We start from the raw sequence: 106,094 nt of genomic DNA, 5'->3' as shown, positions 1-106,094 counted from the left end.
TTAATTCCTTTCCTCCAACCACCTGTACTTTAGGACAGGTGGTTGGAAGAAAGGAGTTGAACTATTTTATTAAAGTAACTTAACCTATTAAAAAATTAATCGTTGTTAAAAGGAGTCGAATAGTGAAAACAGGAATTATAGATTCAGATGCTGAAAAAATAAAAGTTAATAGCTGGAATGAGTGGGATCCTCTTAGAAGAGTAATGGTTGGTCGTGCAAAAGGTACAATGGTTCAAGCACCTGAACCAGCTATCATAAGGGATTGGCCTAATGAAGGTTTTCCAAAAGGATCTTATGGATTGGTTCCTGATGAATTAGTTGATGCAGCAGACGAACAGTTAGATAACTTGGTTAAAATTTTAGAAAAAAAAGGAGTTAAAGTTGACAGGCCTTCAGATTTTGACTTCGCACAAGAGGTTAGTACACCTGATTGGAATCAGAAATCAATGTTTGGATGTATGCCTCCACGAGATGTTTTAGCTGTAGTTGGAAATGAGATTCTTGAGGCAACCATGTCCCAGCGTAGCAGGTGGCATGAATATTTATGTTATAGACCATTGATAATTAATTATTTCAAAAATGACTCTAAAATGAAATGGGAGGCCGCTCCTAAACCTAGACTATCTGATGAATCGTTTAATAAAAATTTTTGGGAAAAATATGAAAAATTAAGTAATGAAGAAAAACTAATAAAGGTTAGAGAAAATGACCTTATTTTAACTGATGAAGAACCATTATTTGATGCCGCGGATATCTCAAGATTCGGAAAAGATTTATTTGTTCAGCTTTCGCTTGTAACAAATAAGTTGGGCTATAAATGGATTAAAAATCACTTTAAAGATCACAGAGTCCATGCAGTAACATTTGATAATTATTACCCACAACATATAGATGCAACATTCGTACCTTTAAAGCCAGGTATGGTGCTACATTGCGGTGAACGAACAGCTGATCCAGAATTAATTAGATATTTCGAAAAAAATGATTGGCAAATTATAAAGGCTGAAAAACCAAGCAAAACTTATAAAACGTTACCACGAATGAGTTTTTGCTCACCCTGGTTATCGATGAATCTACTTAGTATCGATCAAAATACTATAGTAGTCGAGGAATCTGAAAAAATGCAAATTGAGCAATTAGATAAACTTGGATTTAATGTTGTGCCAGTTCCATTTTGGGATGTTGCACCTTTTGGTGGTGGGTTGCATTGTGCAACAGTAGATATAGAAAGGGAAGGAGAAATGGAAGATTATTTTCCAAACCGACATGGTAGGTTTTAATAAAAAAGGCTAATTATGATTAATTATGATAAAGATAAAACGGTCTTTGAAAAACTTTCTACTTTGATGAGTAATATAAGGGTTGAGAATAAGAACGATTTTTATGGGGTGGGGTTAATAATAACCGATCATATAAATGGTTTGCCTGTGTATCAATTGCCTATAGCTAAAAAATATAATATTGGAAAATTTAAAACAGAAGCGATGCTCAAATGGATGTGCGGTTCTAAAGATGCTCTTCATGATGGATTTCATATTTTAACTTCTAATATGGATATTCTATTAAATAGCTGTTACGTCGCCGCTCCAATACCCGAATGTACGGATAAAATATTAAATAGCGATTTAGATATTGAAAAGATTGGAAGTAGATGGATCACAGCACTCTTCACTTCGCTGATACCTGAAGTACATGCAACAGGAATAATTAGTGCATCAGGAAGTCAATATTTATTCGTTAATGGGGTTGTATATAAAGGAGTTGATTAATGCACAATATCGAACACTATCGTAGGAGTGCGCAGAAGAAATTACCTAAATTTGTTTTTGATTATTTAGAAGGTGGAGCATGCGATGAAATATGTGTCGGTAATAATATTTTGAGTATAAAAAAAATTAAATTAAAACCAAAAAATTTAAATGTAAAAAATAATAATAAAGTCGTATCCCTGTTAGGTGCTGAGTATCAAGTTCCTTTAGGGTTATCGCCAATTGGTTTGGCAGGTGTTTTTTATCCTAATGCTGATATTATTTTAGCAAAAGCCGCTAAAATAAAAGAAATCCCATTTATTTTATCTACAGCATCAAATAATAGAATAGAAGATGTCATTAAAATAACTGAAGAAAAATATTTATGGTTTCAACTGTATGCCATGAATGAAAAAATAACTAAAAATTTATTAGAAAAACTGATAAGTGTTGGATGTAAAAACTTAGTAATTACAGTAGATGTACCTATTTCTGGGAAGAGAGAAAGAGATTTATATAATGGTTTTAAGCTGCCTTTTAAGTTATCACACAAAAATATTTACGAAATTCTGTGCAAACCCAGCTATGTTAAAAATCATATTTTCAAACCAAGGCCAAAATTAGTTAATATTGAAGATTATATTGATACTAAAAATTCTTCACTACAAGCAAAACTGCTTAATAGAAGCATGAATGCCGATTTTGATATGGTAGATTTAAAAAAATTAAGAGATATTTGGCCCTACAATCTTATAGTAAAAGGAATAATAGATAAAGAAGAAGCTATCGACTGTGAGAGCATTGGTGTAGACGCAATAATAGTTTCAAATCATGGTGGTAGACAATTAGACAGCTGTATATCACCAATTGATGTAGTCAAAGAAATATCTGAATCTTTAAAAATACCTGTAATGATTGATGGAGGTATACGAAGAGGCGAAGATATATTTAAAGCAAAATGTTTAGGCGCACAAATGGTATTTATTGGACGACCAGCAATTTATGGACTTGCCTCAATGGGCGAAAGAGGGGTTAAAAATATATTAGACATATTTATTGATGAATATAAAGATACTCTTATGCTAGCTGGTTATAATGAAGAAAGTAATTTATTTGATTTCATATTTAAAGGTTGATTTAGCATGGAAATAGAAAAGCTGTTGTTATATTTTGTGACCGACTTCACTGCTTACATTATACCAGGCCCCGCAACTTTATTAGTTTTAGTAGTAGTATTAACAAGTGGAAGGTATTTGGGTTTATTTACTACTGCAGGAGTATTAACAGCTGAAACAGTATATTTTGGCCTATCTGCTGCGGGACTGGGACTCTTGATAGTAAATAATGCAATGGTTTTCATGGCAATAAAATATTTGGGAGCTTTGTACTTAATATGGCTTGGTATTAAAGATATAAAAAAATCAATAAAATTTTCAAATATAAAAAAACATAACCACCATAATGAAATTCAGAAAATAAAACCTTCAGATGCATATATTAAAGGTTTTATTATAAATATATCTAACCCAAAAGCTTTGTTAGTTTACATAGCTATACTTCCACAGTTTATAAATAAAGAAAATGGATTAGTGTTTCAAATCGTAGTGTTATATATACTTGGCATGCTAGCAGGATTGATGGCTTTCATGGTTTATATAGTTGTGGCCGAAAAAATAAGATCTAAAGGAATTAGCGATGAAATCAGCAAAAAAATAGGTTTTATTAGTGGTTTTTTACTTATTATTATCGGTTTGTTTTTTGGTTTGCTTGGTTAGGAGCGTATAAATGATTGATTTAGGAATAGGACAGACAGAAAATTGCTTATTTTCTTCAGAAGAAGTTAAATGTTCCGCATTGAAAGTAATAAATCATTCAAATAATGAGGCATTTCAATATGCACCAGAAGAAGGATTGTATCGCTTAAGAGTTGAAATAGCTAAATGGTTGACAAATAAAACAAAAATGGAAGTGCTCTATAAAGATATTCTGATTACCAATGGAGCTTCACATGCGCTAGAACTTATATTGAAAATGATGGTTCCAAAAGGTGGGACTATAATTATAGAAGATCCAACGTATTTTTTTGCACTAGAAATATTCAAAGACTGGGATTTGAATATTATAACTGTAGGCTTAACTGATGGTGGTATAGATGTTGGTGAGATAGAAAAAATATGTAAAAAAAGGAAAATTGATTTAGTTTATACCATCCCTTTTAATCATAACCCTACAGGTATAACAGCAAATAAAAAAACAATAAATAAATTAAAAATGCTGGCAGATAAATTTGATTTTTATGTAGCTTCAGATGAGGTATACCGATTTGTTGGAGATCCTCAACCTCAAAGTATGTATACCGGCCATGAACAACGTATTTTCTCAATTGGTTCATTTTCTAAGATATTGGGCCCTGGTTTCAGATTAGGTTGGATAAATGCGAGTGACCAAAATATCTCTGACTTAGTTAAATGCGGTGTATTGATTAGTGGTGGAGGTGTATCACCATTAATGTCTTTGATTCTATCAAATATGTTGGAAACAGGGAAGGTTGATTCAATATGCAAAAAACTTAATTATTTTTATGATGAGCGAAGGGAGAGGTTAATCGATGTTTTTTCAAAAAATTTACCTATACATGTAAAATTCTACCCACCAACAGGAGGCTTCTTTGCTTGGTTAGAGATAGACAGCGAAATTAGTATAGATAAAATTAGAGAAAATCTAATAGAAAAATCAGTAGATATTATTAATGGTAGTCAATTCTCATTGAATAAAAATTTTTCTAATTGTTTAAGGTTAGGGTTTACTTTCTACCCTCCGTCACAGTTAGAGTATGCTTGTAAAGAAATTTGTTTAGCGATTAAAAAGGTGAATATATAATGATTAATCAATACTTAGCTTCATGTCTCAAGAACAGAGAGAGATCACCCTCAGAGATAATTAAAAGCGATTCACTGAGTTTGATGTTTACCTCTGAAGTAAATGACATTGATATAAAACAAGTTGAGCTTGCTCAGCAGGTGCTTAAAAAAAGAAGTGACTATAATGATCAAAGCAATAATGCCAATATCGACTATGTACGGTTACAAAAAAAAATAGTTGAAAGACATTTGGAAAATAGAGTTGGTTACTATGGAAATGACCAAGTAATAACGCTAAATGATTACAAAGCTTTAATAAGTGAGAAAAGAGATACATTTGTAGTAATAAAGTTTATGGACGAGTCTCCTCATATTAGAGCAACATTAAAATCGATTCTTAATCAAAAATATGAAATGAAAAGACTCGTTGTCGTAGCAGTTGATAATAATTCCACTGACGGTTCAGATGAAATAGTTAAGTCAGTTATAAATGAAACAGTTACAGATGCAAGAATTTATTATGTGAATCAGATTATGCCTGGGGGTGGTAATGCTGCTCGATATGGCGTAGATGCTTGCATCTCCACCATATACAATATGTGCAAGCTTGATAATGACTGGAGTCGTTTGCAACATTGCTCAATAGCAGTAACCGATGGTGACACAGTTTATACTGAAGGAGTGTTAAAAGAAATTGATTTTCAGCTTAAAAGTAACATCGATATAGATGGGGTTATGCCTTTTCTTATATACAAAATAACAAGTACAGTAAGATTCTTCAACAACTACGTGCCTCTAAGCGAAGATTTTTCAAATTTAGACCCAAGCCTTTTTATTAAGGTTGATTTCCCTCTTTGCGGATCTTTAGCTTATGGAGAATTAAAATTATCAAATCGAATCAAATATTTTAATACGATTTTTTCTCGTGATAATTTTTCAATTCATACTAATGAAAAATTATCTTACATAGTGCTTATAGATAAAGAAGGTAATAAAGCTAAACTGTATATAGATGGGCAGCTTCTTTTGGAACAATCTACGGTTTCAGGAGATGATCGCTCGCTTGTCTATCTGAACAATAATTATATTGAAAGAAACGAAAAATGGAAATGGCATACATTAGTAGGTCATGATGTTTTTTTACGTTCACTTTATACAATGTTTTCTTTTCCTGAAGAAGCAATATTACCTGATACAAGCGATGCATTAAAAACTTTTAGGTGCTGGAGTTTTTCTATAGGTGGGCAACATCAATTATCACGACCTGGATTAAAAGTTGTTACTGGAACTGACTATCAATCAGGACGTATACATAAAGCTGTTGGATGTAGGATTGTTTTAGCTAATGCAAAAGAATATTCTGAAACTGAGATAGACCGACTCGCAAAAATGATACGTAACTTCAATAAAAATCAAAATATATTTTATGGTGATGCGCGTTCTAGCAGCTTAGAAAGAGCTAGTGGTTTATATCTTCATATGACACGTATTCAAACTAAAATTGAAGAAGAAGTTAAAAAATATGATGACAATTTTTATAAAGAAACAGCTTTTCCTGAGCGTATTTTATTTCCTTTGCGTTGGGTTTTAAAAAACTCAATTCTTTTTTCAATATTATCAAGTCAGTCTATAAGCGAAGAGATAGAGAAATTAGTTTTCTTACCCCTCGTTGGTTTAAAAAACCTCAATGAAATCAAAAAAAATATATTGAATCATTCTTTTAAAAAAGAAATTATCTCCTCAGAACATGAGGCAAGGGAAGAAAAAGCCGAAAAAATAGCCGAAAAAATCATAGAGATGTCATTTGATAATATTATGTTTTTTTATAATAAAGTACTCGGTGAATATTTTAAATTTTCTGGAGTTGATCCGGACGCATATAAATGGCTGCTTGAGGATGTTGGTGACATTGAATGTGCATTATTAAAAGAAAAAATAGCTATAGACCCTGCAGAAGCATGGCGAAGTGAAGAATACGTCATAGACCAAGATAGAGGACAAGTTGTAGATATTTTTACAAGCAGAGGTAGTGAAAATGATCACTGAGAAAATTAATATTTACACAGAGATAGTTCCTTTTTCTAAAAATATTGACTGTAATGTGGATGAGGGAGTTTATATTGATATCTATTTTCCAGAAAAAAAAATACGCAATGGCTATTCAATACTCGCTTTTCCTGGAGGTGCATATTCTTTTTTATCAGAAAAATCAGGTAAGGAGTACGGAGTTTGGTTTGCTAGTAAAGGTTTTACAGTATTTGTCTTAAAATTTAGACTTGGAAGCAAGGGGTATGATTTTAAATCAATATGTGTAGATGGCTATAGCGCATACAATTACGTTAGCTCAAAATGTAAAGAGTTTAAAATTGATCCCCAAAAAATTGGTTTAATAGGAACCTCTGCAGGTGCTCATTTAGCCGGAATAATGAGTACAGGTGCTGGTAATGATATTTTAAAGCAGCATGGTGTTGATCAATACACCAATTTAGATATCAAACCAAACTTTTGCGTGCTTTGCTATGGTGTTTTATCCCTTCTCAACCCTATTGCTCACAATGAAACCAGAAAAAATTTTTTAGGTGATTATAGTGATTTATATGAATATCAAGAAGCATTTAGTCCAATAAATTATATAAATGAAAATAACCCGAGAAGTTTTTTATGGCATACAGCTGAAGATCAAGAGGTTACTGTGGATAATACAATATTATATGCAAGGGAATTATTAAAAAAAAGCATACCTTATGAGTTACATATTTATCAAAAAGGGGGGCACGCTTTAGGACTTGCTCAGCATGAATGTCTTTATTGGGCAGACGATTGTGCTAGATGGATTGTTGATAATTAATTTTAAGCTGAGGTTTTTATGTCTCTTTTGATGAACTTGATGAAAAAAATAGAATTAAAAAATGCTTATATTGGGGTTTTTGGCTTAGGCTATGTAGGAATACCACTATCTTTTACTTTCTTAGAAAGAGGGTATGGAGTAATTGGGTTTGATGTCAATCCAGATCGTATTATGAAAATAAATGAAGGAGTAAGTTATCTTTCAAATATAGAAAACGAAAAGTTTTTAGATGCTAAAAATAAAAATTTTTTTGCTACTTGCGATTTTGAATTGACGCATTCTTTAGATGTATTGATATTATGTGTACCTACACCAATAGATAAAAATAAAAATCCCGATACTTCATACATTGTTGAAGTCGTTAATACCATACTGCCTTACTTGAAAGCTGGTCAGCTTATAGTGCTGGAGAGCACTTCATATCCCGGTACTACTGAAGAATTGATCCAAACAAAACTAGAGATGAAAGGTTTCAAAATTGGAGAGGATTTTTTCTTATGTTATAGCCCTGAAAGAGAAGATCCTGGTAATTTACAATTTTCAACTTCTACAATTCCAAAACTGTGCAGTGGAGTTACTCTAAACTGCCTTGAAGTAGGCGTGGCGTTATATGAAACTGTAATTGAAAAAGTTATTACTGTTAGCTCTCCAAAGACTGCAGAAATGGCAAAATTATTAGAGAATGTATATAGATCTGTAAATATTGGATTAGTGAATGAAATGAAGATACTTGCTGATTTCATGGATATTGATATTCATGAAGTAATAAAAGCAGCAGCTACAAAGCCTTTTGGTTTTGTTGCATTTAAACCTGGACCTGGTTTAGGGGGACATTGCATTCCTGTCGACCCATTTTATCTTATTTGGAAGTCAAAAGAGTTTGATTGTACTTCTCGTATAGTAGATGCTGCTTGTGAAGTAAATGATAGAATGCCAACGTGGATAGTAAATAAAATAATTCACTCCTTAAATATAAGGGGAGAAGTCCTCAATGACGCAAAGATATTGTTATTAGGCATGGCATATAAAAAAAATGTATCTGATGTAAGAGAGTCTCCTTCACTTAAAATTTTAACACTTTTAATGAAGTATGGCCTATGCATAGATTATTGTGATCCCCATGTTGATGAGGTTAATTTGTCCATTCACCCTTACACAAGGTTAAAAGGTATTTCTTTAGACTATCAGTGCCTAGTTAATTATAGTGCTGTAGTTATTGTTTGCGATCATGATATTTTTGATTATGAATTGATTTTAGAAAGGGCTCAATTAATTATTGATACTCGTGGTGTGTATAGTGGAAGTAATTTAAAAATAGTGAGTATTTAGTAGCTATGATCATATTGTGGCACATAAATTTCTTTGTTTTTATAAATTAAAATGATAGGAGTTCATAGTGAAATATTCAATTCCAATTTTCCAGACCCTTAAAGCAGATATATATGAGAAAAATTATACTTATATTGAAAGCGAGGTCTTTGAAGAAATGCTTATGGCACGAAAAAGGATATTTATCGATCACAAAAAATGGAATATGGATAGCTATGTCGGTGGATATAAAGAAATGGATATGTATGATGATAAGGATGCCTACTATATCTATTATTGGAAAAATAGTTTAATAGGGAGTGTCAGGCTACGAAAAAGCTCATCACCAACCTTACTTTCAGGTCCCTTTAAATATCTTAAAGATATGGTTAAAAATAATAATATATATGATGATAATATGTGGGAAGCTTCTAGGTTTTTTATTGTAAAAGAAGGATATTCAGATGATGTTAAAAAAATTCATGGTTTAAGCCATTATACGCTCAGCTTGTTTATTGGTATGATTATATTTGGCGTTAAAAACAATGTGTCTTATTTTGAAGTGGTAGTGGATGTCTTGATGGCCAGGGTGCTTAAAAGAGCAGGCTGGGAATTAACAGTGCTAAGTGAAAGCTATGGTTCAAATAATGATATTATCTATTATGGTATTCTTGACTGTAATGATGCGATATTAGATGATATTATAAAAAAATTCAATAATTTAGGTTGTAATCAGTAATTAGACTGCTATAAAATATTTAATCTTAAAGCTATAGTTATTGCCTGCTTTATGTTTACAGAATCAAATTTTTCAATTATATTTTTCGTATGAAATTTTATTGTTCTTTCAGTTATCCCCAAGATAATTGAAATTTCACTATATGTCTTTCCTTTAGAAACCCAAAATAAGCACTCTTTTTCTCTATCTGTAAGATGATAATTATTTTTATTTTTATTTTTAATTTTTCTAGGACGATTTAAGTTAGCCATGAAGCTAATAGCAATAAGTAAATTTATGTTGTCATTGATCAAAGATTTAAAACTAGTGTTTTTATTATCTGAAGCGAAATGCATCGACCCAAAAGCATTGCCTGGTTCATGAATTGGAATTGTGAAACCCTGATGAATACCGAATTTTTGAGAGGTATTGAAGATTTCATTTCCAGCAATATTCTTAGCCTCGTTCCAGAAAAAGGGTGCTGTCGTTACTGATGTATTTTTAATTACTGGGTCTTTTTTTATTAATTTTTTATTTATATAAATTTCAACCCATTCTTTAGGGTAATTGCCAATAATCATTGATTCGTTAATAATTTCTGGGTGGGTTTCTAAATGTACGTAGCTAAAAAAATGAATCCCCAACTTTTCAAGAGCCAAAGATAGTACATTAGAAAAATCGTGATCATTCTGTTCTAGGTTTGCTTGTACTTCGTTTAAAAATTTTTCTTGTTTTTTAGAAATTATTTTTTCATGATTTTTCATTGAATTTCTCTTTATGTCTTATACATGTAAAAAATTACTCTACTGTGTTATCTATTTTTCTTTAATGAAAGAACTGCTTTTTCATAGTCTATTACGCGGTTTTGATAAATTGCAAAAACATCCTATTAGTGTAGCATATTGGCGATTTTGGTGTGAACTCATTGATGATAACCTCTTTAAGTGAACTGGCTTATTGGTTTCATGTATGTAAGTAACGAGCTAATTATTGCTTGAATACTATACTAACAGTTTGCTCGCAACCCGACGCCACTCCATCTTCAGTAGCACCAGGGTTGAGAGTTAGAAGTTATTTTATCGTTTGTTAACACCAGCTGCTTGGCATAGGAAGATGGGTTTTATCCGCCAAGCCTCTTCTGAGACAATTGATTGCTGACTGCAGGTCTTTGGCCCGTTCAGGGAGGATGAGAGTTTGCTATGCGCTACTTTTTCCAGTACTTATAGCCGTTTACTCAAGGTGTTTCAACCAAGCGTTAATCATTTGTTTTATGATTCATAAGAGGATGGGTGAAACTTTGCTTTTTCATCGGTCAACTTATAGATAGATGCGGTTATATCTCACAATAGCTTATGCTAACCCCCAACCCCACTAACCCTCATAACCTCCCTAGTCGCCGCATCATTTAGTATCCCGCGCTTAGCTTCGATCAGCGTGAGCCAGTCGCGGGCGCGGGTGATGCCGGTGTAGACCAGCTCGCGGGTGAGGATTGGGTTGGGTGTTTGTGGTAGCAGCAGGGCAGTGTGCTGAAACTCTGAGCCTTGGGATTTGTGTACCGTCATCGCGAATACGGTTTCTACCGCGTGCAGACGGGAAGGCAGCACCCAATGAATGGGGTTTTCCGGGTCACTGGTCGGAAAGGCGACTCTTAATAGCGATCTTCCTGGCTTATTTGAAGGGCTTCGTGGATCGGGCACCGCCATTGTGATGCCGATATCGCCGTTCATCAGTTTTAGGCCGTAGTCGTTTTGGGTGACCAGCACCGGGCGGCCTTCGAACCAGCCTTTCTCTAACGTGTGGTCATTGCCGTACAGCAGCTTTTCGCGGCGCAATGTTTTGGCGATGCGCAGGTTTAAGCCTTCTACGCCCCAGGGGCCTTTGCGTAGCGCGCACAGCAACTGAAAGCGGCTGTAGGCCTTAAGTACTTGCTTCGCCCAGGCATCGTAAACGTCGCCGTTCTCTTCAAACGCTAGCGATGTATCAGGCCGTTCACTCGCCAGGGTATTCAGGTAGTGCTGGTAGCCGGTGGGTGGTGCCATTGGCTCGCCCTTGAAATTGGTGCGGCCTTCGCCTGCGTTGGGAAATCGTTGCGGGCTGCCGGTGATCACCAGGCGCTCCAGGGCGCTGTCTTCGTTTTGTGCGTCTGGCTTCAACACTAGGTGGTGCAGGTCGGCGTAGCCGTTATTCAGTACGCCATGCACGGCTTGGTGTTTATCCCGTTCCCGCAATGCCTCACTTAGCGGCTGGTTAATCGCCTGGGCGAGCTGGCCGATGCCGCTTGTTTCTGTAAAGCGGTGACTTACCCGCAGCATGGTAATGGCTTGATCCAGCGGTTGGCCGGCCGGGTCGATTAATGCCTCTGGCAGCAGGTGGTCGGTGAGTTCGGCAAGCCACTGCGCCGTGGCGGGGGTGTAGTGGGCCGCGTCGGCGCGGCGGCACAGGTCGCCCAGCACGGCGCCTGCTTCCACGGATGCCAGCTGGTCTTTATCCCCCAGCAGCACCAGCTTGGCGCTGGCGGGCAGGGCGCTGAGCAGCGCCGTCATCATTTCGATATCCACCATCGAGGCTTCATCCACCACCAGCACATCCAGCGCCAGTGGGTTGGCGGCGTTATGGCGGAAGTGGCGGGTGTCGGCGCGGGCGCCAAGTAGCCTGTGGATCGTGGTCACTTCCGTCGGAATGTCGATTGCGTTCGATGAGGAAGCGGCTGATTGCTCACCCAATAGAGATTCCAACCCGCTAAGGGGTAGGTCCTTCACCTGCCCGGCGATGGATTCATTTAGCCGTGCGGCCGCTTTGCCGGTGGGGGCAGCCAGGCGAATGCGCAGCGGATGGGCGTTGGGCTGGGCCAGTTGCAGGGTTTGCAGCAGGGCCAGCAGGCGCACCACGGTGGTGGTTTTGCCGGTGCCGGGGCCGCCGGTGATGATCGCGAACGGGCTGCGGGCGGCGAGGGCGCAGGCGTTTTTTTGCCAATCCAGGGTGTTGGTGGGTTCGAAGAGGATGTTTAGGGCGTTTGCGAGAATATCTGGATGACTGGCGTCATCCATCGCCGATGTGTCGGACCACCGACAAGTCTGGCTCCTACAGAAGTCATCGCCATCCTTCATGGTGAGGCGGTTGGCGATTTCCTGGTGTAGGGTTTGTTCGAACTGCCAGTAGCGGCGCAGGTAGAGCTTGCTGGTGTTGACGCTGTGGCTCACTACCAGCGGTGTATTGCCGGGGCCGTCGCTGATCAGCGTGGGGTGGCTGAGCGCGGCCTGCCATTCGGGCAGCGTTAACGTAGCTAGCACATGGCTGGGCAGCGGCGGCGGGTCGTTCAGGTCGTCGCCTTCCGGCGGCAGCGAAAGCGCAAAATCCGGCGCTTCCAGCGTCGCGGCTACATCCAGGCACACATGGCCTCGGCCAAGCTGGTGGCTGGCAAGCGCCGCGCCCAACAGTAGCAGGGGCGGGGCGTTTTGGGTTTCGCGGTCGAGAAAGCGCACCAGAGCCAGATCCAGATCCCGTAGCCAGCCACGGGAAACCCAGCGCTCACACAGTAGGAATAGCGCGGCGGTGTCGCTTAGCGCGGGGTGCGGCTGGGTAGCACTGGCGGCTGATTCTGTCGGTGGTGTTACCGATGCGGTTGAATCAGGTGCAGCGGGCGGTGCGTCATCGGCGAACAGGTCTAGATTCATGGACTCGTTCTTGGAAGCCGTGTCTCGCTTACTCATGCCAGTGCCTCCTGGTTGCTTGCTGCTGACGCTGTTGATGAGCCTGCAAAGAGTGCATCCAGCGCTTCGATCAGCACGACCGGTGCAGGCACGGCGTGCACGCCGCGGGCGGTGGTGCGGCTGCCGCGCAAGAATACCGTCATCGAACCGCCCAGGTGTTGGTGCGGGTCGTAGTCGGGAAGGCGCGCTTTCAGCAGCCGGTGAAGGGCGAGCATATACAGCGCCGCTTGCAGGTCGTAGCGTTTTTCGAGCATGGCATCGCGCAGGGCGTCAGCGGTGTAGGCGCTGTCGTCGCTGCCCAGATAGTTGGATTTCCAGTCGAGCACGTAGAAGCGGCCTTCATGTTCAAAGGCGAGGTCGATAAAGCCCTTGAGCATGCCGTTGAGGGTGTCGGCATCCAGTACGGGGCGCGATACCCCTGGCAGTAAGTGGTCACTGACCAGCTCATCCAGCTTGCGCGTTTGTACCTGGTGCGCGGCAAACCAGAACTCCAGTTCCACCTGATAGCTTTCTAGTTCGCATAGCGCCACTTGGCTACCTTCGCTGGGCTCTGTCAGGGACGGGGACGGGGCCAGTGAAAGAGAGTGAGGCAGGGGAAGCGGCGTGGCGAGCAGTTCTTCCAGCCAGCCTGCCAGGGTATCGTGCCATGCCTGCCAGCCGCGCAGCTGCACGCGCCGCCTCAGCATGTCTTCCCGGGCGGCGGGGTCTTCTAGCGCTTTGTTGAAGCCCAGTTGGCCCGCCCACTCCAGCAATCCATGTAGGAAGGTGCCGGGGCCTGGGCCTCGCGGAAACCGGTGCAGGTGAAACGCTTCGGTGTTGATGGCGTTGTCGTGGGGTTCATCCAACACTTCCAGGGTGGTGGCTTCCTGGGGCGTGGTGGGTTCCGGTGTGGGCGTTGGCTGCGCCGCCCCTGGCAGCGTTTCTGAAACGGCCCCTGAGGTGCGCAGCGCCGAGTAGCTGGCGATCCACCACTGTTCACGGGCGGGGCGCAGCGGGGTGCGGGCGTGGCCCAGTGCCTGCTGTTCCGGCGCCGGGGTGAAGCGCAGCGCGGTGGGTTCCGGGGCGGTACTTAAATCGATATCGCTGCCTTTCACCAGTTCGCCCAGGGCTTGGGTAAACGCGCTGGAGGCAATGGCTTTGCCGCCGTTGATCAAGTGGCCGATGGCGCTGTTCTCGCTGCCTTTCAGCGGCGCCAGCCCCAGCCAGGTGGCGTGGCGGGCGCGGGTGAGCGCGACGTAAAGCTTACGCAGGTCTTCGCCGAGGCGTTCGCGGTCGGCGGTGGCCAGCGTGGCTTCATCGGCGCTTAAGCTGAGTTGCAGCGTGCCGTCGCTATCGTGCCAGCGTAGCGGCAGGTCGGTGTCGCTGACCGGGCGGTGGTTGGCGATAAACGGCAGGAAGACCAGCGGGTACTCCAGCCCCTTGGATTTGTGAATGGTCACTACCTTGACCAGATCGGCGTCGCTCTCCAGGCGCAGTTTGTGGCTGTCGCCGTGGCTATCCGGGGCGGCGATGGCTTCGGCCAGAAAGCGAATCAGCGCGTGTTCGCCATCCAGCTCCTGGCTGGCGTGCTGCAGCATTTCACCTAGGTGGAGCAGGTCGGTTAGCAAACGCTCACCCTCGGCGAACTCGCCCAACAGCCGTGCGGCGATATCAAAATCAACCATCAAACGGCGCACCAGCGGCAGCACGCCCTGGCGCTGCCACAGGCGGTGGTAGTCGCTGAACTGCTCGACCCGCGCTTCCCAAGCTAGCTCGCTCTGGTTGAGGTAATCGAGTGCTTCAAGGCTCAGCCCAAGCACCGGCGTTGCCAGGGCGGCGCGCAGCTTGGCTTCCGCTTGGCGGGAGTTGGCCTGGGGCTCGGCGCAGGCGCGCAGCCAAATGGCCAGCTGCGGGGCAATGGGGGAGCTGAACACCTTGTCGTGATCGGAAAGGTAGACGCTCTTGATGCCTCGGCTGGCCAGCGCCAGCCGAATCGCCCGCGCTTCCTGCAGGCCGTTGACCAGCACGGCCATGTCCGAGGGGGCCAGCGGAGTGAGTCCGTTATCACCGCTGTCATCAGCCGCCTTAGCAAAGCCCGCCTGCTGTTGGCGGCCTGCTTCCAGAAGTGCGGCCATGTGGGAGGCGCAGCGCTCGGCCATCTCGGTTTGGTAGGCGGTTTTGGAGAGCGGGTCGTCGCTTTCCAGCGGCCACAGGGTCATTGCGGGTAGCGGTTGGCCGTTAAGTACCAGCGTTTCCTTGGTGCCTTTGGCGTGGACGGGATTGAACGGCAGCGGGTTGTCGCCGTCATCGGCACGGAACAGAAAGGCACCGGCATCATGCTGGTCGGCGTAGCTGAAGCAGTGATTGACCGCCGCCACCATGGCGCGGCTGGAGCGGAAGTTGGTGCCCAGCGTGACGTGGCGGCCATCGGTGTCGTGCCGTGCCTGCAGGTAGGTGAAGATATCTGCGCCGCGAAAGGCGTAGATCGCCTGCTTGGGGTCGCCAATCAGTAGGATGGCGCTGTCGCGCCGGGGCGTTGCGACGTCATAAACGGCGTTGAAGATGCGGTACTGGATCGGGTCTGTATCCTGGAACTCATCGATCAGTGCCACGGGGAACTGGCGCTGGATCTGCGCGGCCAGGGCCTCTTTGTTGGGGCCTTTGAGGGCGCGATCCAGGTGGGTGAGCAGGTCGTTGGGGCCCATCTCGGCGCGACGTTCCTGTTCGCGCTCTAACCGGGAGCGGCACCACTGCACGGCGTGAATCAGCAGGTCGTTGCGTGGCTCGGGCAGGGCGTCCAGTGCTTGCGGGAGCTGGGCCAGCGCTTCCCAGGCTTGCGGGCAGGGCGGTGCGCCCTCTTTCCAGATATCCGTCATGCCGTCGGGGGTCATGCGTTTCCAGGCGGCGTCAGTGAGCGCGGGGCGGTCGGCCTCCGTTTCGCACCACTCGCGTAGTGCGCCTAGCCAGTTGGCGCGGCTTTTGGCGTTGAAGCTTTGGCCCTTGAAGGCTTTGCGTGTGGCGGCGTCTTCCAGGGCGGGCACCAGTTCGTCCAGCCAGGCGGGCCAGGGGGCTTTGAGTTCGCTGAGCTGGGCGGTGCGTTCGGCCTGAGTGGCGGCCAGGGTCTCGCTGGGTTGGGGTTTTTCGCCGCCCAGCGCTTCGCTTTCTGGCAGTAGCCGTTGTAGCGGAACGTGAAGGTCGTCCGGTGATTTCCAGTAGCGGGTGACAATGCCGAGGGCGTCGCTGTCCAGCGGGTAGTAGAAGCTGCGCCAGTAGTCGCGCACCACTTCCTGCTCCAGTTCGCGCTGGTCGTTTTCCAGGTTGAGGGAGAACAGGCTGCCACTGTCGAAGGCGTGTTCGCGCAGCATGCGGTAGCACCAGCTGTGGATGGTGGAAACCGCGGCTTCGTCCATCCATTCCGCGGCCAGCGCCAGGCGCCGTGAACAGGCGGGCCAGGTGGCAGGGTCGTATTGGTCGCGGAGCTGGAGCAGCAATGGATCATGAGCAAGTGGCACGGAAGCAGGCCACTGCGAGGGCGCTGTGAACCCGTCCTTGGGCGCTACTTTTGCCATCTGACCGCCATGGATGGCGGGAATGCCGGAATCGTCGGGAACATTTTCCGGCCCTGGAAAAAGACCCTCTTCGTGACCTGCTTCCTTAGCATCTGGAGTCTCACGAAATACGTCTGCTGCTTCTACCAGCCGATTGCGTATCCGTTCGCGTAGCTCTTGGGTGGCGGCGTTGGTGAAAGTAACGACCAGGATTTCCGGCGGTGTGAGCGGGCGGATAAACGCAGTGTCGTCGTCAACGCTGTGGCCGCCGAGTACCAAGCGCACGTAGAGCAGAGCGATGGTGAAGGTTTTGCCGGTGCCCGCGCTTGCCTCTATCAGTCGGCTGCCGTGGAGTGGGAGGCTCAATGGATTGAGTGGAGCGGGCTGGCTCATAAGAAAATAGTGTCAAATTCAGTGGCAAAGTCTTGGCTGGCGGGGAACAACTGACTCATGCTGCTTCCTCACTATCAATCGGGAGTGAATGAGCCAAGGCGATTGCTTGGAAGGGGCTGGGTGCCGCTGTCGAGACATAGGTCACGATATCCACCGGCAACTGCAAGCGCTCTTCAAGGGCCATTTTAAGTTCGGCACAAGCAAGCAGCGGTATCGCTGTTTGCGAGATCAGCAGTAGGTCAAGGTCGCCGCCTCGCTTTGTATCATCCAGCCGAGAGCCAAACACATGAACGCTGGCAGCAGTGCCAATGAACGTGCGTACACTCGAAAGAATAATGGTGCGCTGTGTTTGCGTAAGGCGCATGAAGACAGCTCCTTGCTTGTTAAGGTCTAACACTGACTGTAAGAGCCTCGCCATCTAATAATCTAACGCCAAGCCACTCTTGGAAAATGCAGTTTACGCTTTCTTATCAATAGAGCACGCTTCGGCTAAGACCCTTGCTTGGGACGGTGTTGGCTCATCGGTTTTGACATAGGTGACAATTTGCACCGGCAGTTTTAGGTACTCTTCGAGTATGCCGTTAAGTTCGGTGCAAGCCTGGACAGGTATCTCTTGCTTGGAAATTAGCAGTAGGTCAACACCGCCGCCTATTTGGGTATCATCAAGTCGAGAACCGAAAACACGAACTTCCACATCAGCATCAATTAACTCTTCCACTCCGTAGAGAATGATGGCGCGATGTGTCTGAGTAATACGCATAAGACCGCTCCTAAACTGTATGAGAATCCCGTCACCTGATAATCTTGTCGCTGAGCCACTCTTGGTGCAATAAGTTTACGCTACCGGCGGCTTCGGTTCACTCTAACGATGGGATCTCATGCTGACATCGCTGCTGGATAATGACTTCTATAAAATCACGATGCAAAACGCCGTGATTAAACGCTTTCCCTATGCCCAGGCGCGCTACGCGTTCATCAATCGTGGCGAGCACGATTTTCCTGAGGGCTTCGGTGCTGAGCTTCGCGCCGAAGTCGATAAGATGGCCACGCTTCGCTTGAACGAGGAGGAAAAGCGCTACCTCGAATTAACCTGCCCCTATCTCGACCCCACCTATCTCGATTTTCTGGCGGGGTTTCATTACGACCCTGCCGAAGTGATTATCGAGCAGCAGGGGAGTGACCTGTCGGTGATTATCGAGGGGCCGTGGTATCGCACCATTCTGTGGGAAGTGCCGCTGATGGCGTTGATTAGCGAGCTTTGGTATCGGCTGCGTGGGGTGAGCGTTACCCATGAGGCTGATGCGCTCATTGAGCAGCGCGCTCAGGAAAAGATCGAACTCTATCGCCGGTTAGGGCTGAAGATTGCTGAGTTCGGTACCCGCAGGCGCTTCTCCTTTGATGTTCACGATCGCGTGGTCGGCGCCCTTTGCCATCATGGTGGCGAGGCGTTCAGTGGCACCAGCAATGTGCTGCTGGCCATGCGCCACGGGGTTAAACCGATCGGCACTCATGCCCATGAGTGGTTTATGTTCCACGGTGCCCGCTTCGGTTTCAAAATGGCCAACAGCCTGGCGCTTGAGCACTGGGTGGATGTCTATCGGGGTGATCTCGGTATCGCGTTAACCGACACCTTTACCTCGCGGGCCTTTTTCGACAGCTTCGATAAGAAGTTCGCCAAGCTCTTTGATGGCGTGCGCCATGATAGCGGCGACCCTATCGACTTTGCCTCTCAAACCATGGCGCATTACGAGCGCCTGGGTATTAATCCGCTGAGCAAGACGATTATCTTTTCTGATGCGTTGACGCCCGAGAAAGTCGAGCGTATTCACGCTTTTTGTCAGGATCGTATCGGGATGGCGTTTGGTATTGGCACCAATTTCACCAACGATGTCGGCGTTGAGCCGATGAACATGGTGATTAAAATGGTCGAGGCGCGCCCGGAAGGGCAGCAGTGGCTGCCGGTGATCAAGCTCTCCGATGTGCCGGATAAGCACACCGGCGACCCGGAAATGATTTCGCTAGCCAAGCGGGTGCTGGCGGTCGGCCGTAAGAGCTAGCCTTTGACCGCACGGTGTAGCGGCGCGTAAAGCGCGTCGCTAAGGGAGGCGAAACTGTGGCCCAAGGCGCGCTCGTTAAACAGCCGCTCAAAACTGGGCCACTGGTGGGAAAGGTAAGCGCTTTGTGCGACTTCGCCGGTTTGGAAGCTGCCACCTTGGTAGGCGGTTTCGGCGGCAGCGTAGGCGTCGCTGTCGGTCTCAGAGTCTGGAGTGCCCAGCTTAGCCAGCCATGCGAAAGCGGCTTGGGGAGCCAGCGGTAGCGGGGCTTGCATGCCATCGCTCCAAGCGCTGAGCAGGGCGGCTAGCTGGTAACGGGCATTCTCGGCCTCTAACGGTTCTAGCCGTACATGGCCCGCTTTTGAGAGTAGCTGGGTGGTCATCGGCCGCTCAATATTGCCCGCTAAGTGCGCTACCCAGGGGCGTAGCAAGTGATGCCAGCGGTACTGACCACGGCCCCTCCCTTGGCTGACCAAGCTGCTGCTGAGTAGTAATAGGCGGCAGCGGTTGCCTGCATCATCTTGGCGGAGCTCCCCCAGCCAATCTTCCAGCGTCACCTTCCCTTCAACTCCTTCGGCTCCTTCAGCTCTTTCCACAACATGCACTGCCTGGGGCGCTGCAACCACGTGGGGCCACTCTTGCAGTGCTTCTTCGTAAGCGTCAAACAGCGCCTCCATCGGCTCGGCTAGCGCTTCGCGCATCCGCTCGCCAAAGGCGCCCACGGCCAGTACACCTTGGCCTTTAAAACGTTCCAGTGCCGCATGTAGTGCTTCGATTCTCGGCTGGCCGTTATCCACGGCTTGGCGCTGGGCGGCGATTAGCTGATCCTGCAACTGCCAGTTCTGCAGCCCATCTAACGTGAAGGGCTCAACATCCAGCTGGGTGAGTTCTTCCTGCTCGAAGTAAACGCCCAGGCGGGTATTGAAAAATGCCTTGGCCGGTTCGCGTAAAAAGCTGCCCAGTTGGGCCAGGGTGAGCGTGCCTTGCTGCTCACTGTCTGGCGCGAGTTTCGGCGTTTCTGCCGTTTGGGAGCTTTCGCCGCTTGGGGCATGCAGTGCGTGCCACTCGTGGGCGTATGTAAATAGCCGTGATTGGGCGGGGGAGTCGTTATCTTGGCCTGAGAAGTAGCGGCGACTAAACGGCTGCAGCGGGTGCTCGGTGGTCAGGCCTTCCAGCAGTGGCTCGCCGTTCTGCGTGTGCCAGCCTGCTGCCAGGTGGTCGCGCAGTTGGCCGACCAGCACTGAGGGGGGCATGGGGTTGTTGTCGATCTGGCTGCGGCCCACCCAGCTAATGTAGAGCTGCTGGCGGGCGGAGAGCAGCGCTTCCAGAAACAGGTAGCGGTCGTCTTCGCGGCGGGAGCGGTCGCCGGGGCGGTAGTCGCTGCCCATCAGGTCAAAATCCAGCGGCGGCTGTGAGCGCGGGTACTCGCCGTCGTTCATGCCCAGCAAGCACACGCGCTTGAAAGGAATAGCGCGCATCGGCATTAGCGTGGCGAAGTTGACCGCCCCAGCAAGAAACCGCTGGGAAAGGCTGTGCTCGTCGATCTGCCCCAGCCAGTGCTCGCGCACCATGGAAAGCGGCATTGGGTCAAAGAGCGCGGCCTCTTCGGTGCTGTCGAGCAACTGCTGGAGAGCGGTCTCCAGCTTGGTGAGCATGACGCTCTCTTGGGCATCGTCGGTGAGGAAGTAGGTTTCTAATAGCTCGCGCAGTCGCGCCACCCAGGTGGCGGCGTCAGTGGACTGGCAGAAGGTTTCCCAGGTGCTTTCCAGCTTTTCCAGCAGGTTCGCCAGCGGGCCTGCCAGTGACGCTTCCAGTCCACCAATATCATCAAACGGCTCTATGCCTTGCCAGGCGTCAGCACTGCCAACGGTGTAGCCCAGCAGCAGGCGGCGCAGGCCAAAGGCCCAGGTGTTTTGGGTCAATCCTTCAGGTAGATCCAGCCGAGTGCGCTGTTCGGCATTAAGCCCCCAGCGGATGCCCGCGCCCTCGATCCAGCGGCTCAGGGTGGGCAGGTCATATTCATCGATGCCAAAGCGCGCGCGCAGCGCGGGCACTTCAAGCAGATCCAGCAGGTCGCTTACCGAAAGGCGCAGTTCCGGCAGGCGCAGCAGTCTTTCCAGCGCAATCATCATCGGCAGGCGGTGGCGGCTGGCCTGATCTGAAAGGGTGTAGGGAATGTAACGCGGGTCGTCGGGTCTAGCGTTCGCGTTATAGCCACCGTAAGCGGAGCGGTACTGACCGAACACGGCTTCAATGTGCGGCGCGTAGCGGTCGATATCCGGCACCATGACGATAATATCCCGCGGGCGCAGATCCGGGTCGGCGCTGAAGGCTGCCAGCAGCTGGTCGTGAAGAATCTCCACTTCCCGCTGGGGGCCGTGGGCGATATGGAACACGATGGAGTCATCGCTGGCGGGATCGAGCGCGGGCCAGTGAGTTTGGGTTTCTGCTACCGGGCGCAGTTCGCGAATATCGTCCTGCAGTTGGCTGAGCAAGCAATTACGCTCCTTGCCGCTGAAGGGCTCGAACATGTCGATGCGCAGCGCCTGCTGCTCGAATAGCGTTTGGTAGTTGCCGGAGTCGTCGTGTTCATCGAGCAGGCGCAGGTAGTCGCGCCCCTGCTTGCCCCAGGCGGCCAGCAGTGGCTGTGCGTGCAGGTGCAGGGCGTCGTCGGCATCACCGGTGCCGAGTACGTCCAGGGCGTCGGGCATGCCTGCCTTGCGTCGCTGGCGGTAGCGGCTGGCACGGAGCAGGTCTTTGTGTTCGATGATATCCGCCCAGTAGTACTGGCAGGGGTTGTGCACGCAGAGCACGATCTGGCAGCAGCGCGACAGCGCCGCCAGGGCTTCCAGGGTTTGTTGCGGCAGTGACGAGATGCCGAAAATGATCAATCGCCGGGGCAATCCGTTCGGGCACGCTTGGCCTTCAAGCTGTTCGGCGGCTTCCAGAAAGCGGCTGTGTACCTGGGCTCGGCTGCTGTTAAGGCCTACGTCGCCTTGCGTCATCGCCACATCGTCGCGCAGCGCGCGCCATAATGCTGGCTGCCACAGTTGGTGCTCTTCCAGCGGGCGAGTTTCGCCACGGGCGGTGATCAGCACGTCGTTACCTTTGGCCCAGGCGTCCAGCCAGTCGGCGCGATACACCTGGTATTGATCGAACAGATCCGCCAGCCGCTCGGCCAGTTGGTAGTGTTTGCGCTGGTCGCGATCGACCTCTAAAAAGCGCGCCAAAGGTGCGAAGGCTTCCTGCTCGGCAAGACTGGGCAGCAGGCGCAGAAGGCGCCATATCAACCGCGACTTATCAAACGGCGACGTTTCCGGTACCGCGTGCTCGTCGTGGGTTAAGTGCGTCAACACCGTGCGGTAGGCCTGCCATAGAAAACGTGCGGGCAGCGTGACGTTCAATGCCGCGGCTATGCCCGCACCGCCCTGGGCCGGGTCTTCCGCCAGCGCTAGCTTTAGCCACTGCCCAATGCCGTTGCTCTGCACCAGAATGGTCTCGTTTTCCAGCGGCGAGAGCGGGTGTAGGCGCATCCACTCCACCGCCAAGCCGCGCAGGTCTTCCAGGCGATTGGCGTGCACGACCATAAAGCCCGGCGTTAACGGCGTTTGTGAGAGCAGCGAGTTTGCAGACATGCACGAGGTTCCTTAATGGATGTTTCCTTCACGGCCAGGGCACAGCGGCTAAGTGTATGGTGCCATAAGTTTAGTTCTTAAGCTTGAAACCCTAGCGTCCAGTTTTATAGCTGCTATGATGAAAATATGATGCATATAGGTTGTATATCGGCTGTATAAGCGTAGCAGGAGGTTGCCAATGGCAGTGGGCAATGTAAAAGAGTCATTGAATGAGCCTAACCGGTATCTGGTACCTGATTCGTTCGAGCGGTTTTTGGCTGACTTAAAGGGTGTTGCTCGACAAGAGCGCCACCCGTTGATTAACCCGAAGTTATTTGCCAGTGCATTGAGCATCGATATCCAAACGCTGGCCAGCCAAGCGCATGTTCATCGTACGACGATCTCACGTGCCCAAGGGGCGGAAAAACTTCAACGTTATCTGCGTGATGCACTACGGGTGCTCGGTGCAGCGGCGGATATTAATGGTGATTTCCATGATGCTCTGTTTTGGTTTCGCAACGAGCCGCTTAGCGCATTTGACTATAAAACACCCGAGCAGCTAGTCAGTGAAGGTCGCGCAGATGATCTTCTGCGCTATGTTCAGGCGCTGCAAGCAGGTGTCGTGGGATGATAGTACTGCCGGAGCTGAAAACTCAGGCATACCGTGTACATGTTCCACGCTGGGCATTTTCGCCTACCAGTGGGGCTGGTGCTAGAGAGCATGGTGGGCGGCTGAACCGAGCTGGTGTGGATGCTTTATATCTTTCTCTCGAGGAGCAAACAGCGTTAGCGGAGTACAAGCAGCTTTCTGCATTGATGCCACCTGGGCTGATTGTTAGCTATTCGGTTAGTGTGACTCATATTGTCGATTTTCGAGCAGGCTATCACTCGAAATGGGATAGCCTGTGGCAAGAGCTTAACTGTGACTGGCGTAAGTATTGGTTTAATCAGCGCATTGAGCCGCCTAGCTGGCTATTAGGGGATATGGCGTTGGAACAGGGTGCCAAGGGGATACTTTTTCCTTCTTTGGCACATACTTCAGGTACTAATCTCGTTGTCTATACCGAGACGTTAACAGAAAGCGATAGCCTAGAGGTTTATGATCCGAAAGGCGATTTGCCTCACAACGCGAGCTCCTGGCAGTAATTGTTTTATTTTGATCCTCTTTTGAGCCAGAGGTCATGTTGTAGAGCTAGGTATCATAAGTTGATCGTTTTCCGCGATGCTCGCTAGGCCGTCCTAGCTGCCCGCTTCTGGCCGCGATAGCGGTTTAATAGATAGGCGCATTCCCAAGGAGTTAGCGACCTTGCTGATGGTCGAAAATGCTGGATTGCCTTCCCCGGACAGGGCTTTATAGAGACCTTCACGGCTCATGCCTACGTCTTTGGCGAGTTGGCTCATGTTGCGGGCACGGGCGATATCACCAAGTGCGGCGGCAAGAAGAGCAGGGTCATTTTCCTCCATCACTGCATCAAGATAGGCCGCAATATCTTCCTCAGTTTGAAGATAATCAGCAGTATCGTAGTGGCTGAATTTGACAGTAGGAACGGTCATGGGGTTAACCCTTCTATTAGATCATTTGATAACTCTATTTGGCAGCTCAGTGAGTGTCAACTTTGGTTGACACCTTGTTAAGATTAAATAGTCAAAAGAAAAAGAAGCGGTGGGGTAACTCTATGATGCCAAGCGTTAATCATCTTGCGAGATTATGATTATATCGCCAAGCTATGCGGATACCGTGAACAACGCTAAGAGAGATTTCTAATGTCCGATTCATCGCAAAACTCCCGCCGCCACTCTGCGCCTGTGGTTGATGGCCCTGGTAAAGCCGCTAGCCGTGCCATGCTGCGCGCGGTGGGCTTTACGGATGCCGATTTCAAGAAGCCTCAGGTGGGCATTGCTTCTACCTGGAGCATGGTGACGCCGTGCAATAGCCATATTAATGAGCTGGCCGAGTTTGCCCGCGATGGCGCCGATGCTGGCGGTGGTAAAGGTGTGATTTTCAATACCATCACGATTTCCGATGGTATTGCTAACGGCACTGAGGGGATGAAGTATTCGCTGGTATCACGGGAGGTGATTGCCGACTCGATCGAAACCGTAGCGGGCTGTGAAGGCTTCGATGGTTTGGTGGCGATCGGTGGCTGCGATAAAAACATGCCAGGCTGCTTAATGGGCTTGGCGCGTTTGAACCGCCCCAGCGTGTTTGTCTACGGCGGCACCATTATGCCCGGCAAAGGGCATACCGATATCGTCTCGGTCTTTGAGGCCATGGGCGCCCACTCCCGCGGTGATATCGACCTGATCGAGCTTAAAAACATCGAAGAAACGGCGATCCCTGGCCCCGGTTCTTGTGGCGGTATGTATACCGCTAACACCATGGCGTCGGCGATTGAAGCCTTAGGCATGAGCCTGCCGGGTAGCTCGGCGCAGAATGCTATCTCGCAAGAGAAACGCGACGACTGCAAAGCCGCCGGCGAAGCCGTGCTGGCGCTGCTGGCGAACGATATCAAACCTTCCGATATCATGACTCGCGAGGCGTTCGAGAACGCCATTACGGTCACCATCGCACTGGGTGGCTCTACCAACGCAGTGCTGCACTTGATTGGGATGGCGCGCACCATTGGTGTGGAACTGACCCTGGCGGACTTTACCGAGATTGGTAAACGCGTGCCGGTACTCGCCGATTTGCGCCCCAGCGGCCATTACATGATGAGTGAGCTGGTGGCGATTGGCGGCATTCAGCCGCTGATGAAAATGCTGTTGGACGCAGGCCTGCTTAACGGCAACTGCTTGACCGTGACAGGTAAAACGCTGGAAGAGAACCTGGCCGAAGTGGCGCCTTACCCCGCCGAGCCGCCGATCATTGCCCCGCTGGGCAATCCGATCAAAACGGAAAGCCATCTGCGAATGCTCTATGGCAACCTGGCACCGGAAGGCGCGGTAGCGAAAATTACCGGTAAAGAGGGCACACGCTTTACCGGTTCTGCACGAGTGTTTGGCTCGGAAGAAGAAGCCCAGGCGCGCATTAACGATGGCACGGTCATCGCGGGTGATGTGGTGGTGATTCGTTACGAAGGCCCCAAAGGCGGCCCCGGCATGCGCGAAATGCTCACGCCCACCTCGGCGATTATGGGCCGCGGTTTGGGTAACGACGTGGCGCTGATTACCGATGGTCGCTTCTCGGGTGGTAGCCACGGTTTCGTAGTCGGCCATGTGTCGCCAGAAGCGTTCGACGGTGGCCCGCTGGCGCTGGTAGAAAATGGCGATACCATCACCATCGATGCGGAAGCAGATACTATCGACGTGGATGTATCCGATGACGAAATGATCCGTCGTCGCGCGGCGTGGAAACAGCCTGAGCCTCGCTATACCCGCGGCGTACTAGCCAAGTATGCGCGCCTCGTGAGCTCGGCCAGCACCGGTGCGGTAACAGACCAAGAGTAACGGTTTATTCGCAGGTGTCATCAAGACGTCAAGCGCAAGGCTTAGCATATAAGCCTTGCGCTTTTTTATTGGCTGAAAGGTGAGAATAATGGTGGAAGAAACGCAGACACGAAAGCGCATAGCTGAGGTGTTTTGGGCATTCTTAGCGTTGGGCTTAACGTCTTTTGGCGGCCCGGTGGCGCACTTGGGGTATTTTCGCACCGCTTTTGTGGAGCGGCGGCAGTGGCTAAGCGAAAATGCCTACGCCGATTTGGTCGCGCTTTGCCAGTTTCTGCCGGGGCCTGCGAGTAGCCAGGTGGGTTTTGCTCTTGGCTTACTGCGTGCTGGCCCGTGGGGGGCGGCGATGGCGTGGCTGGCTTTTACGCTGCCTTCGGCAATTATTCTGCTGTTGTTCGCACTGGGTGCTGCGGTGCTGGATGGCCCGATCGCCAGCGGTATTATTCATGGCTTAAAAGTGGTTGCGGTAGCGATCGTCGCCCACGCCGTATGGGGCATGGCGCGTAACCTCTGCCCGGATAAAACCCGCGCTGGGATTGCCCTGGCCGCTGTGTTCACAGTGGTGCTGGTAAGTGGCCCGCTGGGACAGGTTGCAGCGATTGTATTGGGTGGTTTAGTCGGGCTGGCGCTGTGCCGGAATAGTGCCGCCATAGGAGAAACCGCACCGCTGCATTTTCCGGTTTCCCGCCGAGCAGGAATGATAGCGTTGGGGCTATTCGGCGGGCTGCTAGTTCTGCTGCCACTGATGGCGGGCGGTGCTGTTTGGCTTAACGTGATCGATGCATTTTACCGCTCAGGTGCGCTGGTATTTGGTGGCGGGCATGTGGTGCTGCCGCTGTTAGAAGCCGAAGTGGTGCAGTCAGGCTGGATAACGCCCGATGAGTTCTTAGCAGGCTATGGCGCTGCCCAGGCGGTGCCAGGACCGCTATTCACGTTTGCGGCTTACCTGGGCGCGCTTCTGCCCGGTATGAACGGGGTAGTGGGGGCGTTGTTGGCACTGCTGGCAATTTTTATCCCAGGGTTCTTACTGCTGGTCGGCGTGCTGCCGTTTTGGAACCAATTTCGTCGGTGGGGTAGCGCTCAGGCGCTAATGCGCGGTGCCAATGCGGCTGTCGTGGGGATCTTAGGCGCAGCGCTTTATCAGCCGGTATGGATCAGCGCGATCATTGGCGCAGAAGAGTTTGCGCTGGCGCTCACCGGTTTCTTGCTATTAACCGTATGGAAGCTGCCCGTTTGGATAGTGGTGGCTATTGTAGCGTTTGGGGGAGTGGCGATTGCGCCGTGAGCAATGACACATAAACGGCCATTACGAACGATGTGAAGTAATCTCGGAATAGGGCTTGAGACAGAGCTTGAGATAGAGCTTAAGACAGGGCTTGAGCGTGAAGAAAAAAAGTTTTTTACAGACCGCCGGGAGGCGGCCTGTGAGAAGTGGAGAAGTGGGAACAGCAGAAAAAGTGTCTGCTATGGCGCCTCCAGCTCTAAGGTGCGACGCAGGGCGTGAAGTTCATCCACTCCCAGGTGCTCAAGCCTTCCGGCGAGCAAGTCGCTAATTTTCTGAACGGGAAGCCCTGCCCGACGGGCAATTTCTCGACTTCCTAAGTCTGATACAGCGATCAGACGCGTGATAATACGCATTAATCGCGTACGTTTTTCAAGTTCCCTGACGTCGAGGTCAGGGCTGCTTCGCGGAGGATCAAGCTGTTCCGCAGTGGCAGTTGCGCGTGCCGTGCTCATGTGGCTCCATCAGTCTGAAATGACAAACACACAATGCCGCCAACCGGTGCGCATTTCAATGTCTATTTTGATGAAAATTTCACGATTTCTGCAAAGCCCGCAAACGCGCTAGCTCTGGTAAACTATCCGCCTTCCTATTTTGTTGTGTGCCTGGGTGGGCACACGCTACTTTTTCGATTTTATATCGCTTTTTATAGGCCATTGGGCCGAGGAGTTTTGCATGTCGTCGAACAGCGCACCCAAGGTGGGCGTGATCATGGGGTCGAAGTCTGACTGGCCGGTCATGGAGCACGCGGTTTCCATGCTGGAGCGTTTGGGCGTGGCTTATGAAACTCGCGTGGTGTCGGCGCACCGCACACCTGACCTGCTGTTCGATTATGCCAAGAGTGCTGCCGAGCGCGGCTTGCAAGTGATTGTGGCGGGCGCGGGCGGCGCTGCCCACTTGCCGGGTATGGTGGCCTCGCAAACGCCGCTGCCGGTGCTGGGTGTGCCGGTGGAGTCGAAAGCGCTAAAAGGACTGGATTCTTTGCTTTCCATTGCGCAGATGCCGGGCGGCATTGCCGTGGGCACGTTGGCGATTGGTAAGGCGGGCGCCACTAACGCAGGCTTGCTGGCGGCACAGATCGTTGGCTTGCAAGACGCCACGGTGCGCAGTGCAGTCGAGGCGTTCCGCGCGGAGCAGACCCAAAAAGTGCTCGATAATCCGGATCCGCGCCCCGATCCAGAAGCAGAATAAGGAGGCTCGGTTATGAACACAGATACATCAAAGAGTGTCGTTGCTAAAAACATCGGTGTACTGGGCGCAGGCCAGTTAGGGCGCATGTTGGCGCTAGCGGGTTATCCGCTGGGTAATCGCTTCACTTTTTTAGATACCACGGGTAATCCCAGCGCGGGCATTGGCGATGTGATCGTCGATCCTAATAACCAGTACCTGGCTGAGTTTTTGGCCAAGGTTGATGTGGTGACCTACGAATTTGAGCACTTGCCCGTGCAACTGGTGCGCGAAATTGAGCAGCATAAGCCTGTTTACCCCAGTAGCCGCGCCATTGAGGTGTGTCAGAACCGGGTCGAGGAGAAGACACTCTTCGATCGCTTGGGCATCCCGACCCCCGCTTACCGCGTCGTCGAGTGCGCCGAGCAGCTAGAAGCGGCCGCCCGTGAGTTGGGCTGCCCGGTGGTGGCGAAGTCCGTTACCGAAGGCTACGACGGCAAGGGTCAGGCCGTATTGAAGCAGCCTGAGCAGGCTGGCGAGGCGTGGAGCGCGATTGGCCATTCACAGCTGGTCGTTGAGGCCTTCGTCGATTTCGTGCGCGAAGTGTCGATGATTGCCGTGCGCGGTCGTGATGGCGAAGTGGTGTTCTACCCCATGGCGGAAAACCAGCACGTGGATGGCATTCTGCGTTACTCCGTCGCGCCGCTGCCGGATTTAGACGCCAGCGTTCAGCAAACCGCGGATGAGTATATTCGTGCGCTGCTGGATGAGCTGGATTACGTGGGCGTACTAGCGCTTGAATTGTTTCAAACCCGCGATGGCAGCCTGCTGGCCAACGAAATGGCGCCCCGCGTGCATAATTCCGGCCACTGGACGATGGACGGCGCGGTGACCAGCCAGTTTGAGAATCACCTGCGGGCGATACAGGGCCTGCCTTTGGGCGATACCCAGGCGATTGCCCCGACCTGCATGATTAACGTGATTGGCCGTGAAGGTGACAACGCAGCCATTCTAGCGCTGGCCAACACGCACCTGCATCGCTACGACAAAACTGAACGTGCCGGTCGTAAGCTCGCCCACGTCAATATACTGGCGGCCAATCATGCCGAGCTGCTGGAGAAAGTTCGCGCCTGTAGCGCTTTGTTGCCCGATGCTCCCCCTCCAGATCTTAGTTTTTCTATCAAACAGTAGTTTCTAAAGTCGCCCGCTAAGGCGACTTTTTTTTGCGCTTAAACTGGCTGGCTAGTTGACCGACTGCGCACCTTTTATCGCTAAACGTCGTTAAATAGGCTAAAAAGGCACTACAAAAAAATTAGCTAGCAAAGCTGATCTTAATAGCACTTATTATTTAGGCGGGTAGTCAGTATGTCTCTCTCTTCCATCCCTGGGAAAATGTCCGGGCTGCGTAGTGGTTTCCATCAAGATCACCATGTCACTGTAAAGCGTTTGCATAATGAAAAGGTGCGGCTCCTTTACGACAATCTATGGCAACCCGTGCTCAGTAGTGTGTTGGCAGGCATACTTTTGGTGACAGCAATGTGGCCTGTCGTTGCGAGTTGGATACTGCTCACCTGGCTGACCACTCTGACCCTCGTATCACTGCTTCGCCTTGCGATGGCTTACCATTTTCGTCGCTTACCTGCTGTTCAGCAGCAGCGACGCCGTTGGCTTTACCGCTTTAGCATCGGAGCGATTGCAGCCGGGTGCGTGTGGGGAGTAGGCGGTTTCGTTCTGTTTACCGGTGAAAATCACGGCCAGGTAGCGGCGCTTTCGATTGTGCTGGCAGGCATTGCGGCTGGTGGCATCACCACACTTTCTGCAGTGTGGTGGGTAGCGCTTGGCTTTGTGCTGCCGATTATACTGCCGCTACTGATCCAGTTTTTATTACTAGGCACCCCGTTGGCCTTACTCATTGGGGCTATGCTTAGCCTGTTTTTAGGTTTGATTATTACCACTAGCCGACGCTTAAGTCGCATTATCAACGACAATATTGCCCTGCGAGTGACCATGAGCGCCCGGGAGGCAATGCTACAAGAGAGTGAAAATCGCTATCGCTCCATCTTTAATCACTCGCCGTTGGGGGTGCTACATTTTGATGAGCATGGTCAAGTCACGGACTGTAATGGCAAGCTGCTGGAAATTCTGGACGTTAACCGCGCGCAGTTGCTCGGCTATCAGATGCTATCACGCTCGGCGAACCGGGAAGTGGCAACCGCTGTGCGTGAAGCGCTTACCAAGGGCACTGGTGGTTACTACGAAGGAACCTACTATTTGCCAAAAGCGAGTGAAGGCACGCCTTTGCGTGCGTTTTTTAACGGCGTGCATAGCGCGGGGAACAGTATGGTTGGCGGCGTCGCCATTGTTGAAGACTTCACGGAGCGGAAACGCGCTGACGCGATCATTTACCGCCAAGCCTTCTATGATTCATTGACCGATTTACCTAATCGTCGGCTGTTTATTGAGCGCCTAGAAGCGCTTTGTGACGATACTGAAGCTGCAAAGCAGGGCGGCCTGCTGATGTTCTTGGATATGGATCGTTTCAAATTGATTAACGATACGCTTGGTCATGCCGCCGGGGATGATTTGCTGGTGCAGGTAGCCCGCCGCTTGGAAAGTTGTTTAGTGAAGGGGGATATGGCGGCACGGCTTAGTGGCGATGAGTTTGTACTACTGGCCCTGTTCGAAGAGCCCTCTGAGCATGCCATGGAGGGGCTAGCCGAGACGTATATGCTCAAAGTTCAGCAGGCTCTCTCTCAGCCGTATCGACTGGAAAGTCACTGGTTAGATGTTACGCCGAGCCTGGGATACACTTGCTTTACAGCCGCAGAATGCGATCACGAAGAAGTACTTAAGCAGGCCGATATTGCTATGTATCGAGCTAAAATGGAGGGCCGGGCGCGCCTGCGTCGCTTCCAGCCCTGGATGCGCGATGCTGCGCATTAAATATACTGCGATGAACGCTTAAGTCAGTTGACCGCTAAGCACCACCCATAACGCAATTAACGCAAAGTGGCCCGGGTACCACGCCAGCCATAAACGGCGCGGCATCGCTAAACTGACAGGGGGAATGCGTTGAGCTGCGCCAGCGGCAAGAATAAGCACTACTACGCAGGTGCCAACGGTAAACGATTTGGCCATATCGGAAGCGTTCATCTGACCTGCAATCCAGAGTACGGGAAACGCCGCTAATCCGGCCCACAAGCGCGACTGAAAATCGCTGCCTGCTTGACTCAAAGCGTGCATCGCAAACATTAACAGCGGAATCAGCAGCAGCCCGTTATGCCCGTACTCAACCCAAAACCCCAGCAAGTACCAAACTGTAACGCCCACTGCCGCGCCTGCCAACAGCCAGGGCAAACCTAACGTTTGCTGCTGGTAGTGTTGCCAGCCTTGGCGCACTAGTGTGCCCAGCGCAAGGCCGCTGGCAAGGGTAAAACAGACGTTCAAGATAAAAGCATCTGAAGCGCGGGGCATTAGCATATAGGGGAGCTGGGCGACCAAACCGATAACTAAGATGCGCCGAGAGTAGCGCAACGGATTGCGAGTATTAAACAACCCGTGCCACGCCACCATGGCGGCAAACAGCGGAAAGGCAATACGGCCAATGGAAGAGCCCGCCCAGCCTAGATCCCAATCGCCGGGCAGTACGTAGCGAGTGAGGTGATCAACGGTCATGGTAATCAGCGCCAGCCATTGCCCCCAGCCTGTCCAGTAGGAAGAGGGGCGCAAAGACGCGGCAGGTTCTGTTGCCACCGAATGGGCTGCTGATTTTTCAACCATGGTACCTCCTTGTAGGGCTTCGTTGTGGTGTAGAGACCCGCAATACTTGCGCTAGTTCGCTGGACTGTTTTGGGTTTTGAGCGAAAACGGTCTGTGTCAGCCGATTTATTACACAACCTCAGCGTTTCTCAACGTTGCGATCAAGTTGCTTAGGAGTTTACCCGGTTTCGTCTCACCTGGGTGATTCGTGCGGTTTGCTGATGCTGATGTTTATGTCAGAGCGGAGCGTGCGGGGCGGCCTAGAGGCAAAGGCAGGGTGCGGAAAGATAGCGGGAGGGGAGAGGGCTTGAGGGAAAAACTCCCCGGCGTTGAAGCCGGGGAGGAGAGAGCGTTTACTCTGCGTCTTCTTCACCAAAATAACGGGCGAAGATTTCGTCGTAAGTACCGTCTTCCTGCACTTCAGCTAAGGCTTCGTTGAACTGCTCAGCCAGTGCTTCGTCGCGTTGACGGAAGGCAATACCAAAACCATCACCGAAGTACTCTTTTGGCTCGCTGATGCGCTCGCCTACCACTACGTACTCAGCTTCTTCGCTTTCCAACAGAGTGGATTGGCCAATCGGGAAGTCGAGGAACACGATGTCCAGACGCTCAGCTTCCATATCCAGCACCATGTCATCGGCGGTGGAGTAGCGGCTGATGTCGGCAACGTCGCTGAAGTTGTCAGTCACGTAGTTATCTTGCAGGGTGCCACGCTGAACGCCGATGGTCATGCCTTCCAGCGTCTCTTCAGTGGCTTCGCTGATACCTAGATCGCTAGCCGCAAACCATGCAGAGGGCATGGTGATGTAGGGGTCAGAGAACAGCACTTGCTCACGACGCTCATCATTGATTGTCATTGACGACATGATGGCGTCGTAGTTGCGTGACATCAGGCCAGGAATAATGCCATCCCACTCTTGCTCGACCCATTCGCAGGTAACGCCCATGCGGTCGCACAGCTCGTTGCCAAGGTCGATATCAAAGCCGGTGAGCTCGCCTTCAGCGGTGCGGAATTCCATCGGCTCGTAGGGCACGTCAACGCCGATACGGACGTTGTCGTAGTCACGTGCCTGTGCTGAGGAGGCGGCGGCGACGGCCAGGCCCAGCAGCGAGAGAGATAGTAGTTTTTTCATATTGTTACTCCGTATAAAGCGGATACAAAGGGCGAGTAGTATTTGTTGAACAGCTATTAAACTAACCCAGGTTGGCGCTAACGAAAAGAGTTTGCCCGCCAGTGAACCAACGTTTGTTTGACGGTTGCATCATTTTTTCATGATTAAGCATCTTGTGGGCGTAGATGTGCCAGCAGCTTTTTCTCCAAATAGCGGAAGAAGAACAGAATCGCGAACGTTAAGCACAGGTAAATGGCGGCTACGAACAAAAACGCTTCAAATGGCGCGTAGTAGCGCGCATAGACAAAGCGAGCTGCACCGGTCAAGTCCATCAAGGTGACCACGCTGGCAATCGCGCTGGCGTGGAGCATAAAGATCACTTCATTGCCGTAGGCGGGCAAGGCGCGGCGGAAGGCGCTAGGTAGAATAATGCGCCGCATCATCAAACGTGGTGACATGCCATAGGCACGGGCGGCTTCAATCTCGCCTTGGGCAGTGGCCTTGATGGCACCCCGGAAAATCTCAGTGGTGTAGGCGGCAGTGTTCAGCGTGAAGGCGATCAAGGCTGGGTAGAAGGCCTCACGAAGCACGGGCCATAAAAAGGTTTCCTGAATGCCGTCAATAAACACTACGCCGTAATAGATGATATAGAGCTGAATCAGCAGCGGCGTGCCACGAAATACATAGGTGAATAAATAAACTGGCAGGCTAATCCACTTATGTTTGGAACTGCGCATGATCGCCAACGGCACGGCCAGTATTAACCCCGCAATCAGTGATAAAAAAACTAATTGAGTGGTGGTGACCAAGCCTTCCCAGTAGTAGCCCAGTGTGTCGGCGGTAAAAATGGTATTGCCAGCGAGCAGGTCATTGAACCAAGCGGAAATATCGAGCATGTCACTGACCTCCAAAGCCGATGTCGTAGCGTTTTTGCAGTCGCGCAAATATCCATTCGGATACGCTGGCGATCAGCAGGTAAACCACGGCCACGGGAAGCAAAAAGGTAAACGGCTCGTGGGTCGCGCGGGAGGCTTCAGCGGCCACGCGCACCATGTCGGTTAAGCCGATAACGGACACCAGCGCAGTGGTTTTGAGTAGAACCATCCAGTTGTTGGAGAGCCCCGGCAGCGCATGGCGCATCATTTGCGGAAAGCGAATACGGCGAAATACCAGGCTACTGCTCATACCATAGGCCTTGCCCGCTTCGATCTGACCATTGTCTACCGCCATAAAAGCGCCGCGAAAGGTCTCCCCCATATAAGCGCCGAAGATAAAGCCAATGGTCAGCACGCCAGCGGCAAAGGCATTGAAGTTAATGTAAATGTCGATCTCGTAGTTGTAATAGAGCATATCGCTGATGGCGTTGACGCCGATCTGCCCACCAAAAAATAGCAACATCATTAAGACGAGATCCGGTACGCCACGAATTAACGTGGTGTAAACCGTGGCGGTACGCCTTAAAAACCAATTACGCGACATCTTCGCGGTGGCGGTTAGCAGTCCCAAAATAATCGCTAAGATCAGCGATAACACCGCCAATTGAATAGTGACGCCTGCCCCCTCGATCAGCCGGGGACCATAACCTTGCAAATCAATCATGGTGAGCCTCGCGGATCAGTATTTGGGGGCCAAAAATTGCTGTAGGCGCGGAGATTGCGGATTGCCTAATACTTGATCCGGCGGGCCTGCTTCTTCGACCAAGCCTTGATGAAGATAAATCACCTGGCTGGAGACATCGCGGGCAAAACTCATCTCGTGGGTGACCACCACCATGGTGCGGCCCTCTTCGGCGAGGCCATGCATTACCTTGAGTACGTCGCCAACCAGTTCAGGGTCTAGGGCGGAGGTGGGTTCGTCAAACAGCATGACTTCCGGGTCCATCGCCAGCGCGCGAGCAATGGCGCCACGCTGCTGCTGACCGCCAGACATCTGCGCCGGGTAGGCGTTGGCGCGGGCGCTTAAGCCTACGCGGTCTAACAGGGCGTGGGCATGTTCCAAGGCCTCTTTTTTGGGCTTTTTCAGTACATGAATCGGCGCTTCAATAATGTTTTCCAGCAGCGTCATGTGGGCCCACAGGTTGAAGCTTTGAAACACCATGGAGAGCTTGGCACGCATTTGCACCACCTGCTTCCAATCTTCAGGCTCTCGACCATGCTTGGTGGTTTTAAAGCGAATGGGTTCGCCGTGAACAATGAGGTCGCCATCATCAGGCTGTTCAAGCAAGTTCATGCAGCGCAAAAAAGTACTTTTACCCGACCCGGAGGCACCAATCAGGGTTATCACATCACCCTTTTGGGCTTGCAGTGAGAGTCCTTTCAGAACTTCCGTATCGCCAAAGCGCTTTTTAATATTACGCACTTCAAGGGGAGTAGGCGTAGCGGCCATAACATTGGCTCCAGTACAGAGTTGCCGCAGCAACGGGTTATCAGCAGTAGGGTATCTACAACGGGCTGTGATGCGGCTGGCGCGAAAAAAGGGGCGATTCTATCAGGCTGGACGAATAATGCGCGCCCTCCTTATCACATTAAGCACTCGACGATAGTCGTATTAACGTCGAGTGCCCAGTGATCGCCTCACTATTGTTATTGTCAAAAGTTGTTATCAAGCTCTCATACGCTTAGACGTTTTTATAATGGCGCTTGCTGTTAGTAATCTAGACGTCCTGGTTAACCGGGGCGACCAGCAGTGCCGCGCGGGCGCCTACTTCAACCTTGGCATTGGGGAACACCACATGGAGTGGCGTATCGCCCACCCTAAAATCACCGGCTTTACCATCTTGCGCTAGCAGCGTACCGGGCTCAAAGCGATTAAAGTTGGCCATGTCTTCATCAAAACAGAGCTGGAAGTCATCTGATTGGCGAATTAGCTCGTGCTGCACCTGAAAAAACTGCATTTGCGCAGCGGGCTGATTGGCCGGTGAGGTACCTTGGCTTAACGATGTGAGCAGTTCGCCCATCGGTTTCAGGGATGCCATATCGTTTTGACCAAAAGGCGCGACCCGGCCCAGCTCGAAAGTGAACGCTTGGGCACCGTGATAGTGCTTACTGTAGTGGGAGAACGTCCAGCTGTGCTGATGTTGATTTAATACCGCCTGCATATCCGCTGCTGCTAGCCAGCCCCACTGTTCCGAGTCGGTGGGGGTGTTGGCGTAGGGTTCCACAACAAAACGGGGGTAGCGGCTACCGCGAATGGCGGTGTGCAGGTCGTAATGCAGTTTGGGTAGCTCCGCATGGCGAGCATAAAAGCGATCCACCGCGTTCATTAATTCCCGTGCGCGATCGGGTTCTTCGCCTTCATCGCGTAATTCACGGTTAAAAAGGCGATTTAAGTTAGTGGTAACAAAACGCTGTTGAATTTTAAGTGCGGGCAGGTTGCCAAGAATGACTAAAACGGGCGCACCCAGCGTAATGCTGCCGGCTTCAATCCCGCTTAGCCATTCACCCACTAATTCCACTGGCGCGGTTTCATTGCCATGGATGGCTGCTGAAAAAATGCAGGCGTGGGCGTTCTGGCTTGCACAGTTAGGCGTGAGTTCCAAAATGCCAGGCGCATGCAACGAATAGGTGCCGCTTGCAAAGACGCCTTGGCTGGCGGCGGGAAGCTGCCCTTCAAGCGACCAGTCGAGCCATTGGCCTAGCATTGTCGGCTCCTTAGCATCTGTTTTCAGTATCGTTGTCAGTATAAAAGCGTGCTTAGGTTTACCACGCTGGGCGTGTGTCACAAGCCTAGAGGTCGTTCGCGTGAAAAAGCTCAGCGTATTGATGAAATAAAAACGCCCATGCGATGCATGAGCGCTTTTTCAATCTGTTTATCAGGTTACGCTGAGCGTTGGCGCTGCATTTCTTCTTCATACTCACCGGCAAGGGAAGTCTTTTGTTTATCCTCCAGGCCTCGGCCAGCCAGTTGAAAGACTTCCTGCTCCTCTTCATCGAGGTGGTGAGTGACTAATTCCTGAAGCTGTTTGGCGTGGGTCAGCCAGTTAGTCGCACTGTAGTCGGTTTCATCCAGTAATTCTAAAAGTTCATCAATTTCATGATGTTCAGCCACGCTATGGCGTGCCTTCTCTTGGGTCAAATCAATCGACATCATTGGGATATAGAGCGCGCGCTCTTCGGCGGCAGCGTGGTAGTGCAGTTCAGCACGCACCTGCTGATACAGGTTATCGCGCTCATCGCTGTCTCCATGAGTCTCAACTAAGCGGGCAAGCAGATCGCGCTGAATATCATGATCCTTGCGCAGGGCTTCAAAAATCGTCATTCCAGACTCCTTGGATACGTTTGAGGTGGGCAAGACAAAAGCTAGTGGTGGTTAGCATAAAGTGCAAGCTCGGAGCATCGATGAAATCGACGCTCCCGGACGAAAACATTCGCTTTTTTCTACGCTTGAGTGCGTTATGTTGAAGGTATCGTTCACTGGGCGACAGCCCAACACCGCAAAATGCAGTAAAGGAGATAGCAATGACAAAGGTACTGGTACTTTATTATTCTATGTATGGTCATATCGATACGATGGCCCACGCAGTGGCAGAGGGCGCCAAAGGGGTTAGCGGCGTTGAGGTCACCGTTAAGCGCGTGCCTGAGACTATGCCCGAAGAAGCATTTAAAAACGCAGGCGGTAAGCAGGATTACGATACCCCAGAAGCGACTCCGCAAGAGCTAGCCGACTACGATGCGATTATTTTCGGTACGCCCACTCGCTTCGGCAACATGACGGGTCAGATGCGTACTTTCCTGGATCAAACCGGCGGCCTGTGGGCCAAAGGCGCTCTGCGGGGTAAGGTAGCCAGTGTATTTACCTCTACCGGTACCGGCGGTGGCGATGAAATGACCATTACTTCAACCTGGACCACGCTTGCCCACCACGGCATGATCATTGTGCCAATTGGCTATGGCCTTGAAGAGCAGTTTGATATCTCCAAAGTGAGCGGCGGCACGCCTTACGGCGCAGCGACTCTTGCTGGTGGTGATGGCTCTCGCCAGCCTGATGAGCGCGAGCTCAAAATCGCCCGCTTCCAGGGTGAGCTAGTTGCCAAGACGGCTGCAAAACTAGCCAGCTGATGACTGGTTAAATAGTCAAAAACGCAGTGCTAGTCATAACAAAGCCTCGCCGGAGAGATTCGGCGAGGCTTTTTGATGAACGTTATAATCTCACTACGCCCCGCGCGTTGCTGTGTAAATCGTATAGACGGACTGGCTAGCCGTCATAAAGAGGCGGTTGCGATTCGCGCCAGCAAAACACATGTTGGAACAGACCTCGGGCAATAATACGCGGCCCAACAGCGTGCCTTCCGGTGAGAATACCACCGCGCCATCAATGCCCTCGCCACCGTTAGCACTCGACCAGATATTACCGTCTACGTCACAGGCCATACCGTCAAAGATCGTATCCTCGCTGGTAACGATGACTTGCCGGTCAGAAACGCTGCGGCCGTCTTCGCCAAGCGACCAGCGAATGATGCGCGCAGGCTCTTCGAAGTGAGTGGGGGCACTGTCACTGGCGTAGAAACCCTTGCCATCCGGTGTTAGTACAATACCGTTGGGTTTAAAAATATCGTCGGTCAGCATGATGGGTTCATCAAGGTTGTCATCGACGTAATAGATTGCCGTTTCGAGCTCCAGATCTCGTTTTTTACCCTCGTAGTCGAAGTGAGCACCATAACCAGGATCGGTAAAGATCACACCACCCGATGGTAGGGCCACCACATCATTGGGTGCATTGAGTGGTTTGCCCTGATAGCGCTCGGCGAGCACCGTTGTACTGCCATCCCACTCGTAGCGCAAAACCCTTGCAGGGTTATGTTCGCAAGAGATTAACCGGCCCTGATGATCAAAGGTGTTGCCGTTAGAGTAGCCAACGTTGTCTCTCAAAACGCTGACCTGACCAGTCGACTCGTCCCAGCGCATCTGCTTGGCTCTGGGTATGTCGCTGAACACGACGTAACGACCCACGGCATTCCAGGCGGGCCCTTCTGTCCATAGGCCTCCGCTCCAGTGGCGCTCTAAAGGACTGTTAAAAATCATGTAATCACTGAAACGCTGATCCTCGACTTTCCAGGCATCAATCGGGTAGCGATCAGGAGTAGGACCTAATGAGGTCTGCATTGCGAATATATGCGGCGATGTGCCGACCGCGGCCAGAGCGGCCGTTGCCGAAAGGAACTGACGGCGTCCAAGTTTCATAGCAATGTCCTGAGTTCGTTTATCGATGTTGTTATGAGCGAAGTGAAACAGGCGTTTCTTTCACCCTCAGGATAAATGTAGAACATAGGTGTTTAAAAAACATACATTGGCTGCCCGGTTGGTTTTAACCGGGCAGCCAATTGCTATGGCAGATGAACGTCAGTGCGAAATAGCCTTGGCAATCGCCTGACCCAAGCTTGCAGTGGTGCCTTGACCACCCACATCGCGAGTAAGTACTTGGCTATCGCCTTCGCTCAGCACTGCCTCAATGGCGGTGACCATGGCATCCCCTGCTTCTTTATAGCCCAGGTGCTCCAGCATCATCGCGCCCGACCAGATCTGGCCGATGGGGTTGGCAATGCCTTTACCGGCGATATCCGGTGCGCTGCCGTGTACCGGCTCAAACAGGCTGGGGAAGTGGCCTTCCGGGTTGATGTTGGCCGAAGGGGCAATGCCGATGGTGCCGGTACAGGCGGGGCCTAAATCGGAAAGGATATCGCCGAACAGATTACTGCCCACGACCACATCGAACCAATCCGGGTGAAGTACGAAATTGGCGGTCAGGATATCGATATGGAATTTATCTACCGCGATCTCTGGATAGCCTTTGGCCATTTCGACCACGCGCTCATCCCAGTAGGGCATGGTGATGGAAATGCCGTTGGACTTGGTGGCAGAGGTTAGCTTTTTGCGCGGGCGAGTTTGGGCAAGCTCAAAGGCGTACTTGAGTACGCGGTCCACGCCGGTCCGGGTCATCACCGTGTCTTGAATGACGACTTCACGGTCAGTGCCTTCAAACATTTTGCCGCCAACGCTTGAGTACTCGCCTTCGGTGTTCTCACGCACCACGTAAAAATCGATATCGCCGGGTTCGCGGCCTGCCAGCGGGCTTTTAATCCCAGGCATCAGTTTGCAGGGGCGCAGGTTTATGTACTGATCAAAGCGGCGGCGGAACTGGAGCAGTGAGCCCCACAGGGAGATATGGTCGGGCACTTTGTCTGGCCAACCCACCGCGCCGTAAAACAGCGCATCGAAGCCTTTTAACTGCTCGAACCAGTCATCCGGCAGCATTTTGCCATGCTCAAGATAGTAGTCGCAGCTACCAAACTCAAAGGTGGTGAACTCAAGGTCAATATTGAAGCGCTTTGCCGTGGCCTCTAGGGCGCGAACACCTTCTGGCATCACTTCGGTACCGATGCCGTCACCGGCGATAATGGCTATACGGTGGGTCATGGTGATTCCTTATATTGTTAGTTGCTTTGCATGCTTGTGAGTCGTGAGTCGTGAGTCGTGAGTCGTGAGTCGTGAGTCGTGAATAGAGTGTAGCGGCTATTTTGAAAGAGATAATCAGGCTACCATTCAAGCTATTGTTGCTTAAAAGTGAAGAGTGGCTGAGGGACGGTATGGCACATCTGGATGATTTGGCGTTTTTTCAGCATTTAGCGCGGGCAGGGAGCTTAACGGCAACCGCACGGGAACTGGGGCTTTCGCTCTCGGCAGTCAGTAAGCGGCTGAAACTTTTAGAAGCGCGCTTGGGGGTCGAGCTGGCTGCGCGCACCACGCGGCGTTTAACCCTTACCGCGGAAGGCGAACGCTACTTGGCTCGTGGCGCGCTAATTCTAGAGGAGCTTGATGAGCTTGAAAATTCACTGGGAGAGGGAGCGGATCAAGCGCTGAGTGGTCGGCTGCGGGTGAACGCCACCTTTGGTTTTGGTCGACGCCATATTGCACCGCTGCTGTCGCGCTTTTGTGCTGAGCACCCAGAGGTTGAAGGCTGGTTAGAGCTCACCAATTTTCCGCTCAATTTGAGCGATCACGGCTTCGATATTGGTATCCGGGTCGGGGAACCTCCGGAGTCGCGCATAGTCGCACGGCGGATTTTGGCCAATCGACGGGTACTTTGTGCATCGCCTGCTTATATCGCTCAAGCGTCAAGCATTCAAGCACCGGCAGATTTGTTGCAGCACGCCTGTCTAGTGATTCGCGAGAACGATAGTGATTTTCCGCTATGGCGTTTTGAGCACGTGGATCAGCCTGAAAAAGGAGTGACGGTGAAGGTACAGTCGGTGAAAGTCAGCGGCCGCCTAGCCAGTAATGATGGTGAGGTGATTACCCGCTTAGCCTTGGATGGTCACGGTGTCATGCTGCGCTCTTGGTGGGACGTAAACGAGCACCTTGCCAGTGGCGCATTAGTTGAGTTGTTGCCCGGTTGGCAGAGTGTGCGAGCGGACTTTTATGCGGTATATGAGCAACGCAGGCATGTGCCCGCCCGGCTGCGTGCCTTTATTGAGTTTGTTCAGCGCGAAATGGCGGGGCGGGTGTCGATCTTGCCAGAAGGGCGTTAATCAGCGGCTAGGGCAGGCTTCTCCCTGAGTGACGTCGATCAATTCGTCGGTGGGGAAGTCGAGTTCGGCTGCACGCTGGCGAAGGCGTGTTTCTATCGTGCTGTCCATCTCCGGCGTACGTGAAAGTATCCACAGGTAGTCGCGGTTAGGGCCAGCCACTAACGCCCACTGATAGTCATCATCCAGTTTTAGGATGTTATAGCCGCCGTAGAAGGGGCCGAAAAAGCTTACCTTCAAACGACCGACGCTCTCATCATCAATAAAGTAGGCGCGGCCTTCCGCCTCGTCCCACTCCTGCTCTTCCAGGTTGTAACCGCGGTTGATTACCCGCACGCCGTCATCATCGCGCAGGCTGTAAGTGGCGGTCACGCAATCTAGGCCGCGCTCAAAGGAGTGATCCAAACGGGCTATTTCGTACCACTTTCCCAGGTAGCGGTCTAACTCAAAGCCAGTGACGGGCTCGGTGCCATCAGGGATGCCGGTACAACCAGTGAGTAGAGCCATGCTGATGACGCTGCTTCCTAGCACTGTTTTCATTAACGCGCTCCTTGGCGATGGATCATGTTGATCGGCTATCTTAAGTACTGTTTCAAGTACCGTTTCAAGTACTGTGTTAAGGACTATCTTAAGCATTAGCTGACGCTATTTTGCCATACAAGAAGAGCACGCTGGTGAGGACGTGCCACCATTAAACAACAAACAACGGAGTGTTTATGTGGTTTCAACAAGAGATTCATTTCCCCGAAGTGACGCGCGGTTTTCATCTGATTACCGATGATGTGGCGCGGGCGCTGCCGTGTTTAAGCGATTGTCATATCGGTATGTTGCATCTTCAACTGATGCACACCTCTGCATCGTTAACGCTTAATGAAAATACCGACCCAGATGTTCGCCACGATCTAGACGCCTTCTTGCGCCGACTGGTGCCTGAAGATTTGCCCTATTTTCGGCATACGTTGGAAGGCCCTGATGATATGCCAGCCCATGTGGCCGCCAGCCTGCTGGGCACGCAGCTTACCCTAGCGGTGCGCGATGGGCGTTTAGCCTTGGGGACCTGGCAGGGATTATGGTTGGGCGAACACCGTCATCAAGGGGGACCAAGGCGGTTAATCGCTACCTTAAACGGCTGTGAAGCCAGCTAATGTGGGAGCGCCACCTCGGCTCAGCGTTGCTGTATAGTGGCAGTTCCCCCATTTTTAATATTGAAAAAGCGCTTTTAAATGCCTCGACGCTCCTTCTTTCGCCTTTCCCGCCAGCGATGGCTGCGGCTGTTTTTCTACCTTAATCTCGCTCTGGTGGTTGGGCTGATCACGCATCAAATTTGGTTGTACGTGGCAGAGCCTGAGTTTGAGTCGGTGCATACGCTGCAGGTGGCGGATATTCGTGAGGTGTTGTCAGAGCGAACCAACTACCGCTTTGCGGTGGTCGGCAATATCAATAACTCAGTGAGCGTGTTTCAAGATGAGATAGTGCCGCTGATCAATCAGGGTGGCATCGACTTTCTGATTTCGGCAGGTAACGCCGTTAATGGCGGGCGACAAGAGAGCTATCAGGCGATTTATCATAGCTTGGAACAGCTCAATGTTCCTTATCTGCTGACCTATGGTGATAACGAAGATAGTGATTTTGGTAGCTACCTGTTTTATGAATATTTTGGGCCGCACTTTTACTCCTTTGTAGCGGGGGATAGCCACTTTATTTTTTTGGATGGTACGGGCAAATCCTCCACCTCCTGGCAGTTGGATTGGTTATCAAGAGAGCTCGCGGCTTCAGAAGCGCAGCATCGGTTCTTGTTTATTGGTTTACCGCTGCACAATGTGGTCAGCGACGCGCCTTTGTTCGAGGCCGATAACTATCTCAATGACCCTCGCTTGGCCGATGGCATTATGGCCCTGGCCGAGGAGCATGATGTTGATACCGTGTTCTCCGCTAATTTAACGCTCTTTTCACAGCAGACAGTTAACGGGGTGGATTACGTCACCACCGGTGGCGCGGGCGGTATCCTGATTGATGCTGACAGCAGCTTTCATCACTATGTCATCGTCGATGTAGAGGGCGAGAGTGTCGCCATTGCACCGGTGCGTTTAAATGTGGATAGCCCCGGTTGGTGGCGTGTAGTGAGTAGCGTTGGGTCAACGGTTTACGCATTTTTCTACGTCAGCTATACCCGCTTTTTACTGATTGTTGGCTTGCTGACACTGTTAGCGCTGCGTTTATATCGGCTGATTTTTGAAGATCGCGATTACTACCCCGATTTTGATATTGATCCAACGCCTTTCCTGGGTAAATCACTGCGCGTAGCGATGGTTTCCAATAACTATTTCCCGTTTGTTTCGGGGGTGTCGGTGTCGGTAGATCGCTTGCGCAACGGCTTACGCGATCTGGGTCACACCATCCAGCTGTTAGTGCCGCGTTACCGAGAAGCGTGGCAGGACGATAGCGCCATAAAGCGCATTCCGACGCTAATGGCGTTTGGCCAGAAGGACGAGTTCCGGCTAACTAACCCCTTCAGCGTGAGGTTTCGCCGCTGCCTACGGGCATTCAAGCCTGACCTCATTCACGTACATCATCCATTCTGGTTGGGCTCCATGGGGCTGTTTATGGGGCGTCGGCTTAACGTGCCGGTGATTTACACTTACCACACACGTTTAGAGCACTATGCCCATTTTGTGCCGTTGCCGGGGGCGCTGTTTCGTAATTTGATCTCGCACTACCTGATCAAACGCTTCTCTAACCGCTGCCAAGGCGTCATTGTGCCCACCTACTCCGCCGAGGAGTATCTACGCATGATTGGGGTGAAAACGCCTACGTTAGTGCAGCCAACGGGCATTGATATTGAGCGTTTTGCCCACGTTGGGGCCCACGTTGTGGAGAGCGACGTGGAAACGTTACGCGAGCAACTCGGCGTAGACCCTTCACGCAAAATACTGGTCAGCGTCTCGCGGATTAGTAAAGAGAAAAATATTGGCTTTATGCTGGAATCGCTCGCTGAGCTCCAGGCTCAGGGGCACGATGACTTTCAGTTATTGCTGATTGGCGATGGGCCAGATCGTGAGTCTATTCAGCACCAGATCGATACATTAAAACTCACGTCACAGGTCACGCTAGTGGGCGCTGTACCGCCTGATCAGATGTCGCTTTACTATCATCTGGGCGATATATTTGTGTTTGCATCTACCTCTGAAACCCAGGGGATGGTGATTCTTGAGGCGATGTCGGCGGGGCTGCCTGTGGTAGCGGTTCGCTCTAGCGGCATCGATGATGTCGTTCGCCAGGGAGTGAATGGTTTCAAAACACCGCAAAATCGCCAGGCCTGGGGCCAGAAAGTCGTGGCGTTAAAAGATGATACTGAGCTGCGTGAACAACTAGGCAAGCAAGCCAGCCACTTTGCCGAGGAGTTTGATATCGCTAATTTTGCCTCAGCGGTGGCAACTTTTTACGCCGAGGTGCTGGCTAAATATCACTCACCTTCACGGTGAGGCCGTTTTTTTGACGTTTGACGCCGGTTGGCATAGCGCTTAAGCACGACCAACAGGCCAACACCGGCGGCGAGCCCAACGCCTGCCAGGATAAGTTCTTTGGCCGACGCCGCGGTGAACAGTGCGCCTAGCTGGCTACCGAGTAAAATCACCGCTGCTAACCCCGGCACGATGCCCAGGGTAGAGCCGATCATATAGTCGCGAAATTTGAGATGGAAAGCCCCGGCCAGCATATTGGTGAGCGTAAACGGGGCGAGCGGTAGCAGGTTGATGACCGTCATGGTTCGAATGCCGCGCTTCGATAAGTAGCCGGAGAGGCCGCGAAGATGACGCCCGCCATAACGCATCAGCGCCTCACGGCCCAGCCAGTGGCCTACCCAGAAAGACACTACCGATGAAGTCAGCGTTCCCAGGGTGGCGTATGCCAGCCCCCACACCGGGCCAAACAGTAAACCTGTAACGACCACCAGTAGACTCAGCGGAAACATCACCAGCAGGGCGCTGGCATAAGTGGCCATTACCGCGGCGAACATCCAGGGCGCGGTGCGCCACTGGCGGACGACTTGGATCAACTCGCTAAGACGCGCCTGAGTCAGCAGATCGTAGCGCTGCAGTAAGTGCCACATGACACCCAGCAGCGCAACGGCTACCAGCAGGCCAACGCCTTTGATCATTGTCCGCGACATGCCTGCTCCCATCGGCTAAAAAAGCGCTAGCATACGCTAGCCGTCCGATGGGATGAAGGCACGTTTACGCTATGGGTTAGTTATTGAGCTGGGCTTCAATGACTGGCCATGCGGGGTCGCCGTCGGTGGTGGTGACGTCAGCGAGCATGGCTTCGATACGCTCTGGATGGTCGTTAATCCACTGCTCGGCAACATCGGCAAGGTCCTGCTCTTCCTGGCCAAAGGCTTGAATCATCCAGCTCTGCTCTTCAGCGGAGAAGGTGAACTGCTCAAAAAAGGTGACTACATTAGGGTTGGCTTCTGCGTAGTCACTGCTCAGCAGTGTCAGTACGTCGCTTTCGCCGTTGTTCTCACCGAACAGGTTTTCGGGGTCTTCCAAGTAGCGCATCGGTAGTTCAAGGTTCATCCAGTGAGGCGTCCAGCCTACCCAGACAATCGGCTCTTCACGGGAAATTGCGTCCTTTGCGGCGGAAAGCATGCCCACTTCACTGGTATCGACTACTTGCCAGTCGCCTAAGCCCCAGGTGTCGTTATCAATAGCGTTGTGAAGAATCTCGCTGGCGGCAGAGCCCGCGCCAAAGCCGTAGATCTCACCGTCGAACTGTTCGCGATTTTCGTCTAGATCCGCAAAGCTCTGAATACCGCTCTCATAGAGATATTCCGGCACCGCCAGGGTCATTTGTGCACCATCAACGTTATTTGCCACGTCAATCAGTGCACCTGACTCTTTACGGGGATTAAACATTTCCCGCTGTGCGGGCAGCCATGCGCCTAAAAAGGCATCGATATCGCCACTTTCAATACCCTGGTAAATTACCTGCAGGCCGATTTCCTGGGTGCTGGTTTCGTAGCCCAGTGGGTTCAATAGCTGCTCAGCAATGGCGGTTTTTACCGTGATGCCGGGCCAGGCGGGGACACCGAAATCGAGGGTTTGGTCATCCGCTTGAGATGCCGCCGAGAACAGCGCAGTGGTGGCGAGTGCGATGCCTGAGGCGAGAGGTTTAAGATGGGTCATACGATCTCCTTGCTAGGTTTTTATACGATAGGTTTTTATGTGATAGATGTTGTTGTTAGATAAACAATGGCCGCGCTAAACATTGCGAGCAAGCACGCGAAGGCGTGAGGCCAGCATATCGCGGTCTAAATAGGTGCCCTGCAAATGGCGTGCGCCGCTGTTGGGGTCGAACTCGCGACGTCCGTGAAGTACTCGGCGATTATCAAACGCAATCATCTGCCCAGGGCGAAGAGAGAACTCCAATTGATGCGCTTCGCTGTGAAATAGCTTCCAGAGTAGGGCGTAGGCGCTGTACCAGGCATCCATTTGCTCTACCGGCAGGTGAAGGGCGTCGCGAATCCAGTTATTCAAGCGCATCTCAACCAGGTTACCTTCGCTATCCAGGGTGATCACCGGTGCTCGCATTGAAATATCGTGGCTCTCATCCTGAAAGCGAAAATCGATCGGTGTCTCGCTGAGAATGGCGAGCGCCGCCGGGTCTTGCTTGCGCAGCGCTTCTACAACCCGCGCACCATCGGCAAACAGCGATTCGCCGCCGCTGGCTTCGTTTTGCAGGCAGTAGAGCAACTGAATATCCGGCGGTTGGCGCCAGTTGGGCAGATCGATATGCAGCGGCAACCCGACCGCAGTATAAGCCGCGTTATTGGGATTGGGTTTGGAGCGCACATCGAAGCGGGCGCCAAAGTTGGTGGCGCGCAGTGGCCCAATGCGTTCAGCTAAACGGCTCACTTCCTCTTCTGCTAAGGGGCCATCCGTTAGCAGTGCCAGGCCATCGCGTAACATGGCGGTGAGCCAGGCCTTCTCGCCTTGGGGTGTTAAAAAGACGCTATGACGGATGCGCTCAGGGGCAAAATTATCGTCCCATGGCGTGTTACTGGGTACGGCTGACGTCAGGCTCGCTTCTGGGCGGCGTTGATACAGCCAGCCGCTATGAAACGCGCTGACATGACCATCCTGCCAATTCAGGTGTAAGTGGCCATCCAGTAGCGTAACGCTGGGCGGCTCAGAAATCGCTTCAAGCGGCAGGTAGAGCCTTTCCCTGGTCTGAGGATGACGGCAGGCTTGGCAGGCGCAGTGATCGCGCAGCCAGAGCAGCGGCAGGGTAGTCTGCTGACCATCTTGCCATTCAAGTGCAACGCCCTGTGGGGCGAGCGTCGCTTGAGTCAGGGCAGGACCGGTGTGATAAGGGGTTAGTTCACCCATTTCTGGGGCTTGAGCAGGGTTTGTTGTTGGTGTGGTTATCGGCTGTACTGCGCTGTTCATTAAAACTCCGAATTGCTCCCTTAACGGCAATGCCAGATGGCTGTGTGTCAGGGTGTGCTTAAGTGCTAACAAGGATGAGGAGTAGCGGCGCCAGTGACAAACGATTAATCTGACCCCTAAGACATCGTTTTATTTATAGGTTGCTTTTTCATGAGTCAATTACCGCCATTACTATGGCTGCAAGCCTTTGAGTCCGCAGCCCGTACGTTGAGTTTTACCGCGGCAGGTAATGAGCTAGGCGTCACCCAGGCAGCGATCAGCCAGCGGGTTAGGTTGTTGGAGGACCGGGTGGGGCAGAAGTTGTTTGTACGCCATGCGCGCAGCTTAACGCTCACCCCAGCTGGGCAAGCGTGGCTGCCGAGTATTCACGATGCCTTTGTGCGTATTAGCGAAGGTACTCTAGAGGTGTTTGGCAGTACATCGGAGCAGCCGGTCACGCTGCGCGCTACGCCTGCCATTCAGCAGTCGTGGTTGGCGCCCCGGTTAATTGCCTTTCATCGCGCTCACCCGCAGGTGGCGATTCGCGTAGTGAGCGCTATCTGGCCCGATGACTTTGGCCCAGAAGGCGCGGATATCGAGATTCGTTATGGCAAAGGGGAGTGGACGGGCATCGAGATGCAGCCCCTCGGCGAGGAGCAACTGTTACCTGTTTGCTCGCTGGCATTGGCGGAAAAGCTGATCACTCCTGATTATTTGGCCGGTCATACGCTACTGCAAGCGGTGGGGTTTGGAGTAGGTTGGCCCGGGTGGCTACAAGAGGCTGGCTTTGCCCATTTGGAGGCGCAGTGCTGGTCTCTCACCTGCGATAATCAGGTCATGACGTTAGCACTTGCTAGTCAGGGTGGCGGCATTGCGCTAACGCATCGACGCTTGATGGAGCAGCGTAACGATTTAGTGGCCCCTTTTGATATCAGTGTACCCAGCGAAGAGCGCTTTTGGTTGGTGCGGCCAAGCCGACGCCATATTAGCGAGGAGACCGCATTAGTGTGGCAGTGGTTATGCAATTCAATGGGCTAAGTGGTTATTGCTGTTCGAACAGGTTTTTACCAATTTTCTTGCCATTTTGGTGCAGCCGTGAAGAATGATGCGCCTTCATTGTTTAAAAAAGGCGTGTTTTCATGGACTTCTCTCTTCCTCCGCTGCTGACATCGCTGGTTGATCGCGGTAATGGTTTGCTGTGGGGCAGCGTGCTGATTTATCTGCTGATAGGCGCTGGTCTCTACTTCACGGTGATGACGCGCGGTATTCAAGTGCGCTACTTCGGCCATATGTTTAAGCTGCTGCGCAGCTCCCGGCAATCAAACGGTGGCATCTCTTCGTTTCAAGCGCTCTCCACCAGTCTGGCGGCCCGTGTAGGTACCGGTAACTTGGCGGGTGTCGCGGTGGCTATCTATTTTGGTGGCCCAGGAGCGATTTTCTGGATGTGGATGACTGCGATGGTCGGGATGGCGACCAGCTTTGTGGAGTCCACGCTGGCTCAAGCGTATAAAACGGATCACGGCGATAACACCTTCCGTGGCGGCCCAGCCCGCTATATAGAGCGTGGCCTGGGCTTACGCTGGCTGGCTATGCTGTTCTCGATCTGCTTGATTATTGCCTTTGGGTTGGCATTTAACAGTGTGCAGGCCAACTCCATCGCCCAGGCCATGGAACAGGCATTTGCGATTCCGACTTGGGCCATGGGATTAGCTTTAATGGCTGTTGTGGCGCCAATCATCTTTGGGGGCTTGAAGTCGATAGCCAAGGTAGCTGAACTCGTTGTACCGCTTATGGCGCTGCTTTACCTGGTGCTGGCGCTGGTTGTCGTAGGTTTGAATATTAGCGACTTACCCGCGGCGATCATGACCATTGCACGCAGTGCGTTTGGCCTTGAGCAGGCAGCCGGTGGGGCCGTAGGTTACGCGGTTTCTCAGGCGATTATGAATGGCATTCAGCGCGGTCTATTTTCCAATGAAGCGGGCATGGGCTCGGCACCCAATGCGGCGGCGACTGCTTCCACACGACCGGATCATCCTGCTGCCCAAGGCTTTATTCAGATGCTCGGGGTATTTCTGGATACGCTGGTAATCTGCACTGCCACGGCGGCCATCATCATTATGGCTGGGCCAGAGCTGATGGCGGGGGATGAGAACAATGGTATTCAGTTGACACAAATGGCGCTGTCTAGCCATGTGGGTGATTGGGGCGGCATGTTTATCGCGGTGGCGATTCTGCTGTTCGCGTTTACCTCGGTGATTGCCAACTACTCCTACGGTGAATCCAACATCGAGTACCTGGCTGGGCGTCGCGCGCCTGTCGCGGTACTGGTTTATCGCTTGGCGGTCCTGGCGATGATTATGGTCGGTTCGGTGGCAAGCCTGGGCGCAATCTGGAACTTTGCCGACCTCTCTATGGGGATGATGGCCATTATTAACCTGGTCGCCATTCTACTGCTGTCTCCGGTGGCTTTCTCACTGTTTCGCGACTACGAAAATCAGTTGAAAGCGGGTAAAGAGCCGGTGTTTGACCCAAGCCGTTTTCCCAAGCTGGTCAATAAGGTTGATCCGAAGGCGTGGCCAAAGAAATAATTGAGTGATAGCTAGTTAAAGCACTATCAAACCCCCGCCGCGTATTAATACGTTGCGGGGTTTTTAATTGGCCGCTGCATAATTCGATTTAATCGAATACAAATCGGAAAAGGTTGCGCTTTTGCTTCTTGGAAAGCGCCGTAGAATAGCCTCCAATTCTTCCCTATACCATTTTGGAGCTTTCAATGACGACCCGTGCCCTGGTTATTACCTCTTCTATTCTGGCTGAGAACGGCCAATCCAATGCGCTGGCTAATCGCTTTATCGAGCAGTCTAACGCTCGTGATGGGGTCGAGATCACCCAGCGTGACGTAGTGAAAAACTCGCTGCCCCACCTGGATATTAGCGAACTAGGTGCTTGGCAAGTAGCGGCCGCAGAGCGTACTGCCGAGCAGCAGGCGTTAGCCGCCCGCTCAGATGAACTACTGGCGGAATTTCTCGGCAATGATGTGTTGGTTATTGCAGTGCCGATGTATAACTTGGGCATTCCTTCACAGTTGAAAGCATGGTTTGACCGTGTATTACGTGCTGGCGAAACGTTTCGCTATACCGAAACTGGCCCGCAAGGGTTGGTGGAAGGCAAGCGCGCTATTATCCTGGCTGCACGTGGTGGTCAGTACGCAGGCACCGAGTTTGATAGCCAAACACCCCACCTGAAAGCCATGCTCGGGCTGATGGGCATTAAAGACACCCATGTGGTCTATGCTGAAGGTTTGAACATGGGTGAGCAGCACCGCGACGCTGCGCTCAAAGAAGCCTTCCAGGCAATTGATCAACTGGTTGAGGGGCTTTAAGCACGTTCAGAAGCGTTCTCAAGGAACTAAAGGAAAATGTCACATGGCCCGGCCTGAATTACTCGAACAGATCTACACCATTGTCGATCAAATTCCGCCAGGACGTGTGACGACCTATGGCCGCATTGCCGCGATGACTGAAGGTGCCATCCCACGCATGGTAGGTTCGGCGATGCGCCACCTGCCGGATGGCCATCAGTTGCCCTGGCACCGTGTTATCGCATCGTCATTAAAGCTTGCCGACCACGGCGGCGCAGAGCGCCAACACCGAAAGTTGCGTGATGAAGGGGTGTTGTTTGATGCTAAAGGTCGAGTGCCAGCGCACCTCGTCTGGCCTGATTGAACTCATCGATATTTTTATGTTTATTTCTAATAACAACGCCGCCCAATTGGGCGGCGTTGTTGTATCTATGAATGGCGTTGGTGAGTCTTCTCACGATTCACGATTCAATCCTCCAAATTAGCTCCCGATTTCCACGACCAGTCGCGCCAGCGTAGATCAAACAGATCCTTGCGGCGGTCTTTAAGGTTGGTCACGGAGCCTTCAGCACGCACCACCGTTAAGCGGGTTAGATCCAAGTCCGAAAAGAAGATCATCTCAGTGTTAGGCGTGGTTTCCGCCAGCACCGCATCGTGGGGGAAGGCGAAGTCAGACGGCGAGAATACCGCTGATTGCGCGTACTGGATATCCAGGTTTTCAATCGAGGGCAGGTTGCCGACGCTGCCGCAGAGTACTACGTAGCACTCGTTCTCAATTGCCCGCGCCTGACTGCAATGACGCACCCGCAGGTAGCCGTTTTTGGTATCCGTCCAGAAGGGCACGAACAGAATGTCCATATCCTGGTCGGCCAGCAGGCGGCCAAGTTCTGGGAACTCCACGTCGTAGCAGATCAGGATGCCTACGCGCCCTGCGTCGGTATCAAATACCTGTAGCTCATCGCCGCCCTCGATTACCCAGTCTCGGCGCTCTTGAGGGGTAATGTGCAGCTTGGCCTGGCGCTCAACGGTGCCGTCGCGGTGGAACAGGTAGGCGATGTTGTAGAGTCGGTCATCGTCACCCACTTCGATCATCGAGCCGCCGACAATATTAATATTGTAGGAGACTGCCATGCGCGAAAGCTCAGTCTTAAAGCGCTCGGTGAAACCGGCCAAGAAGCGAATCGCGCCCATTTGATCCTGTTGAGCGGCGCGGTCTTGAAGGCCCATCAAAGGCGCGTTAAACAGCTCTGGAAATACCGCAAAGTCACTCTGGTAGTCGGAGAGCGCGTCGACGAAGTATTCAATCTGCTGAAGCGCGGCTTCCACCGATGAGAACTCACGCATCTGCCACTGCACAGCACCGACACGTACTTGGGTCGGCTTGTTGTCGAGCACGCTGGCCGCAGGCTCAAACAGAATGTTATTCCACTCAAGCAGGGTGGCGTAACCGCGCGACTGCTCATCTTCCGGTAGGTATTTGCGCAGTAGGCGCTTTACCTGAAAGTCATTGGCCTGCTGGAAAGAGAGAATCGGGTCGTAGATCTCTTTGCGGGAGACTTTATCGATGTATTGAGCGGGCGTGAGCTCATCGGCGTGCTGGTGATACTCAGGAATCCGCCCACCGGCCAGGATCGCCCGCAGATTCATGGAGCGGCACAGCTCTTTACGCGCTTCGTAAAGGCGGCGGCCCAGGCGGTAGCCCCGGTAGTCCGGGTGAATCAGCACATCCAGCCCATACATGGCGTCGCCATCCTCGTCGTTGAGGATGATCTCGCGATGGCCGATCAGGTCATCGTACTTATGCGGGTTGGAGAATTCGTCGTAATCCACCTGAACCGTCAGTGCTACGCCGACCAGAAGGCCGTCATCTTCAATGGCGATTTGGCCGTCAGGGAATTCCTGAATCAATTTGTCAATGGTGTGCTTCGGCCATGACCCGCCGATATCGTGATAGACGGCGTCCATCAATGTCTTGAGCTGATCGTAGTCATCGCTCATTAGGTTGCGCAGATTAAGATGCAGTTCTTCCAGGGACATATCAGGGCTTCCCAGCGTCAGAAATAAACAACCATTCTATCATTGTTGGGCGTTGCTCGGCTTATCGGAGGTTAAACCACGTGCTAACGGGCGTGTTAGCGTCTGCGCCATGATGACCCCTGCTAAAATCAGTAGCCCGCCAGCAAAGTGAAAGCCAGCCACACGCTCACCTAAAAAGATCATGGCAATGATGGCACTAAATAGCGGCATCAAGTTGATAAAAATACTCGACTGATTAGCGCCGATTTGACGTACTGCGCGCATCCATAAAAAGGTGGTGATCACAGAGGCGGGGATGCCCGCGTAAACAATCAGCCCGATGTTTTGGCTATCAATGGGCGTCATTGGCCCCATCAAATAGGGCGGTAGCAAGAACAGCACGGCAAAACAGACCTGGGCATAGAGCATCACCCAGGGGGGTAAGTTCATCGACCAGCGCTTGAGCATCACGCCATACAGCGCATAGCAGGTTGCCGCCACCACCATCAGCGCATCGCCCAGCGCGACCTGTAGGTGCAGCAGTGAGAGCGGATTGCCACGCCCCAGCAGCACGGTGACACCCACGAAAGCCAGCACACCGCCCAAAATGCCGCCTAATGTCGGCGGCTCACGTAGTATCAGCGCACTAAGCAGTACGGTTAACAGCGGCACCATGGCGGCAAGAATGCCCATATTAGTGGCGGTCGTGGTTTCCGCCGCCACGTAGGCAAGCCCCTGCCATAGCCCCATGCCAAGCAACCCCAGTAACGCAAGCTTTGGCCATTGTCGGCGAATCTCGTCGCGGTGGCGGATGACAGCTGGGAGCACAAACGGGGTCATTACCGCGAGCGCTAGTAGCCAGCGTAAAAAAGCAATGCTGCTCGGAGCAATGGCGCCTACGCTAAGCTGATTTATGGTCATATTGCCCGACCATATAAGAACGGTGGCGAGCGGCGGTAAAAAGTAAATCAAAGGCATAGCAACGGTTCCTTATCGTTAGCCGGGTAATGTGACGCGGATTTGTACGCCGGGCAAGCGGTAGGCAAAAGATCTGAGGGCTATACGTGATGCTCAAGATGTCATACGCTTGTTTGAATTTGTTTTTAAAGCACATCTAATAAAACCAAGGAGGCCCGTGATGAGCCAAACGCCTGCATACCCGAATCTGTTTAGTCCACTGACCATTGGCCATCTAACGCTGCCCAACCGGGTCTTAATGGGCTCAATGCACACTAATTTGGAAGAGGCGCCGAATGGCTTTGCCCGCTTGGCTGCTTTTTACGCTGAGCGGGCGCGGGAGGGCGTTAGCCTAATCGTTACTGGCGGTATCGCGCCAAATCCAGAGGGCGCGGTTTTTCAGGGGGCCAACGCGCTTGTTGACCAAGCGCAGTTGCCGGAACACCGTGAGGTAGTTGACGCGGTGCATGCAGAGGGTGGCCATCTGTGTATGCAGATTCTCCATGCTGGGCGTTACGCCTACTCGCCGGACTTAGTGGCCCCTTCGGCGATTCAAGCACCCATTAATCCTTTTATGCCTCGGGCATTGAGCAGCGATGACGTCGAGCAGCAAATAGCCGACTACGTTCGTTGTGCCAGCCTTGCGCAGCAAGCGGGCTACGACGGCGTAGAAATAATGGGGTCTGAAGGTTACCTGATTAATCAGTTTATCTGCCAGCGGACCAACCAGCGAGACGATAAGTGGGGCGGCGTATTTGAAAACCGTATGCGCTTTGCCGTTGAGATCGTGCGCCGTGTGCGGGAGGCGGTGGGTGACCGTTTTGTGATTATCTTCCGGCTCTCGATGATTGATCTGGTGGAAGAGGGCAGCACCTGGGAAGAGGTTGTCACCCTTGGTCAAGCGATTGAAGCCGCTGGCGCTAACGTCATCAACACTGGCATCGGCTGGCATGAAGCACGGGTGCCCACCATTGTCACCAGCGTACCTCGCGCCGCCTTTACTGAAGTAACGCATCGCATCAAATCAGCGCTATCGATTCCATTGATTACCACCAACCGCATTAATATGCCGGACATCGCCGAGCGCGTACTGGCAGCAGGCCACGCCGATATGGTCTCCATGGCGCGGCCCTTCCTGGCGGACCCAGCCTGGGTGAGTAAAGCTCAGGCAGGCCTAGCGGATGAGATCAACACTTGTATCGCCTGCAACCAAGCCTGCCTTGATCACACCTTTGCCGGAAAACTGACGTCTTGCTTGGTTAATCCCCGCGCCTGTCACGAAACCGAGCTGGTGATCGAGGCCGCGGTAACCCCCAAAAGAGTGGCGGTGGTGGGCGGTGGCCCTGCGGGCCTGGCAACCGCTGTCACCGCGGCCAGCCGTGGGCATAGCGTGGTGCTGTTTGAGCGGCGCAGTGAGCTGGGCGGGCAGTTCAACTATGCACGTAAGATCCCTGGCAAAGAGGAGTTTAATGAAACACTGCGCTATTACCGGGTAATGCTTGAAAAATATGCGGTAGAGGTACGCTTGAATACCACGGCAACGATTGAATCACTTGCCGACTTCGATGAAGTGGTGCTGTCCACCGGTGTTCAACCACGCGAACTCACGCTTCCAGGTCACGATCACGCTAAGGTGCTCAGCTACGCCGAAGCGATTGAGTCTCCAGAGCGCGTCGGGCGCACAGTAGCGGTGATTGGCGCGGGGGGCATTGGCTTTGATGTATCGGAACTGCTGGCGCACCAGGGCCACCCAGCGTTGGATATTGCTGATTGGTGCGATGAGTGGGGCGTTGATTTGGCAGTTGGCGAACGGGGCGGTTTAAAAGCGCCGACGCCGCCAGTGGTTCCCCGCGAGATTGTGATGCTGCAGCGTAAAACTTCCAAGCCCGGCAAGTATTTGGGTAAAACCACCGGCTGGGTTCATCGCGCATCGCTTAAAGCGCGCGGTGTCACCACGCTAACGGGCTGCGAATATCTCAAAATCGATGATGCCGGTTTGCATATTCGCCGTGATGACACCGATCAGGTGCTTGAGGTGGATAGCGTGGTGGTGTGTGCCGGACAGGAATCGGTGCGTGATCTGCTGGCGCCATTAGAGCTTTCGGGAACGGCGGTACATATTATCGGTGGCGCGGATGAAGCCAGCGAGCTGGACGCCAAGCGGGCGATTGAGCAGGGCACTCGATTGGCGGCGAGCTTGTAAAGAAAGAGCATAAGGGCGGTTTGATAAGTAAGTGCTTAAAAGCGCAGGTGACGTTAACCCATAAATGGCGATAGACTAAATGTCCTGTTATTAAGGGATTTCTTGGCCTGGCTATTAAGCATAGCTAAGCATTAAAGGCACTGGTGGCACCCAGCCTGTGCCGTAAGATCGCCAGATATAAGGATAATCGTCATGACCTCGGAGTGTAGCCCGCGTTTTTTAGCCAGTGATAACACCTCCGGTATCTGCCCGGAGGCGATGGAATATCTGCTTGAAGCAAATCGTAGCGATGATTTGGCATACGGTAACGATCTCTGGACAGCCCGTGCAGCGGATCGCTTCCGCGAGATGTTTGATTATGATTGCGATGTCTTTTTTGTTTTTAACGGTACTGCCGCCAACTCACTGGCACTTTCGGCAATGGGGCGTAGCTACCACAGTGTTATTTGTCATGAGCTGGCGCATATCGAAACCGACGAGTGCGGTGGTCCTGAATTTTTCTCTAACGGCGCGAAGCTGCTGACCTCCCCAGGTGCTAATGGCAAGCTGACACCGGAAGGTATTGAAGCGCTGGTCACCAAGCGCAGCGACATTCACTACCCCAAGCCTAAAGTGGTATCACTGACTCAAGCCACCGAAGTAGGCACGCTCTACTCCCGCGAAGAGCTGATGGCCATTCGTGCCATTGCCGACAAACATGACCTGCGCCTGCATATGGACGGCGCCCGCTTTGCCAATGCCTGTGCAAGCTTGAATGCTACGCCTGCCGAACTTACCTGGCAGGTAGGGGTGGACGCACTGTGTTTTTCGGGTACCAAAAACGGCTTGGCGTTCGGTGAGGCAATTCTGTTCTTCAACCGAGAGCTGGCCGAAGACTTCTCTTACCGTTGTAAGCAGGCGGGGCAGTTGGCTTCCAAGATGCGCTTTGTCTCAGCGCCCTGGCTAGGATTGCTGGAAAGCGGTGCCTGGTTAACGAATGCGCAGCACGCCAATGCCATGGCGCGATATTTATCGGAAGGCTTACAGGCGCTGCCCGGCGTGTCGTTGATGTTTCCTACTCAGGCCAACAGTGTGTTCGTTGAATTACCCCCCTCGGCCATTGAAGCGTTGAAAGACAAAGGCTGGACCTTCTATACCTTTATCGGCGCAGGCGGTGCCCGTTTTGTATGTGCATGGAACACCACCGTTGAATTACTTGATGAGCTATTGGCCGATATTCGCGACGTGATTGAACGTTAAAGCGACGATTTACTCCTGTTTAGGGTCGCTGCTATTTACCTTCCCCCTTACCTTCCCCGGCCTTACCACGGCGCTGCTTAACCAGCGGCGTGGTAGTTGGCGCTGTCATTTGCAACGAATCGCAACGAAGCCGGTACCGCTATTTTCGATGCTTGCGGGTTCAACGCAACTAATCTCCTGAATAATTCTCTTACCTATATCGCTGCTGCGTTGAAGGTTTTAGTCATCACTTTTTGCTAATGCTGACTACGCTAAAAAAGCGACACCTCGTTTGGCACACCGTTGCGAAACACTTGGCTTGGCGGTGACTGCCTGGGGATGGGCCACAGGAGAGTTCCATGAGCATCTTTGATCACGTTCAAGACCGATTTGCCCGCGTTCAGCAAGAGGACATAAGCCTTGAGGAGTATCTGGCGCTTTGTCGCCGAGACCCGAAAGTGTATGCCAGCGCCGCCGAGCGCATGCTGGAAGCCATTGGCGAACCTGAAGTGATCGACACGGCGAAAGACCCGCGTCTATCACGTATCTTTTCCAATAAAGTGATTCGCCGCTACCCTGCCTTTGCTGAATTTCATGGTATGGAGGAGGCGATCGAACAGATCGTTGCCTACTTCCGCCATGCGGCCCAGGGGCTTGAAGAGCGCAAACAGATCCTCTACCTGCTAGGCCCAGTGGGCGGTGGTAAATCGTCCCTCGCTGAGCGTCTTAAACTGTTAATGGAACGGATTCCGTTTTATGCCATTAAAGGCTCGCCGGTCTACGAGTCACCGCTGGGCCTGTTCTCGCCCGAAGAGGATGGCGAGCTGCTGGAGAAAGAGTACGGCATTCCTCAGCGTTATTTACGCAGCGTGATGTCGCCCTGGGCGGCGAAACGGCTGAAAGAGTACGGCGGCGATATCTCCCAGTTCCGCGTCGTGCGCCTCTATCCATCACGGCTTAATCAAATTGCCATTTCCAAAACCGAGCCGGGGGATGAGAACAACCAGGATATCTCGTCACTGGTCGGTAAAGTCGATATTCGCCAGTTAGAGCTCTACTCCCAGGATGACCCAGATGCCTACAGCTTTTCCGGGGGGTTATGCCGTGCCAACCAGGGGCTGATGGAGTTTGTGGAGATGTTCAAAGCGCCGATCAAGGTGCTGCATCCACTGTTAACGGCGACCCAAGAGGGCAACTACAATCCTACCGAAGGCATGGGGGCGATCCCCTTTGACGGGGTGATATTAGCGCACTCCAACGAATCAGAGTGGCAGGCGTTTCGCAATAACCGCAATAACGAAGCCTTCCTTGATCGGGTCTATATCGTCAAGGTGCCTTACTGCCTGCGCGTATCCGAAGAGGTTAAAATTTATCAGAAATTGCTCGAAGACTCTTCGCTTAATGCTGCCCCTTGTGCGCCGGATACGATGCGTATGCTGGCGCAGTTCTCGGTGCTGTCGCGGTTAAAAGCGCCGGAAAACTCCAATATATACTCGAAAATGCGCGTATATGACGGTGAGAACCTAAAGGACACCGATCCGCGCGCCAAGTCGATTCAGGAGTACCGCGATGCAGCAGGAGTGGATGAGGGGATGCAGGGGCTCTCTACCCGCTTTGCGTTCAAGATTCTCTCCAAAGTCTTCAACTTTGACAGCACCGAAGTGGCCGCCAACCCAGTGCATCTGCTCTACGTGCTGGAGCAAGCGCTGGAGAGAGAGCAGTTGCCCTCTGAAGTATTTGAGCGCTATCTAGGCTTTATCAAAGAGTTCATGGCGCCTCGTTACGTGGACTTTATTGGTAAAGAGATTCAGACCGCGTATCTCGAATCCTACAGCGAGTATGGTCAAAATATTTTCGACCGCTACGTGACCTACGCGGACTTCTGGATTCAGGATCAGGAGTACCGTGACCACGAAACCGGCGAGCTGCTAAATCGCCAATCGCTCAACGAAGAGCTGGAGAAGATTGAGAAGCCGGCGGGTATCTCCAACCCGAAGGACTTTCGCCATGAGGTGGTCAACTTTGTACTGCGGGCGCGAGCGCAAAATAACGGCATGAATCCAAGCTGGCAGTCCTACGAAAAGCTAAAAGGCGTTATCGAACACAAAATGTTCGCCAACACCGAAGAGCTGCTGCCGGTGATTTCGTTCAATGCCAAGGCTTCCCGTTCGGATCAGAAGAAGCACGAAGACTTTGTGGCACGGATGGTGGATCGTGGCTACACCGAAAAACAGGTGCGGTTGCTTTCTGAGTGGTATCTCCGTGTGCGTAAGTCGCAGTAGTGCATAGCGCTAAATAAAACAGCGCTTTAGAAGAGTATCTAAGGAGGTCGTATGACCTACTTTATAGATCGAAGGCCGAATGCAAAACATAAGAGCGCCGTGAACCGACAGCGCTTTTTAGAGCGCTACCGTAAACATATTAAGCGTTCGGTTGAAGAGGCCGTTAACCGACGCTCTATTACCGATATGGAGCGTGGCGAGAAAATCTCTATCCCCGCGAAGGATATCTCAGAGCCTGTATTCCAGCATGGCCCGGGCGGGGCGCGTAATATCGTTTCACCCGGCAACAAAGAGTTTGTTGCCGGGGATAAGATTCGCCGCCCCAGCGGGCAGGGTGGGGGTAGCGGTGCAGGCGAAGGTGGAGCCTCTAACCAGGGGGAGGGCACTGATGAGTTCGCCTTTACGCTCAGTCGTGAGGAGTTCCTGGAGTTTGTTTTTGATGGTCTCGAGTTGCCGCATCTGCAGCGTAAACCCCTGAAGTCGTTGGAAGAGGTCAAAATGGTGCGGGCGGGGCTCTCCCGTGACGGCGTGCCGTCTCGGATTAGCATTACTCGTTCGATGCGGGAAGCCTATGCCCGGCGCATTGCGATGCGTGCGCCTATCAAACGAGCGTTAAAAGAGGCTCAAGAAGCGCTTGAAGCCGAAGAGCGCAAAGACTCGGTGTTGCGCAACCCTACACGTATTATCGAGCTTCAGGCAGAAATAGAGCGGCTGGAAAAACGGATTGCGGGTGTGCCGTTTATTGACACCTATGACCTGCGCTACCACCAGCTAAGTGCACAGCCACAGCCCTCCAATCAGGCAGTGATGTTTTGTGTCATGGATGTCTCTGGCTCGATGACTCAAAACCATAAAGATATCGCGAAGCGCTTTTTTCTGCTGCTGTATCTATTTTTGGAGAAGCACTACGAAAAAGTCGAATTGGTGTTTGTACGTCACCACACGGCGGCCAGGGAAGTTAGCGAGGAGGAGTTTTTCTACTCACGGGAAACTGGCGGCACGATTGTTTCCAGTGCGCTGAACTTGGTCAATACCATCATCGAAAAGCGCTATCCGGTGGGGCAATGGAACCTGTATGTGGCCCAGGCCTCCGATGGCGATAACTGGGACGATGACTCGAATATCTGCCGTGATTTATTGATCAAACAGCTGATGCCGCAGTTGCAATACTACGCTTATGTTGAGATCACTCCTCATGACCATCAGTCGCTTTGGCATGAGTATGAGAGCGTGGTTAAACAGTTTCCTGAGCGCTTTGCGATGCGGCAAATTGTTGAGGCGGGCGATATTTATCCAGTCTTTCGTGAACTGTTTAAGCGCCGCTTAAGCCAGTCGTCATGATCGTATGTAGGCAGACGTGTAGGTCAGAGTAGAGGAGTGGGCTATGAGTGCGACCCGCAAGCGTAAGCCGATTGCCACCGGTTCCGATTGGAACTTCAGTATGCTTGAGCGTTTCGATGCTGAATTGGCTAGGCTTGCCGATGAGTACCGGCTAGATTCCTATCCCAATCAGATTGAAGTCATTACCACCGAGCAGATGATGGATGCCTATGCCAGCGTAGGCATGCCAGTTGGCTATCACCACTGGTCGTTCGGAAAGCAGTTCTTAGCTGTTGAGGGGGCATACAAGCGTGGCCAGATGGGTTTGGCCTATGAGTTGGTTATCAACTCTGACCCCTGCATTGCCTACCTGATGGAAGAGAACACGCTGATGATGCAGGTGCTGGTGATGGCCCACGCCTGTTACGGTCACAACTCCTTCTTCAAGGGCAATTACCTGTTCCGTACCTGGACCGACGCCTCTTCAATTGTCGATTACTTGGTCTTTGCGCGTAAATATATCGCCCAGTGCGAAGAGCGCCACGGCGTGCAGGCTGTCGAGCAACTGCTGGATGCTTGCCATGCCCTGCAAAACTATGGCGTTGATCGCTACAAACGCCCCTCACCTATTTCGGCTGAAGAGGAGTCGAAGCGCCAGGATGAGAGGGAAGCTTACCTACAGACCCAAGTTAATATGCTCTGGAGGACTATTCCCGAATCGCCCGCTGGAATTTCACCACTGCCGGGCAGTCTGCATAGTGACGATGACCCACTAGGTTTGCATAGTGGCGGTCTTTATCCTTCTGAACCCCAGGAGAACTTGCTCTACTTCATTGAAAAAAACGCACCGCTGCTGGCGCCTTGGCAGCGTGAGATTGTGCGAATTGTGCGCAAGTTGGCTCAGTACTTTTATCCCCAGCGGCAAACGCAGGTAATGAATGAGGGCTGGGCGTGTTTCTGGCACTACACGCTAATGAACCGACTCTACGACGATGGCAATGTGGATGAAGGTTTGATGCTGGAGTTTTTGCAGTCTCACGCCGCTGTGATTAACCAGCCAGCCTTTGATAGCCCCCACTTTAGCGGGATCAACCCTTATGCACTGGGCTTCGCAATTTTTATGGATATTAAGCGAATCTGCGAAGCACCCACTGATGAGGATCGTGAGTGGTTTCCTGATATAGCGGGCACGCCATGGCGTGAGACGCTGGAGTTTGCGATGCGCAACTTTAAGGACGAGTCATTTATCCAGCAGTTTCTTTCACCGAAGGTGATGCGTGATCATAAGCTGTTTTTAGTCGTGGATGATGATCAAGTGGAGACCCTTGAAGTCGCAGCGATTCATAATGAGCAAGGCTATCGTCAGGTACGCGAAGCACTCGCTACCCAGTATGCACTATCTGTCCGTGAGCCCAATATCCAGGTAGTTGAAGCGGCTATTCGTGGCGATCGCTCTTTGACGCTTCACCATGTGCAGGATAGTCGTCGTCCGCTGGGGCGAACTGTTTATCCCGTGATTCGGCATCTGCAGCAGTTGTGGGGTTTTCCCGTGCATCTCATCTCGATGGAGGAGGGGCGGGTTACGCGGCGTTTTCACTGGCCGGTTGAGGATGAAAACAGCGTATCTTAACCGCTCTTCTGTGAATGGCTGTGCCATAAAAACAATAACCCCGCGAATGTCGCGGGGTTACTATTAGTGCAGTATTAATCGCTAATACTCGATAGCTGCTTAGCCTTGTGCAGTCCAAGACTGGCACCAGCCTGCGGGCGCTACGCTGTTTTCAGGAAACAGCTGGCAACCCTCTGTCTCTGCATTAAAGAACATGCAGTTATCGCAGCGCTCGCCATCTTCATAAGCAGGGTGATCGCTTGCTTCGCTGGCATCTTCTACGTAGTTAAGTGCCTGGGCGTTGCTCGCGGAAGGATCAAGACGCGGCAGCTCTTGGGCGAAAGCACTCTTGGAAAGAATGCCGACACCCAGTGGAAGGGCGGCAAGGCCCAACATACTGTTGCGCATGAAGTCACGACGGCTTTTATTAGCCATGATTTCTCCTTATCGTCACGGTCTGACGTTTGGTCACGTTTGTCGGGTGGTTATCCACCTCTTAATGCTCCAGATTATTCTAACAGCCGGAGTTCTCAACTACATCTCTATAGCTACATCATCTCTACAGCAACGTCATGTTAATAACGCAAACTCTACTGTTACATGCTAGCGGATGTACAAAGGTTGTGCGAATGGCATGGGGTGTATAGCGACAATTGGTCACGCTGTTGCAGGGTGCTGCGCTTGCTTCCTGGTCGCTGCTATACTCTGCGCAGCTTAAAGACGACTTTTTGTTGCCATTATTTTCTCTTGAGGGGCGCGCTATGCAAAACGCAGTCATTTTAATCAATACCGATAAAGGCCAGGTAAAAGCCGTGGCCGAGCGCCTAGCCGATGTAGAAGGCATCAGTGAAGTTTATTCCACCTGTGGGCGCTACGACTTGGTGGCAATTGCCCGTACCCGTGATTTTGAAAGCTTGGCTGAGCTGGTCACTGAGCGCTTAAATGCTGTTGAGGGTATCAGTGATACCGAAACGCTGAATGCTATGCAGGTGCACTCTCGTCATGATCTCGAAACGATGTTTTCACTGGGTTGGTAGGCTCAAATAGCTATACCACCTCATGCGGCACATAAAACGATAAGTGCTTATAAGCGCTAGCCAGGGAGTAAATCTGTTGGGGAAATCGGTTTCACGCTGGCGTCGGCAAGGTCGACGCTTTGGCATTGTTTTACTGTTTGTTATTGCCGGTACCGGCCTCTGGGAATTTCAAGAGCGCCAGCATAAAGATGCTTATACCTGGATGGGTGTGCCTACTTGGGAAGAGTTTAGCCCCACCACGGTTCATCGAGTGCTGCGCAACGACGGCTATTTGGTGGGTTGGTCTGATGTGCGGGTTAATCCGCTATGGGTAAGCTATCAGGTGGCAGCGGTAGACGATTCGAGCATTGGTGCTCGGCCTAATTTTCAAGCCGATTGGCGCACGTTATGGCCTGTCGGTACCGACAGTTATGCAGGTAGCGGCTACGATCGTGGTCATTTGGCGCCTAATTACGCGATCGCCGCCGTGCATGGACGTAGCGCTCAGGTCGATACCTTCCTAATGAGCAATATGACGCCGCAGCGGCCTAACCTGAACCGACAGCTCTGGCAGCGGTTGGAAGAGGTGGTAATGGATCACTTCGCGCCGCGTTTTGATCGCTTGCAGGTAATCACCGGGCCGGTATTCCCTGAGCGCTTTATGGATAACGTGTTTAATCGGGTAGGCTTGGTCGAAGTGCCCTCGGCGTTTTATAAGATTATCGTCGCCCCGCATAGTGAAGCACCATTAGCGTTGGCGTTTATTATGCCGCAGGACGTGCGCGGTAATGAGCCGCTGGATGATTACTTGGTGACAATAGATGAAATCGAAGCTTTGACGGGGCTTAACTTCTTTCCAGAGTTAACGGCGGAAGTAGAGTCAGTATTGGAAGGCGAGCTACGTATACAGGGTTGGGCGCTTGAGGAAGTGGCAAAGCGGCCGGGGCGGTTTCAATAAGAAGTAATGAAAGAAATAATATGCTGGTAAGAGAAGCTTGCGGAGATGGGATAGTGACAGGGTACTAAAAAGGGAGTGTTAATAACGATGCGGACTGGCCCATGTAAATCATGGTGCCCAGGAGAGGACTTGAACCTCCACGTCCATACGGACACTAGCACCTGAAGCTAGCGCGTCTACCAATTCCGCCACCTGGGCGCATCATTTAAAGCTCGCACTAATTACTGTTTGTGTTCGTATGGTGCCCAGGAGAGGACTTGAACCTCCACGTCCATACAGACACTAGCACCTGAAGCTAGCGCGTCTACCAATTCCGCCACCTGGGCGAACACAAACCTTACATTGCCTAGCACCAAACTACTTATACAAATAGATAGTATTAAAGCAGTTTGGTGCCCAGAAGAGGACTTGAACCTCCACGTCCATACGGACACTAGCACCTGAAGCTAGCGCGTCTACCAATTCCGCCATCTGGGCAAGTGGCGCGTATAATACCGGGGTGATGGTTAAATGCAAGACCCCGAACTGGCTTTTTATAAAGCAAATTGTATAAACAACGTCTAAGACGGTTGGGTGATTGAACGTGCAGCGCTATACTGCGCCTATGACTAAACAAAACCCTATCCATTTCAGCTTATCAAGCGTTGAAATATCCAGCCCGCAACGCACCGCGTTTGCGCCTTTTTTATGCCTCTCGCAAATGACGCCATCAAGGAAGTTGCTCGTATGAAGTATTGGACGTTAAGTGATGATCCCCACGCCGAGCGCGAGGCGCATAAATATGGTAACCCAGCGCCGAGCCGTGAGTATTTGCTGGCGGCGTTAGAAAGCTATGGCAAGCCGATTACCCACGAAAATATGAGCCGCATGCTGGGGCTGGAAGACGAAGAGTTGATTGAAGCCGTTAGGCGTCGTTTGGCGGCGATGGAGCGCGATGGCCAAGTGCTGCGCGACCGCCGCGGCGCTTATGCGTTGATCGACAAGCTCGATCTGGTTAAAGGCAAAGTACTTGGGCACCGGGATGGCTTTGGCTTCCTGCTGCGCGATGATGGCAAAAAGCCTGATTTGGTTCTGCCTCCCCGTCAAATGCGCCGTGTTTTTCACGGTGACCATGTGCTAGCGCGAATCAGCGGACGCGATCGCCGTGGCCGCGATGAGGCGACCATTGCTGATGTTATTGCACGGAATACACAAACTATCGTTGGTGTTTACCGTAGTAACACCCCTGAGTTTGGCATTCTGATACCGGAAAACCCGCGTATCACTCAGGAAGTGATTATTCCTCACAGTGCCTGTGGCGGTGCTAAAGATGGTCAGGTGATTTCGGCCAAGATCGTTCAGCAGCCGGCCACACGCATTCAGCCAGTTGGCGAAGTGATTGAAGTCCTCGGTGAGCGTATGGATCCGGGTATGGAAATTGATATTGCGATTCGCAGCTACGATATTCCTGCCGAGTTTCCGCCTGAAGTGCTCGACCAAATTGGGGGCATTTCAGCTGAAGTGCTGGAAGAGGATAAGCAGCACCGCGTTGATTTGCGCGATGTGCCGCTGGTCACTATCGACGATGAGTCTGCCAAAGACTTTGATGACGCGGTATGTGCCTGGAAAACCAAGTCCGGCAGCTGGAAGCTGCTCGTGGCCATCGCAGATGTTTCTCACTACGTGCGCCCCGGTACGCCGCTGGATGATGAAGGCCGCACACGGGGTAACTCGGTCTACTTCCCCGGCCAGGTTGTTCCCATGCTGCCGGAGCTGTTGTCCAACGGGCTCTGTTCGCTGAATCCCCATGTGGATCGCCTGGTGCTGGTCTGCGAGATGAATATCTCGCAAACCGGTGCGATTAGCCGCTACCGCTTTTATGAAGCCGTCATGAATTCCCATGCTCGCCTTACCTACAACAAGGTGGCCGCGATTCTTGACGAGGAGAGCGAAGAGGGCGAGGCGCTAAGAGCCGAGCATAGCGAGCTGGTGAAGCCGCTGAAGAATCTGGAAGAGCTTTACTACTTACTACGTGAAGCCCGCGCTGAACGTGGTGCGATCGATTTTGATACTACTGAAACGGCGATCATCTTTAACGATGAGCGCAAGATCGAAAAAATCGTTCCGCGCAGCCGTAACAATGCGCATAAGTTAATTGAAGAGTGCATGTTGGCGGCCAACGTGGCGACCGCGCGTTTCTTGGACAAGCATGACCTGCCGGCGCTTTACCGTATTCACGAACGGCCGACGCCAGAGCGGCTTGATAAGCTGCGCTTGTTCTTGAACGAGTTGGGTCTAGCGGTAGGCGGCGGCGATATGCCCACCCCGCAGGATTACCAGGCGCTACGCGAAACGATCGCTGACCGACCTGACTTCGATATCATCCAAACGGTCATGCTGCGCTCGATGAATCAGGCGGTCTACTCGCCGCAAAACGAAGGTCACTTTGGGTTGGCGTATCAAGCCTATGCCCACTTCACCTCGCCGATTCGCCGCTATCCTGACTTGCTAGTGCATCGTGCTATTCGTTCGGTGATCCGTGGCCCGCGTCAGACCAATACGGTGCTGCGTGTTGAAGGTGCGCCGGTCGAGCCGCCAAGCAAGTGGTGCCCGTATACCTTCGAGCAGATGCTTGAGCTGGGCGAACACTGCTCAATGACCGAGCGCCGTGCCGACGAAGCTACCCGTGATGTAGAGAGCTGGCTGAAGTGCGAGTTTATGTCCGACAAGCTCGGCGAGATGTTCGAAGGCACCATCGCCTCGGTCACTCAGTTTGGCCTGTTTGTTCGCCTTGACGACTTCTTCGTGGAAGGTCTAGTGCATGTGACGTCACTGCCATCAGACTATTATCACTACGAAGCTGAGAAACACCGCCTTAAAGGTGAGCGTACCGGCACGACGTATCGTTTGGGAGATGGCCTGACCGTTCAGGTAGCCCGTGTCGATATGGATGATCGTAAAATCGATTTTGGTCTGGGCGATGAGAAGCCTCGCCCCCGCCGTCAGCCGCGTAAAAACCGTGGTGGAGAAGGCGGCGCTGGAGCCAAGGCGAGTGGCGCTAAAGCGTCGAGTGACAAGGCATCCAATGGCGAGAAGCCTGCTGTTCGTCGTGGCCCCCGGCGCACGCGTAATGGCCCGCGTAAACCATCACCAAACAAGGGTTGAGCATGAAACCGGCGTCAACTCGGCGAGGCTCACGTAGCCATTCGAATGCAGGCCCTAAGACGCCTGATGGTCTCGATCAAGTATATGGCGTGCATGCACTGCAAAGCCTGTTAGATAGAGGTGAGGCACCCCGAGAGCTTTGGGTGCAGCAGGGGGCCGGTAGTCGCCTAAAAGAGTTGATTGCCCTCGCCCAGACACATGGCGCGCGAGTAAAAGAGCAGCCGCGCGACTTGCTTGATCAGCTAACTCAGGGGGCTGCCCACCAGGGCGTCGTGGCGTTTTGTCCGCTGCTTACGCCTGAGGGCGAAGAGTCGCTCTGGCTTAAACTGCGTGCCTGGCAAGCCTCTACACCGCCGCTTCTACTTATCCTAGATGGCGTGACCGATGTGCATAATTTTGGTGCCTGTCTGCGCAGTGCAGATGCCGCCGGCGCCCACGGCGTAATTGTGGCAAAAGATAAAGCCGCGCCGCTCAATGCAACGGTGCGGAAGGTCGCTTGTGGTGCTGCCGAAGTCGTGCCGGTTTATCAAGTGACTAATTTGGCGCGAACGCTGGCTAAGCTGAAAGATGCCGGTGTGTGGATAACCGGTACGGCGGGCGAAGCCGAGGCGAGCCTCTTTGATATTAATATGACCGGCCCCACCGCGTTGGTGATGGGGGCGGAGGGTAAGGGGATGCGCCGTTTAACACGCGAAGCATGCGATAATCTTGCCAAGCTTCCTATGGCAGGAGAAGTCTCTAGCCTTAATGTTTCCGTGGCTACCGGTATTTGCCTGTTTGAAGCTGTACGCCAGCGCCAGCTTGCAAGTTGACCGCCGGACAACTAAGATACACGCGCCCGTTTGTCTGCAAGCGGGCGTTAGCTGTGAGAACTAGTAGTTGAAACAGTAATTGATATCGTTGTTGAAATAAAAGTTCTGTTTGATGCCCCGATGACCGCCTAGCGCGGTGGCGGAGCACTTCAGTTAACTCCTTGCTTCCTTGTCGTCGATTATTGCCTTTAGCAGTAGCACACAATGGAAGCTGTCAAACCGCAAGGAGATCCCATGCGTCATTACGAAATCGTGTTTATGGTCCACCCGGATCAAAGCGAGCAGGTGCCGGCGATGGTTGAGCGCTACACCAGCATCGTTACTGAAAACAGCGGCACTGTGCACCGTCTGGAAGATTGGGGCCGTCGTCACTTGGCTTACCCGATCAACAAGATCCACAAAGCCCACTACGTGCTGATGAACGTTGAGTGTAGCGGTGAAACTCTCGATGAAATCGAGAATATCTTCCGTTATAACGACGCCATTATCCGCAGCCTGGTTGTTCGCTGCAAAGAAGCTGTTACTGAAGCTTCCCCGATGATGAAACCGGCAGAAGAAAAACGTCCGCGTCGCGAAGAAAAACCGCGCGCTGAAGAAGAAGAAACTGCCTGATTTTATTCACTGCACGTTTTAAGGAGCTAGTCCATGGCACGTTTTTTCCGTCGCCGTAAGTTTTGCCGCTTTACCGCTGAAGGCATCAAGCAGATCGACTATAAAGATCTGGACACGCTGAAAGCCTACGTTACTGAAACCGGCAAGATCGTTCCAAGCCGTATTACCGGCACCAAAGCACGCTATCAGCGTCAGCTGGCGACTGCTATTAAGCGCTCGCGTTATCTGGCACTGCTGCCCTACTCCGATAGCCACCAGTAAGCGTTTAACGTGATGCTGGCACTAGCCCGATGGCTAATGCGGGGCACGCCTTACGCTGCAGGCGGGGCGGCCCTGGCAACGCTAGTGCCTTGGTTGTTCTGGTTAGGGGCAGCCATCGCTGCGTTGATGACTCTGCGTAAAGGTTTTGTGCCTGCGCTGCCGGTCATTATCGCTGCAGCGCTACCGGCTGGTTGGTGGTGGGCTCAGGGTGATGTGATTCCGCTTGCTAGCATTCTACTAGTAACGCTGATGGCCGTTATTCTGCGCGAGAGGATGCGTTGGGGTGAAACCTTGATTGTGGGGACCTTGGTCGCCGCCGTTATGGTTCAGCTTGGCATCTTCAGTCCACCGGGTGGCACGGAGCTGATGCTTGAGCAATTGCGGGAAGGTTCAGAAGAAGTGGACCGCATGCTCACGGAGTTCGCCAATCAGGGCTACGATACCCAAACCATCGCCGCATTGGTGGTGGGTGGGGTAACCGGTCTTGTGGTGTTGTTAGCCGCCATCGTATGTTTAGCACTTGCGCGTAGTTGGCAGGCTGGGTTGTACAACCCAGGCGGCTTCCGCGAAGAGTTTCATGCGCTGCGACTAACCCCCAAAGAGTTGGCCTTGCTGGTCGTCATTGGGGTGATCGGCATGCTGTTAGGCGCTCACGCGCTGGCGATGCTTGGTTGGATTCCGCTATTGGTAGCTGGCGTTGCGTTAGTGCACGGGTTTATTGGATTAAAGGGGATGAACGGGCTGTGGCTGGTAGCATTTTATGTGCTGCTGATCACGACCTGGCCCACGATTCTCATTGTGCTGCTGTTGGGGCTGATTGATACATTCGCGAACGTTCGCGCACGCCTTGCCCGCAGCAACTGACAAGAGGTTTACGAGATGGAAGTCATTCTGCTCGACAACATTGGTAAGCTGGGCGGCCTGGGTGACAAGGTCACTGTGAAGCCTGGTTATGGTCGTAACTATTTGGTGCCTTACGGTTTAGCCGTACCGGCCACCAAAGACAACATCGAAGCGTTTGAAGCGCAGCGAGCTGAGCTTGAAGCCCAAGCGGCTGAGCGTAAGGCAGAAGCCGAAGCGCGCGCTGAGCAGTTGAACGACATCGAACTGTCTTTGGTTTCCAAAGCAGGCGACGAAGGCAAGCTGTTTGGTTCTATTGGTCCGCGTGACCTAGCTGACGCAATTTCCTCTGCTGGCATCGATGTTGCCAAGAGCGAAGTTCGTATGCCGACAGGTCCGATTCGCCAAACCGGCGAATACGACATCGCTATTCACTTGCACGCTGAAGTGGATGCGGTTGTACGCGTAGTGGTAGTGGCAGAGTAACTAAGTAATTACTTAGACGCTCACTGTACTAGCACGTACGCCTCAAAAGGCGCGGGAACCCCCGCGCCTTTTGTTATTTCTGGTGCCTGTATTTTTCGGTGGTCTTACTGGATATTGTCATAAACCCGCCTGAACGATTAAGTTTTGCGTTTTTTGGACAGTGTCTAGGTTGGTTGTGATGTCGGTGGTCGTTCGCCCTCGCTGCGGCTAAGATACCTCTCTTCATTGGCTACACTGATGTGTTTAAAGGAGTTCGCTATGCAGGACCAGCCTTCTGCTGATAAAGAAACGGCAGCGCTAAAGCTGCCGCCGCACTCTCTGGAGGCGGAGCAGTCGGTACTAGGCGGGCTAATGCTTGACAACCAAGCTTGGGATAACGTCTCCGAGCGTTTGGTGGCTGATGATTTCTACCGCTATGAGCACCGTTTAGTGTTCAACGTGATGATTCATCTGGCTGAGTCCGGTCAGCCATTGGATGTGGTAACACTATCTGAGGCGCTGGAAGCGCGTGATCAGTTGGACACGGTCGGTGGGCTGGGCTTTTTGGCTGAGCTTGCCCGTAACACGCCCTCTGCTAGTAATATTCGCGCTTACGCCGATATCGTGCGTGAACGGGCAACGCTGCGTAAGTTGATCCGGGCCGCTAACCAAATCGCTGATAGCGCTTTTTCACCGCAGGGGCGCCCGGCGGATGAATTGCTCAATGAAGCGGAAAGATTAGTGTTTCAGATCGCCGAAGAGCGTCCTAAAACCGGTGGCCCCATCGGTATGAGTGATCTGCTGACCAAGGCCGTTGATCGCATTGACGAACTGTTTAACCTTAAAGGTGAGATGACCGGGCTTTCCACCGGTTTCCGTGATCTGGATGAAATGACCACCGGTTTGCAGCCTTCGGATATGGTGGTGATTGCAGGACGCCCCTCAATGGGTAAAACCACTTTCGCCATGAATCTGGTTGAGCATGCAGTTATTTCCAGCGACAAGCCGGTCATGGTGTTCTCCATGGAGATGCCCGCGGAATCGCTAATGCTGAGGATGCTGTCCTCGCTGGGCAGGATCGATCAAACCCGCGTGCGTACCGGTCAACTGGAAGATGAGGATTGGCCGCGCTTAACCTCCGCGGTTAATCTGCTCAAAGATAAGCAGCTGTTTATTGACGACACTGCCGCATTATCGCCTAACGAGATGCGCTCACGGCTGCGCCGTGTGGTGCGTGAACACGGCAATATCGCGCTGGTCATGATCGATTATCTTCAGTTAATGCAGATCCCCGGCTTCAATGAAAACCGTACCGGTGAGATTTCTGAAATTTCACGCTCCTTGAAGGGCTTGGCAAAAGAGTTTAACTGCCCGGTGGTTGCGCTCTCACAGTTGAACCGCTCATTGGAGCAGCGCCCCAATAAACGTCCGGTTATGTCGGATTTGAGGGAGTCTGGAGCGATTGAGCAGGATGCGGACGTTATTGCCTTCGTTTATCGCGATGAAGTCTATAATCCAGATAACCCCGACAATCAGGGTATTGCCGAGTTAATTATCGGTAAACAGCGTAACGGGCCTATCGGCACCGTTCACATGGCGTTTATTGGCAAATATACTCGCTTTGAGGATCTGGCCCCCGATAGTTACGGCCAAGCCTTCGGCGACTAAGCCTTTTATGACAGATTCTTGATGACAGGCTGTTAATGACAGGTTAGTGATAAGTCACTTGAGGATGAGGGGCGAGCTCGTATAATGCCTCACCCACGATATGTAAAAACGGGAGCAGCAAATGGCAGGTGGATTTCGGCGCGGTAACCGGCAGCGTCTTCCTAAGTTAGAAGGTCGCGGCGAGCTAGAGGCGATAGAGCGCGAAGGCCCTTTCAAGGAGTGGCTGGGTATGCCAGACCTTTATCGCTACCATTTGGTGGTCGCGGGCGAGAAGTATAGTTATCAAACTGAAGATGGAGAGCTACCGGTAAAAGTGGGAGACAACGTCGTGTTTCGCTATAAAGAGACCAAAGGCGGAAACTGGATTGACCGTAATTCGCTTGGTAAAGCCATCGACCCCTCTGAATATCAATAATCAATTGTTAAGTTGACCTTCCGGTCAGGAATTTTCTTGCACTATTGACCTCCTAGCTATTAATGTCGGGTTATTGCTTGTTGTCATTACATTGCAATAATGAGGCAACAGAAGTGTCATCGGGTGCAGGCATGCTGTGCCTTGATGACATACCTGTCGATATAGCCAAATAATAGGAGGGAACCATGGAACTGAAGGATCTTAAGCAGTTTGTTGCCAGTCACGATAACTTTGAAATACGCGTGATTACCCATTCGGGCAGCCGCTTTTATCAGGTTGAACTGGAAGACGTTGAGGGCGAGCGACATATGTTGACACAGCGCGCCAAGCCGATGCTATTTCGCTCGCTAGATGATGCCTATATGGAACTCAAGCGGGCCGGAATTCACCGTGCTTACTTAGTTCAGCACGTGCCCCACGATGAAGTGATTGGCCGCGATGCGCACTACAGTGAGCCGCTTACATCGCGTATGCCGCTTGTCTTTTAACACTACTCTCGCCCCTGACGTTTAATCTTGCGCTTTTCCCACCACCGCCCAAGCCTAATTCGGCGACGGGCAAAAAAACGGTAACCGGCGTTCATTGCGCCGTATAAACCCGGTAAGCACGAAAGCCCTACCAGCCGCCGATAGCCCAACACTGCATAGAGGGCACGGCTGGCATCCATACCGATGTACCACTTCCCTTGGCTATCGCGCAGATGCAATTGCCCCATCATGGCGCTAAATGTTTTGCCATGCTCCTTGGCGTTAAAGTCCGTAGCCTGAATATCCACTAGTGCAATATGTTTCCGATAGCGATGTTTCTCCAGCCAAGCGACTTCCTGTTGGCAGAAGGGGCAGTGGCCGTCGTGAAATAGGGTGACCGGCGGTGCAACGTATAGCGGTGCATAGCGGCTCATTATGACTCCTGGTTTGTACTGATCGCATTGGTATCGCTTGGGGGGTGACATAGCCTGCGGTGTGACAGGTTTGCCCGTAGCCTGGAGACACTTCCAGTTGAGCCAAGAAGCTTTCAGCCTGTTGGCGTATTGCTTCGCGCTTCTCATCAGACATCCGGCTAAGCGAGCCGTATATCAGCTTCATGCGTGGGTTCTTGTTCAATTGCTCGGCGTTGTTTTCAAGAAAGTGCCAGTAAAGGCTGTTGAAAGGGCAGGCGTTAGGCCCTGTGATCTGTTTGGGGGTGTAGCGGCAGTGCTGGCAGTGGTCGGACATTTTGTCGATATATTTACCCGAGGCACAGTAGGGTTTCGAACCCATTAAACCACCGTCTGCATGGAGTACCATACCCAGCGTGTTGGGCAGCTCTACCCACTCGCTGGCATCCGCGTAAACCCCCAGGTACCAGTCGCACAGCGCCTCGGGCTTAACCCCGCACAGTAGGGCAAAATTGCCCGTGACCATCAGCCGTTGAATATGGTGGGCGTAGCTGTTGTCGATCGTCATTTGGACGGCGCGATTTAGGCAGCGCATATCGGTATCAGCGTCCCAATAAAAGGCAGGCAGTTCGCGCGTAAAACCGAGTTGGTTGGCACTTTTGTAGCGGGGCATCTTTGTCCAGTAGAGCCCACGCACGTACTCGCGCCAGCCGAGGATTTGACGGATAAACCCTTCAACTGCATTAATCGGGGCATCACCTTCGTGATAGCACTGCTCCGCGGCTTCACAAACCTCATGGGGCGATAGCAAGCCAATGTTCATCGCCGCTGAAAGCCGGGAGTGGTACAGATAGGGCGCGGAATCGCTGATCGCATCTTGATAGCGGCCAAATTGGGCCAAGCCATGCTGCATGAAGTGTTTAAGATCCACCAATGCCTGCTTTCGGGTTACTGGAAGGTTAAAGTTCGCCAGTGTGCCCATATGATCACTAAAGTGGCATTCGGCATCTGCCAGGGCACCCTTGGTAACCTCATCTTGGTGATGTTGTGGTAGCTCAGGGAACTCGAGCGCTGCCTTGATAGGCTGTCGATTGTCATGGTCGAAATTCCACTTGCCGCCAGCGGGCTCATCGCCCTCCATCAGGAGTCCAGTGCGCTTGCGCTGCTCCCGATAAAAGTACTCAAGGCGCAGCTGTTTGCGGCCTTTGGCCCAGTTGGCGAAATCATCGGGGGTGGTGAAGAAGCGATCATCTTCAAGCAGTCGCCAGGGAATCGTTGCATTTTCACGCTGCTGCATCGCCTCCCAAAGTCGCCACTCGCCAGGTCGGGCAACGTGTATCTCATCGCAGCCGCACTGCTCGGCAATGCGTTCGGCTTCAGAGATAAGGGAGTGGGTATTGTCGGCGTCATCTAAAGCGCTGTAGTGAACGTGGAAGCCTTTTTTGCGCAGTGCCTGGGAAAAGTGACGCATGGCCGCCAAAAAGAGGCCGATTTTGTGTATATGGTGGGGCACATAGCGCGCTTCTTCAGCGACTTCACACATGACGACGACGGCATTGTCAGGTGCGTCCTGTAGCGTCGTTAGCGAAAGTGATAACTGGTCACCAAGTACCAAAAGCAAAGGCTTGGACATGAGTTGGCCTGTAGTTATACAAATGATACCAATAGTATAACTTTATGCCGCTACTTTGCCGAAAAGTGATAATATTTATGTAAGTAATTCAGGTTTTTTTAGGGAGAAGATGTAATGACTGAAAGTGTCGTCAAGGATCAGCCGGGCGCAGGACGCTTGGCCCATGCACCCAGCGATCATCCGCCGGTGCCGCGTGCCAAAGTGGGCGTTGTATTAGCGAATCTAGGAACCCCGGATGCCACCGACTACTGGTCAATGCGTCGTTACCTTAATGAGTTTCTTTCTGATAAGCGTGTGGTCGACTATGCCGGCTGGAAATGGCAACCACTGCTACAGCTGATTATTTTGACGAAGCGACCGTTTTCGTCGGGTAAGGCATACCGCAGTATCTGGAATAATGAGAAAAACGAAAGCCCGCTACTGACGACGACCCGAGCTCAAACTGAAAAAATGACGGCGCGTCTAAAAGCACTCTATGGTGACGATGTCGAAGTCGATTTCTGCATGCGCTATGGCAATCCTTCCACTAAAAGTGTCCTGACCCGGTTGAAGGAGAAGGGCTGTGAGAGGATCGTCTTTTTTCCGTTATACCCTCAGTATGGCTCTCCCACAACAGCAACGGCTAACGACGAAGCATTTCGTACCTTGATGAAAATGAAGTGGCAACCTTATATCCGTACGGTGCCTGCGTACTTCGATCATCCTGCCTATATTCAGGCGTTGGCCAACTCGGTACAAGAAGCCTACGACAGTCTCTCGACGCGACCCACCAAGCTTGTTGCTAGCTACCATGGTGTGCCTGAGCGCTACTTGATGGAGGGTGATCCTTATCACTGCCAGTGCCAGAAAACCACGCGCTTGCTCCGTGAGAAGCTTGGCTTTAGTAAAGAGGACGTGGATACTGCTTTTCAGTCGCAGTTTGGTCCCGAAAAGTGGGTTGGCCCTCAAACAGTTAAGCATGTTGCTGAGCTTGCTAAGCAGGGTCATAAACATATTGCGATTATGTCGCCAGCGTTCTCATCCGACTGTGTTGAAACACTGGAGGAGATCGAAGAGGAGATTCGCGATAGCTTTATGGAAGCGGGCGGCGAAACGTTCAGCTATATCCCTTGCCTCAATGACCGTGATGACCATATCGACGCGCTGTTAAGGGTCATCAACAATGAATTATCAGGGTGGCTGTCTATTGCTTAACGTGTAACACCTATTTGCTATAGTCATTTATTGACAACAGCCGCCGACGGATTTTATCGCCAGCGGCTGTTTGCGTTTAAGCGTTTGACTGGTCAGTCAAAACCACCTGTTATAAGGTGTACAACTTTAGAATCACACTACTTCAACGCTGGCATGCCAGTGACAGGGCATTATGCCTGGGTATTCGCCTCAACCTCCAGGGTGAGCCTTTTATTTTTCAGGAGATTTCGCCAGATGCAACTTGCCGTTTTAATGGGGTTTTTGCTGGCCGCATCGTCACCGCTACTGCATCGCTGGTTCGGTCATCGCACTAGCCTTGTACTGGCGCTTTTCCCAGCGGGACTAGCGGCCTGGCTGTTACTGCAAGCCCCAGAAATCATTGAGAACGGCAGCTTACTGCTGGAGTGGCAGTGGGTGCCTTCACTGGGTATCAGCCTTACCTTTCTGCTTGATGGTTTATCGCTTCTATTTGGCTTGTTGATCACCGTCATGGGCGCCTGTGTGTTGGTATATGCGGGTGGGTATTTAAAAGGCCATCCCGATATTGCCCGCTTTCATATTGCCTTAGTTGCCTTCATGGTTTCTATGTTGGGGCTAGTGTTAGCAGACGGGCTTTTTACGCTGTTCATCTTCTGGGAACTGACAAGCATTACCTCTTATCTATTAATCGGCTTTAATCACGCTGACATAGACGCTCGCAAGTCTGCTCGTCAGGGCCTGTTCGTCACGGTGGCCGGGGGCTTAGCCTTAATGGCTGGTTTGATTTTGCTGGGTATTGCGAGCGATAGCTGGTCTTTGGCGGAGATCCTTAGTCAGGAAGCCGACCTGCGTGAACACGCCCTCTACACACCTATGCTGATCTGTTTGCTGCTTGGGGCGTTCACCAAATCGGCTCAGTTTCCGTTTCACTTCTGGCTGCCCAACGCGATGGCTGCCCCTACGCCGGTTTCTGCCTACCTGCACTCCGCGACGATGGTGAAAGCGGGCATTTATCTACTGGCTCGCTTACACCCCGAGCTTGGCGGCACGGTGATGTGGGTCGGCATTCTGTCTGTTGTTGGGGCGACAACAATGCTGACCGGTGCGTTCCTGGCAATTCACCACACCAATATTAAAAAGCTGCTCGCTTACTCGACCATCATGGCGTTGGGCACGCTGACAATGTTGTTAGGTATTGGTACTGAGTATGCGATGACCGCTTTTGTCACTTTTCTGCTTGCACACTCTCTGTATAAGGGCGCGCTATTTATGGTGGCCGGTATTCTTGACCATGAAACCGGCACCAAAGATGTTACTCAAATGGGCGGGCTGCGCTCGCTTATGCCGGTAACGGCTATTATTGCGCTAGTAGCCGCTCTTTCGCTTGCAGGGGTTCCGCCGCTGTTTGGCTTTATCGGCAAGGAGCTGATGCTTGAATCAGTATTAGGTGCCGATAGCTTCCGCATGCTGTTGGTACTGTTCGCTTTTGTCGCCTCTATTTTGACGATTGCGGTGGCCTTTATCATTGCGATACGCCCCTTTTATGGCAAACGGCATCATACGCCGCTTGAGCCTCATGAAGCGCCGCTGAGCATGTTAGTAGGACCTGCATTACTGGCAGTGGGGTCGCTACTGCTGGGCCTGATGCCTGCCTTGCTAGGTGCTAATGCGCTGTTAACGTCAGCTGCAACGTCTGTTTCAGGTGAGACTATCGACGTTGCTCTATCGCTTTGGTATGGCGTTAATGTCGCTTTGATTATGTCGATCATCAGCCTGGGTGTTGGTTTCTTGTTATTCAAACGTTGGGACAGTGTGCGCGCCAAACTTTCGATGTTGGCACCAATAATGCGACATGGCCCCGAGGCGGGATATGAAGGCATGATGAACGGCATCGTGCAGTTCTCTGAGTGGCAAACGCGGCTACTACAAAACGGTTATATGCGTAATTACATCTTAGTGATGCTAATTACGCTCATAGCACTGATTGGTAATTCCATCTTGTTACGTCATTCGCCCATATTCGTTTTTGATCTGGATGTTCGTTTTCACGAAGTGGTAGTGGCGGGCACCATGGCGATGGGGGCGCTTTTTGCCACGACGACTCGCTCGCGTCTTGGGGCCGTTGTCTCTGTTGGGGTGATGGGCTTCTCTATTGCGCTTATTTTTATTCTCTTCAGCGCCCCTGACCTGGCCATAACGCAGCTACTGGTGGAAACCCTCACGGTGATTTTGCTAGTGCTGGTGCTGTTCCGGTTGCCACGTTTCTCGAATCTGTCGACAAGTCTTGAACGTATTCGTGATGGCTCCGTCGCCGCGATGATGGGCATTTTGATCTGCTTGTTGATTATGACCTCGTGGAGCATTCAGCAGTTTGAACCGATTTCGACTTATATGATTGAGAACAGCGCGCCGCTGGCTTTTGGTCGCAATATCGTCAATGTCATTTTGGTTGATTACCGCGCTTTGGACACCCTGGGCGAGATGTTCGTGCTGGCACTTGCCGCGATTGGCGTGATCGCCATGCTCAAGCTGCGTCATGGAGAGAGCAGCAATGGCAAAAACGGGGAGAGCAGTAAAGTGACAACCAAGGAGCCTTACGATGGTTAAGTCAGGCACGATTATTCTAAATACGGCGGCACGCTTTCTAATGCCGCTGCAGCTACTGTTCTCTGTCTTCTTGCTGTTAAGAGGGCATGACGAACCGGGCGGTGGTTTCATTGCTGGCTTAGTGGCGGCGGGGGCGTTTACGCTCTATCTGTTTGCCTTTGGGGTGAGCGCGACTAAAGAGGTGCTGCGGATGGTCGACCCCCGCGACTTAATCGGTATCGGCTTATTGTTGGGAATGATCTCAGTGGTGCCTGCGTGGTTTATGGGCCAGCCATTTTTGACCGCCCAGTGGTGGACTATTCCCATCATCGACTTTAAAGCATCTACCCCGCTGATTTTTGATATCGGTGTTTACTTTGCCGTACTGGGCTCTGTTACGGGAATGGTGATGACGCTGATGGAGGTCGACAAGGATGAACCGTGAGTTAATAGGAGGCTCAGTATGGAACCCTTAATGGCGGTGGCGATTGGCCTGCTTTATGCGACGGCCATTTTCATGATGCTGCGTCGCTCTATCGTCAAACTGGTGATTGGTTTGATGCTTCTATCCAACGCTGCCAACTTACTTATTTTTACCACGGCAGGCATGACCCGCGGAGCGCCTCCGCTAATACCGGAAGGCATGATGCAGCCGCCCAGTGGCGTAGCCGACCCCTTGCCCCAAGCGGTTGTATTGACCGCGATTGTCATCGCTTTTGGGGTGCTGGCGTTTGCGGTGGTATTGATTCGACGCGCCTATGAAGTCGTTAAGGCCGATGATCTCGATAAGATGAAGGATACTGATACGTGAGGCCTGAAGTTGCTCTTCCCGTTCTCCTGCCCTTGCTGTCAGGGGCAATCTCCTTGCTATTTTGGCGCTCTCGCCCCATGCAGCGCTTTGTGGCGGTGGCAGGTAATGTAGCACTGCTAATTGTTAGCCTATGGCTGTTTGTATCCACGTTGTCAGATGGCTATGTCACCATGCAGATGGGCAGTTGGCCAGCCCCGTTTGGGATCACATTAATTGCCGACTTGCTAAGTGCAGTGATGGTGTTAATGACGGCCATTATCGGCTTGGCGATGGGTATTTATTCGTTGGCGACGACGGGTCGTGGTCATGAAAAATTTGGCTATTACCCATTAATGCATCTCCTGCTTGCCGGGGTAACCGGTGCATTTTTGACCGGTGATATCTTCAACCTCTACGTTTGGTTTGAGGTAATGCTGGTCGCTTCTTTTGCGCTGCTGATTCTGGGCGGCGAACGTGCGCAAATGGAAGGCGCGATTAAGTATGTCACTCTGAATCTATTGGCATCGGTTATTTTTCTGACAGCGGTGGGCCTGCTTTACGGGATGGTGGGCACGCTCAACATGGCCGACATTGCGCTGCGCATGGATGAGGCTGAGCACACGGGCATGGTCGAAGTGTTGGCGGTCATGTTTATGGTGGCTTTCGGGATCAAGGCGGCGGCCTTTCCACTGTTCTTTTGGCTGCCTGCGTCCTACCACACGCCGCCGGTGGCTGTTTCAGCACTCTTTGCCGGGCTGCTCACCAAAGTTGGCGTTTATGCGATGTTCCGTGTTTTCACGCTGATGTTTGATCAAACCATGGGCTATCTTCAGGACATTATGCTCTGGGGCGCAGTATTTACCATGGTTACGGGCGTGCTAGGGGCGGCCGCTCAGTATGAATTTAGACGCATTTTGTCGTTTCATATTGTCAGCCAAATTGGCTACATGATTTTAGGCTTAGCGCTCTATACGCCGTTGGCGATTGCCGGTGGCGTGTTTGCGATCGTGCACAACATGGTGGTGAAAACCAATCTCTTCTTAATTAGTGGCATTACCCATCGGTTGCAGGGGACCTATCAGCTTAAAAAAATGGGTGGGCTTTATCGTGAGCGCCCTTGGTTGGCCATTGCCTTCTTTATCTCTGCTTTCTCATTGGCCGGTATACCGCCCTTATCAGGCTTTTTTGCCAAGTTCGTGATTGTGCGTGCAGGCCTTGAGGTTGAAGCTTATGTGGCCACTGGTATTGCGCTGGCAGTGGGGTTGCTAACGCTCTACTCCATGGTGAAAATTTGGAATGAAGTTTTCTGGAAATCACTACCGGAAGATAACCTGGTGCCTGAAACAGCTACGCCGACAGGAGATGATGGGCGTTTGTTAAAACCCAGCCTGTGGATGATGTATTTGCCGGTGATAGTGCTAGCGTTTACATCGCTACTGATTGGTGTGTTTGCAGAACCGATCATGTGGGTGATGACAGGCATTGGCGATCAGCTGCTTGAGCCTCGCGGGTATATCGAAGCAGTGCTGGGGGCTTCAGCCAGTGCCGAAGATGTATTACTCGAATCGTCTGCAGCGGCAGAAGAAGAGTCTACGGCTGATGCCGAGGGGGAGACGCCATGACCGGTGCTATTTGGAACCTGCTGTTAGGCTTGGCATGGGTGTTATTAAGCGGTGATTTCACCGGGCTGAATCTTCTTGTTGGCTTAATTTTTGGCTATATCACGCTTGTCTTGATTGAGCCTCAGCTCGACTCTCTGAAAGGGTATCCCGCTCGCGTACCCCGGTTTATTGGTTTTATTGGTTTTTTTCTGAAAGAGCTGATTCAGGCTAATTTACGTGTCGCATTCGATATTTTGACCCCGCCTTGGCACATGAAGCCTGGCGTGATTGCAATGCCGCTTTCTGCCCGCACCGAAATGGAAATCACCATGGTGGCCAATCTCATTTCACTGACGCCAGGAACGCTAAGTCTGGACGTGTCTGATGACCGTAAGGTGTTGTATATCCATGCGATGTTTTTAGATAACGAAGAGGAGTTACGGCGTAATTTAAAAGAGATGGAGCACCGGGCCTTGGAGCTATTTCGCTAATGGATACTGTTATTCTTATTAGCCAAGTCATCATGAGTTTGGCGCTTATTCTTACCTTTGTTCGCGTGGTACGCGGGCCAAGCTTACCTGATCGCGTGGTTGCTTTAGAGCTGTTTTCTACCACGGTGGTGGGGTTGGTGGGGGTTTACGCGATTAAATCAAACGTTGCTAGCTTCCTTGATGCCGCCATTGTGATCGCTTTGATGGGGTTTTTAGCGGCGATTGCGTTTGCACGCTTTTTGGAAAGGGGAGGCCCACGGGATGATTGATTTCATTAAGGGCACGCTAATTATTGGTGGCGCGCTATTTATGCTGCTCGCTTCCGTGGGGTTGCTGCGGCTCCCTGATTTGCTAACACGCATGCATGCCACTACTAAAGCTGCAGCGTTAGGCGTTATCTTAATTATGTTGGCCGCCGCTATGCACTTTGCCGAAGTAGGCATCGTTGCCCGCTCGTTTGCCATCATTGTCTTTATTTTGATGACTGCCCCGGTCGCTGCCCACGTTATTGGTCGTGCCGGTTATTTTGTTGGCTCCAAGCTTTGGAGCGGCACGGTAAAGGATGAGCTACGCCCAAATTATGATCCGTTAACTCATGAATTAAAAAGTGGCCTAGAGACGCAGGAAAATGCTAAACGCCAGCCGAGGGAGACCGATCCCGACTAAGTCGAGGGCATTGTTAAGCTAAATGAAGCCACTTTTGAGCCACCTACGGGTGGCTTTTTGCTGCCCAGCATTTGGGGGAATTCGGCATTTATTTATACATGCTAGTAAAAACAAATTATGTACAATAATTGTACTGTATAAGATAATGTGTTCATGTTTTACGTCTAGCCCTGCAATAACCGTGAACAAACGTGACTATGCGACGCAAGCAGCATCTGCCCCAGAAAAAGTGCGTTCAGTGCCATCGGCCGTTTACGTGGAGAAAGAAATGGGCGCGCTGCTGGGACGAAGTGCGTTACTGCAGCGAGCGGTGCCGTCGTGGAGCTAAGCAGTCATAGCACTTTTCTTCAAGGTGCTCAATCAGGTGAATCAAAGCACTTAATATGAAAGTACCCAGCATCAACGTGCCGAGCATAACAGCACCCAAGGAGGCACAAGCATGAACAGCACGATTGATATTGTCTGGCTTCAAGACGATCTGCGCATAGCTGATAACCCGCTTCTACATTTTACTTCTCCTCCTAGCTACCTATTGTGCCTGTATGTTTTAGACGAGCAGTGGTTGGTGCCGCTCATCGATGGGGAGACGACTCCGCGGATTGGGTCAGCCCGCTTGCGTTTTTTATGGCAAAGCTTAATGGAGTTGCGAGGAGAGCTTTTGCAGCGTGGTAGCGACCTACTGGTGCGTATTGGCAAGCCAAGCAAGGTGGTGCTTGAGCTAGCCTCATCACTGAATGTACGACAGGTGCGCGTTGCCGGCCATCCGGGGGTAGAAGAGTCGACTCATATTCAAGCTGTTGCGCAAGGGCTTCCAAGCGAAATGAGCTTAGATTGCCAGGAGAGTGGTCGCCTCTTTGAGCGCCACTCTTTGCCATTTGGGTGTGAAGCGCTACCTGAAAGCTTCTCAGCCTTTAGGCGCAGCGTCGAGCAAGCGTGCGTGATTCCGAGTAGTCGCTGTGCCCCCGTTACTTTGCCTCCCTGGCCCGAAGCGCCCAGAGGCTTTCCGCCTTTAAAAGCCGTATGCGAGCAGAGCGCCACTTGGGAGCCCGATGCCCGCCAAGGTTATATATTTAGGGGAGGTGAGTCAGCGGCACATGCCCGGCTGAAGCATTATTTATGGAGCCAGCGAGGAGGTGAAACGTATAAAAAAACGCGTAACGGTTTGCTCGGCGCTAATTTCTCAACCCGTGTTTCACCTTGGTTAGCCCGCGGCTGTCTGTCGGCACGGCAAGTTAACGATGCAGTAAAGGCGTGGGAGGCGAAGCACGGGAGTAATGAATCGAGCTATTGGATTACCTTCGAACTACTCTGGCGTGAGTATTTTATCCTTGCCGCTGAGCAGGAAGGGGCCAAGATGTATGGGGCTGGACCGCCTGCTACACCGTGCGATGCGTTCGATGCTTGGCGCAACGGCGTTACAGGGCTGCCCTTTGTAGATGCGGCAATGCTGGAGCTTCGCCACACTGGGTGGCTATCAAACCGTGCCAGACAGAACGTGGCCAGTTTTTTGGTTAAAGACTTGAAGGTCGATTGGCGATTGGGTGCTTTATGGTTTGAGCACTGCTTGATTGATTACGATGTCGCCAGTAACTGGGGAAACTGGCGTTATATTGCCGGGGTTGGGCGAGATCCTCGACAGGATCGCTATTTTAACGTGCTAAAACAGGCGGGCCATTATGATCCCCAGGGGCTCTATGTTGCTCATTGGCTAAAAAAGCTTGAAAAGCTCCCCCACGGTTTAGCGCGCCATCAACCATGGCGGGCAGATCCCTTGGCCTTTGAGGCACCCTGTGTTGTGCCCGAACAGTGGGAGCGGTGGCTGATTCCTTGCCAGGAGGCGGTTGAGCCCGATGAGCCTACCGTGATCGCCAGTATTACAAAGTAAGCTTCATCTCTGAGCTGCGGTGAAGGCTGGTAACTCTCACTTTTCTAGGCCATCATCCCAGGCATGCCAAGGACTGCCTAAGGATATAAATAATGTCTCGTAATCTCTCTACCGGTTGGCGTTACCGCCCATTATTGTGCGTTTCTCTATTAGCCGCGTTAAGCACGCCTTTTGCAGCGAGCGTGACGCTAGCGAATCCCCAGCTAATGTCCGAGGTGGATGCTCAGGCGGCCACTGAAGTCAGCTATGCGAACTTTCAGCAGTGGTTACAAGAGTTTCGTCAGTATGCAGCGAACCAGGGTATTAGCGAAGCGACGCTGAGCAGTGCACTGGATGGCGTACGCTTTCGCGAGCGCGTAATTGAGCTCGACGGTTATCAGCCCGAATTTGTTCGGCCTATCTGGGAGTACCTGGATACGGCGGTTTCTTCTACTCGCATTAACACCGGGCGTGAAACGTTTGCTGCCCACCGCGATACAGCGCTAGAAATGCAGCAGCGCTTTGGCGTGCCTGCCGAAATTATTGTCGCTATTTGGGGAATTGAGAGTAACTACGGCAGCAACTTTGGTGATTTCTCAACTTTAGAGTCTCTCGCCACGCTGGCTTATGATGGCCGACGTCGCGACTTTGCCCGTGGTGAATTACTCGCTGCCCTGCGTATTATTGATGAGGGTGATATCGCCGCCGAGCAGATGAAAGGCTCCTGGGCTGGGGCGATGGGGCATACTCAGTTTATTCCTAGTAGTTTTGAAGCTTACGCGGTGGATGGTGATGGCGATGGCCGACGCGATATTTGGGGCAGCATTCCAGATGTAATGGCCTCAACTGCTAACTATCTTGACCGGGCTGGCTGGCAAGCTGGGCAGCCTTGGGGTGTTGAAGTACGGTTGCCCGAAGGGTTCGATTACGCTCAGACCGAGCGACGCAGCAGCGCTGAGTGGCGCGGTCAAGGTGTTCAAGCGCTGCAGGGCGAATTGCCTAACTTTGATAGCGCAGCCATCATTATCCCGGCTGGCGCTGATGGCCCTGCCTTCCTGGCGGGGGCAAATTTCCGCGCCATTTTACGCTATAACAATGCCACCAGTTATGCTTTGGCCGTCGCAACCCTGGGGGATGCGATCGCCGGGCGTGATGGTATTCAGCATGCATGGCCGCGGGACCAGCAAGCCCTGACGCGTGATGATGTTCAAGAGCTTCAACGGGGCCTAAATCGGGCAGGTTACTCTGTGGGTGGCGCTGATGGCGTAATGGGCCCCAACACACGCCAGGGTTTGCGGAACTTCCAGCGAGATCAAGGGTTAATACCTGATGGCTTTGCAACACAAGAGTTGCTTGAGCAGTTACGCCGTCGTTTGGAGTGATCAGGTCGAATTAAATTTACCAAGGATGATGCTATGCAATTGATGGGCAAAAAGTTACTAGGCATTGCAATGATAGGGGCTCTACTCTCTACCTCTGTGGCAATGGCCAATGACGATCAGGTATTTGGCTGGGTTGAAAAAGCGACTCTGCAGCCCTGGGATATTGAAGTGAAAGCCAAGCTGGATAGCGGCGCATTAACGTCTTCACTGGATGCGCGGGATATTGAGCTGTTTGAACAAGATGATGAAGAGTGGGTACGCTTTCGACTGAAACTCGAAGATCAGGAGAGCGGTGAGACCTTCAGTGATCAAATTGAGCGGCCGCTATATCGTGAGCAGACCGTGCGCGGCGCAGGTGGTCGCGACGAGCGCCCAGTCGTGTTGATGGAAGTGTGTATGGGTGACACCATTTATGAAGAGCAATTCAGCCTGCGTGATCGGGAAGAGATGATATACCCGTTACTGCTGGGTCGCCGGACGATTAGCCACCTAGGCTTGCTTGATGTGCGCAACACGTTTTTACAAGATCCTGATTGTGGAGAAAACGCGACCGTTGTTCCCCACGACCCGGAAGATGATCAGTCCTAGTGTGTAAATAACACGTTCATATAGGGCAAATTCGTACAGCTCACGTTAGTAGATGTTTAAAACAGCCGTGACAGCAGTGCCGTCACGGCTGTTTCAACCCGTAATATGCGCTGACCAAGGTGCATACCTTCACAGCCAGCCGCCAGCAATTGCTCCACTTCCCAAGGAATAAAGCCGCCCTCTGGCCCTACCAATAGTAAGGTGGGTTCACTGATATTTCTTGGGCAAGCGTTAGGCATGCCTGGGTGGGCTACCAGTCCACGTCGTTGGCTAAGTAAGCCAGGAAGTTGCTGTTCTAGAAAAGGGCGAAAGCCTTTGCTCTGGGTAACCGTGGGAAGTTGTGTATCGCGCGCTTGCTCTAAACCTAATATTAGATGCTGATGAATTTTATCTGTGCGTAACTCGGGGGATTGCCAATAGCTTTTTTCCACCCGTTTGGTATGTAAAAGAGTAATCTCTTTCACGCCCAGCGCTGTTACGTGCTCTAACGTACGCGCTAACATTCGAGGGCGGGGCAGGGCTAATACTAAGTGTACGGGAAGCGCGGGCGGCGGTGGCTCTGCAAGCGTTTCTAGTTGGAAATAGGCACGCTCCCCGGAGAGTTCTTTTAACAGCGCTTTACCCATAGCGCCGCCCTGCACACCGACGGTTAGCAGGTCGCCAGGGGCTGCGCGATGGATATCGCGTAAATGTGTCAGGCGACGTGGGTCGGTAATGCAAACATGACCTTCATCGGTGAGGTCGCTGGGATCAAGCAGAATCAAATTCATAATGATGGTCTATTGGTCACAAAATTGGCGCAGTGCGGCTATCTAATCTTTCAAGGTGGCTTGCATGGGCGCGTGGTGCAGGCACAATACCAGTAACGGGAACAAAAGCCCCTATCGCGTTTAAGGAGATACGCTGTGCGCGTAATTCGTAAATATGCAAACCGCAGGTTGTACGATACTCAGCAAAGTCGTTATGTCACGTTGGAAGATCTGCGCCGTTTAATCATTGAGGAAGAACCGTTTCGGGTAGAGGATGCTAAAAGCGGGGAAGACCTGACGCGTACCATTTTGCTTTCTATCATTATCGAACAGGAGCAAGCCGACAGCGAAGCAGAAGTCTTTTCTAACGACCTGCTGGCGCAGCTGATTCGCGTTTACGATATGACATCACCATTGCCGCTGTCACGTTATCTAGAACAGGGCACTCAGTTGATGTTAGAGCAGCAAAAGCGTATGCAGAGCCAATGGAAGCAGGCAATGCGTAACACGCCGCTGGAATTTATGCGTGAGCTAGCGGAAGAGAATATGCGCTTTTGGCAAAAAACGCTGAACCAGCCCGGTTCAATCGATGAATCAGAGGGTGCTAACCAGTCTGTAGAAGAGTCGCCCAATGATAACAAACCTACCTCCTGACCCCACTGGCTGCTGCGCTGTGGCATAATGCCGCCGATAAATGCTTTCCCGTTTGAGAAGGATGCACATGAAGGTTTTGATGATAGGCGGTGGTGGTCGTGAACATGCCCTGGCATGGAAATTGGCACAGTCTAGCCAAGTCGAACAGGTATTTGTGGCCCCCGGCAATGCTGGCACGGCCCATGAACCTAAGGTAACCAATGTAGCGATTGCCGCGACTGATTTGGATAGCCTGGTCGCCTTTGCCCGTGATGAGCAGATTGGTCTAACCGTCGTAGGGCCAGAAGCTCCCTTGGTAGAAGGCGTGGTTGATCGCTTTCAAGCCGCTGGCTTAACTATTTTTGGGCCTACTCAAGCGGCCGCCCAGCTGGAAGGTTCCAAGTCTTTCACTAAGGATTTTCTAGCACGTCATGATATCCCTTCAGCGGACTATCAGACCTTTACTGACGTAGCCCCTGCGCTTTCCTATCTGCAAAAAAAGGGCGCGCCAATTGTTATCAAAGCGGATGGCTTGGCGGCGGGCAAGGGCGTGATTGTAGCGCTTAGCGAAGCTGAAGCTGAGGCGGCTATTCGTGACATGCTAGAAGCTAATGCGTTTGGCGGTGCGGGCGCGCGCGTGGTTATTGAAGAGTTTCTCGAAGGCGAAGAGGCCAGCTTTATTGTCATGGTGGACGGCGAGAATGTCGTGCCGATGGCGACCAGTCAAGACCACAAACGTGCTTACGATGGTGATACAGGCCCAAACACCGGCGGTATGGGGGCTTATTCTCCCGCGCCAGTGGTAACGCCTGAGGTTGATGCGCGGATTATGGAGCAGGTGATTCTGCCGACGGTTCGTGGCATGGCCGCAGAGGGTAATGCCTACTCAGGGTTTTTATACGCAGGCCTGATGATCGACACGGCGGGTAATCCTAAAGTGATCGAATATAACTGCCGTTTTGGTGATCCTGAAACACAGCCCATTATGCTCCGCTTGACTTCCGATTTAGCTGAGCTCTGCTTAGCGGGTGCTGAAGGCAAGTTGGCTGGCAAGAGTTGTGAGTGGGATTCGCGGGCAGCGGTGGGCGTGGTTTTGGCTGCCGGGGGTTATCCAGGTAGCTACCGTAAGGGCGATGTTATCCATGGCTTGGCTGATGCCGAACAAACGGGCTGCAAGGTGTTTCATGCAGGCACTGAAGAAAATGCTCAGGGTGAGATCACCACATCAGGTGGCCGTGTTCTATGTGTGACAGCCCTGGGTAGTAGCGTTTCAGAAGCGCAGCAGAAGGCGTATCAAGGCGTTAACGCCATTCACTGGGAAGGCGTTGAGTGTCGGCGCGATATTGCTTTCAGAGCGATTGCCCGAGAAGAGTAGTTAAGCTTTGCGTTGAGAATAAGCTTTGCGTTAAGTAAGTACTGAGCGGATAGCCCTTTTGACAGAGGTTTCCTAATTCACTGATGAGGAAATAGGCATGGAACGTGTCAAGCTGGACTTTCCCGCTGAAGCGGTCATTCATCGTCATCCTTTGAGTGTGCGGGTAACCGATATGAACTACGGTCGCCACTTGGGGCACGATGCGCTCGTATCGCTGCTCCATGAGGCGCGTATTCAAGCCTTTGCAGCACTGGATTTGCCTGAGTGGGATATGCACGGGCACCCCTCGGTAGTCGCTGATCTCGCCGTGCAGTATCACAATGAAGCGCGCTGGCCCGATGCCTTGGTGATTGCAACCGCGGTTCCTGAGCCGCAAGGCAAAGCGTTGACTATTTACCAGCGTGTTTACCACGCTGACTCCCAGCAAGTAGTGGCGACAGCTCGGGTAAACCAGCTACTGATTGATCTTGCCACAGGGCGCCCTGTCGATGTGCCTCAGCCGGTTATACAAGCGCTTGCCCACGCGAGGAGTGGTTGATGTCACGTGAGTATCCCATTATTGCGGTGACCGGCTCTTCAGGGGCCGGTACGACGACCGTTCGACGCAGTTTTGAGCGCATGTTTCTGCGCGAAGATGTGCATGCAGCGGTGGTCGATGGCGATGCCTTTCATCGCTATACCCGTGATGATTTGCACCGCATCTTTCGTGAAGAACCCGAGCGTAAAGATGAGCTTTCTCATTTCGCGGTTGAAGCTAATTTGTTGGACCGGCTGGAGGGCCTTTTTAGTGAGTATGGCGAGCACGGCTCGGGTACTTTTCGGCACTATATTCATGCTGAAGATAAACAGAAAATTGAAGCTGGTTACCGCGTGGGAACTTTCACCGAGTGGCAATCGTTGCCTTGTGGCACCGATCTGCTGTTTTACGAGGGGTTGCATGGGGGCCTTGTCACTGAAGAGTATGACATAGCCCGCCATGTGGATCTGTTGGTGGGTGTGGCGCCGACCATGAATCTTGAATGGATTCAAAAAATCGATCGCGACACCAAACTGCGCGGTTACTCACAAGAAGCGGTGATTGACACTATTTTGGGCCGGATGGACGACTATGTCCGCTATATTCAGCCGCAGTTTTCTCGCACGCATATTAATTTTCAGCGTGTGCCTACCGTCGACACCTCAAACCCCTTTGAGGTGCAGGATATTCCTACCGACGCTGAGTCATTCGTGGTCATTCGCTTTCGCGACCCTTCCACGGTTGATTTTCCTTGGCTACTGGCGATGATTAAAGACTCTTTTATGACTCGGCCGCATACGCTGGTTGTGCCTGGGGCGCGAATGTCGCTAGCAATGGAGCTGATTTTGGCCCCGTTGGTAAGGCATCTTCTTGCGCAGCGACGCTTCCGTTAATCGTAATGGCCAGAATTGGCTGAAAGACGTCAAGGAGTGCTGTATGGATTGTCTGTTTTGCAAAATCATAAAGCGTGAGATCCCTGCCGATATTGTGTACGAAGATGACCATGTGTTGGCATTTAATGATATTGGGCCTCAGGCGCCTACTCACCAGCTGATTATTCCTAAAAAGCATATCGCCACACTTAATGATATTGATGAAGCTGACCTTGCCACCGTTGGGCGTCTTCAGTTCACTGCCGCGAAGCTTGCTCGTGAGCAGGGCTTTGCCGAAGATGGCTATCGCGTGGTGATGAATTGCAACGAAATGGGCGGCCAAACGGTCTATCACATCCATATGCACTTAATGGGTGGGCGCGTATTCACATGGCCTGCTGGTTGAGTTAAGTAGGCCGCAATTGAAAACAACGGGGTGTTGCCATGGATCGTGAGCAGAGTCGTTCAGATCGCGTCATTCATCAGTTGGATACCGTTTTACGCACGCTTATGCCGCATGCAGCTTCTGCTCAGCGTACCAGTCCCGCCAATGGGGTAGTGGATGGTGCTCTAGACGATCATGAGCGTCGCCATGCCGCGGGTTTAATGCGAGTTAACCATACCGGCGAAGTATGCGCGCAAGCGCTTTATCAAGGGCAGAGCGTCACCGCTAAACTTCCTCATGTACGTAAGCAGATGGAACTCTCTGCACTTGAAGAAATTGATCATCTAGCCTGGTGTGATGAGCGGCTGGAGCAGTTACAGAGCCGAACAAGCTACTTAAATCCGCTGTTTTATGTTGCTTCCTTTAGCATTGGAGCGGCAACTGGGGCGGTCAGCGATCGTATTAGTTTAGGAGTAGTTGCTGCGACCGAAGAGCAAGTCGGCAAGCGTCTTGATTCACACCTACAGTCGCTGGCCAGCGGCGACAACCGCTCACGCGCTATACTGCGCCAGATGGCTATTGATGAAGCCCACCACGCTCAGCTTGCTTTAGAAGCGGGTGGCGTTCGCTTCCCGGCACCGATGAAGTGGGGCATGCGTCTGGTCTCTAAAGTGATGACTAAAAGCGTCTATCATCTTTAAGACATATGCACGCTGCATAATAACGCATTAGGAGATGCTTTCAGGGAAGCCATTACCAGGGATAGGAGCAATACGATGCTAGGCAATGCAGTGCTGTTTTTAATTATCGCGATTATTGCAGGGGCGGTGGGTTTTTCTGGTATTGCTGGGGCGGCTTCCACCATCGCGCAGATTTTATTTGTACTGTTTGTTGTTCTTTTTATTGTTTCCTTCATTACCGGTCGTAGACGCTAGGCTTTGGTCATTTAAATGAAAAAAGCCCCGTTATGCTGCGGGGCCTTTTGCTGTCGACATTCCCTGTCAACTTGATGCTAATTATCAGGCATCAATGCGCTTATACTTCATCCGCTTAGGCGTATCGCTACCAACCCGCTTCTTGTGGTCTGCTTCGTACTCTGCGTAGTTGCCCTCAAACAAGACCACTTCAGAGTCACCCTCGAAAGCCATAATATGCGTGGCGATACGGTCTAGGAACCAGCGATCGTGCGAGATCACCATGGCGCAACCCGGGAAGGCTAGAAGAGCGTCTTCTAACGCACGGAGCGTTTCGATATCCAGGTCGTTGGAGGGCTCATCGAGCAGCAGAACGTTAGCGCCTTGCTTCAGTGTCTGGGCAAGCTGTAAGCGACCGCGTTCACCCCCAGAAAGCTCCGATAAGCGTTTCTGCTGGTCGTTGCCCTTAAAGTTAAAACGACCCACATAGGCGCGAGATGAAACTTCGTAGCCATTAATGTTGAGCATGTCCTGGCCATCTGAAACAGCTTCCCAAACGCTCTGCTTGTCATCTAAGCCATCGCGCAACTGCTCGACATAAGCGATATCTACCGTTTCACCGACGACAACTTCGCCTTCATCCGGCTGCTCTTTACCGGTAATCAGTTTGAACAGGGTGGATTTGCCCGCACCGTTACCACCGACAATGCCGACAATCGCACCTTGGGGAATGGTGAAAGAGAGGTTCTGGTAAAGCAGTTTGTCGTCGAAGCGCTTAGCGACATCACGAAACTCAATGACATTATCGCCCAGGCGTGGCCCCGGCGGAATATAGATTTCATTGGTTTCATTACGTTTTTGAAAGTCGCCAGACTGCATCTCTTCAAAGCGGTTAAGACGCGCTTTACTTTTGGCTTGGCGGCCCTTGGCGTTACTGCGTACCCACTCAAGCTCTTGCTTGATGGCTTTCTGACGCGAGGCTTCCTGCTTGGCTTCTTGATTCAGACGCTGATCTTTCTGCTCCAGCCACTGGGAGTAATTTCCCTCAAACGGGATGCCTTGGCCACGGTCAAGCTCAAGAATCCAACCCGCTACGTTGTCCAGGAAGTAGCGATCGTGGGTGATCGCCACGACGGTACCGTTGTAGTCGTGCAGGAAGCGCTCAAGCCACGCCACCGATTCTGCATCAAGGTGGTTGGTAGGCTCATCAAGCAATAGCATATCGGGGCTAGAGAGCAGCAAGCGGCAGAGTGCTACGCGGCGGCGTTCACCCCCTGAAAGATTGCCCACTTTGGCATCCCAGGGGGGCAAGCGCAGCGCTTCAGCGGCAACGTCGAGCTTCCGCTCTAGGTTGTGAGCATCAGCAGCTTCGATAATGTTTTCAAGCCGGGCTTGTTCGCTGGCCAGTGCATCAAAGTCTGCATCAGGCTCTGCGTAGGCCGCATACACGCCATCTAACTTCTCTTGGGCATCTTTGATCGCCCCTAGCGCTTCTTCGACCGTGTCGCGGACGTTTTTCTCGTCGTCTAGCTGCGGCTCCTGAGGAAGGTAGCCAACATTGATGCCAGGCATCGGACGAGCTTCACCTTCAAACTCTTTATCGACACCGGCCATAATGCGCAGCAGTGTGGATTTACCCGAACCGTTTAGACCCAGCACACCGATTTTGGCGCCAGGGAAAAACGATAGCGAAATATCTTTGAGAATTTGCTTTTTGGGTGGCACAACTTTGCCAACCCGGTTCATGGTGAAAACGTATTGCGCCATGGAGATCCGTTAAGTTGTTGAAAAGAATGAAGAGGCAGCAGAAGATTACTAGCTCTTGTTGCTGGCTAAAGAGAGATGATAGTGGTCTGCAACAGGAAAGGCTAGGCTACTTGAAGTGCGCGAGTAGCCAGGCCTGCTCATTAGCGGAGAAGGCCGAGCTGCTCAAGGCTTACTCTTCTTCTTCCCAGTCATCTTCAATGGCACGCTGAAGACGGCGTTCTTCCAGCCATGCTTCTACTTGGCGTCGCGCGCGTAAACTGTCAGCTTTACTGGGCTTGCTTTTGCCGTAGTGGTCATCGTTTACGGCATCTAAGCTTTCAAACTCGTCTGAATCGAGTGCTTCGGTAGTAAAAGTTTCACGACTTAGGGGATCACGGCTCATGTGATGTCCTCCAACCCAGCCGGCGTACCGGCGTAACAACGGCTCCATTCACTGACACAGTCGCCCTGGAAGCGTGTGTCGTTAGCAATTGAAGCGCCTAGCGCAAATTAAGCGCCTTGCCGCTGTATAACGCCAGTTGGGATGAAGTTCAAGCTTTGATAGCTTTTTTAGTCAGAAAGTTAATGATTAACTGTTTTCTCGCTGTTTTTGCAACGTCGCAAGCGCAAGCTGCGCTTCCACACGTTCGGTCACATCTTTTTGTACCCCGATGTAATACATCAATTCGTCTGCTTCATCGTAGACCGGTGTAATGGATAGCTCATTCCAAAACATGGTGCCGTCTTTACGGTAATTGCGCAGCACTTCGCGAGAAGGGCGGCCATCTTTGAGTGCATCGCGAATGGCGACTAGCGCATCCTGGTCGCGGTCTTCATTCTGTAAAAAGCGGCAGTCACGATACAGAATTTCATCCGCGCTATAGCCCGTTAAGCGCTCAAAGCCTTTGTTGACATAGATGAGGATATTTTCATCCCCTTCCTGTTCGGCAACCACAATGCCATCTTCCGATGCGTCAACTATGCGTTCGAGCAGCTCTGGACTGATCAATGGAGATCGTTTCATCTAAGGGTTCCTGTTGCAGCTCCAGTCCTTTCCATCGTTCTCAGTAGCTTTTTTGGCCTGCGGAACGACAGAATTTCAAATCACTTATTATAGGCCGAATAGTAGAAGCTCCAATAATACCTCTGCTATTCGGCTCTATCATGGCGAGCGTTGTCGTGCATTGCAATCTTGAGCAGCCTCTTAACGTCGGCAGCACCATCGATAACCGCCTGCCATTTCACTCAACCTCTGGCAGTTGTTGAGCACTCAATATTGCCCCCACCGCTGTAGCTGCGAGAATCAGTAGTAATGTGGCGCTACCAAACCACTGCGCCAAGGCGCCAATAATGCCACCTACTATTAGCATTAATACGCCCGTTAATGTATTGGAGAGGGCAACGTAAAGGGCACGATTATCTTGGGTTGCCATATCAATGAGGTAGGTTTTTCGACCCAGACGTACGCCATGGTGAACAACAACCAATAATGCGTAAACTGCTGCATACGGCCAAATGCTATGCGCCCATCCGCCAGGCAACCAAGCTAGGCTGGCACCAAGCAGACAGCAAATAGCCGTACCGATTGCTGCATCACGCATAACACCACGACTCGAGTTATCTGCGCGCTTCCCCCAGACGGGGCTTGCGACCATCGCGGCGACGCCAGATACCACAATTAATATGCCTAGGCCGCCAAGGTTGGTGCCACTTTGGTTTTGCCCTAGCAGCGCAATATAGGGGAGGGCGAGCGCACTTGAGAGTAGTAATGCCCTGGCAAGGTTAAAGTGTAAAAAAGTGCGGTCATCTTTAAGCAGTGATAAGCCTAGCTTAATGCTGTCCCAGCCATTTTCGCCTCCCTCAATGGCTCCTGGGGCTTCTTCAATACGAGCAGCGGCTAACGCATTGATTAGCCAACCGCTTGCGGCGACTGCAAGCAGTATCGCCACTACTAAACTGCCGGGTTGCTCATCAAGCAGCATTAAAACGGCCCCGGCTATCAGAGTGGCGGCGCCGGCTATGCTGCCACTCCAACCCATTAATGTGCCACGACGGCGCTTGGCGATGGTTTTGCCGAGCACGTCTTTGGTAGCAATGGAGGATAAGCCTCGTGCTAACGATAGTAGGACAAGCGCAGTAAGCACTAGCGTGCCGCCGATAGTGCCGGTAGTGAATAGTGCACATACGCTAAGCAGTAACGCGGCGAGCGCTTGGATGAGTGCTCCGGCTACCCATACCCATTTCCGCTTTGGCTTCAATCGGATAAACCCTGCTACAAAAAATTGCGGTAGCAGCGAGCCTGACTCTCGAATGGGGACCAATAGGCCTACCATCCATACTGGGGCGCCAATAATACCCATCAGCCAAGGTAGCACTAAACGCGCGCTAGACAGCTCATCAGCCAGCTTATTACCTAAAGCAGCCCAAAGGTGTAGAAAAAAATTGCGTGGCTGTTCGTTGCATGCGCTCTCAGGAATGTCATCACACATGCGGCTATCTTCATCACCTGTTAGCCATTCATATAGGCGAGTTTGTGAAACATCCGATTGAGCCATAACGGTTCCTTGGCGGTTGCTAATATAAAATGACAGAATGCCTGCTTAAGTTGACATATTACCCTGCCAAGGAACTTACCGATAAGGAACTCACGATGTCACGCATCCAGATTCGCTACTGCACCCAATGTCAGTGGCTGTTGCGCAGCGCTTGGTATGCGCAAGAGCTCCTTTCTACCTTCGAAGAGCAATTGACTGAAGTCGCGTTAGCGCCATCCCATGGCGGCACCTTTGAGATCTGGTGTGGTGAAATACTGCTTTGGGAGCGAAAGCGAGATGGCGGTTTTCCCGACATCAAACTCATTAAGCAGCGTGTAAGAGATCAGTTGGATCCAGAAAGAGATTTAGGGCATGTCGATCGATGAGCCAGGATCGACGTGCCATCCTCTGCGGGCTGGGGGCAGTAGCGCTTTGGTCAACGGTGGCCACGGCGTTCAAAGTGGCACTCGTCTGGATGAGTCCTCTGGAGTTGATGTGGCTCGCAGCCTTCGTTTCCTGGGTGCTCATGGGGGCGCTGGTCGTAAAGCAGGGAAATCTGCCCATTGCCCTGCGGGAAGGCTGGAAGACGGCTGCCTGGGCAGGATTAATGAACCCGGTTGCCTATTACCTAGTGTTATTTGCGGCCTATGACCGACTTCCTGGTCAGGAGGCAATGGCGCTGAACTATACGTGGGCATTGGCCATGGCGTTTTTAGCAGTGCCCTTGCTTGGCCAGCGCTTAACCCGAATGGATATCATCGCTGGCTTGGTGGCTTATTCCGGCGTCTGGGTCATCGCGACACGTGGTTCTGTTTTTAATATCTCATTCGCCGATCCGCTTGGCGTAATTTTGGCACTAGCTTCGACGCTACTTTGGGCGCTTTATTGGCTTCTTAATGCGCGCGACCCTCGCCCTCCATTAGTAGGCCAATGGCAAAATTTTAGCGTAGGCCTACCGGTGTTAACTCTATTGTTACTGCTCGGCCCTGGTTTCCAGTGGCACGGGTGGCCTGCTTTTGGTGCGGGCGTTTATGTAGGTCTTTTTGAGATGGGCGTGGCGTTTGTGCTGTGGCAAATGGCGGTGCAAAAAGTATCGCGGACGGCAAAAGTCTCCAACCTGATTTTTCTTTCACCCCCTGTCTCACTACTGCTGCTTTTTTTAGTAGTGGGGGAGCCTATATTGCCTTCAACACTGATTGGTTTGGTGCTGATTTTGTTTGGCTTAGGGATTCAGCAGGCTCAGAAACCTATTGAGTGACGCCGTTCATTGCTGGAATTGTTTATTTTAGGTATTTTTTTGTATTTTTTTGTATTTTTTTGTATTTTTGTATTACGCTTGGTTGGTAATGAGGCAGACGTAAGCATTTCTGCTAGGAATATTTAATAAATTGTGACTAATTTTAAATTATCACTTCTACCAATAGGTGCTAGGCTTGGCTCTTAGCCGCGATGAAGCAGGGAGGCTAAACGCTTAGCTGGGTGGCCAGTGGAGTGATACCAAATATAGGGAATTAAAAATGAAGCACGTAGTAGCTAGCAAAACGAATAAATTTAACCTTCGCCGTGTTTCTCTGCCGTTAATAGCGGTTACATTGGCTTTTGGGCCGCTTCCAAACGCAATAGCTCAAACTCTTCCTCAAAGCCTTTACTCTCCTGGCAATGACGATCTGCAGAGTGTTATGCAAAAAGCCATTTCGACCAATCCAGAAGTGGAAGCTGCCTGGAGAAGTCTAAGCGCTGCAGAAAATGATATTGGCGTCGCACGTGGTAATTATTTGCCGAGCGTCGATGTTACAGCAGGTGTAGGGCGTGAAGCTCAGGAGGGAGATGGTCGTGGTAGCTATGAGACTGATTTTGCAGAGCTAACACTGACACAAATGGTGTTTGATGGCTTTGCAACTCGCAGCGAAGTCCAGCGCTTAGATAGAGCAAAGTTGGTTACATATTACGAATTAATTGGTGCCAGTGAGAATATTGCTCTTGAGGCAGCAGAGGCTTATCTAGATGTTGCTCGTCACCGTGAGCTTGTAAGACTCGCTCAAGATAATTATGCCAAGCACCAAGAAGTTTATCAGCAAATCGAAGAGCGTACTTTATCGGGCGCAGGTCGGGGTGTTGATCTTGAGCAAATAAGTGGACGTTTGTCGCTCGCTGAGTCCAATTTAATGACTGAAGCGACCAACCTTCATGATGTCACTGCGCGCTACATGCGTATTGTTGGTGAACTCCCCGCACAAAACCTGATGCCTGCGCCCACGCTGGATGAAGCACTGCCTGCTAGTGTCAGCGAAGCTGTGAATTTGGCTTTTGAAGGCAATCCTGATTTTCATGCGGCCATTGAAAATATTAATGTTCAGCGCGCTGAACGAGAGGGGACGCGTGCAGCGTTTATGCCGCGCTTAGAAATTCAAGGGCGAACAGGTACTAATAATCAAGATGATGCTATTGCTGGGCGCCGTGACGAGACGAGTATTCAATTAGTCGCAAGTATGAATTTATACAACGGTGGCAGTGATAGAGCTGCTTTTAGGGCAGCCAGCGACCGCATTGAAGAAGCCGTGGATCAGCGAGAACTCGCTTGTACCAATGTTCGTCAGACCACGCAAATTGCTTATAATGATGCAAGGCGTCTTCGGGAACAGCTGAATTATTTAAACCAGCATCGTTTGTCAATTGATCGCGTTAGAGGCGCATATCAACAGCAGTTTGATATTGGTCAGCGTACCCTCTTAGATGTTTTGGATAGCGAGAACGAATATTTCGAAGCAAGTCGTGCTTATACAAACGCTCAGTATGATGTCACTTTGGCTGATGCAAGAACGCTCGCAGCGACTGGTCAGTTAATGCAGTCACTAGAAATTATGCGTGACGATATGCCAACCCTAGCAGAGCTTGGCAATAACGGCGTTGAGATTACTCCAGAGATACTTTGCCCAGTAGCCGGTCCTGGTGGATTTACACTGGAAGATTTTACTGGTGGTGATTTTTCCGCTCCAGCCCCCACGCGCGCGCCAGATGTAACGCTTTCTTCAGATGCGCTATTCCCAATCAACAGTGCTGAGTTGGGGTTAAACACTCGTGAAGACCTTTCGCGTTTGGCTGCTGAAATCGTAGAGCGCGATGACCTAGCTAGGATCTTCATTGCTGGTCATGCTGATATTACAGGAACAGATGCCATCAACGACCCGCTTTCCCAGCGACGTGCCGATAGTGTCGCGCGCTTTCTCGTTGAGCAGGGTGTTGAGCAAGGCTTAATACAAACAGAAGGTTATGGATCTAATAAGCCGATTGCTTCAAATGACACAGTAGAAGGGCGAAAGCTAAACAGACGAGTAGAAATTACTTTAGAGCGATTCGACGAAATGAACACATAAAGTCTTCGTTAGCGTCATATTGAGGTTGTAGAGTGCTGGTATTATTTAGTTGAGAGCATGTAGCACATAGCGTTGAAAAGATGCTATGTGCTATTTTTATTATAAGAGGTGGACATTGTCAGAGCATGATCAAAAGCTTACTCATCGTAAGGAGGGACAAGATTCTTCATTGAATAATGATGAGCTTCTTCTCTGCTTACAGGCAGTGGCTAGAATGCATCAGCATGAAGTCTCCTCTGAATCATTGACGGCGGGTTTGCCGCTTGAAGAGGGCAGGCTCACACCCTCTGTTTTTGCCCGTGCCGCTTCTCGTGCGGGCATGACAGCACGAATTGTAAAAAGTGGACTGGCAAATCTAAATCCTGAATTGTTTCCCGTTATCGTGCTCCTTGAACCTGGGCGTGCATGTATCATCAACGCCATTGATGTCAAGAACGGCGTAGCTAAGGCTGTCTTTCCAGAGCTTAACGAAGCAGAAGTAGAGGTGGGCTTGAATGCGCTAGCCTCTAGCTATTCCGGTGAAGCTATTTATGTACGCCCACGTCTTAGACTGGATGATAATCCTGAAACTAAAAAGAAGAAGGGAACCCATTGGTTTTGGGGGGTAATTCAAGAAAATAGACGGCTTTATCGCGATATTCTTATTGGTTCAGTGGCCATAAACCTATTTGCCCTGGCCATGCCTTTATTTGTACTTAACGTTTACGACCGTGTAGTACCCAATCAAGCGACCGAGACACTCTGGGTGCTGGCAGGTGGTGTTTTTATAGTGCTCTGTTTTGATCTGGCGCTGCGGTTAATGCGCAGTAGCTTTGTTGACTTGGCCGCCAGTCGAGCCGATGTGAAACTCTCTTCTTCCATTATGGCGAAAACGCTGGGTATGCGTTTAGAGGAGCGTCCGGCCTCTACTGGGTCTTTTACTTCAACGTTGCAGTCGTTCGAATCGATACGTGCGTTTATTGGTTCAGCTACGATCTTGGGCATCGTTGATCTGCCTTTTGTGCTGCTCTTTGCGGCCATTATTGCGCTAATTAATCCTTGGCTTGTGTTGCCTGTTTTGGCAGGAGTTATATTTGTATTGCTTTACGCGCTGGCTGCCCAGGGGAAGTTGCACGAACTCTCGCAAACTACGTGGGAAGTGGGTGCCCAGCGTAATGCTCTGCTGGTCGAGTCAGTGTCACAACTTGAAAATGTTAAAGCGTTGCGTGCAGAAAGCCGCATTCAGCGTCATTGGGAAAAAGCCACAGCTTTCTTATCGCGCACCAGTGCTCAGCTCCGCTTGGTCAGCACATCTGTATCCAATGTGGCGCAGTGGGCGCAGCACAGCGTGGCTGTATGTGTGATTATTGTCGGCGTTTATCAAATTATTGAAGGCAATCTCTCCCAAGGCGGTCTTATTGCCGCTTATATGCTCTCTTCCCGCGCGATGGCACCTATAAGCCAGGCGGCAGCGTTGTTAGCGCAGTACCATCAGTCGTCAACGGCATTGGACTCGCTCAATCAGGTGATGGATAAGCAGGTTGAACGCCAGGAAGGCAAAGTGTATGTCGAAAAGCCCAGCGTAGCGGGTGGTATTCGGCTAGATAAAGTGACGTTACGTTATCCCAATGATGAGCGGGATGCCTTGCGAGATGTGTCGATTTCAATCAAAGCTGGTGAGAAAGTCGCTCTGTTAGGGCGGATTGGTTGCGGTAAGTCTTCTCTTAATAAATTAGTGTTGGGGTTTTATCAGCCCACCGCTGGCGCCGTGTTGCTTGATAACGTTGATATACGTCAAATCGACCCTTTGCAGCTACGTCGTCACATTGGCTATGTGCCACAGGATGTCAGTCTCTTTTCGGGTTCGTTGCGCGATAACATTGTCGCTGGGGGCGGTAGTGACCGTATTGATGATGAAGAGTTACTTAAAGCGCTGGATATCGCTGGCCTTCAATCCTTAGTCAACAGCCACCCTCTCGGCGTTGACCTACAGGTAGGCGAACGTGGCCAAGCATTATCGGGCGGTCAAAAGCAGTCTGTGGCGATTGCGCGGGCATTAGTGCATGACCCTGCCATTTTGTTATTAGATGAACCGACAAGCTCTATGGATAACGCCAGTGAAGAAGCCTTTAAAGCTAATCTTGGTAAAGTAGCGCAAGGCAAAACAATGCTGGTGGTAACTCATCGTACCTCGCTGCTTTCTTTAGTTGATCGTATTATCGTCATGGATGGTGGCAAAGTCGTAGCGGATGGCCCTCGTGACACGGTGGTGGAAGCGCTCCGTAAAGGTCAGATCGGGAGGGCATCCTAATGGCACGAAAAAATAGTGAGACTGCCGAACAAAAGGGATTCGAAGCAATCGGTCGGTTTTCTGAAAAGGGTAAAAAGCCATTTCGCCCTTTTATGGATCGCCTCTTTGCGCGAGGGGTCACCTCAGCCCATTTAAACCGAGATTGGGCAAGCGATACCGACTGGGCCAGGCTACAGCAAGAGCCATTGCGGGCACGCCTTTTTCTCTACGGCGTTTGCTTGGCTTTTATGGCCCTCATTATATGGGCTTGCTTTGCTCCAATTGATGAGGTGACACGTGGGAGTGGCCGTGTTATTCCGGCGAGTCAGCTACAGCGAATACAATCCTTTGATGGGGGTGTCGTTGAGCAGATTATGATTCGAGAAGGTCAGCTGGTCGAGGCAGGGCAGGTGCTTATGCAAATTGATCCCACTCGGTTTGTTTCGGATTTCCGCGAAAACAGTGCTCAAAGATTTGCTTTGCAAGCAAAGGCGGAGCGTTTAAGGGCTTTGGTCACTGATTCCCCTTTTGAACCTGACGAAGAGCTGCGCCAAGAAGTACCCTCCATCGTGATTCAAGAACGGGAGGTTTACGAGAGTCGCCGCGAAGAACTCCGTGAGCAAGAAAATGTTTTAAATGATCGCATACGGCAGCGTAGAGAAGAGTTAAGAGAGGCTGTCGCCAAACGTGATACCGCCCAGCGCGAAGCTAATATGTCTAGTCAGGAACTTAACTTGACACGCCCTCTGCTGGAATCAGGTGCCGTTTCAGAAGTTGAAATTCTGCGTTTGCAGCGCGATTTGTCGCGTGCTACAGGTGAGCGTAATCAAGCCGACGCTGCTGTTTCACGACTAGAAGCTGCGGTTGAAGAGTCGGAGGGGCAGTTGCTGGAGCTTGGTGCTGAGCGTCGTAGCGAGTGGCGTAACGATCTTGCTGAAACATTAGGCGACTTAAATGCCCTCCAACAGTCGGGTACCGGCCTACAAGACAGGGTGCGATCGACCGAAATTCGTGCCCCGGTGGATGGCATTGTGCAGCGCATACACATTAGTACTATTGGTGGCGTCGCACAGCCTGGGCAAGAGGTAGTGGATATCGTGCCCAGCGACGATCAGCTGTTAGTCGAAGCCCGTATTGCGCCTCAGGATATCGCGTTTCTGCATCCTGGGCAGCCCGCCACGATAAAACTGACGGCCTACGACTATGCCATTTATGGAGGGCTACAAGCGGAGCTGGATCTTATTAGTGCCGATACGATCACTGATGACGATGATAATACTTTCTATCTAGTGAGAGTACGCAGCCTTGCAGATGAAGGCCTAGCAGATTCGTTACAGGTTATTCCAGGTATGACGGCACAGGTAGATATTATTACCGGTAAACGAACAGTGATGCAGTTTCTGCTCAAGCCTATTCTGCGGGCATGGCGTGATTCGATGGGGGAACGGTAATGGATCATTGGTTTATAACAATGGATGGTAGCCTCAAGGCACGCTGGCAGAAAGCCTTTCCTGATGCGAAGCCCTCAACACCAGAGTTAGTTGAAAAACGAGCTAAATCGGGGGATTTGGTTTGGATAGTAACCTCAGTTGCTTCATGGCCACAGCTAACGCAGCGATTAGTCCCTATGGGGTTAACGGTAGTGTTACTTAGCTATGCACCTCAAGATAAAGAGGCGCTTAAGGCATTAGACCTGGGGGCGCGGGGCTATGCCCACACGCTAGCAGCGGCGAATGTGTTGAGACAAGTTGCACTTGTGGTTACTAATCAGGGTGTTTGGGTAGGTCAGGAGTTGCTCGCTAAAGTGATCGGGGGCACTTTTAAAGCACTATCTCAGCGTACGGAAGTTTCTCCCAGTGCTGACAGCGACCATCTTGCTCTACTTACTGAGCGCGAACGTGGAGTCGCATTAGCGGTCTCGCGTGGAGCAACGAACAAAGAAGTTGCCCGCCAGCTTGATATTACTGAGCGAACGGTAAAAGCCCACCTAAGCGCTATTTTTAAAAAGCTATCTGTACGCGACCGCCTGCAATTAATGCTCAAGCTTTCTCCAATAAGAGAGCAGGCCAGTCACTAAAACCAAAAATGCGCTTTTGGTCTTGTAGCTTCATTGTCTACTAAAACGCATTTCCTGCTTTTCTGCTTAGGCAGCTCTCCATCTAATCTGTCCATCAGTACAATATTTTTTTGTAGTTTGCTCACCTAAGATGATGGTATATGCCGCTATGCCCCTAGTGCTATGCCACTAGCCAAGACGGCTTCTATTTTCTTAAGGGAGTTCCACATGGCAACTGCAACCATTATTTCTATTTCAGGTCAGGCTTGGGCGCGTGATGAAGCAGGTAACTTGCGTGAGTTGGGTATTGGTGATGTGTTGCAGGAAGGTGAAACTCTCATTACTTCCAGCAATGGCAGCGTAGAGCTAGATTTTGGTGACGGTACTGGAGTTAACTTAGTAGAAGGTGGCCAACAGGTTGTTATCACTCCTGAAATGGAAAGTGATGCAATCGTGGCTACAGAAGAATCAAGTTTACTGGATGAAGACCTTGAAGCACTTTTAGCCGCCTTGGATGATGAAGATGGCGATCTATTAGAGCTACTTGATGCCACAGCGGCTGGTGGTATTGGTGGAGGTGGTGGCGGTAGCCACGGCTTCGTGCGTGTGGCCCGTATAGCAGAAGAAACAGGCTCGCTGAGTTTTGAAACCTCAGGTGGACTTCCCGAAGGTGAGTTTATCGATTTCGGCGGCGATCCTTCAGATGCTGCTGCTGAAGATGATGTAGTTGAACCAGCGCCAGAGCCAGAACCAGGGCCAGACGGTAGCATCACGGTTGTTGCAAACTCCCCTGATGTCGGTGGTAACTTGTTAGATATCACCGGTTCAGTGATCAATGTGCCTGTCGGCAATATTGTTTCAATTACCATTACTGATCAGAACGGTAACTTTGTAGAAACAACCGCCATCGTTAACGCCGACGGCACCTACAGCGTGGACGACGTGGACGTCAGTGACCTGGTTGACGGTGAACTCACCGTGCAGGCCGATGCGGTGGACAATAATGGCAACCCCATTAGCGATACAGACACAGCGATACTGGATGCTAATTCGCCGTCTTTAAGCGTTGAACTACAAGGTGCGGGCGAAGATGGTGTTTACAATATTGATGAGATAGGTGACAACGGCAGTGTCACCGCTCAAATTATATTTGGTGAAGGTACGCAAGTTGGCGATACGCTAATCGTCCTTGATGGTAACGACAATGAGCTGTTCAATGGCCCTGTGTCTCAAGAGATGCTGGATGATGGCCTATTACTTGAAGTACCTGTTGGCTCGGATGCTCAGAATGTCAGTATCACTGCAACGGTAAGCGACCCCCAAGGTAATACATTTAGTGACAACGATGATAAAGGTGTTGTTAACGTAGCT

98 protein-coding genes and 3 tRNA genes are annotated in these 106,094 nt (G+C 51.6%); 67 read left to right on the top strand and 34 right to left on the bottom strand.

All coding sequences use genetic code 11. From position 1 onward, the window contains the following. Positions 1-122: 122 nt before the first annotated feature. The 9 genes from MLE19_RS18540 (at position 123) to MLE19_RS18500 (ending at position 9,504) form a co-directional block, all read left to right on the top strand. Positions 123-1,280 carry a serine/threonine protein kinase gene (locus MLE19_RS18540; RefSeq protein WP_240719596.1) on the top strand — a complete coding sequence of 386 codons (1,158 nt, stop codon included), beginning with the start codon at positions 123-125 and terminating at the stop codon, positions 1,278-1,280. Positions 1,281-1,295: 15 nt separating this feature from the next. Then, positions 1,296-1,769 carry a hypothetical protein gene (locus MLE19_RS18535; RefSeq protein ID WP_240719595.1) on the top strand — a complete coding sequence of 158 codons (474 nt, stop codon included), beginning with the start codon at positions 1,296-1,298 and terminating at the stop codon, positions 1,767-1,769. Continuing rightward, positions 1,769-2,884: an alpha-hydroxy acid oxidase gene (locus MLE19_RS18530; RefSeq protein WP_240719594.1), complete on the top strand. Its 1,116-nt coding sequence runs from the start codon at positions 1,769-1,771 to the stop codon at positions 2,882-2,884. The genes MLE19_RS18535 and MLE19_RS18530 overlap by 1 nt, the downstream gene beginning before the upstream one ends. A gap of 6 nt (positions 2,885-2,890) precedes the next feature. Further along, positions 2,891-3,523 (top strand): LysE family translocator, encoded by a 633-nt coding sequence (locus MLE19_RS18525; RefSeq protein WP_240719593.1) that lies wholly within the window; start codon positions 2,891-2,893, stop codon positions 3,521-3,523. 10 nt (positions 3,524-3,533) lie between these two features. Continuing rightward, positions 3,534-4,628 (top strand): PLP-dependent aminotransferase family protein, encoded by a 1,095-nt coding sequence (locus MLE19_RS18520; RefSeq protein ID WP_240719592.1) that lies wholly within the window; start codon positions 3,534-3,536, stop codon positions 4,626-4,628. Continuing rightward, the gene (locus tag MLE19_RS18515; RefSeq protein ID WP_240719591.1) at positions 4,628-6,655 is read left to right on the top strand and encodes a glycosyltransferase; all 2,028 of its coding nucleotides are present in this window, start codon (positions 4,628-4,630) and stop codon (positions 6,653-6,655) included. Before MLE19_RS18520 ends, MLE19_RS18515 begins: the two co-directional genes overlap by 1 nt. Continuing rightward, positions 6,645-7,457: an alpha/beta hydrolase gene (locus tag MLE19_RS18510; protein WP_240719590.1), complete on the top strand. Its 813-nt coding sequence runs from the start codon at positions 6,645-6,647 to the stop codon at positions 7,455-7,457. The genes MLE19_RS18515 and MLE19_RS18510 overlap by 11 nt, the downstream gene beginning before the upstream one ends. A gap of 18 nt (positions 7,458-7,475) precedes the next feature. Beyond that, positions 7,476-8,786: a nucleotide sugar dehydrogenase gene (locus tag MLE19_RS18505; RefSeq protein WP_240719589.1), complete on the top strand. Its 1,311-nt coding sequence runs from the start codon at positions 7,476-7,478 to the stop codon at positions 8,784-8,786. A gap of 67 nt (positions 8,787-8,853) precedes the next feature. After that, the gene (locus MLE19_RS18500) at positions 8,854-9,504 is read left to right on the top strand and encodes an acyl-homoserine-lactone synthase (protein WP_240719588.1); all 651 of its coding nucleotides are present in this window, start codon (positions 8,854-8,856) and stop codon (positions 9,502-9,504) included. 8 nt (positions 9,505-9,512) lie between these two features. Here the strand turns inward: MLE19_RS18500 and MLE19_RS18495 are convergent, their stop codons facing one another. The 5 genes from MLE19_RS18495 to MLE19_RS18475 all read right to left on the bottom strand — a co-directional run bounded on the left by MLE19_RS18495 (position 9,513) and on the right by MLE19_RS18475 (position 17,873). Then, positions 9,513-10,247 (bottom strand): helix-turn-helix transcriptional regulator, encoded by a 735-nt coding sequence (locus MLE19_RS18495; protein ID WP_240719587.1) that lies wholly within the window; start codon positions 10,245-10,247, stop codon positions 9,513-9,515. A gap of 591 nt (positions 10,248-10,838) precedes the next feature. Next, positions 10,839-13,157, bottom strand: coding sequence for an exodeoxyribonuclease V subunit alpha (gene recD, locus MLE19_RS18490; protein ID WP_240719601.1), 2,319 nt, complete (start codon positions 13,155-13,157; stop codon positions 10,839-10,841). Positions 13,158-13,189: 32 nt separating this feature from the next. Next, the gene (recB, locus tag MLE19_RS18485) at positions 13,190-17,113 is read right to left on the bottom strand and encodes an exodeoxyribonuclease V subunit beta (protein ID WP_240719586.1); all 3,924 of its coding nucleotides are present in this window, start codon (positions 17,111-17,113) and stop codon (positions 13,190-13,192) included. Positions 17,114-17,168: 55 nt separating this feature from the next. Beyond that, positions 17,169-17,477, bottom strand: coding sequence for a nucleotidyltransferase family protein (locus tag MLE19_RS18480; protein ID WP_240719585.1), 309 nt, complete (start codon positions 17,475-17,477; stop codon positions 17,169-17,171). A gap of 93 nt (positions 17,478-17,570) precedes the next feature. Continuing rightward, a complete protein-coding gene (locus MLE19_RS18475; RefSeq protein WP_240719584.1) occupies positions 17,571-17,873 on the bottom strand; it encodes a nucleotidyltransferase domain-containing protein in 303 nt (100 codons plus the stop codon). Positions 17,874-17,991: 118 nt separating this feature from the next. On the opposite strand from MLE19_RS18475, the gene pncB reads away from it, so the two are divergent. After that, positions 17,992-19,170 carry a nicotinate phosphoribosyltransferase gene (gene pncB / locus MLE19_RS18470; protein WP_240719583.1) on the top strand — a complete coding sequence of 393 codons (1,179 nt, stop codon included), beginning with the start codon at positions 17,992-17,994 and terminating at the stop codon, positions 19,168-19,170. On the opposite strand, the gene recC is transcribed toward pncB, so the two are convergent. Further along, positions 19,167-22,802: an exodeoxyribonuclease V subunit gamma gene (recC, locus tag MLE19_RS18465; protein WP_240719582.1), complete on the bottom strand. Its 3,636-nt coding sequence runs from the start codon at positions 22,800-22,802 to the stop codon at positions 19,167-19,169. The two genes, pncB and recC, sit on opposite strands and share 4 nt — an antisense overlap. A gap of 178 nt (positions 22,803-22,980) precedes the next feature. On the opposite strand from recC, the gene MLE19_RS18460 reads away from it, so the two are divergent. Beyond that, positions 22,981-23,412, top strand: coding sequence for a DUF2384 domain-containing protein (locus tag MLE19_RS18460; protein ID WP_008958938.1), 432 nt, complete (start codon positions 22,981-22,983; stop codon positions 23,410-23,412). Beyond that, a complete protein-coding gene (locus MLE19_RS18455; protein ID WP_240719581.1) occupies positions 23,409-23,927 on the top strand; it encodes an RES family NAD+ phosphorylase in 519 nt (172 codons plus the stop codon). Before MLE19_RS18460 ends, MLE19_RS18455 begins: the two co-directional genes overlap by 4 nt. A 93-nt stretch (positions 23,928-24,020) precedes the next feature. On the opposite strand, the gene MLE19_RS18450 is transcribed toward MLE19_RS18455, so the two are convergent. After that, a complete protein-coding gene (locus tag MLE19_RS18450) occupies positions 24,021-24,335 on the bottom strand; it encodes an addiction module antidote protein (protein ID WP_035556717.1) in 315 nt (104 codons plus the stop codon). A gap of 210 nt (positions 24,336-24,545) precedes the next feature. On the opposite strand from MLE19_RS18450, the gene ilvD reads away from it, so the two are divergent. Further along, positions 24,546-26,228, top strand: coding sequence for a dihydroxy-acid dehydratase (ilvD, locus tag MLE19_RS18445; RefSeq protein WP_240719580.1), 1,683 nt, complete (start codon positions 24,546-24,548; stop codon positions 26,226-26,228). Positions 26,229-26,316: 88 nt separating this feature from the next. Further along, positions 26,317-27,510, top strand: a complete 1,194-nt coding sequence (gene chrA / locus MLE19_RS18440) for a chromate efflux transporter (protein WP_240719579.1) — start codon at positions 26,317-26,319, stop codon at positions 27,508-27,510. A 179-nt stretch (positions 27,511-27,689) separates the two neighbouring features. Here chrA and MLE19_RS18435 read toward each other — a convergent pair whose 3' ends face one another. Next, positions 27,690-27,962, bottom strand: a complete 273-nt coding sequence (locus MLE19_RS18435; protein WP_008958942.1) for an XRE family transcriptional regulator — start codon at positions 27,960-27,962, stop codon at positions 27,690-27,692. A gap of 220 nt (positions 27,963-28,182) precedes the next feature. On the opposite strand from MLE19_RS18435, the gene purE reads away from it, so the two are divergent. The 3 genes from purE to MLE19_RS18420 all read left to right on the top strand — a co-directional run bounded on the left by purE (position 28,183) and on the right by MLE19_RS18420 (position 31,617). Beyond that, complete coding sequence (gene purE / locus MLE19_RS18430; RefSeq protein WP_240719578.1) at positions 28,183-28,698, top strand: 5-(carboxyamino)imidazole ribonucleotide mutase; 516 nt, start codon at positions 28,183-28,185, stop codon at positions 28,696-28,698. A gap of 12 nt (positions 28,699-28,710) precedes the next feature. Continuing rightward, positions 28,711-29,865, top strand: coding sequence for a 5-(carboxyamino)imidazole ribonucleotide synthase (locus tag MLE19_RS18425; RefSeq protein ID WP_240719577.1), 1,155 nt, complete (start codon positions 28,711-28,713; stop codon positions 29,863-29,865). Positions 29,866-30,039: 174 nt separating this feature from the next. Further along, entirely contained in the window at positions 30,040-31,617 is a 1,578-nt protein-coding gene (locus MLE19_RS18420) for a sensor domain-containing diguanylate cyclase (RefSeq protein WP_240719576.1), read from the top strand. Between the two features lie 18 nt (positions 31,618-31,635). Here the strand turns inward: MLE19_RS18420 and MLE19_RS18415 are convergent, their stop codons facing one another. The 7 genes from MLE19_RS18415 to MLE19_RS18385 form a co-directional block, all read right to left on the bottom strand. Further along, on the bottom strand, positions 31,636-32,454 hold the full coding sequence (locus tag MLE19_RS18415) for a TraX family protein (RefSeq protein WP_240719575.1): 819 nt from the start codon (positions 32,452-32,454) through the stop codon (positions 31,636-31,638). Positions 32,455-32,786: 332 nt separating this feature from the next. After that, positions 32,787-33,566, bottom strand: a complete 780-nt coding sequence (locus MLE19_RS18410; RefSeq protein ID WP_240719574.1) for a transporter substrate-binding domain-containing protein — start codon at positions 33,564-33,566, stop codon at positions 32,787-32,789. A 143-nt stretch (positions 33,567-33,709) separates the two neighbouring features. Continuing rightward, positions 33,710-34,441 (bottom strand): ABC transporter permease, encoded by a 732-nt coding sequence (locus MLE19_RS18405; protein WP_240719573.1) that lies wholly within the window; start codon positions 34,439-34,441, stop codon positions 33,710-33,712. Position 34,442: 1 nt separating this feature from the next. Next, the gene (locus MLE19_RS18400; RefSeq protein WP_240719572.1) at positions 34,443-35,144 is read right to left on the bottom strand and encodes an ABC transporter permease; all 702 of its coding nucleotides are present in this window, start codon (positions 35,142-35,144) and stop codon (positions 34,443-34,445) included. Between the two features lie 15 nt (positions 35,145-35,159). Next, complete coding sequence (locus MLE19_RS18395; RefSeq protein WP_176302009.1) at positions 35,160-35,930, bottom strand: ABC transporter ATP-binding protein; 771 nt, start codon at positions 35,928-35,930, stop codon at positions 35,160-35,162. Between the two features lie 268 nt (positions 35,931-36,198). Further along, positions 36,199-37,185: a succinylglutamate desuccinylase gene (locus MLE19_RS18390; RefSeq protein ID WP_240719571.1), complete on the bottom strand. Its 987-nt coding sequence runs from the start codon at positions 37,183-37,185 to the stop codon at positions 36,199-36,201. A gap of 176 nt (positions 37,186-37,361) precedes the next feature. Continuing rightward, a complete protein-coding gene (locus tag MLE19_RS18385) occupies positions 37,362-37,802 on the bottom strand; it encodes a hemerythrin domain-containing protein (RefSeq protein WP_240719570.1) in 441 nt (146 codons plus the stop codon). Between the two features lie 200 nt (positions 37,803-38,002). Here MLE19_RS18385 and wrbA point away from each other — a divergent pair, with 200 nt between their 5' ends. Next, positions 38,003-38,602, top strand: a complete 600-nt coding sequence (gene wrbA / locus MLE19_RS18380) for an NAD(P)H:quinone oxidoreductase (protein ID WP_240719569.1) — start codon at positions 38,003-38,005, stop codon at positions 38,600-38,602. 93 nt (positions 38,603-38,695) lie between these two features. On the opposite strand, the gene MLE19_RS18375 is transcribed toward wrbA, so the two are convergent. Together MLE19_RS18375 and MLE19_RS18370 are read right to left on the bottom strand one after the other, a co-directional pair. Then, a complete protein-coding gene (locus MLE19_RS18375) occupies positions 38,696-39,724 on the bottom strand; it encodes an SMP-30/gluconolactonase/LRE family protein (RefSeq protein ID WP_240719568.1) in 1,029 nt (342 codons plus the stop codon). Positions 39,725-39,883: 159 nt separating this feature from the next. Further along, the gene (locus MLE19_RS18370; protein WP_276322497.1) at positions 39,884-40,957 is read right to left on the bottom strand and encodes a tartrate dehydrogenase; all 1,074 of its coding nucleotides are present in this window, start codon (positions 40,955-40,957) and stop codon (positions 39,884-39,886) included. Between the two features lie 170 nt (positions 40,958-41,127). Here MLE19_RS18370 and MLE19_RS18365 point away from each other — a divergent pair, with 170 nt between their 5' ends. Next, positions 41,128-42,069, top strand: a complete 942-nt coding sequence (locus MLE19_RS18365; protein WP_240719567.1) for a LysR family transcriptional regulator — start codon at positions 41,128-41,130, stop codon at positions 42,067-42,069. Here the strand turns inward: MLE19_RS18365 and MLE19_RS18360 are convergent, their stop codons facing one another. Next, positions 42,070-42,606, bottom strand: coding sequence for a lipocalin family protein (locus MLE19_RS18360; protein ID WP_276322496.1), 537 nt, complete (start codon positions 42,604-42,606; stop codon positions 42,070-42,072). A gap of 176 nt (positions 42,607-42,782) precedes the next feature. Here MLE19_RS18360 and MLE19_RS18355 point away from each other — a divergent pair, with 176 nt between their 5' ends. Continuing rightward, a complete protein-coding gene (locus MLE19_RS18355) occupies positions 42,783-43,211 on the top strand; it encodes a secondary thiamine-phosphate synthase enzyme YjbQ (protein WP_240719566.1) in 429 nt (142 codons plus the stop codon). A gap of 78 nt (positions 43,212-43,289) precedes the next feature. Then, a complete protein-coding gene (locus MLE19_RS18350) occupies positions 43,290-45,548 on the top strand; it encodes a glycosyltransferase (protein WP_240719565.1) in 2,259 nt (752 codons plus the stop codon). Here the strand turns inward: MLE19_RS18350 and MLE19_RS18345 are convergent. The 3 genes from MLE19_RS18345 to MLE19_RS18335 form a co-directional block, all read right to left on the bottom strand. Further along, entirely contained in the window at positions 45,530-46,234 is a 705-nt protein-coding gene (locus MLE19_RS18345) for a TVP38/TMEM64 family protein (protein ID WP_240719564.1), read from the bottom strand. The genes MLE19_RS18350 and MLE19_RS18345 overlap by 19 nt on opposite strands. 76 nt (positions 46,235-46,310) lie before the next feature. Beyond that, entirely contained in the window at positions 46,311-47,249 is a 939-nt protein-coding gene (locus MLE19_RS18340; protein WP_240719563.1) for an ABC transporter substrate-binding protein, read from the bottom strand. Positions 47,250-47,324: 75 nt separating this feature from the next. Next, positions 47,325-48,512, bottom strand: coding sequence for a TauD/TfdA family dioxygenase (locus MLE19_RS18335; protein WP_240719562.1), 1,188 nt, complete (start codon positions 48,510-48,512; stop codon positions 47,325-47,327). A gap of 150 nt (positions 48,513-48,662) precedes the next feature. Here MLE19_RS18335 and MLE19_RS18330 point away from each other — a divergent pair, with 150 nt between their 5' ends. The 4 genes from MLE19_RS18330 to MLE19_RS18315 all read left to right on the top strand — a co-directional run bounded on the left by MLE19_RS18330 (position 48,663) and on the right by MLE19_RS18315 (position 52,216). Beyond that, positions 48,663-49,529 (top strand): LysR substrate-binding domain-containing protein, encoded by an 867-nt coding sequence (locus MLE19_RS18330; protein WP_240719561.1) that lies wholly within the window; start codon positions 48,663-48,665, stop codon positions 49,527-49,529. 101 nt (positions 49,530-49,630) lie between these two features. Beyond that, complete coding sequence (locus MLE19_RS18325; RefSeq protein ID WP_240719560.1) at positions 49,631-51,079, top strand: alanine/glycine:cation symporter family protein; 1,449 nt, start codon at positions 49,631-49,633, stop codon at positions 51,077-51,079. 185 nt (positions 51,080-51,264) lie between these two features. Next, the gene (locus MLE19_RS18320; protein ID WP_240719559.1) at positions 51,265-51,873 is read left to right on the top strand and encodes an FMN-dependent NADH-azoreductase; all 609 of its coding nucleotides are present in this window, start codon (positions 51,265-51,267) and stop codon (positions 51,871-51,873) included. Between the two features lie 43 nt (positions 51,874-51,916). Then, on the top strand, positions 51,917-52,216 hold the full coding sequence (locus MLE19_RS18315) for an MGMT family protein (RefSeq protein WP_240719558.1): 300 nt from the start codon (positions 51,917-51,919) through the stop codon (positions 52,214-52,216). Positions 52,217-52,320: 104 nt separating this feature from the next. Here the strand turns inward: MLE19_RS18315 and MLE19_RS18310 are convergent, their stop codons facing one another. Both MLE19_RS18310 and MLE19_RS18305 read right to left on the bottom strand, forming a co-directional pair. Further along, positions 52,321-53,889, bottom strand: a complete 1,569-nt coding sequence (locus tag MLE19_RS18310) for a carbon-nitrogen hydrolase family protein (protein WP_035584172.1) — start codon at positions 53,887-53,889, stop codon at positions 52,321-52,323. Between the two features lie 39 nt (positions 53,890-53,928). After that, positions 53,929-54,846, bottom strand: a complete 918-nt coding sequence (locus MLE19_RS18305) for a DMT family transporter (protein ID WP_240719557.1) — start codon at positions 54,844-54,846, stop codon at positions 53,929-53,931. Positions 54,847-55,006: 160 nt separating this feature from the next. Here MLE19_RS18305 and MLE19_RS18300 point away from each other — a divergent pair, with 160 nt between their 5' ends. The 5 genes from MLE19_RS18300 (at position 55,007) to MLE19_RS18280 (ending at position 63,478) form a co-directional block, all read left to right on the top strand. Next, on the top strand, positions 55,007-57,028 hold the full coding sequence (locus tag MLE19_RS18300) for an NADPH-dependent 2,4-dienoyl-CoA reductase (RefSeq protein ID WP_240719556.1): 2,022 nt from the start codon (positions 55,007-55,009) through the stop codon (positions 57,026-57,028). Between the two features lie 192 nt (positions 57,029-57,220). Next, positions 57,221-58,267 (top strand): threonine aldolase family protein, encoded by a 1,047-nt coding sequence (locus MLE19_RS18295; RefSeq protein ID WP_240719555.1) that lies wholly within the window; start codon positions 57,221-57,223, stop codon positions 58,265-58,267. 338 nt (positions 58,268-58,605) lie between these two features. Beyond that, complete coding sequence (locus tag MLE19_RS18290) at positions 58,606-60,528, top strand: PrkA family serine protein kinase (protein ID WP_240719554.1); 1,923 nt, start codon at positions 58,606-58,608, stop codon at positions 60,526-60,528. 51 nt (positions 60,529-60,579) lie between these two features. Then, positions 60,580-61,869 (top strand): YeaH/YhbH family protein, encoded by a 1,290-nt coding sequence (locus MLE19_RS18285; protein WP_240719553.1) that lies wholly within the window; start codon positions 60,580-60,582, stop codon positions 61,867-61,869. A gap of 43 nt (positions 61,870-61,912) precedes the next feature. After that, a complete protein-coding gene (locus MLE19_RS18280; protein ID WP_240719552.1) occupies positions 61,913-63,478 on the top strand; it encodes a SpoVR family protein in 1,566 nt (521 codons plus the stop codon). A gap of 99 nt (positions 63,479-63,577) precedes the next feature. Here MLE19_RS18280 and MLE19_RS18275 read toward each other — a convergent pair whose 3' ends face one another. Beyond that, entirely contained in the window at positions 63,578-63,892 is a 315-nt protein-coding gene (locus MLE19_RS18275; protein WP_240719551.1) for a high-potential iron-sulfur protein, read from the bottom strand. Between the two features lie 326 nt (positions 63,893-64,218). Here MLE19_RS18275 and MLE19_RS18270 point away from each other — a divergent pair, with 326 nt between their 5' ends. Both MLE19_RS18270 and MLE19_RS18265 read left to right on the top strand, forming a co-directional pair. Beyond that, positions 64,219-64,494, top strand: coding sequence for an Lrp/AsnC family transcriptional regulator (locus MLE19_RS18270; RefSeq protein WP_008958975.1), 276 nt, complete (start codon positions 64,219-64,221; stop codon positions 64,492-64,494). Between the two features lie 76 nt (positions 64,495-64,570). After that, positions 64,571-65,431 carry a DNA/RNA non-specific endonuclease gene (locus MLE19_RS18265; RefSeq protein ID WP_240719550.1) on the top strand — a complete coding sequence of 287 codons (861 nt, stop codon included), beginning with the start codon at positions 64,571-64,573 and terminating at the stop codon, positions 65,429-65,431. Between the two features lie 111 nt (positions 65,432-65,542). Here MLE19_RS18265 and MLE19_RS18260 read toward each other — a convergent pair. The 3 genes from MLE19_RS18260 to MLE19_RS18250 form a co-directional block, all read right to left on the bottom strand. Beyond that, a tRNA-Leu gene (locus tag MLE19_RS18260) sits at positions 65,543-65,629 on the bottom strand. Positions 65,630-65,670: 41 nt separating this feature from the next. Next, positions 65,671-65,757, bottom strand: a tRNA-Leu gene (locus MLE19_RS18255). A gap of 64 nt (positions 65,758-65,821) precedes the next feature. After that, positions 65,822-65,908: transfer RNA gene (locus MLE19_RS18250), tRNA-Leu, on the bottom strand. 249 nt (positions 65,909-66,157) lie between these two features. Here MLE19_RS18250 and rnr point away from each other — a divergent pair. The 9 genes from rnr to MLE19_RS18205 all read left to right on the top strand — a co-directional run bounded on the left by rnr (position 66,158) and on the right by MLE19_RS18205 (position 74,136). After that, complete coding sequence (rnr, locus tag MLE19_RS18245) at positions 66,158-68,575, top strand: ribonuclease R (RefSeq protein WP_240719549.1); 2,418 nt, start codon at positions 66,158-66,160, stop codon at positions 68,573-68,575. Positions 68,576-68,577: 2 nt separating this feature from the next. Beyond that, entirely contained in the window at positions 68,578-69,387 is an 810-nt protein-coding gene (gene rlmB / locus MLE19_RS18240) for a 23S rRNA (guanosine(2251)-2'-O)-methyltransferase RlmB (protein WP_240719548.1), read from the top strand. Positions 69,388-69,621: 234 nt separating this feature from the next. Beyond that, on the top strand, positions 69,622-69,999 hold the full coding sequence (gene rpsF, locus MLE19_RS18235) for a 30S ribosomal protein S6 (RefSeq protein ID WP_007113338.1): 378 nt from the start codon (positions 69,622-69,624) through the stop codon (positions 69,997-69,999). Positions 70,000-70,032: 33 nt separating this feature from the next. Beyond that, a complete protein-coding gene (gene rpsR, locus MLE19_RS18230; RefSeq protein WP_007113337.1) occupies positions 70,033-70,260 on the top strand; it encodes a 30S ribosomal protein S18 in 228 nt (75 codons plus the stop codon). 12 nt (positions 70,261-70,272) lie between these two features. Further along, complete coding sequence (locus MLE19_RS18225) at positions 70,273-71,124, top strand: hypothetical protein (RefSeq protein ID WP_240719598.1); 852 nt, start codon at positions 70,273-70,275, stop codon at positions 71,122-71,124. A gap of 15 nt (positions 71,125-71,139) precedes the next feature. After that, positions 71,140-71,586, top strand: a complete 447-nt coding sequence (gene rplI, locus MLE19_RS18220; protein ID WP_035584127.1) for a 50S ribosomal protein L9 — start codon at positions 71,140-71,142, stop codon at positions 71,584-71,586. A 258-nt stretch (positions 71,587-71,844) separates the two neighbouring features. Next, on the top strand, positions 71,845-73,233 hold the full coding sequence (gene dnaB / locus MLE19_RS18215; RefSeq protein ID WP_240719547.1) for a replicative DNA helicase: 1,389 nt from the start codon (positions 71,845-71,847) through the stop codon (positions 73,231-73,233). A gap of 121 nt (positions 73,234-73,354) precedes the next feature. Beyond that, a complete protein-coding gene (locus tag MLE19_RS18210; protein WP_240719546.1) occupies positions 73,355-73,648 on the top strand; it encodes a hypothetical protein in 294 nt (97 codons plus the stop codon). Positions 73,649-73,833: 185 nt separating this feature from the next. After that, a complete protein-coding gene (locus MLE19_RS18205; protein WP_240719545.1) occupies positions 73,834-74,136 on the top strand; it encodes a DUF6482 family protein in 303 nt (100 codons plus the stop codon). Positions 74,137-74,138: 2 nt separating this feature from the next. On the opposite strand, the gene MLE19_RS18200 is transcribed toward MLE19_RS18205, so the two are convergent. Both MLE19_RS18200 and MLE19_RS18195 read right to left on the bottom strand, forming a co-directional pair. After that, positions 74,139-74,459: a thiol-disulfide oxidoreductase DCC family protein gene (locus MLE19_RS18200; protein WP_240719597.1), complete on the bottom strand. Its 321-nt coding sequence runs from the start codon at positions 74,457-74,459 to the stop codon at positions 74,139-74,141. Further along, on the bottom strand, positions 74,398-76,158 hold the full coding sequence (locus MLE19_RS18195) for a cryptochrome/photolyase family protein (RefSeq protein ID WP_240719544.1): 1,761 nt from the start codon (positions 76,156-76,158) through the stop codon (positions 74,398-74,400). The genes MLE19_RS18200 and MLE19_RS18195 overlap by 62 nt, the downstream gene beginning before the upstream one ends. 114 nt (positions 76,159-76,272) lie before the next feature. Here MLE19_RS18195 and hemH point away from each other — a divergent pair, with 114 nt between their 5' ends. The 12 genes from hemH to MLE19_RS18140 all read left to right on the top strand — a co-directional run bounded on the left by hemH (position 76,273) and on the right by MLE19_RS18140 (position 87,299). Next, a complete protein-coding gene (hemH, locus tag MLE19_RS18190) occupies positions 76,273-77,352 on the top strand; it encodes a ferrochelatase (RefSeq protein WP_240719543.1) in 1,080 nt (359 codons plus the stop codon). A gap of 234 nt (positions 77,353-77,586) precedes the next feature. Further along, positions 77,587-79,938 carry a putative monovalent cation/H+ antiporter subunit A gene (locus MLE19_RS18185; protein ID WP_240719542.1) on the top strand — a complete coding sequence of 784 codons (2,352 nt, stop codon included), beginning with the start codon at positions 77,587-77,589 and terminating at the stop codon, positions 79,936-79,938. Then, the gene (locus MLE19_RS18180; RefSeq protein WP_035563150.1) at positions 79,931-80,362 is read left to right on the top strand and encodes a Na+/H+ antiporter subunit B; all 432 of its coding nucleotides are present in this window, start codon (positions 79,931-79,933) and stop codon (positions 80,360-80,362) included. Before MLE19_RS18185 ends, MLE19_RS18180 begins: the two co-directional genes overlap by 8 nt. Before the next feature lie 18 nt (positions 80,363-80,380). After that, positions 80,381-80,728 carry a Na+/H+ antiporter subunit C gene (locus tag MLE19_RS18175; RefSeq protein ID WP_007113325.1) on the top strand — a complete coding sequence of 116 codons (348 nt, stop codon included), beginning with the start codon at positions 80,381-80,383 and terminating at the stop codon, positions 80,726-80,728. Continuing rightward, a complete protein-coding gene (locus MLE19_RS18170) occupies positions 80,725-82,329 on the top strand; it encodes a Na+/H+ antiporter subunit D (protein ID WP_240719541.1) in 1,605 nt (534 codons plus the stop codon). The genes MLE19_RS18175 and MLE19_RS18170 overlap by 4 nt, the downstream gene beginning before the upstream one ends. Continuing rightward, the gene (locus MLE19_RS18165; RefSeq protein WP_240719540.1) at positions 82,326-82,799 is read left to right on the top strand and encodes a Na+/H+ antiporter subunit E; all 474 of its coding nucleotides are present in this window, start codon (positions 82,326-82,328) and stop codon (positions 82,797-82,799) included. The genes MLE19_RS18170 and MLE19_RS18165 overlap by 4 nt, the downstream gene beginning before the upstream one ends. After that, positions 82,799-83,068: a monovalent cation/H+ antiporter complex subunit F gene (locus MLE19_RS18160; protein ID WP_035584108.1), complete on the top strand. Its 270-nt coding sequence runs from the start codon at positions 82,799-82,801 to the stop codon at positions 83,066-83,068. Before MLE19_RS18165 ends, MLE19_RS18160 begins: the two co-directional genes overlap by 1 nt. After that, a complete protein-coding gene (mnhG, locus tag MLE19_RS18155) occupies positions 83,061-83,465 on the top strand; it encodes a monovalent cation/H(+) antiporter subunit G (RefSeq protein WP_240719539.1) in 405 nt (134 codons plus the stop codon). The genes MLE19_RS18160 and mnhG overlap by 8 nt, the downstream gene beginning before the upstream one ends. Positions 83,466-83,662: 197 nt before the next feature. Continuing rightward, a complete protein-coding gene (locus tag MLE19_RS23050) occupies positions 83,663-83,803 on the top strand; it encodes a DUF2256 domain-containing protein (RefSeq protein WP_276322498.1) in 141 nt (46 codons plus the stop codon). A 101-nt stretch (positions 83,804-83,904) separates the two neighbouring features. After that, positions 83,905-85,350: a DASH family cryptochrome gene (locus MLE19_RS18150; RefSeq protein WP_240719538.1), complete on the top strand. Its 1,446-nt coding sequence runs from the start codon at positions 83,905-83,907 to the stop codon at positions 85,348-85,350. Between the two features lie 92 nt (positions 85,351-85,442). Further along, positions 85,443-86,711: a lytic murein transglycosylase gene (locus MLE19_RS18145; RefSeq protein WP_240719537.1), complete on the top strand. Its 1,269-nt coding sequence runs from the start codon at positions 85,443-85,445 to the stop codon at positions 86,709-86,711. Between the two features lie 42 nt (positions 86,712-86,753). Continuing rightward, positions 86,754-87,299 (top strand): ATP-dependent zinc protease, encoded by a 546-nt coding sequence (locus tag MLE19_RS18140; protein ID WP_425356820.1) that lies wholly within the window; start codon positions 86,754-86,756, stop codon positions 87,297-87,299. A gap of 56 nt (positions 87,300-87,355) precedes the next feature. Here MLE19_RS18140 and MLE19_RS18135 read toward each other — a convergent pair whose 3' ends face one another. Then, positions 87,356-88,069: a 16S rRNA (uracil(1498)-N(3))-methyltransferase gene (locus MLE19_RS18135; RefSeq protein ID WP_240719535.1), complete on the bottom strand. Its 714-nt coding sequence runs from the start codon at positions 88,067-88,069 to the stop codon at positions 87,356-87,358. A gap of 135 nt (positions 88,070-88,204) precedes the next feature. Here MLE19_RS18135 and phaR point away from each other — a divergent pair, with 135 nt between their 5' ends. From phaR to MLE19_RS18100, 7 genes are all read left to right on the top strand, one after another. After that, positions 88,205-88,702 (top strand): polyhydroxyalkanoate synthesis repressor PhaR, encoded by a 498-nt coding sequence (phaR, locus tag MLE19_RS18130; protein ID WP_240719534.1) that lies wholly within the window; start codon positions 88,205-88,207, stop codon positions 88,700-88,702. A 67-nt stretch (positions 88,703-88,769) separates the two neighbouring features. Next, positions 88,770-90,056, top strand: coding sequence for a phosphoribosylamine--glycine ligase (gene purD, locus MLE19_RS18125; protein ID WP_240719533.1), 1,287 nt, complete (start codon positions 88,770-88,772; stop codon positions 90,054-90,056). A 97-nt stretch (positions 90,057-90,153) separates the two neighbouring features. Next, the gene (locus MLE19_RS18120) at positions 90,154-90,594 is read left to right on the top strand and encodes an acyl-CoA thioesterase (RefSeq protein ID WP_240719532.1); all 441 of its coding nucleotides are present in this window, start codon (positions 90,154-90,156) and stop codon (positions 90,592-90,594) included. Continuing rightward, on the top strand, positions 90,594-91,466 hold the full coding sequence (locus tag MLE19_RS18115; protein WP_008959627.1) for a phosphoribulokinase: 873 nt from the start codon (positions 90,594-90,596) through the stop codon (positions 91,464-91,466). Before MLE19_RS18120 ends, MLE19_RS18115 begins: the two co-directional genes overlap by 1 nt. A gap of 43 nt (positions 91,467-91,509) precedes the next feature. Further along, complete coding sequence (locus tag MLE19_RS18110; protein ID WP_240719531.1) at positions 91,510-91,851, top strand: histidine triad nucleotide-binding protein; 342 nt, start codon at positions 91,510-91,512, stop codon at positions 91,849-91,851. A gap of 38 nt (positions 91,852-91,889) precedes the next feature. Further along, on the top strand, positions 91,890-92,531 hold the full coding sequence (gene coq7, locus MLE19_RS18105) for a 2-polyprenyl-3-methyl-6-methoxy-1,4-benzoquinone monooxygenase (RefSeq protein ID WP_240719530.1): 642 nt from the start codon (positions 91,890-91,892) through the stop codon (positions 92,529-92,531). Between the two features lie 75 nt (positions 92,532-92,606). Continuing rightward, positions 92,607-92,765: a DUF1328 domain-containing protein gene (locus tag MLE19_RS18100; RefSeq protein WP_240719529.1), complete on the top strand. Its 159-nt coding sequence runs from the start codon at positions 92,607-92,609 to the stop codon at positions 92,763-92,765. A gap of 84 nt (positions 92,766-92,849) precedes the next feature. On the opposite strand, the gene ettA is transcribed toward MLE19_RS18100, so the two are convergent. The 4 genes from ettA to MLE19_RS18080 form a co-directional block, all read right to left on the bottom strand. Further along, entirely contained in the window at positions 92,850-94,511 is a 1,662-nt protein-coding gene (ettA, locus tag MLE19_RS18095) for an energy-dependent translational throttle protein EttA (RefSeq protein WP_240719528.1), read from the bottom strand. Between the two features lie 169 nt (positions 94,512-94,680). Beyond that, complete coding sequence (locus tag MLE19_RS18090) at positions 94,681-94,893, bottom strand: PA3496 family putative envelope integrity protein (protein WP_240719527.1); 213 nt, start codon at positions 94,891-94,893, stop codon at positions 94,681-94,683. Positions 94,894-95,079: 186 nt separating this feature from the next. Then, positions 95,080-95,514: a PAS domain S-box protein gene (locus MLE19_RS18085; RefSeq protein ID WP_240719526.1), complete on the bottom strand. Its 435-nt coding sequence runs from the start codon at positions 95,512-95,514 to the stop codon at positions 95,080-95,082. A gap of 217 nt (positions 95,515-95,731) precedes the next feature. Next, positions 95,732-97,045 carry an MFS transporter gene (locus tag MLE19_RS18080; RefSeq protein ID WP_240719525.1) on the bottom strand — a complete coding sequence of 438 codons (1,314 nt, stop codon included), beginning with the start codon at positions 97,043-97,045 and terminating at the stop codon, positions 95,732-95,734. Between the two features lie 95 nt (positions 97,046-97,140). Here MLE19_RS18080 and MLE19_RS18075 point away from each other — a divergent pair, with 95 nt between their 5' ends. From MLE19_RS18075 to MLE19_RS18045, 7 genes are all read left to right on the top strand, one after another. Then, positions 97,141-97,410, top strand: a complete 270-nt coding sequence (locus MLE19_RS18075; protein ID WP_240719524.1) for a SelT/SelW/SelH family protein — start codon at positions 97,141-97,143, stop codon at positions 97,408-97,410. Next, a complete protein-coding gene (locus MLE19_RS18070) occupies positions 97,407-98,282 on the top strand; it encodes a DMT family transporter (protein ID WP_240719523.1) in 876 nt (291 codons plus the stop codon). The genes MLE19_RS18075 and MLE19_RS18070 overlap by 4 nt, the downstream gene beginning before the upstream one ends. Positions 98,283-98,541: 259 nt before the next feature. Beyond that, positions 98,542-100,398 (top strand): TolC family outer membrane protein, encoded by a 1,857-nt coding sequence (locus MLE19_RS18065; protein ID WP_240719522.1) that lies wholly within the window; start codon positions 98,542-98,544, stop codon positions 100,396-100,398. Between the two features lie 85 nt (positions 100,399-100,483). Next, positions 100,484-102,688 (top strand): type I secretion system permease/ATPase, encoded by a 2,205-nt coding sequence (locus MLE19_RS18060; RefSeq protein WP_425356819.1) that lies wholly within the window; start codon positions 100,484-100,486, stop codon positions 102,686-102,688. Beyond that, the gene (locus tag MLE19_RS18055; protein WP_240719520.1) at positions 102,688-104,118 is read left to right on the top strand and encodes an HlyD family type I secretion periplasmic adaptor subunit; all 1,431 of its coding nucleotides are present in this window, start codon (positions 102,688-102,690) and stop codon (positions 104,116-104,118) included. Before MLE19_RS18060 ends, MLE19_RS18055 begins: the two co-directional genes overlap by 1 nt. Continuing rightward, positions 104,118-104,744: a response regulator transcription factor gene (locus tag MLE19_RS18050; protein ID WP_240719519.1), complete on the top strand. Its 627-nt coding sequence runs from the start codon at positions 104,118-104,120 to the stop codon at positions 104,742-104,744. Before MLE19_RS18055 ends, MLE19_RS18050 begins: the two co-directional genes overlap by 1 nt. A gap of 207 nt (positions 104,745-104,951) precedes the next feature. Continuing rightward, the coding region (locus MLE19_RS18045) for a retention module-containing protein (protein WP_240719518.1) at positions 104,952-106,094 on the top strand (1,143 nt) is incomplete at its 3' end.

It is taken from the genome of Vreelandella neptunia (genome assembly GCF_022489065.1).
Classification (GTDB): Bacteria; Pseudomonadota; Gammaproteobacteria; order Pseudomonadales; family Halomonadaceae; genus Vreelandella; species Vreelandella neptunia_A.
This window is presented reverse-complemented; position numbering and strand designations above follow the sequence as displayed.

Excerpts from the sequence above, each read along its gene's own strand:
- MLE19_RS18060 (WP_425356819.1), top strand. The coding sequence starts at position 100,484 with ATGTGCTATTTTTATTATAAGAGGTGGACATTGTCAGAGCATGATCAA.
- purE (WP_240719578.1), top strand. The coding sequence starts at position 28,183 with ATGTCGTCGAACAGCGCACCCAAGGTGGGCGTGATCATGGGGTCGAAG.
- MLE19_RS18415 (WP_240719575.1), bottom strand. The coding sequence starts at position 32,454 with ATGGTTGAAAAATCAGCAGCCCATTCGGTGGCAACAGAACCTGCCGCG.
- MLE19_RS18410 (WP_240719574.1), bottom strand. The coding sequence starts at position 33,566 with ATGAAAAAACTACTATCTCTCTCGCTGCTGGGCCTGGCCGTCGCCGCC.
- MLE19_RS18350 (WP_240719565.1), top strand. The coding sequence starts at position 43,290 with ATGCCTCGACGCTCCTTCTTTCGCCTTTCCCGCCAGCGATGGCTGCGG.
- rpsR (WP_007113337.1), top strand. The coding sequence starts at position 70,033 with ATGGCACGTTTTTTCCGTCGCCGTAAGTTTTGCCGCTTTACCGCTGAA.
- MLE19_RS18510 (WP_240719590.1), top strand. The coding sequence starts at position 6,645 with ATGATCACTGAGAAAATTAATATTTACACAGAGATAGTTCCTTTTTCT.
- MLE19_RS18505 (WP_240719589.1), top strand. The coding sequence starts at position 7,476 with ATGTCTCTTTTGATGAACTTGATGAAAAAAATAGAATTAAAAAATGCT.
- MLE19_RS18210 (WP_240719546.1), top strand. The coding sequence starts at position 73,355 with ATGGCAGGTGGATTTCGGCGCGGTAACCGGCAGCGTCTTCCTAAGTTA.
- MLE19_RS18110 (WP_240719531.1), top strand. The coding sequence starts at position 91,510 with ATGGATTGTCTGTTTTGCAAAATCATAAAGCGTGAGATCCCTGCCGAT.
- MLE19_RS18225 (WP_240719598.1), top strand. The coding sequence starts at position 70,273 with ATGCTGGCACTAGCCCGATGGCTAATGCGGGGCACGCCTTACGCTGCA.
- dnaB (WP_240719547.1), top strand. The coding sequence starts at position 71,845 with ATGCAGGACCAGCCTTCTGCTGATAAAGAAACGGCAGCGCTAAAGCTG.
- recC (WP_240719582.1), bottom strand. The coding sequence starts at position 22,802 with ATGTCTGCAAACTCGCTGCTCTCACAAACGCCGTTAACGCCGGGCTTT.
- ilvD (WP_240719580.1), top strand. The coding sequence starts at position 24,546 with ATGTCCGATTCATCGCAAAACTCCCGCCGCCACTCTGCGCCTGTGGTT.
- MLE19_RS18185 (WP_240719542.1), top strand. The coding sequence starts at position 77,587 with ATGCAACTTGCCGTTTTAATGGGGTTTTTGCTGGCCGCATCGTCACCG.
- MLE19_RS18300 (WP_240719556.1), top strand. The coding sequence starts at position 55,007 with ATGAGCCAAACGCCTGCATACCCGAATCTGTTTAGTCCACTGACCATT.
- MLE19_RS18050 (WP_240719519.1), top strand. The coding sequence starts at position 104,118 with ATGGATCATTGGTTTATAACAATGGATGGTAGCCTCAAGGCACGCTGG.
- MLE19_RS18400 (WP_240719572.1), bottom strand. The coding sequence starts at position 35,144 with ATGATTGATTTGCAAGGTTATGGTCCCCGGCTGATCGAGGGGGCAGGC.
- MLE19_RS18280 (WP_240719552.1), top strand. The coding sequence starts at position 61,913 with ATGAGTGCGACCCGCAAGCGTAAGCCGATTGCCACCGGTTCCGATTGG.
- MLE19_RS18150 (WP_240719538.1), top strand. The coding sequence starts at position 83,905 with ATGAACAGCACGATTGATATTGTCTGGCTTCAAGACGATCTGCGCATA.
- MLE19_RS18315 (WP_240719558.1), top strand. The coding sequence starts at position 51,917 with ATGGCCCGGCCTGAATTACTCGAACAGATCTACACCATTGTCGATCAA.
- MLE19_RS18475 (WP_240719584.1), bottom strand. The coding sequence starts at position 17,873 with ATGCGTATTACTCAGACACATCGCGCCATCATTCTCTACGGAGTGGAA.
- MLE19_RS18360 (WP_276322496.1), bottom strand. The coding sequence starts at position 42,606 with ATGAAAACAGTGCTAGGAAGCAGCGTCATCAGCATGGCTCTACTCACT.
- MLE19_RS18340 (WP_240719563.1), bottom strand. The coding sequence starts at position 47,249 with ATGACCCATCTTAAACCTCTCGCCTCAGGCATCGCACTCGCCACCACT.
- MLE19_RS18405 (WP_240719573.1), bottom strand. The coding sequence starts at position 34,441 with ATGCTCGATATTTCCGCTTGGTTCAATGACCTGCTCGCTGGCAATACC.
- MLE19_RS18370 (WP_276322497.1), bottom strand. The coding sequence starts at position 40,957 with ATGACCCACCGTATAGCCATTATCGCCGGTGACGGCATCGGTACCGAA.
- MLE19_RS18495 (WP_240719587.1), bottom strand. The coding sequence starts at position 10,247 with ATGAAAAATCATGAAAAAATAATTTCTAAAAAACAAGAAAAATTTTTA.
- MLE19_RS18455 (WP_240719581.1), top strand. The coding sequence starts at position 23,409 with ATGATAGTACTGCCGGAGCTGAAAACTCAGGCATACCGTGTACATGTT.
- MLE19_RS18195 (WP_240719544.1), bottom strand. The coding sequence starts at position 76,158 with ATGTCCAAGCCTTTGCTTTTGGTACTTGGTGACCAGTTATCACTTTCG.
- MLE19_RS18085 (WP_240719526.1), bottom strand. The coding sequence starts at position 95,514 with ATGAAACGATCTCCATTGATCAGTCCAGAGCTGCTCGAACGCATAGTT.
- MLE19_RS18530 (WP_240719594.1), top strand. The coding sequence starts at position 1,769 with ATGCACAATATCGAACACTATCGTAGGAGTGCGCAGAAGAAATTACCT.
- MLE19_RS18140 (WP_425356820.1), top strand. The coding sequence starts at position 86,754 with ATGGGCAAAAAGTTACTAGGCATTGCAATGATAGGGGCTCTACTCTCT.
- MLE19_RS18145 (WP_240719537.1), top strand. The coding sequence starts at position 85,443 with ATGTCTCGTAATCTCTCTACCGGTTGGCGTTACCGCCCATTATTGTGC.
- rpsF (WP_007113338.1), top strand. The coding sequence starts at position 69,622 with ATGCGTCATTACGAAATCGTGTTTATGGTCCACCCGGATCAAAGCGAG.
- MLE19_RS18285 (WP_240719553.1), top strand. The coding sequence starts at position 60,580 with ATGACCTACTTTATAGATCGAAGGCCGAATGCAAAACATAAGAGCGCC.
- MLE19_RS23050 (WP_276322498.1), top strand. The coding sequence starts at position 83,663 with ATGCGACGCAAGCAGCATCTGCCCCAGAAAAAGTGCGTTCAGTGCCAT.
- wrbA (WP_240719569.1), top strand. The coding sequence starts at position 38,003 with ATGACAAAGGTACTGGTACTTTATTATTCTATGTATGGTCATATCGAT.
- MLE19_RS18115 (WP_008959627.1), top strand. The coding sequence starts at position 90,594 with ATGTCACGTGAGTATCCCATTATTGCGGTGACCGGCTCTTCAGGGGCC.
- MLE19_RS18335 (WP_240719562.1), bottom strand. The coding sequence starts at position 48,512 with ATGAACAGCGCAGTACAGCCGATAACCACACCAACAACAAACCCTGCT.
- MLE19_RS18320 (WP_240719559.1), top strand. The coding sequence starts at position 51,265 with ATGACGACCCGTGCCCTGGTTATTACCTCTTCTATTCTGGCTGAGAAC.
- MLE19_RS18080 (WP_240719525.1), bottom strand. The coding sequence starts at position 97,045 with ATGGCTCAATCGGATGTTTCACAAACTCGCCTATATGAATGGCTAACA.
- MLE19_RS18535 (WP_240719595.1), top strand. The coding sequence starts at position 1,296 with ATGATTAATTATGATAAAGATAAAACGGTCTTTGAAAAACTTTCTACT.
- MLE19_RS18435 (WP_008958942.1), bottom strand. The coding sequence starts at position 27,962 with ATGAGCACGGCACGCGCAACTGCCACTGCGGAACAGCTTGATCCTCCG.
- hemH (WP_240719543.1), top strand. The coding sequence starts at position 76,273 with ATGACTGAAAGTGTCGTCAAGGATCAGCCGGGCGCAGGACGCTTGGCC.
- MLE19_RS18295 (WP_240719555.1), top strand. The coding sequence starts at position 57,221 with ATGACCTCGGAGTGTAGCCCGCGTTTTTTAGCCAGTGATAACACCTCC.
- MLE19_RS18165 (WP_240719540.1), top strand. The coding sequence starts at position 82,326 with ATGACCGGTGCTATTTGGAACCTGCTGTTAGGCTTGGCATGGGTGTTA.
- MLE19_RS18065 (WP_240719522.1), top strand. The coding sequence starts at position 98,542 with ATGAAGCACGTAGTAGCTAGCAAAACGAATAAATTTAACCTTCGCCGT.
- chrA (WP_240719579.1), top strand. The coding sequence starts at position 26,317 with ATGGTGGAAGAAACGCAGACACGAAAGCGCATAGCTGAGGTGTTTTGG.
- ettA (WP_240719528.1), bottom strand. The coding sequence starts at position 94,511 with ATGGCGCAATACGTTTTCACCATGAACCGGGTTGGCAAAGTTGTGCCA.
- recB (WP_240719586.1), bottom strand. The coding sequence starts at position 17,113 with ATGAGCCAGCCCGCTCCACTCAATCCATTGAGCCTCCCACTCCACGGC.
- MLE19_RS18330 (WP_240719561.1), top strand. The coding sequence starts at position 48,663 with ATGAGTCAATTACCGCCATTACTATGGCTGCAAGCCTTTGAGTCCGCA.
- coq7 (WP_240719530.1), top strand. The coding sequence starts at position 91,890 with ATGGATCGTGAGCAGAGTCGTTCAGATCGCGTCATTCATCAGTTGGAT.
- MLE19_RS18275 (WP_240719551.1), bottom strand. The coding sequence starts at position 63,892 with ATGGCTAATAAAAGCCGTCGTGACTTCATGCGCAACAGTATGTTGGGC.
- MLE19_RS18205 (WP_240719545.1), top strand. The coding sequence starts at position 73,834 with ATGGAACTGAAGGATCTTAAGCAGTTTGTTGCCAGTCACGATAACTTT.
- MLE19_RS18375 (WP_240719568.1), bottom strand. The coding sequence starts at position 39,724 with ATGAAACTTGGACGCCGTCAGTTCCTTTCGGCAACGGCCGCTCTGGCC.
- MLE19_RS18090 (WP_240719527.1), bottom strand. The coding sequence starts at position 94,893 with ATGAGCCGTGATCCCCTAAGTCGTGAAACTTTTACTACCGAAGCACTC.
- MLE19_RS18515 (WP_240719591.1), top strand. The coding sequence starts at position 4,628 with ATGATTAATCAATACTTAGCTTCATGTCTCAAGAACAGAGAGAGATCA.
- MLE19_RS18395 (WP_176302009.1), bottom strand. The coding sequence starts at position 35,930 with ATGGCCGCTACGCCTACTCCCCTTGAAGTGCGTAATATTAAAAAGCGC.
- MLE19_RS18100 (WP_240719529.1), top strand. The coding sequence starts at position 92,607 with ATGCTAGGCAATGCAGTGCTGTTTTTAATTATCGCGATTATTGCAGGG.
- MLE19_RS18070 (WP_240719523.1), top strand. The coding sequence starts at position 97,407 with ATGAGCCAGGATCGACGTGCCATCCTCTGCGGGCTGGGGGCAGTAGCG.
- MLE19_RS18175 (WP_007113325.1), top strand. The coding sequence starts at position 80,381 with ATGGAACCCTTAATGGCGGTGGCGATTGGCCTGCTTTATGCGACGGCC.
- pncB (WP_240719583.1), top strand. The coding sequence starts at position 17,992 with ATGCTGACATCGCTGCTGGATAATGACTTCTATAAAATCACGATGCAA.
- MLE19_RS18355 (WP_240719566.1), top strand. The coding sequence starts at position 42,783 with ATGTGGTTTCAACAAGAGATTCATTTCCCCGAAGTGACGCGCGGTTTT.
- MLE19_RS18290 (WP_240719554.1), top strand. The coding sequence starts at position 58,606 with ATGAGCATCTTTGATCACGTTCAAGACCGATTTGCCCGCGTTCAGCAA.
- MLE19_RS18460 (WP_008958938.1), top strand. The coding sequence starts at position 22,981 with ATGGCAGTGGGCAATGTAAAAGAGTCATTGAATGAGCCTAACCGGTAT.
- MLE19_RS18390 (WP_240719571.1), bottom strand. The coding sequence starts at position 37,185 with ATGCTAGGCCAATGGCTCGACTGGTCGCTTGAAGGGCAGCTTCCCGCC.
- MLE19_RS18365 (WP_240719567.1), top strand. The coding sequence starts at position 41,128 with ATGGCACATCTGGATGATTTGGCGTTTTTTCAGCATTTAGCGCGGGCA.
- MLE19_RS18055 (WP_240719520.1), top strand. The coding sequence starts at position 102,688 with ATGGCACGAAAAAATAGTGAGACTGCCGAACAAAAGGGATTCGAAGCA.
- MLE19_RS18480 (WP_240719585.1), bottom strand. The coding sequence starts at position 17,477 with ATGCGCCTTACGCAAACACAGCGCACCATTATTCTTTCGAGTGTACGC.
- MLE19_RS18420 (WP_240719576.1), top strand. The coding sequence starts at position 30,040 with ATGTCTCTCTCTTCCATCCCTGGGAAAATGTCCGGGCTGCGTAGTGGT.
- rplI (WP_035584127.1), top strand. The coding sequence starts at position 71,140 with ATGGAAGTCATTCTGCTCGACAACATTGGTAAGCTGGGCGGCCTGGGT.
- MLE19_RS18120 (WP_240719532.1), top strand. The coding sequence starts at position 90,154 with ATGGAACGTGTCAAGCTGGACTTTCCCGCTGAAGCGGTCATTCATCGT.
- MLE19_RS18325 (WP_240719560.1), top strand. The coding sequence starts at position 49,631 with ATGGACTTCTCTCTTCCTCCGCTGCTGACATCGCTGGTTGATCGCGGT.
- MLE19_RS18345 (WP_240719564.1), bottom strand. The coding sequence starts at position 46,234 with ATGTCGCGGACAATGATCAAAGGCGTTGGCCTGCTGGTAGCCGTTGCG.
- MLE19_RS18075 (WP_240719524.1), top strand. The coding sequence starts at position 97,141 with ATGTCACGCATCCAGATTCGCTACTGCACCCAATGTCAGTGGCTGTTG.
- MLE19_RS18310 (WP_035584172.1), bottom strand. The coding sequence starts at position 53,889 with ATGTCCCTGGAAGAACTGCATCTTAATCTGCGCAACCTAATGAGCGAT.
- MLE19_RS18450 (WP_035556717.1), bottom strand. The coding sequence starts at position 24,335 with ATGACCGTTCCTACTGTCAAATTCAGCCACTACGATACTGCTGATTAT.
- MLE19_RS18525 (WP_240719593.1), top strand. The coding sequence starts at position 2,891 with ATGGAAATAGAAAAGCTGTTGTTATATTTTGTGACCGACTTCACTGCT.
- MLE19_RS18385 (WP_240719570.1), bottom strand. The coding sequence starts at position 37,802 with ATGACGATTTTTGAAGCCCTGCGCAAGGATCATGATATTCAGCGCGAT.
- MLE19_RS18180 (WP_035563150.1), top strand. The coding sequence starts at position 79,931 with ATGGTTAAGTCAGGCACGATTATTCTAAATACGGCGGCACGCTTTCTA.
- MLE19_RS18160 (WP_035584108.1), top strand. The coding sequence starts at position 82,799 with ATGGATACTGTTATTCTTATTAGCCAAGTCATCATGAGTTTGGCGCTT.
- mnhG (WP_240719539.1), top strand. The coding sequence starts at position 83,061 with ATGATTGATTTCATTAAGGGCACGCTAATTATTGGTGGCGCGCTATTT.
- purD (WP_240719533.1), top strand. The coding sequence starts at position 88,770 with ATGAAGGTTTTGATGATAGGCGGTGGTGGTCGTGAACATGCCCTGGCA.
- MLE19_RS18520 (WP_240719592.1), top strand. The coding sequence starts at position 3,534 with ATGATTGATTTAGGAATAGGACAGACAGAAAATTGCTTATTTTCTTCA.
- recD (WP_240719601.1), bottom strand. The coding sequence starts at position 13,157 with ATGAATCTAGACCTGTTCGCCGATGACGCACCGCCCGCTGCACCTGAT.
- rnr (WP_240719549.1), top strand. The coding sequence starts at position 66,158 with ATGAAGTATTGGACGTTAAGTGATGATCCCCACGCCGAGCGCGAGGCG.
- MLE19_RS18135 (WP_240719535.1), bottom strand. The coding sequence starts at position 88,069 with ATGAATTTGATTCTGCTTGATCCCAGCGACCTCACCGATGAAGGTCAT.
- MLE19_RS18305 (WP_240719557.1), bottom strand. The coding sequence starts at position 54,846 with ATGCCTTTGATTTACTTTTTACCGCCGCTCGCCACCGTTCTTATATGG.
- MLE19_RS18270 (WP_008958975.1), top strand. The coding sequence starts at position 64,219 with ATGCAAAACGCAGTCATTTTAATCAATACCGATAAAGGCCAGGTAAAA.
- MLE19_RS18425 (WP_240719577.1), top strand. The coding sequence starts at position 28,711 with ATGAACACAGATACATCAAAGAGTGTCGTTGCTAAAAACATCGGTGTA.
- rlmB (WP_240719548.1), top strand. The coding sequence starts at position 68,578 with ATGAAACCGGCGTCAACTCGGCGAGGCTCACGTAGCCATTCGAATGCA.